We start from the raw sequence: 95063 nt of genomic DNA, 5'->3' as shown, positions 1-95063 counted from the left end.
TGGTGGCGGCGGCGGACACGGCGGCACAGATCAGCACGCTGATCCAACGGTGTCGCACGGGAGAACTCCTCTGGTCTCGGCGGGCGGACTCTCTGGGAGCGCTCCCAGATGCCAGGAGTTTCACTCGCTCCTCCAGGTGTGTCAAGGCTCACCAGTGGGTATGGAGAGGGGGTTGGGGGTGTGGCGTACCGGGTGACCTCGCTGTTTGCGGGGCGGTTACGGTTTCGCAACCTGGGAACGCTCCCGATGTGCCAGTGCGACGTTCCTACCAGCGAGAACGGGTCAAATGGCCTAGTGGCGCGTCCCGGAACGTCGGCGAGGTAATTCACGCTCAGCAGGGCGCCTCGCGGCACCGCCCCCGCGCCCCCGTACAACCAGTACGAGGACGCGGGGGCGGCACCACGATGCACCCGTCTGACCGCAAATTCCCCCGGCAACGTTCGGGCCACACCACTAGGTGACAAGACGAGGGCGTCCCCGGCACAACGTTGTGCCGGGGACGCGGCAGCGGTCCGGTCGCGGACCGGGGCTGGGATCGACGCGGAACGCCTGGGCGCGCAGAACGTTCCGCGTCGAGGCTTCGTCAGGGCTCCGCGCCCCATGCGAGCGCACCGGCCGAGTAGGCGGTGACGCGGTCGAAGTCGGTCAGCGCGGCGCTGACCCGGTAGCTGTGGTCGTCGGCCTGGTCGAAGGAGGACCAGTCGGACTTCGCCACCCGCAGCTGGATCTCGCCCGTGCTGCCGTTGGCGGCCAGGCTGCCCGAGGTGAAGGACACCTCCAGATACGCGTCGGCTCCCAGCCGCGGGGTGGTGAGCTTGACGACCTGTGCTCGCACGTTCGCGCAGCCGAGCTGCGCCCAGTCGCACCAGACCTGGTAGCCGGCCGACGGCGCGTCGCCGGTGAACCAGTACCGGACGGTCGTGGTCGTGAGGCTGACCGGCGTGCTGCCGCGGTTCGTCACCTGGAGCGTCGCGCCGACCTGGTTCGTCGTGGCCGCGCTCGTTCCCTTGTGCTGCACCGTGAGCGTGCTCCGGACGCCCGGCAGGGTGCGGGTGGTGACCGGGGTGCTCGCGGCGGAGACGTTGCCCGCCGCGTCTCTGGCACGCACCGAGAACGTGTACGGCGTGTCCGGCGCGAGTCCGGTGACCAGCAGGCTCGTCGTGGTCGCGGCACCGGCAACGGTGGTGCCGTTGAGGATTTCGTACCCGGTGACGCCGACGTTGTCGGTCGAGGCGGCCCAGCTCAGCGTGACGCTGGAGCTGCCGGCGTTGGACGCGGTCAGTCCGGTGGGGACGGTCGGTGGCTGGGAGTCCTCGACGCCGCCGCCGGGTTCCTGGCCCCACACCGTCTTCCCGTCCTGCCGCAGCACGATCCGGTCGGTCTGGACGACCGCGTTGCCGCTGCCGAGGCCCGTGTACGACCAGTCGTTGGCCGGGTCCCACGTGCCGGTGCTGGTGATGCGGAACTGCACTTCCTTGCGGTACGCGGACTGCCCGGCCGGTGCGATGCCGGTGCACGGGATCTCCACGTAGTACACCGCGCCGCGGTACTGCGTCGGCGCGCTCGCCGTGCCGCACTGGTTGTAGTTGGTGGTCACGGAGATCTGGCCGGGCGTGGTGGCGCCGTCGAGCGTGAAGAAGTACCGCAGGGTGCCGTTGAACGTGCGGGCCGGCCACGCGCTCTTGTTGAGCACGAACGCTTTGATCTCGGTGAACTGGGCGGCGCTCTGGTTCACCGAGGCCTGCACGGTGAGCTCGGGGCCGTCCGGGGTCTCCGCGGTGGGGAAGCTCGCCAGCGGAGTGCCGCCGAACTCCCGGTACACGCGGGCGAGCGCGCCGGTGAAGCCGGCGTTGTAGTCGAGCGCGACCTCGTTCATCACGTAGTCGCTGCGGCTGTCGGTGTAGGCGTCGTTGTTCGTGCTCGGCCCGCCGACCAACGCTCCGTAGAGCACGTGCCGGCTGGTGACGGGCTCCTGGATGCTGTCGGCCCACGAGCCGTGCGCGCCGCGGTGGTGCGGATTGCGCGGCGGGTTGGCACCGAAACCGACGACGTAGCTGGAGCTGCGCGGGTTGTCGCCGAGGGCGTAGTTGACCTGCCGGACACCGAAGTCGTGGTAGGTCCTGGCGCGCGTGCTGTCGCGAGTGGACAGCCAGTCCGAGTACACCAATGCGGCGAACGCGGTGTTGGCGGCGTAGCGCAGGGAACCCCAGCTGTCCAGCACGGCCTGGCCGCCGGGGGAGTAGCGCACCCGGTTGCCGTTGTGGCCGGTGGTCCAGAAGTCGAGCCAGCGGTTGGCGTCGGTGATGTAGGTCTGTTCGCCGGTCAGCTTGGCCATCAGCACGTAGGCCCCGTAGGACTTGTCGTCCCACGCGATCGTCCACCGGTAGGAACGCTCGGAGCTCTGCGGCTCGGTGCCGAGCTTCTGGTACTCCGTTTTCGCCTTGGTCAGGTAGCTCGCGTCACCGGTCGCGCGGTGCAGCCAGATCGCGCCCCAGACCAGCTCGTCCTGGTAGCCGCTCCAGGAGTTGTAGAAGTTCGCGGCGTCGGTGATGCACGAGCTGTACTTGCCGCGGTAGGTGTCCGCGAACGTGTAGAGCTGCTTGGCGTGCGTCAGCAGGGTGGCCGCGTAGGCGGGGTCGGTGGCCTGGAAGACCATCGAGGCCGACGCCATCGCGGCGGCGTACTCGCCGGCGAGGTCGGAGCCGGGACACGAGGGGTCCACTTTGTACGAAGGACGGGCCATCGGCATGACCTCGGCCGAGCCCCACCAGGCGTGGTCGGGGTTGCCCGCACCGACCTGGCCGTAGACGACGTTGGGGGACGGTGCGCCTTGATGATCCAGTCCGTGCCCCACTTGAGGTTCGCCATGAGGTGCTGGAGCTGACCGGAGTCGGCGTAGGCGGCCCGGTTCTCCACGGCGCCCCAGGCGAGCATCGACATGCTGAACGCGAACGGCAGCCCGAACTTCACGTGGTCGCCGGCGTCGTAGAAGCCGCCGGACAGGTCGAGGCCGACGTCGGAACCGTCGCGCAGTGCGGAGTCCGCGCGCCAGCTCACGCGGTTGCCCGCCGGCAGCTTCCCGGACCGCTGGGCGTCGTAGAACCAGATCGACTTCTGCAGCGCCTCCGCGTAGTTGAACGCGGGCGCGGCCTCGGCGCGCGGTGTCGTCGCACCGGCCAGTCCGGCGAGCAACACGACGAGTGCGGTGATGAGGGCTCGTGACCTGCGACTGAGCACGTTGAGCCTCCGATGACAGGTTTCGGATGCTTGTGGGAGCGCTCCCAGTTTTAGCGACTGTAACGGTCACGAAACCATTTCGGAAGGGGTGTCTGGTGAACGCGTTCGTTTTTCAGGTGACGGAAAGCAGCGGGCTACCCCGACTGGCACAGTGCGGATCTGGCCGTTTGACGTAACTTCTGGGCGATCGCCCCGGACGTGCGTTCTGTTGCTCATCACTGGAATGGTCCATCGCGGTGGACGATCGCGCACCGTGTGCATCTCCGCAGGTCCGTTCCGGTGGTCGTAGTTGCCGGAATGTCGCGCGATCGGCGTCGTCGACGGTCACGGCGCGTGCAACCTGACGTTCTCTCGAATATCGACCACAGTTCGACAGCGCTTTTCGATGCGCTATTCCGGGGTTACAGTCCGATTTCGCCTGGGAGCGCTCCCAGGTTCTGGATTCGGGGCTGGTGGGCGCGCCGGTCGGCACGGTGCGGCGTCGTGGCGGCCGGCGTGTCCCCAGCCCTGAAGTCCAGCCCTGGAAACCCCTGCCCTGCCAGGAGAGGTGTGTCGATGACCGGACTTCGCGACATGATCCGGCGGCGCGGGGTCGCACTGGCAGCGGCCATCGCGACCGTGGCCGCGACCGCCGGCCTGGCGGCGGTGAGCCCTGCTGCGGCGGCACCGGGCTGCCAGGTCGACTACACGGTGCCGAGCCAGTGGGCCGGCGGGTTCACCGGGAACGTGGCGATCACCAACACCGGTGACCGGATCAGCGGCTGGCGGCTGACCTGGGCGTGGCCGTCGGGCCAGCAGGTGACGCAGGCGTGGAACGCGACGGTCACGTCGTCCGGCAGCGAGGTCACGGCCGTGGACGCGGGCTACAACGCGGTGATCGAACCGAACGCCAAGGTGTCGTTCGGTTTCAACGGCAGCTGGTCCGGTACCAACACCGCGCCGCAGTCGTTCGCGCTCAACGGCGTGACGTGCACGAGCGGCCCCGGTACACCCACGACGACCACCACGACCACGACCACCACGTCGGGCGGACCGGCACCCGGTGACGCGATGGCGCAGGTCGCGGAGATGCAGCCGGGCTGGAACCTCGGCAACACGCTCGACTCCACTGGCAGCGACGAGACCTCGTGGGGCAACCCGCGCATCACGGAAGCGTTGCTGGACAACGTGAAGGCGCAGGGTTTCAAGAGCATCCGCATCCCCGTGACGTGGGGTCAGCACCAGGGCTCCGCGCCCGGCTACGCGATCGAGACGGCGTACCTGAACCGCGTCAAGGAGGTCGTCGGCTGGGCGCTGGCGGACGGCTTCCACGTGATGATCAACATTCACCACGACTCGTGGCAGTGGATCAACACGATGCCGTCCGACCGGGCCGGTGTGCTGGCCCGCTACAACGCGATCTGGACGCAGCTGGCGACGACGTTCCGGGACTCGCCGGCGAAGCTCGTGTTCGAGAGCGTGAACGAGCCGCAGTTCACCGGCAGCTCCGGTGACGCGCAGAACGCCCAGCTGCTGCACGAGCTGAACGCGTCGTTCCGCGACATCGTGCGGCGGTCGGGTGGCAACAACGCCAGCCGCCTGCTCGTGCTGCCCACCCTGCACACCTCGTCGGACCAGGCGCGGCTCGACGAGCTGGCGTCGTCGCTGAACACGTTCAACGACCGCAACATCGCGGCAACCGTGCACTACTACGGCTACTGGCCGTTCAGCGTGAACGTGGCGGGCGGTACGCGGTTCGACGCCACCGCGCAGAAGGACCTGACCGACTCGTTCGACCGCGTGCACAACACGTTCATCGCGCGCGGCATCCCGGTGATCCTGGGGGAGTACGGCCTGCTCGGCTTCGACCGCCACACCGGCACCATCCAGCAGGGCGAGAAGCTGAAGTTCTTCGAGTACTTCGGTTACTACGCACGCACCAAGAAGATCACCACGATGCTGTGGGACAACGGCCAGCACTTCGGGCGGACGTCGTTCCAGTGGAGCGACCCGGAGCTGATCGCGCAGATCAAGTCCAGCTGGACCACGCGCTCCGGCACCGCCTCCACGGACCAGGTGTTCAACGCCAAGGCGAGTGCGATCAGCGCCAAGACGATCACGTTGAACCTCAACGGGACCAGCTTCGGCTCGCTGCGCCAGGGTGCTGCGGAACTGGTGCGCGGCACCGACTACACGGTCTCCGGCGACCAGCTCACCCTGACCGCGTCGGCGCTGACGCGGTTGAGCGGCTCGCGCAACTACGGTACGAACGCCGTGCTCACCGCGCACTTCTCGCAGGGCGTGCCGTGGCGGATCAACATCGTGACCTACGACCCGCCGGTGCTGCAGAGCGCGACCGGCACGACCTCGTCGTTCGCGATCCCGACGGCGTTCCGCGGTGACCTGCTCGCCACGATGGAGGCGAAGTACGCGGACGGTTCGAACGCAGGCCCGCACAACTGGACTTCCTTCAAGGAGTTCGACCGGACCTTCGCGCCGAACTACACCACCGGCGTGACGACGCTGACGGCCGACTTCTTCGCCGAGGTCGGCGACAACAGGGAGGTGACCCTGACGTTCCACTACTGGAGCGGCACCAGGGTCACCTACCTCGTCACCAAGTCGGGCAGCTCGGTCACCGGGCGAACTGGAACCAGTTGACGTTCGCCAAGTCACCACCGGTGCCACCGGTCGCCACCAGGTAGAGCCGGTGGACGCCGGTGGCACCGCTCGCCGTCGCGGTTCGGCTCGTCCACGTCTGCCAGCCGCCGGTGCTCGCCGCCGACACGGTTGCGATCACCGGACCGGCCGGGCTGTCCAGCCGGTACTGCAGCGAGCCGTTCGCCGTCGAGCCGGACGCGATCCGCGTGGTCACCGAGGTCGGTGGCGTGGCTCCGAAGTCGACGTCCGCGTAGGCCACGTAGTCGCCCGGCGTCAGGTAGCCGACGTTCTGGCCGCAGCCCGAGTCGGTGCACCGCTCGACCTGCGTGCCGCGCTGCTCGTCGTAATACGAGGCGCCGATCATCGCGTAGGCGTTCTGCGTGGCCGGGAACTCCGCGCCGAAACCATGGGGGAACAACGGAGTCTTGCCGTCGCCGACGTTGATCGGCTGCTGGCTCGCGCTCTGCATCCACGTGAACGGCAGCGTGGCGGTCGGGCGGTGGTCGCCGAACAGGACGTCCGCCACACCGTTGCCCTCGGTGCCCGGCAGCCAGGCCGCGACCAGCGCGTGCCACTGCGGCAGCTGGGCGGCGATGTCCAGCGGACGGCCGGAGACGAGCACCACGACAACCGGGACACCGCTGGCGCGCAACGTGTTCAGCGTCGCCAGGTCCTCGCTGTCGAGCCCCATCGAGCCGGGCCGGTCACCCGCGCCCTCCGCGTAGGGCGTCTCGCCGATCACCGCGATCGCGGCCTGGTAGCTGCCGTCGATGCCGGTGCCGTTGCGGTGGTACGTCACCGTGGTGGACGACGACACGGCCGAGCGGATGCCTTGCAGCACCGTGGTTCCCGGCGTGACCGGACCGCTGCCGCCCTGCCAGGAGACGGTCCAGCCGCCGCTCTGGTAACCGATGTTGTCCGCGCTCTTGCCGGCCACGAACAGCTTGCCGGCCGTCTTCGGCAAGGGCAGCACGCCGTTCTGGTTCTTCAGCAGCACCTGCGACTTGCGCACGGCCTCGCGGGCGAGTGCCCGGTGCGCCGCGTTGCCGATGGTCGGGGTGTAGGAGCGGTCGGTCAGCGGCTTCTCGAACAGGCCCAGCTCGAACTTCTTGGTGAGGATGCGGCGGTTGGCGTCGTCGATGCGCGCCATCGGGACGCGGCCGGCCTGCACCTCGGCCGTGAGCAGCGTGATGAACTGCCGCCACTCGGTCGGCACCATGATCATGTCGAGGCCGGCGTTGACCGACGTGCGGACCTCGGCCGCGGTGAAGCCGGGCTGGCCGTCGATCTGGTCGATGGCGTTCCAGTCCGACACGACGAGCCCGCTGAAGCCCAGCTCGTTCTTCAGCACGTCGGTGATCAGGTACCGGTGGCCGTGCAGCTTCGTGCCGTTCCAGCTGCTGTAGGTGATCATCACCGAGCCGACGCCCTTCGCGATCGCCTCGCGGAACGGCGGCAGGTGGATCGCCCGCAGCTCGGCCTCGGTGAGCTGCGTGTCGCCCTGGTCGTCGCCGCCGGTCGTGCCGCCGTCGCCGAGGTAGTGCTTGGCGGTGGCCAGCACCGAGCCGGGGTCGGAGAGCTTCGCGCCCTGCAGGCCGGTGATCATCGTGGTCATCGACGTCGCGTTCTCCTGCGTCTCGCCGAACGACTCGTAGGTGCGGCCCCAGCGGTCGTTGCGCGCGACGCACAGGCACGGCGCGAAGTCCCAGTCGATGCCGGTGCCCGACACCTCCTCCGCGGTGGCCCTGCCGATCCGCTGCACCAGGCCGGGGTCGCGGGTCGCGCCGAGGCCGATGTTGTGCGGGAAGATCGTGGCCCCGACGACGTTGTTGTGCCCGTGCACGGCATCCACGCCGTAGATCATGGGAATGCCCAGCGGCGTGGCCCGCGCCGCGTTCTGGAAGTTGTCGTACATGTTCGCCCACGACGTGGCGTTGTTGGGCGACGGCGCGGAACCGCCACCGGACAGCAGCGATCCGATCCGGAAGTTGGTCAGGTCGGCGTTGCTCACCGCGCTTCGCTCGGCCTGCGTCATCTGCCCGACCTTCTCGTCCAGCGACATCCGGCTGAGCAGGTCGGCGACCCGCGCGGGGATCGGCTGTGCGGGGTCTTCGTAGATCGGATCGGCTCCGGCGGCGCTGGCGTTGGGAACTGCTGCGGCCGTCAGCAGGAGCACGGCCGCGAGGAGCTTTCTCATGGGCAGACCTCCGTTGCGGCACAAGAGGTTCCGCCGAGCCTAACGGCGCTCCCGGACCATCGGGGAACCGGAACTGCAACCGGTTCCCCGATGGCGGCCTTTCAGCGGCACCAGGATTCGACGGTCTGGTTGAACTCCGGGAACTCGGCCCGAGCCTTCGCCAGCACCTCGGCGGGCGTGCGGGGTGGCAGGCCGGAGTACTTCTCCGCCACGGCACGCAGTTCGTCGTGCGGCACCCCGCTGTCGGACCCGAACTCCACGGCCTCCTGCGGACCGACGCCACCGGCCAGCAGCCACAGGAACTCACCGAGACTCGTCGCCACGATCCCGGCCTCGCCCTCGGAGCCGAAGAACGCCACGGGCTGCTCTGCCAGCGCCTGTCCCGGCCGCACGAGCCAGCTCGCGACCAGCCCACCCGTGCCGTCCTTCCCGAAGACCCGGAACGCGGCGCCGTCGAGCTCCTCGTTGCCGGTCCAGGCTCTGATCCAGTCGGTGGTCTCTTTCGCCGAGTCGAACTCCTGGTACGGCTCGTAGTCGATGTTGCCCGGCGCCGGTTCCTCGGTCTTCTCGTCGTAGTCCCAGGGGAACTCGATGCTGCTCAACGCGGTGAGTGCGGCGGGGAACTCGTAGGTGATCTCCACGTGCGCACGGTACGGGTTGTGCTGCAACAACGGGAGCGTGGGATGCGTTGAGTCCATGAGCTCTAACGAGGAGATTTGCCATGCCCATGCTCAGATGGTGGGGTCACATCAACAAACGCGTGTTCAACCCGCGTGCGATCGGGAGCGGGAAGTGGCCCGTGCTGACCCACGTCGGCCGGTCGTCCGGCATGACCTGTCGGACACCGATGGACGCACATCCGGTCGACGGCGGCTACCTCTTCATCCTGGTCTACGGATCGGCTTCGGACTGGGTGCGCAACGTGCTGGCAGCAGGCAGCGCGCAGCTCCAGGTGGACGGCCGGACCGTGGACCTGACCGCACCCCGCGTCGTCGGCGAGGACGAGGCGTTCCAGGCACTCGCCGACCACGTGCAGCGGCCACCGAAAGCGCTCCGCATCAAGGAGTTCTTGCGAATGGACTTGGCTGTCGCGCCGCAGCCCGGAGCGGAATCGAGCACGCCAGCTCCAGAACCGCGATGAGAGAGCAGAGGAACAACGCGACCCAGGCACCACGCGCGGTCGTGACGGCGAAGTCGGGCCCGAACACCCCGTTGGTCAAGGGCCACAACGGAACCGGTGCCAGCGCCACGATGCTCGCGAGCACCCGTGTCCACATCGGACCCCGCCCGGCCAGCGCGTACCCACCCGCGATGCCGAACAACGGCAAGGCGATCGCCCCACCACCGACACCGCCCGCGAAGAACTGCCCGTCGAACGCGGCCGGCGACGCGAACACCCCGACCGCGAACAGCAACGGCGCCAAGACGAGCTTTTGGTTCTTCGCATGGCCGAGCAACGCACCCGTGAGCACGCCGGGCAACAGGATCTGCACGAACGTCCCGTACCAGCTGACCTGCGACTGCGGCCCGGCGAGCTCCGCCATCAGCCCGCGCAGGCCTGCGGCCCAAGCCAGGCCGCAGACCGCGCCGATCAGTGCGGACCTCACGCCGCGATCCTCGCCGTGGTGGCCACGACCGGACTGCGCAGCGCAACCCCCAGCAACACCACGCACAGCCCGTAAACGCCGACCCCGAGCGCGAGCCCGGCCGTGGCGGCGATCCCGACCAGCAACATCGACCAGATCCCGAGCGCCAGCGGCACGTACCGGCGCCAGTCCTGCCACACGCCGGCCTTGAGGGTGGTCACACCGCTCATCAGGAACCCGACGCCGGTCAGCAGCGTGCCGAGCCCGAACAGCGCACCGACGGCGGACGGACCCGCGGCGGACAGGGGTTCCGCGCGGAACGGGATCGACGCCAGCTCGGCGACGAAGAGCGCCGCCGTGCCGGTGATCGCCAGGCCGTTGCCGGCACGGGCGGTCTTGGACGGACCCGCCGCGCCACTGCGGGCGAACCCGAGCACGCCGACGAGCACCAGCGCGTGGAAGATCGCGTACGCGACGCACACGAGGATGAAGGTGTCACTGGGCCACGGGTAGTTCCACATCGTGTCCGGGACCGTGGTGGACGGCTGGACGACGAACACGGCGAGCAGCGCGGAGATGACGGTGGCGGTGCCTCCGGCGATTGCGCTCATTGCGTACATGGCGACCTCCCTTTGGGAATCAGGTGCCATGAAGGGTGCGGCTTGATACGGCGTGGGGGCATCGGCGCTCGCACCGAACCCGGTGCAGTGCCAGCACTGTGGCCGCACCCCTCCACTGCTGCGACGATGTGGCGGTGCCGACGCTGGTGTTCGCGCTGACCGTGATCGCGGAACTGGGTGCGATCGCCCTCGGATGGGGCCTCGAACCCGGCTACGACACGGTCATGTACGCGGCTTACGCGATCGTCATGGCCGGCGCCGGCGCGCTGATCGCCCGGCGCAGCGTCATCGGCTGGATCTTCCTCTGGTTCGCGTTGCTCAACGCGGTGGCCGCCGACCTCGGCCAGGCCTGGGGCCTGCGCGGCCTGCCCGCAGGGCCGATCGCGCTGTGGATCAGCCAGCTGAGCTGGTTGCCGAGCGGCTACGGCTGGATCCTCACCTTCGTGCTCTTCCCGGACGGCAAGGCCGGGAAGTGGTGTCCGGTGCTGTGGGCGGGTGCCGCGGGCATGGTGGCGGCGATGGTCGCCTGGGCATTCGGCCCGCACATGGGCCAGAGCTTCCCCGACGGCCGCAACCCGGTCCAGATCGAGGGCTTCCAGACCGGCGCTCTGCTGGCAACAGGCATGACGGTCTACCTCGGCGCGCTCGCGGCGTCGGTGATCGCGCTCGTGGTGCGGTTCAGACGATCCGAGGGCCTGCGGCGGCAGCAGCTGAAGTGGTTCGTGTTCGCGGCCGCGCTTGCGGGCGTAGGGCTCCCGTTGTCGTTCGCGCTCTGGTACGTCACGCCGGCCGCCGGAGTGATCGCCGCGGTGGTGCTGACGGGGCTGGTGGTCGCGGCGTGCCTGGCGATCCTGCGGTACCGGCTGTTCGACGTCGACGTCGTGATCAGCAGGACGATCAGCTACGGCCTGCTGACCGTGCTGCTCGTAGCCGCCTACGCGGTCACGGTCGTCGTGGTCGGCACCGCGTTCGGGCGTGGTTCGTCGTGGGCCACGGCGGCGGCGACGCTCGTGGCGGCGCTGGCGTTCCGGCCGTTGCGCGAGCGGGTGCAGGACGTCGTCGACCGGCGGTTCAACCGGGCCCGCTACGACGCGAAAAGGCGCATGAGCGACTTCCTGGAGGCATTGCGCGCCGGCAGGGCCGAGCCGGAGGACGTGGTGCCGACGCTGCGCGAGCTGTTGCAGGACCCGGAGCTCGAGCTGCTCGTGTACCTGTCCGAGAGCGAGGAACAGGTCGACCTCGATGGAAAACCGGCAGAGGCCAACGGGTCCCGTGTTGTGGTCGAGCGCGACGGACGGCCCGTCGGCGTGGTCGTCCACTCGACACCGCACGCGGCGTTGGTGCGCGAGGTCGTCGAGGCGGGCGGGCTCGCCGTCGAGATCGCCAGGCTGCGGGTGGAACTGCGCAGGCAGCTCGCCGAGGTGCGGGCGTCGAGGGCGCGCATCGTCGCCGCCGGTGACGCCGAACGTCGCCGCGTCCAGCGCGACCTGCACGACGGTGCCCAGCAACGGCTGGTCGCGATCGGGCTCGCGCTCAGGCACGCCCAGCACCAGCTCACGACCAGCACGCCGGAGCAGGCGGGGCACACGATCGACGACGCCGTGAGGGAGGTCGCGGTCGCCATCCAGGAACTGCGCGACCTCGCCCACGGCCTGCAGCTGGACGGCGGACTGCGGCCCGCGTTCGACGACCTGGCCCGCCGCACCCCGCTGCACGTCGAGGTGACCGCGCCGAAAGAGCGGTTCGCCGAGAACGTTGAAGCCGCCGCTTACTTCGTGGGCTGCGAGGCGCTGACCAACGCGGTCAAGCACGCTCAGGCCACCACGGTCGCGCTGACGGTCGCGCACGAAGCCGGAAACCTCGTGGTGACCGTGACCGACGACGGGATCGGGGGCGCGGCGGCCAAGGACGGCAGCGGCCTCACCGGACTGGCCGACCGGGTGGCCGCGCTGGGCGGCACGTTCACAGTCGACAGCGAACCGGGCACAGGAACCACAGTCATCGCGGAGGTGCCGTGCGAGTCGTGATCGCCGAAGACCAGGCGCTGTTGCGCGACGGCCTGGCCCGGCTGTTCGCGGACAGCGGCCACGAGGTCGTCGCCACCCTCGGCGACGCGACCGGGCTCGCCTCCGCGGTGTCCGCGTTCGCCCCCGATCTCGTCGTGGTCGACATCAGGATGCCGCCCACGTTCACCGACGAAGGTGCCCGCGCGGCCAGGGAGCTCAAGCAGAAGCACCCGAACCTGGGCGTCCTGGTCCTCTCGCAGCACGTCGAGGCGACCCACATGACGGAGCTGATCACCGCGGGCGGCTTCGGCTACCTGCTCAAGGACCGCGTGCTGGACGTGGCCGACTTCCTCGCCGCAGCCGACCGGGTCGCCCGCGGCGGCTCGGCACTGGATCCGCACGTCGTCGCCGGCCTGCTGGGACGCGGCTCGCTCGCCACCCTCTCCGAACGCGAACGAACCGTGCTCGAACTGATGGCGCAGGGACTCACGAACACCGGCATCGCGAAACGGCTGCAGCTGAGCGAACGCACGGTCGAGGCGCACGTGCGGCACCTGCTGATCAAGCTGGACCTGCCGTCCGACGAGGACGGTCACCGCCGGGTGCTGGCGGTGCTGGCCCACCTCAACGCGAGGTCCTGATGGACGTCCGCCAGCTGCGCTACTTCCTCGCCGTCGTCGACCACGGCAGCGTGAACAAGGCGGCGGCCGCCCTGCACGTTGCCCAGCCGTCGTTGTCGCAGGCCATTCGCGCGCTCGAACGCGATCTGGGCCTCGACCTGTTCCGCCGGGTGGGCCGGAAGCTGGTGCTCACGGACGCGGGCGAAGCGCTGATCGCCCCGGCCCGCCAGGTCGTGCGAGGCCTCGCCACCGCGCGGGCGAGCGTCAACGAGGTGGCCGGCCTGCGGGTCGGTCGCGTCGAGATCGCGGCCATGCCGTCGCAGTCGGTCGAGCCGCTCGCCCGCATGATCAAGACCGTCACTGAGCAGCATCCTGGCCTGTCGATCTCGGTGCGGGCGGCGTTCACGGCCGACGACGTGGTGCTGCTCGCGATTCATGTCGTGCACCTCCAGGCCGAGCTGGGCGGTCAGGCCTCGGCGGCAGCCGGGCTCGTCCGCCGGCGCCGGGTGGCCGTGCCACCGACGAGGCCCGCCGCAGCGATCCATCCCGCGAGCAACGCCGCCCAGGTCGGCTCCCACTCCGGCTGGCCGAGCCGCAGCACCCAGCTCACGCCGAACAGCACGAGGACCAGCGCGACCCCGAGATCACCCCCGGACGTGCGGACGGCGGGTTCGGCGAAGATCCGGTCGAGCCACTGGGCGGCCGTGACCGCGATGCCCAGCAGCAGGCCCGCGGTGATGAGGTGCCAGGCCGCCACCGCGGGCAGTCCGGTGAGCAGGTGCAGCACGTCGAGCCCGGCCGCGGCGGTGAGCAGGGCGAGGGGCAGGATGACCAGACGACGAAGCATGGGGGAGAGGTACCCCCGCGGGCCACCGGCTCACACGCCCGGCGCCACCAGTCCCGTCTCGTAGGCGAGCACGACGGCCTGAGCCCGGTCGCGCAGTTCCAGCTTCGCGAAGATCCGGGCCACGTGGGTCTTCACGGTCGCCTCGCTCAGGGTGAGGTCCTCGGCGATCTCGGAGTTGGACCGCCCGTGCCCCACCAACGTCAGCACCTCCCGTTCGCGCGGGGTCAGCAAGGCGAGATCCCCGTGCACGACCGGACCGCGCGCCACCGGTGCGGCGAACTGCTCGACCAGCCGGCGGGTGATCGACGGCGCGAGCAGGGCGTCGCCCGTCTCGACCAGGCGGACGGCCGCCACGAGATGCTCCGCGGTGACGTCCTTCAGCAGGAACCCGCTGGCACCGGCGGCCAGCGCGTCGTAGATGTACCGGTCGAGGTCGAACGTCGTCAGCATCAGCACCCGGCAGTCCGGCGACTCGCGCACGATGCGGCGGGTGGCTTCGAGGCCGTCCATGGTGGGCATGCGGATGTCCATCAGCACGACGTCCGGTTTCAGGTCCCGCACCGCCGTCACCGCCTCGGCACCGTCGGCCGCCTCGCCGACGACCTCGATACCGCCCGACGTCAGGATCATGCGGAACCCGATGCGCACGTACGCCTGGTCGTCGGCGATCACGACGCGCGGACTCATAGCGGAATCCTCGCGCGCACCCGGAACCCGCCGCCGAGCCGCCGCCGCGCGTCGAGGTCGCCGCCCAGCACGGCCACCCGCTCGCGCAACCCGAGCAGCCCGCGGCCCTCACCGTCCGATGTGGACACCGGCGCTCCCGACAGCACGCTGGGGCCGCTGTTCAGCACCTCGACCCGCAGGCAGTGGTCCGCGTACCGCACCGTCACGTCCGCTTTGCCGCCGTCGCCGTGCTTCAAAGCGTTCGTCAGCGCCTCCTGGACGATCCGGTACGCCGTGAGGTCCACTCCGGACGGCAACTCGCGCGGCTCGCCCGAGATGCGCACCTCCACCGGCAGTCCGGCGAAGCACATCCGGTCGACCAGCGAGCTGAGCCGGCTCAGACCTGGTTGCGGCGACAGCGGATCCTCCCCGTCGGCCGACGGGGCGAGCAGACCGAGCATGTGCCGCAGCTCGGTCATCGTGTCGCGCCCGGCGGACTCGACGGCCAGCAACGCGTCGGTCGCGTCCTCGGCCTCGGTGGCCAGCACCCGCCGCGCGGCCCCGGCCTGCACCACCATCACGCTCACGTTGTGGCTCACGATGTCGTGCAGCTCCCTGGCGATCCTGGCGCGTTCGGCGTCAACGGCCCCACGAGCGGCGCTTTCCCGCTCGCGCTCGAGCAACCAGCCGCGTTCTTCCACCGCACGGGTGTACGCGCGCTTCGCCATCGCCAGCCGTACCGCGAGAAACCCGGCGACCAGGCAGGCGGCGACCGCCACGATCAACTCCCACACACGATCACCCTCCCAGAGCACGAGGCGTGCGCGCATCACACCCCGGATGCAGCGGCTACATCCCCAGGATGACCCCGTCCGGCAGGTTACCTCCCCGGACTGATGCCCAGCCCGGCCGCGCCGAACAGGATGGCGGCCATGAACAACGACGCCGTCGTCGAAATAACCGACCTGCGCAAGGAGTACAGCGACTCGATCGCGTTGAACGGGGTGTCGCTGACCGTGCGCGCCGGGGAGGCCGTCGCGGTGATGGGCCCGTCCGGCAGCGGCAAGTCCACGCTGCTCAACATGATCGCGGGCCTGGACCGGCCGACGTCCGGCTCGGTGGTCGTGCACGGCACGGACCTGGGGGCGCTGGACGAGACCGGCCTCGCCCTGTTCCGCCGTCGCGGAATCGGCATGATCTTCCAGTTCTTCAACCTGCTCGACGACCTGTCGGCGCTGGACAACGTGGCGCTGGCCGCCCAGTTGACGGGCACGCCGGCCGGTCAGGCGCGCAAGCGGGCGCTGGAGCTGTTCGGTGAGCTCGGCATCGAGAACCGCAAGAACATCTACCCGGCGCGGCTGAGCGGCGGGGAACGGCAGCGCGTCGCGGTCGCGCGGGCGTTGATGAACCGGCCCGCGCTGCTGCTCGCCGACGAACCCACCGGGGCGCTGGACAGCCGGTCGGGGGAGCAGGTGATGGACCTGCTGCTCGACCTCAACCAGATCGGCCAGACGTTGCTGCTGGTCACGCACGACGAACGGCTCGCGACGCGGTGCGCCAGCCGGGTGATCGAGGTCGTCGACGGGCGGATCGCACGCGAGCAGAGCGTGGAGAGGGTGTCGTGAGCGCGGTCTGGACCGCCGCATGGGCAGCCGTCCGCCGCCGCGTGCTGCAAACGATCGTGATCGGCATCGTCGTGCTCGCCTCGACCGCGACCATCGTCATGGCCCTGGGCCTGCTCGAATCCGCCGCCGCACCGTTCGACCGCGCCTTCGCCACCCAGCAGGGCGCCCACCTCTCGGCCGCGTTCGACCCCACCAAGACCTCGGCAGACCAGCTGAAGCAAGCAGCAGGCCAGACCGTCTCCGCAGGTCCTTTCCCCCAAGCCACCGTGGACACGTCGGCCAGCCAGGTCTTCCTCGGCACGCTCACCGTGGCAGGCCGGGCAGATCCCGGCGGCCCGGTCGACCGCCTCACGATCTGGCGCGGCCGCTGGGCCACCGCACCCGGCGAGATCGTCCTCAACCGCACGCCGGGCGGCGAAGGCGGGAACAACCTGGGCTTCGAGATCAGCATTCCCGGACGCCCCAAGCTGACGGTCGTCGGGTTCGCCCACTCCGTCACGGGCTCCGCCGACGCCTGGGTGACTCCTGACCAGGTCAACGCCCTGCAGCCGACCGCGCTGCAAATGCTCTACCGGTTCCCGGACGCCGGCACGGCCGCGAAAGTCGCCGAAGGACAGAAGTCGGTGACGACCGGCATTCCGGAAGGCGCGCTGCTGGGCACGTTGTCGCACCTCACCGTCAAGGACAAGGCCACGTCCGAGCTGGGCGTGTTCATCCCGTTCCTGATGATCTTCGGCATCCTCGGGCTCGTCGTGGCCGTGCTGATCGTCGCCAACGTCGTGAGCGGCGCGGTGGTCGCGGGCTTCCGGCACATCGGGATGCTCAAGGCACTCGGGTTCACCCCAGGCCAGGTCATGGCCGTGTATCTGGTGATGATCTCGATCCCGGCGGTGCTCGGGTGCGTGCTGGGCACGGTCGCGGGCAACTTCTTCGCCAAACCGATCGTGCAGGACGCCGTCGAGGGCTTCGGCGTGACCGAGCTGAGCTTCGCGCCGTGGGTGAACGCCGTGGCGTTGCTGGGAATGCCCGCGCTCGTGGTCTCCGCCGCGCTCGTCCCGGCGCTGAGGGCCCGCGGACTGCCTGCCGCACAAGCGATCAGCGCGGGCACCACCACGCACACCGGGCGTGCGTTGAGGATCCAGCGCTGGCTCACCACAACTCCGTTGCCGCGCTCGGTCAGCCTCGGCCTCGGGGTGCCGTTCGCTCGCGCGGGCCGAAGCGCGCTGACGCTGGCGTCGGTCGTGTTGGGCGTCATGACCGTGACGCTCGCGGCGGGCCTGACGATGTCGGTCACGGCCTACGACAGCGCGGTCCGCCCGAGCTACGACGACCGCGTCGAGGTCCTGGCCGGACGACCTCCTGGCCTGCCGGTGATGCGCACACCGGAGATGGGCGAGCCGCCCAACGCGACGTTGAGCGACGCCGACGACGAGAAGATGCTGCGCTCGTTGCCCGGCACGGACGCGGTGCTGGCCGTGTCCCAGCTGGAGACCGAGGTCGCGGGCGGCACGCAGAACGCCACGATCTTCTTCTACCGCGGCGACACCGGCAAGCTCGGCCCGCGCGTGCTCACCGGGCACTGGCCGGACGGACCAGGCCAGGTCGTCGCCCCGTCGCGCTTCCTCAACCAGCGGGGACTGCAGGTCGGCGACACGATCACCGTGCAGGCCAACGAGAACCGGACCGAGCTGAAGATCGTCGGAGTCGTGCTGACCAACAACGAGGACGAGATCTTCGCCGACTGGAGCGCGCTCAACGTGCTCGCCCCCGGCACCCGCGCGCACTCGTACCAGGTCAGGTTCACGTCCGGCACGGTGCGGGAGACGTTCACGGCCGCGATCGCGAAGGGCGATCCGGGCCTGCGGGTCATGCCGCCGCGCGACGGCTCGTCGTCGACGGGCGTGATCATCGTCAGCGCCTCGGTCACGTTGACGCTGGTGCTGGGGTTGGTCGCGGCACTCGGCGTGTTCAACACGGTCGTCCTCAACGCCCGCGAACGCCGCCGCGACCTCGGGATGCTGAAGTCCATCGGCATGACCCCGCGCCAGGTCACGGTGATGCTGGTGACCTCCATGGGCGTGCTGGGCGTGCTCGGCGGACTCGCGGGGGTGCCGCTCGGCGTCGCGGCGCACCAGCTCGTCGTCCCCGCCATGGCGCACGCGGCCCAGTCGGATGCGGTCGACGTCCTCATGCAGGTCTACCACGCGCCGGCACTCGCACTGCTGGCTCTGGCGGGAGTCGTCATCGCCGTGCTCGGCGCACTCGTGCCGGCCAGGGGAGCGGCACGCCTCTCGATCGCCACCGTCCTGCACAACGAATAGGGGAAGCGTGAAACGGCTGATCGTTTTATCGCTCACGTTGTCGCTCACGAGCCCTGCTGTGAGCCACGCCGGGGGAGACGGCGCCACGATCCGGCGCACCTCGTACGGAATCCCGCACGTGCGCGCGGCCGACTACCGGAGTTCGGGGCTGGGACTCGGATACGCGTTCGCCGAGGACAACGCCTGCATGATGGCCGACATCGTCCTGACGCTGTCGGCGGAGCGCTCGCGGTGGTTCGGTCCGGAGGCGAAGACGGAGCTCGGCGACGACAACCTCGTCAGCGACCTCTACCACCAGCGGGTCAACCGGTCCGGCGTGATCGAACGGGCGCTGTCGGAACCGTCCCGGCAGGCTCGCGACCTCGTGCGTGGCTATGTCGCGGGCTTCAACCGGTATCTCGCCAAGACCGGTGTCGCGAACCTGCCCGACCCCAGCTGCCGGGGCGCGGCCTGGGTGCGGCCGATCACCGAGATCGACGTGTGGCGGCGCGTCCACCAGGTCGCGACCATCACGGGCGGTGAAGGACTGCAGGAACCCGTGGTGGCTGCCCAGCCTCCCGGGTCGCCGGCGCCGACCGCGTTGGTGCAGCGCGCCGAGCAACGGCCCGGCAGCAACGGCATCGCGCTCGGCCGCAACGCCACCAGCGGCACCGGCATGGTCCTCGGCAACCCGCACTTCTACTGGGCCGACGACTGGCGCTTCTACCAGCACCAGCTCACGATCCCCGGCGAGCTGAACGTCAGCGGAGCGGGTCTCTACGGAGTTCCGCTGGTCAACATCGGCCACAACGACCGCCTGGGCTGGACGCACACCGCGTCCGAAGCGCAGACCACGACCCTCGCCAAACTCACTCTCGTGCCGGGCGACCCGACCAGTTATGTCGTCGACGGCCGGCCGCGCCGGATGATCGCCGAACAGGTCGCGGTGTCCGCGCGACAACCAGACGGCAGCATCAAGCCGGTGACCAGGACGTTGTACCGAACCCCGGACGGCCCGGTCATCGCGGATCCCGGACCGTTGCGGTGGACGGACACCACCGCCCACGTGCTGCGCGACGCCAACCACGGCAACCTCGCGGTGGTCGACCAATGGCTCGCCATCGCCCGCGCCCGCAGCGTCCCCGACCTGCACCAGGCGCTCGTCCGCCACCAGGCGCTGCCGTGGGTGAACACGCTGGCAGCGGACTCCACCGGCGCCGCCTACTACGCCGACATCCAGGTCGTCCCGCACGTGACCGACGAGCAGCGAGCCCGTTGCGGTACCGGCCCGGACATCGGGTTCGTGATCCTCGACGGCAGCCGTGCGGAGTGCGGCTGGGGCACCGACCCCGACGCGGTGCGGCCGGGTGTGTTCGGCGCGCACCGGTTGCCGCACCTGATCCGCGACGACCACGCGAGCAACATGAACGACAGCCCGTGGCTGGCGAACCCGGCTGCACCGCTCACCGGTTATCCCTCGATCGTCGGGGACGACGGCGGAGAACGCTCTGCGCGCACCCGCCTGGGTCTGGACATGATCACCGATCGCCCTGCCTTCACGCTGTCCACATTGGAAGCCACGATGTTCGGCAACCGGAACCTCAGTGCGGAGGAGGGCCTCAAACCGGTTGTCGCGCTGTGCCAAGCGAATCCGACGCTGAACGGAGTCGACGTCCGCGCGGCGTGCGGCACGTTGGCGAACTGGAGCGGCACCGGCGACACCGGGGAGCAGAGCAGGGGAGCGTTCTTCTGGCGCACCTTCATCAGCCTGACGCGGCGGCCCGGCGTCAACCCGTGGCTGGTGCCGTACGACCCGGCTGATCCCGCCCACACCCCGCGCGGTCTCAACACCGCCGACCCCGGCATCGGGCGAGCTTTCGCCGACACCGTCAAGGCTTTCGCCACCGCAGGCGTGCCGGTCGACGTGAAGCTCGACGACGTCCAGCGCTACGAGGGCATCCCGATCCACGGCTGCCGCGGGCCGGAAGGCTGCTTCAACGTGATCTCGGTGCCCGGCGCACCACGGCCGTTGGATCAGATTCCCGATGTCCAGCACGGAACGAGCTTCGTGATGGCTGTGGAGCTGACCGGTGCCGGACCGCGCATGAGCTCGCTCCTGGTCTACGGCCAGTCGGCCAACCACGCGTCACCGCACCACCACGACCAGGCGCACCTCTACGGGCAGAAGAAGTGGGTCAGCGGACGGTTCTCCGAGCAGGAGATCGCCCGCGATCCCAACCTCACCGTGCGGTACCTGCGTTAGTCGCCGTGCGGGTCCGAGGCGTTGAGCGCGGCGACTACCTGGTCGTAGTCGCCGCGCGCTTCGCCGTAGCGCAGGAACTTCACCCGCTCGACCTGGATCTCCCGCACGTCGGGCTGCGTCTCGATGATGCTCATGACCTCGGCGACGTACTCGTCGAGCGGCATGGCGTGGTCGTTCTCGGCCTGGCCGGGCAGCAGGTCCGTCCGCACCGACGGCGGCTCCAGCTCGACGACCCGCACCGACGTGTCCGCGAGCTGCAGGCGCAGCGACTCGCTGAGCATGTGGATGGCGGCCTTGGACGCGTTGTAGCTCGGCGTCACCTTCAGCGGTGCGAAGGCGAGGCCGGACGAGACGGTCATGATCGTGGCGTCCGGCCTGGTCTGGAAGTGCTCGACGAACGCGGCGATCAGCCGGATCGGGCCGAGCACGTTGGTCGTGACGATGCCTTCTGCCGACTCCAGGAACGAATCGGCGCGGTGCCAGTCCTCGACCCGCATCACGCCGGCCATGGTGATCAGCACGTTCAGCGACGGGAAACGGGCGAGCACGTCCTTGGCCGCGGTCTGGATGCTGTCGGCGTCGGTGGTGTCGATCCGGACGGTTTCCAGCCCGTCGGCCGCGAGCTGCTCGAGCAGCTCGCTGCGGCGGCCACCGACGATCACGGTGTTGCCGCGCTCTCGCAGGGCACGGGCGAGCGCCAGGCCGATGCCGCTGGTGGCGCCGGGGATGAAGATGGTGTTTCCGCTGATGTCCATGCACCGAGCTTCGGACAGCGCGCCGAGCGGCGGCAGAGACCGCTCATCGGGGGATCGGCGATCCCTGGTTACCTCCCGTCAGGCCTCCATACTGGACTCGTGGATCGTGCGGAACTCGCGGCCTTCCTGCGCCGCCGCCGGGAAGAGCTCAGGCCCGAAGACGTCGGCCTGCCCGCGGGCGCGCGCCGGCGGGCACCGGGGCTGCGCCGCGAGGAGGTCGCGTCGCTCGCCGCCATGTCCACCGACTACTACACGCGTCTGGAACAGCAACGCGGTCCGCAGCCGAGCGAACAGATGCTGGCCGCGCTCGCCCGCGCGCTCCGTCTGAGCGACGACGAGCGCGACTACCTGTTCCTGGTCGCCGGTCGCAACGCCCCGTCGCCCCAGGTCACCGGCACGCACGTGGCGCCGGCGCTGCAGCGGGTGCTGGACCGCCTCAACGACACGCCCGCGCTGATCCTGTCCAACCTCGGCGAGATCCTCGTCCAGAACCGGTTCGCCGAAGCGCTGTACGGCGACACGTCCCGCTTCACCGGCATGGCCCGCAGCGGCATCTACCGGTGGTTCTCCGACCCTGCCGAGCGCCTGATCTATCCCGAGCACGACCGCGACCGGCAGAGCCGCGCGCAGGTCGCGAACCTGCGTGCCGCCTACGCCGCGATGGGCCCGAAGTCGCGGGCGGGCGAGCTGGTTCGCGTGCTGCAGAAGGAAAGCGCCGAGTTCGCCGCGATCTGGGACCGGCACGAGGTCGCCAAGCGGTTCGAGGACCACAAGGTGCTCGTGCATCCCCAGCTCGGCGAGATCGAGGTGGACTGCCAGGCGTTGTTCACCGAGGACCAGTCGCAGCTGCTGCTGGTGCTCACCGCCCCGCCGCGCACCGAAGCGTTCGACAAGATCCAGCTGCTCGGCGTGCTGGGCACGGAGAAGTTCGTCAGCCCAGGCGCATGATCGTCTCTTCGATCTCCTCCTTCCGCGCCGGCGCGTAGCCGACGTCAGTCCCGACCTTCTCGAAGCCGGCCTTGGTCAGCACCCGGATCGAGCCCGCGTTGTCGCTCGCCGCCCGCCCGTACAGCGGTCGGACCGTGACCTCCTCCAGCAGCAACGCGAGCGCGCGCCCGGCCACGCCCTGACCCCAGACAGCGCGGTCGATCCAGTACGTGATCTCGGTGTCGCCTTCCATCACGAAGCACGCGATGGTGCCCACGACCCGTCCGTCGCCGACGATCACGCGGTTGGTGACGTCGGTACGTGCCCGCACCTTGCGCCAGTGAGCGTCGAACGCCTCGCGGTCGTCGGGGTCCTCCGCGGTGAACGCGGCCATCCACACGGATTCCGGATCACGCATGAACTCGAACACCGCGTCGAGGTCGTCGTCCTCGATCGGTCGCAGCGTCACATCGCGCATCAACGAGCCAGCCTTTCCGCCAACCACCCCAGTGAGAGCGGGTAACGGTAGTCGATGCCGCCGTGACCCGCGTCGAAAAGCTCGAAGTGCACGCGCTCGTAAGGGATTCCGGCCTCAGCGATCTCCTTCCGGAACGCTTCGGCACCGAGATCGAGGAAGTACTCGTCGCTGCGTCCCGCGTCGATCCACACCGCACGCAGCGAGCGGATCGCCTCGGCGTGACCGGGCACCATCCGCACCGGGTCCCAGTCGAGCCAGCGCTGCCACACCTCCGGCCGCAGCACGCCGGTCACCGGGTCGAACGGCAGCTCCGGCGTGCCGTCGCCGGCCGCGGAGAAGCACGCCGCGACACCGAGCGTGGCGAGCAGGTTCATGTCCTCCGGTTTGGTGAAGGAGGGACGGCTCTGGAAGTCCGCCCACCACTTCTGGATGTCGTGGTCGTAGCTGCGTAAAGCACGCACGGCCTTGCCGAAGTCCGGCACGTAGCAGAGCTCGTAGAGCGCGTCGCCCGCGTGTGTGGCCAACGCGCCGAACAGGTCTGGCCGCAGCATCGGCGTGATCATGGCGCCGAACCCGCCGGACGACTTGCCCATGATCGCCCGCGACTCCCGGTCCGGGATCGTGCGGTAGTGCTCGTCCACCCACGGCACGATCTCGTCGCACAGATACGAGTGGTAGCGGCCGGTGCCGGGGGAGTCGACGAACTGCGAGCCGCCGTACGCGGTCCACGCGTCCACGTAAACGACGACACAGCCCGGTTTCCCCCCGGCGAACACCGCGTCGGCCGTCTCCACGAACGGCTGGCGGAACGGCATCCGGTTGGCCCACATGCCGAGATGGCCGGTGTAGCCCTGGATGACGTACACCGTCGGGAACAACTCGTCGGTGTCGTCGTAGCCCGGCGGCACGTACACCCACAACGGCCGCTCGTGCGGATCGCCGAGCGGGTTGCCGCGCAGCAGTTCGGACACGACGGTGTGCCGGTCGAGCCGGCCTGCGAGTTCGCCTTCCCAGGGGAGCATGCAGCCAGTCAACCACAGTGGACCGACCGGTCCAGAAAATCTAAAATGGGCGACATGGCACTGACGGCAAAGGGCCGCGCGACGAGGCAGCGCATCATCGAGGGCGCGGCGGCGTACCTGCGCGGCGACGACCCGGCGGGCGTGACGCTGGACGACATCCGCGCGATCACCGGCACCAGCAAGGGCCAGATCTTCCACTACTTCCCGGACGGCAAGGAAGAGCTCTTCCTGGCGGTCGCCCGGCACGAGGCCCGCCGCGTGCTCGAGGACCAGCGGCCGCACCTGGGCGCGCTGACCTCGTGGCCGGCCTGGCAACGCTGGCGCGACTCGGTGGTGGCCCGATACCGCGCGCAGGGCCGTTCGTGCCCGATGGGCGCGCTGCTGAGCCAGGTCGGCAGCACACCGGGCGCGGCCGAAGTGGTCAGCACGCTGGTCGCGCAGTGGCAGTTCGAGATCGCCGAAGGCATCCACGACATGCAGGCGGCCGGGCTGGTGCGGCCGGCCGTCGACGCCGAACGGGTGGCGGCGGCGTTCATCGCGGGCATCCAGGGCGGGGTCCAGGTGCTCAGGACGACCGGCAGCATCGAGCACCTGGAGGCCGCCCTGGACACCCTCATCGACCATCTCCGCGGCTGAACTTCTGGACTTGCCGGTCCAAAAAAGTCTGCCTAATTTCGAGGGCATGGCACAACGACTGCAGGGCAGGACCGCCCTCATCACCGGCTCCACCAGCAACATCGGCCGCGCGATCGCCGTCGCTCTCGCAGCAGAAGGCGCACACGTCGTGGTCTCCGGCCGCGACGACGTCCGCGGCGCCGCCGTCGTCGACCAGATTCGTCTCGACGGCGGACGGGCCGACTTCGTCCGCGCCGACCTCGACGGCACGGCTGCCGCGAGCCATGCCCTGGCTGCCGCGACGACGGCTTTGCTCGGCCGCGTCGACATCCTCGTGAACAACGCGGGCATCTACCCGCCGGCGAACACCCCGGGCACCGACGAGGAGACGTTCGACCGCGTCTACGGCGTGAACGTGAAGGCACCTTTCTTCCTCACCCAGGCTCTCGTCCCAGCGATGATCAGCGCCGGAAGCGGCGTGGTCATCAACCTCGGCTCCTGGATCGCGCGCCTCGCCGTGCCGACCGCTGCCCTCTACAGCTCGACGAAGGGCGCGATGGAGACCCTCACCCGTGCGTGGGCGGCGGAGTTCGGACCTCAGGGCGTGCGGGTCAACGCGATCTCGCCCGGTGTCATCGTCTCGCCCGACTGGGACGCCACGACCGACCATCCTGGCGAGGTGATGATGCAGGGCACTCCGGCCGGGCGGTCCGGGCACCCTGACGCGATCGCGGCCGCCGCGGTCTACCTGGCCTCGGACGATGCGGCGTTCGTGCACGGCACGGTGCTGGACGTGGACGGCGGTCGGACCGGGGTAGCGGTCGTCGCCGTGTGACCTGGCTCACTTGTCGGCCTGGTTTCTGTGACCTGAGGTGAGACTGCCCGGTCTCCCATGACGTACGGAAATCGTCGACAGTGAGGGTGTTGGTCGTGACGGAGTGGCTGGGCCAGCTGGACGCGGAGCAGGTGATCGCCGCGCGCGCCGGTGATCGTGCGGCGCTCGACGCCGTCGTCGAGGCCTCCCTGCCTCTGGTCTACAACATCGCCGGCAGAGCCCTGTCCGCGGACACCGATGTCGACGACGTCGTGCAGGAAACCATGTTTCGCGTCATCCGGGGCATCGACGCGCTGCGCGAGCCGGAGAGGTTTCGGTCGTGGCTGGTGGCGGTGACGATCAACCAGGTCCGCGAGCACTACCGTCGCCGCGACCTGGCGCCCGCGCCGTTGGAGGAGTACGACCGGGCGGATCCGGGCGCGGAGTTCGTCGAGGTGGCGTTGTCCCGGCTGCACTTCGCCCAGCAGCGGCGGGAGGTCGACGAGGCCGCGCGCTGGCTCGACCCGGTCGATCGCGAACTGCTGGCGTTGTGGACGTTGGAGCGGGTCGGGCAGTTGACTCGCGCCGAGGTGACCGATGCGCTCGACCTCGGCGCGCACGCGGTCACCGTGCGGCTCAGCCGGTTGAAGGGCCGCCTGGAGACCGTCAGGCAGCTCGTGCGGGCGTTGGCCGCCGAGCCGCGGTGTTCTGGGTTGGTGCAGGCGGCGCAGGGGTGGTCGGGGCAGCCGAGCCCGTTGTGGCGCAAGCGGCTGTTGCGGCACGTCGACGAGTGCGGGCGGTGCCGGCGCGGGGTGGCGGACGCGATGCCGGTCGAGCGGATCCTGACCGGGGCGGCGCTGCTCACCGTGCCGGCGAGCTACCTGCCGCAGTTGTTGGAGAACTTGCGGAATCCGGCACTTGAACCCGCCGCACATCTCGACGGGCCTGTCTCTCACCTCGCGGAGTCCGGATTACTCGGCAAATTAACCGGGTTCGCCTCCACCAAACCGGTTCTCGCGGTGGCGGGCGCGGCGACCGTCTGCGCCCTGGTCGGAGTAGTGGGGACCGTCGTGCTCTTCCCGTCCGACCCACCGGCCGCGGTGGCGATCCCGAACACCCCGCCACCCACGGCCATCACCACGTCCATCGCAGAAACCAGCACAAGCGCACCCACAACGACGACCACCACGACCACCCAGACCCCGGAGCCCGTTCGCGTTGCCACGCCTGAAGAACGCGTACTGAATCTGATCAACCAGACCAGGGCTGCGGAAGGCCTGCCCGCGCTGAAGGTGGACCCGGCACTGGTCACAGCGGCCGAACGCCATACAAAAGCGATGATGAGCAACGGTTGTGGACTGTCGCATCGGTGCGCCGGCGAGAGCGGGCTGGGGGAGCGCAGCACCGCGACCGGCGTCAGGTGGAGCACCGTCGGCGAGAACGTCGGCATGGGCGGTCCGGTCAAGGACGCCGTCGACCCCATCGCCAGAATGGCCCTCGGCCTCACCCAGAGCATGATCGACGAGAAGCCGCCGAACGACGGTCACCGCAAGAACATTCTCAGCAAATCCTTCATCCGCATCGGGATCGTCGTGGTCCGCGACGCCAAGGGAACTGTGTGGATGACCCACGACTTCGCGGGTTGACCGACTCAGGGCTAGAAAAGATCATCCTTTAGGAGTACGCGGGGACGCGACCGCAGTCGGACGCGTGACGATCTGTCCGGAAAGCACTGTCTCTTCCGTGCAGATGCCGTCGACCCTCACCCGCAAGCCGGTCACCGAGACCCCGGACGTCCTGCGCTGGACCGGTTTCGGTGGCGCGGCGCTGCTCACCGCGGGGGCGTGGGCCACGAGAGCGGTGCCGGTCGCGCTCTCCGCGGCCATCGCGGGCGCCGGGCTGGTCGTCCTGGCGTGGGCGCTGCTTGGACGCACACCGCAGGACCCGCAGTGGTTGCGCCGGACCTTGGCCTGGTGGTGCGCGCCGCTGCTGGTGGCGCCGCCGTTGTTCAGCGCCGACGTGTTCAGCTACCTCGCCCAGGGCGAGGTAGCGGCACGCGGCCTCGACCCCAACGTCGTCAGCCCGGCAAGCGGCGCGAGTGCGGAGGCGATCGAGCGCGTCGGCGTCTACTGGCGCGACACGCCGTCGCCGTACGGGCCGCTGTTCAGCACGGCCGAGCGGGCGATCGCCGAGGTCACCGGCGGTGATCCGGTCGCGGGCATCCTGCTGTACCGGCTGGTCGCGGTGCTGGGCCTGCTGCTGGTCGTGTGGGCGGTGCCGCGGCTGACCAAGGACCCGAGCAGGGCGTTTTGGCTCGGCGTGCTGAACCCGTTGGTGCTGTGGCACCTCGTCGGCGGCGTGCACAACGACGCGTTGATGCTCGGCCTCATGCTGTCCGGCACGGTCGTCGCGTTGCACGCACTGCCCGAATCCAGGTGGTGGCAGTTCACGGCCGGTGTCGTGCTCATCGGACTCGGCGCGCAGGTCAAGTTGCCTGCGCTCATCGCGCTGGCGGTGGTCGGGACGGCCCTGGCGAAAAAACTCGGCGGAGGCTGGGTCCGGTTCGTGCTCGCGGGCCTGAGCATGGTCGCGGCCGCCGTTGGAGTGTCGGTCCTGACGTCCGCCGGCGGGTCCGGGTTCGGCTGGGTGCAGGCGCTCGGGACGCCGTCGAAGGTCAACTCCTGGATGGCGCCGACCAACTGGCCCGGCTATCTGGTGGGTGCGGTGTTCGGTCCGGAAACGGGCCAAGCGATGATCTCCTCGGCACGGATCGCGGGGTTCGTGCTGATCCTGTGCGGGATCGCGGTGGTGCTGCGGCACCAGCTGCGGGGCGGGGTCTCCGAGGTGACGGCGCTGGGAATGATGATGAGCCTGATCGTGGTGCTGGGCCCGGTGATCCAGCCGTGGTACCTGCTGTGGGCCGTGCTGCCGTTGGCCGCCTGCCTGCCGGTGGGTCCGTGGCGGACCAGGATTGCCGTGCTCGTCGGCGTGTTCGCCCTGCTGGTGCCGCCGCTCGCGGGCAACTTCACCGGCCGCGTGCCCGAACTGATCACTGCCTACGCGCTCGGCATCGCGGCCGTGGGTGGCGCCTTCTTCGTCCTGCGCCGGGTGCCCGTTGCTGTCCAAAGCTGACTTCGCCCGCTACGGCGCGGCCGCACTGGCCGGTGGCGGGCTGGCCCTGAGCTTCCCGCCGCGCACGCTCTGGTGGCTCGCGGTCCCGGCGTTCGCCGCGTTGTGGCTGACCCTCAAGCACGTCAGTGCTCGCCGCGCGGCCGGGCTGGGCCTGGTGTTCGGGCTGGCGTTCTTCCTGCCGCACCTGCTGTGGATCGAGCACTTCCTCGGCGACGACTTCGGTCCGTGGCCGTGGCTGGTGCTGTCGTTGCTCATGGCGCTGTTCGTCTCGGCTGCCTGTGCGTTGATGCCGTTGGTCTCCCGGATGCCCGCGCCGCCGGTGTGGGCGGCGCTGCTGTTCGTGCTGCAGGAGACCGCGCGCGGCCTGATCCCGTTCAACGGCTTCCCGTGGGGCCGCGTGGCGTTCGGCCAGGTGGACGGCCCGTTCGGGCAGCTGGCCGTGCTCGGCGGCGCCCCGCTGGTGACGTTCGCGGTGGTCGTGATGGGCTTCGGCCTGGCCCACTGGCTGCCGAAGATCAGGGCCGCCTGGGCGGTGCTGCCGTTCGCCGCGGCGCTCGCCGTCGGCCCGCTCGTGGCGGTCGACGCGCAGAACGGCCAGCGCACCATCGCGGTCGTCCAGGGCAACGCACCCGACATCGGCCTCGGCCTGCTCACCGCCCAGGACACGTTGCGCGCCAACCACCTGCGCAAAACCGCGGAGCTGACGTCGAAGATCGACAGTGGTGAGCTACCCAAGCCGGACCTGGTGGTGTGGCCGGAAAGCGCGACCAGGACCCGGAACAGCGACCCGGTGATCGACCGCACTGTCGACGAGCTGGGCGCGCCGATGCTGGTCAGCGCCCTGCGGAACAACGAGAACTCGGTCATCGCCTGGAATCCTGGCACCGGACCGGGGGACTCGTACGCGAAGCAGGAACTCGTCCCGTTCGCGGAGCACATCCCGCTGCGCCCGCTCGCCCGCCTCTTCACACCGTTCGCCGACCAGGGCGACCTGCGGGCCGGCAGCGAACCCGGCGTCCTGAACGTCGCCGGCACCCGCGTCGGCGTCGGCATCTGTTACGAGGTCGCCTACGACTACGTGCTGCGGGAGAGCGCGGCCGCCGGCGCCCAGGTCCTCGTCGTGCCGACCAACAACGCCTGGTACGGCCGCGGCGAGATGACCTACCAGCAGCTCGCCATGGCCCGCCTGCGCGCCATCGAACACGGCCGTGCCGTCGTGGTCGCGGCGATCAGCGGCGTCAGCGCGGTGGTGCGCCCGGACGGCAGCGTCGTGCAGTCCACCGGCATGTACACCGACGCGCTGATGGTGGACTCCGTGCCGTTGCGCTCAGACCTCACGTTCGCCACGAGATTCGGCGAGGCGATCCACCTGCTGTTCACCGTCGCCGCGTTCGGTGCCTGCGTGGCCGCGCTCTGGTTGCGTCGCCGCGTCGTTGCCGACCAGGGCTAGCGCGAAATCGGTAGTCCGTCTCGACTGGACCGGTGCCGAGGGAGCGCTTCCACGCTTCTGCGATCATGTTGCGCCATGGATCGCTACGAACAGTTCCGCAGTGCGGCAATCGATCGAGGCATGCCCGAAGACGAGGTCGGCAGGTTCGCCGAGCACCTCCGGTTCGCGGTCTGGGCGTGGCCCGGCAAGGACGGGGAGGAAGCCGTCGGCCACATGGGCGGTCTTCCCCGCTTACCGGTGGGCGTGCAGTGGCCGGGTGGCGAGTCCCCGTTGCCGTTCATCGGTTCCGTCGACTGCGCGGCCTTGCCGCGGGCCGAGGGGCTCGGTCTGCCGGCGGACGGATCGCTGTTGTTCTTCCTGCACCACGAGGAGGACATGGACGAACATCCCTCTCCCGCCTACTCGCGGGTCCTGTACGTTCCCGCAGGCACGGAGACGGAGGTCGCGGCACCGCCGCCCGACCACGACTCCAGGACGTTCTTCTGCGAGGACATTGCGTTCCTCATCCCCGAACAACGGATCACCGCACGGGTGCGGCCGGAACTGCCGGACTGGATCGAGGACCGCGACGCCCGGTTCGAGGCGGGCAACGTGAAGCAGTTGTGCGAGATCGTCGGCGAGCTCTGGCCGGAGACCGACGACCGCTACCGCAGCACGCTCCAGATCGGCGGGTACTGCCGCAACGTCGGCAGTTCGGACGACCCGCACTCGCAGATGTCCTTCGACAGCGTCCAGAAGCGGGCAGCGGGCTCGGACCTGTCGATCGACGAGCGACGACGCCTGCAGGACGAGGAGAAGCACCAGCTGGTCCGGGAATGGCTGCCGCTCGCCCAGTTCCCCACGCAGAGCGAGGTCTACTACGGGTGCTTCCTGCTCCGCGCCGAAGACCTGGCCGCTGAGCGCTTCGACCAGATGCGCTCCTACACGATGTTCACCGAGTAGGTCCGGCCGGCTGGATCTGGCTAGGCGCGTCGCGTGTACCGGTGTTTCACGCCGACCGGGAAGTACTCGGGATCGCCGGCGGGCCGCAGCACGACCTCGGGCAGCTGCCGTTCCGCCGGGACGTAGTGCGCGAACTCGCTGTTGAGCCGCACCAGCTGGGACCGCACGGACTCCGCGATGGCCTGGGCGTCCGCGGTCCGGCCGGGCGCGGTCTCGACGGTGATCCGCAACGTCCGGTCGCGGTCGGCGTCCTCGACCGACTCGATCACGAACTTCCCGGTCACCGTGTCGCTGATACCGGGCTCCTCCAGCCCGACCGTCACGTTCTCCGGGTACACGTTCGCACCGAAGAACGACACCGTGAACAACGACCGCCCGAACAAGTACACGAACGGCAGCGATGGGCCCGGCGGGGGAGTGAAGCCGTGCTGAGCGCAGTACGCCAGCAGCTCGTCGTACCCGAAGATCCCGCCCTCATCGGCGATCCGGTAGCGGATCAGCGGAATCCCGCCGTCCGCGGTGAACACCAGCGTCCTGTCGCGCACCTCGAAGAACCGGCTGGCCGGGTCGTACTGCACGAGCGTGGGCAGCCGCGAGTCGCCGAACACCTCGCGCGCCAGGTCGGGCCGCAGCGCGAAGAACCGCCGAATGCCCACCGACACGGCGGTCTCGTTGCCCAGCACGCCGGAGTCCGCGGTGCCGTACAGGGATGCGATGTCGCGCAACGGATCCGCGATGCCCGCCCGTTGCGCCACCAGATCGCGCCACTGCTCGCTGAACACTTCACCGGCCAGCACGAGCTTGATCTCGTACGCCGCCCAGTCCCCGTGCGTGTCGATGACGTCCTTCAGGAACGGGGGATACCCGAGCAGCACGACCTGCTTGAAGTGCGGTGCCAGCTCCGGCAGCACCCGCAGGATCTCGGCCTTGTTGTTGCCCGGCGCCACCACGGTGATCGGACACCCCTTGGCCGCCAGGTGCCGCACGCACGCCTGCGTGAACAGCCCGCCGACCCAGGTGCCCAGCGGAAAGCACACCACGGCGAGCGTGGCCCGTTCGTCCGCCCGGAACCCGTCCACCAGCACCTGCTCGAACCTGCGGGCGACGTGCAGCTCGTCTTCCAGGCTGCGCGGCCAGATCGTCGGCTTGCCGCTCGACCCGGACGACACCGCGATCATGTCGCAGCCGGTCAGCGAACCGTCCCGGCACAGCTCCGGCAACGGGTACCGCTCGTGGTAGCTCGGCTTGTCCAGCAGTGGCAGCCGCTGGAAGTCGTCGAACGTCCTGATGCTCGCCGGGTCGATCCCGTGCTCCCGCAACAGCTTCTGGTACGCGGGCACGGTCGCGGCGGTGTGCTGGAACAGGTCGAGCACCCAGCTCGCGGACCGCTGCGGGGTGGGGGCGAAGAAGTCGTCGAACGCCTGGCGCACGCGGATCTGCCGACTGCCGTCCATCAGCCGAGCCTAGCGAGTCCGCCGAACGATTATCTCTATAACTTCAGTGTTGACTAAACTCACTCGTTCCGCGTCGAAACCACGATGCGGCAAGGAACAGCTCGTTAGGCTCGCGGAAGTGCGCATCCTCTTCTCGTGCCGCCCCGCCTACGGCCACCTGTTCCCGTTGGTCCCGCTCGCCAGGGCAGCGCAGGACGCCGGCCACGAAGTCGTGTTCGCGACCGGTCCGAGCTTCCTGGACAAGGTGCGCGAGCTGGGATTCGCAGCGCACGCGGCGGGCATCTCGGTCGGCGAAGCCGAGACCGAGGCGCGCAAACGGCACCCGGACGCCGAGATCGTCACCCTCCTGATCACCATGTTCGGCGACCTGCTGCCGAGGGCGACGCTCGCGGACCTCCAACCGCTGCTGCCGCGGCTCCGGCCGGACCTGGTCGTCTACGAGCAGAGCGACGTCGGCGCAGCCAAGGCCGCGCGGGAGGCCGGGATCCCGTTCGTGTCGCACGTGATCGGCCGGTCGATGCCGGCCGCGATCCTGGAGGTGGCCGCTCCGGCGATGGCGTGGCTGTGGGACGGTGCGCCGCCCGCCGACCTGATGCTGGGCGACACCGTCATCGACATCTGGCCGGACGCCGTGCGCGACCCGGAGGTCGCGAAGCTGCCAGGGGTGCTCCGGCAGCGGCCGGTGCCGTTCGACCTGGACGTGCCCATGCCCTCGTTCAGCGACGGGAAGCCGCTGGTCCACCTGACGCTCGGCACGGTGTCGTTCGGTGCGACGGAGGTGCTGCGGGCGGCGGTCGACGGGCTCGCGCGGCTGCCGGTCGACGTGCTGGTGGCGGTCGGGCCCGGCGACCCCGCGCTGCTCGGCGAGGTGCCGGGCAACGTGCACGTGGCGGGGTTCGTGCCGCAGGCGAAGGTCCTGGAACGCGCAGCCCTCGTGGTGCACCACGGCGGATCGGGCACGGTGCTCGGGGCGCTGGCGGCTGGGCTGCCGCAGCTGGTGCTGCCACAGGGCGCCGACCAGTTCGTCAACGCCGACGTGCTGGCCGAGAAGGGCGCGGGCGAGAAGCTGGTCGGGCCGGAGATCACCGCGGACGCCGTCGCCGAGGCGGCGGGCCGGCTGCTGGACGATCCGGCCGCGCGGGAGGTGGCGGGCAGGATCGCCGAGGAGATCGCCGGGATGCCCGCCCCGGTTCAGGTCGTCGAGCGGCTGGAAGGGCTCATCTGACGCGGTTTCACGTCCGCCTGCACTTCGAGGTGGTCAGGTAGTGACGCCCGGTAGATCGGCATGGCCGCGGCGGTCGTGACGATCGCGACGGCGACGAGGATCGCGAACATCTCCGGGGTGACCAGCTCGTACGCGAGGCCGATGTTGATGAAGATCAGGATCATCAGGCCGCGCGCGTTCATCAGGCCGCCGACGGCCGAGGCGTAGCGCCAGGAGTAGCCTTGGGCGCGCACGACCAGGCCGCAGCCGAGGTACTTGCCCGCGAACGCGGCCAGCATGATCACGGCGAGCGGGAGCCACAGCCCTCCGCCCGCGCCGAAGCCGGAGACCTGGGTGTTGAGGCCGCTGAAGGCGAAGAACACCGGTAGCAGCAGGATCGAATTGAGGTCGGTGAGCTTGGTGTCGAGCTCGTGCCGCACGACCGGCGACTTGGGCATCGCGAGGCCGGTGATGAAGCCGCCGAAGACCGAGAACACGCCGATGTAGTCGGTGTACCAGCCGGCGAGCAGCACGACGAGCAAGATGCTCGCCATCATGTCCCGGCTGAGCTTGCCGTCGCGTTCGGCGCGTTCGCCGAGCTTGGCGAGCCACTTGCGGCCGACGGTGAGCATCAGGCCCGCGAAGATCGCCGCGCCGATGATCGTGCGCAGTGCGCCTGCCGGGCTGCCGGACGTGCCGACCGCGATGATCAGGGCGAGGAAGCCCCACGCCACCGCGTCGTCGATCGCCGCGGCCACCAGGGTCAGGCCGCCGATCGGGGTGTTGGCGATGCCGCGTTCCTGCAGGATCCGGGCGAGCATGGGGAACGCGGTGATCGACAGGGCGCCGCCGACGAACAGCATGAACACCCACAGGCTGGAGCCCGCCGGGCTGAGTGTGTCGAAGAAGATCACGGCGGTGCCGGCACCGAGCAGGAACGTCGGCACGATGCCGGACACGGCGAGCACGGAAGCCTTGCGCGCGTTGGCGCCGGAGGTCAGGCCGTGGTCCAAAGAGGACCCGACGAGGAACATGTAGAACGTCAGGCCGATCGTGCTCAGCACGTACAGGGTGCTCTTGACGTCGGCGGGGAAGAGCTGGGCCTGGACGCCGGGTGCGACGGCGCCGAGCAGCGCCGGTCCGAGCAGGACGCCGGCGACCATCTCGCCGACCACTCTGGGCTGGCGGATCAGCATGGCGAGCCGCCCGCAGACGGTGGTCGCGACGAGCACCACCGCGAGTGCGGCGAAGACCTGCAGCGCGAAGTGGATCTGGTTCACGGGATCTCCTGAGGTTGGTGCGTCTCGAAGTAGCGGCCCGCGAGCCGCAGCCGGTGGGCGTGCAGCACCATCGCGGTGCCGAGCACGAGCTGGACGACGCTGCGCCACACGTCCTCCCAGCGATCCAGTACGCGCATCAGCCACAACCGCAGACGTGGTGTGGAACCGTCGCGGACGAGCAGGCACGGGCCGCGGCTGGGCAGCGACCGGGTGTGGGCGACGGTGGAGTGCAGCGTGACGCGGCGCAGCACTTCTCTCGTTGCCGCCCGCAGTGCGATGGGGGAGAGGCGCCACGCCGGGCAGGGGCGGTTGGCGGCGACGCCGAACGGGATGTGGTGCTCGTTGCGTGCGTTGGTGTGCTCCCAGCGGCCGGGGTCGAACTCGTGCGGGTTCGCGTACCCGGTCGCGTGGTAGGCCGGGTAGTCGAAGCACAGCACCGAACCGGCCGGGAAGCGTGTGTGCTCGTCCAGTTCGATGTCCGCGGTGGTGATGCGGTGGGCGATGCCGAACAACGGGTAGAGCCGGAACGTCTCGTCCAGCACGTGCGCGAAGTACCTGTCGTCGTCGATCCGTTGCGCCACTTGGGGATGCTGGGCCAACGCGAGCAGCAGGTGCGCCATCGCCTCGGACATCTGCACCACGGCGGTGTTGAAGTAGGTGCCCTGCAGGTAGTGCACCTGTTCGGTCCTGGTCAACGTCTCCGGCAACGGATGCCGGACGTCGGCGAGCCGGGTCTCCAGGTAGCGGGTGAGGCGGGCGCGCCGGGCGGGATGGCGAAACCCCGTGCACTTCAACGAGGTCACGACGTCGTCGGCGTGCCCGACGATCAGGTCACGGGCCGCACGTGGGCACGGTTCGCCGAACACCAGCTCGTAGCAGTACTCGGCCCACACGGGCATCATCAGGTCGCGCAGCCGGACGTGCGTGACCGGCTTGGTGATCACCTCGTCCAGCACTTTCGCGGTGCAGCGGGCCGCGGCGGCGGACAGCGCGTCAGCAGGCCCGGCGAGGAAGGTGCGCGTCACCTGAGCCACGTCGTCGTAGCGCGGCCCGGCCTCCAGGTGTTCCTGGTGCACCTCGGGGCCGGGGGAGAGCCAGTACCAGAACAGGTCCGACAGCCCGGCGCCCTTGCTGCGGCCGTTCGCGGCGGGGTGGCCGTAGAGCTCCTGGAACCGGTCGGGGCCGACCACGGCGTTGGGGAACGTGATCGCGTTGTCGCCGTTGACCTTCTCGAACACCTTGACGCGCAAGGCGATCACCAGCCGGCTCAGCACCTGGCCACCACCATGTCGCGGCTGAGCTCCCCACCGCACATCGCCAGCACGTGCTCGAACTCGTCCCGCAGCACGTCCAGCACCCGGCGCACCCCGGCCTCACCGTCCGCGGCGAGCCCCCACAGCACCGGCCTGCCGATGCCGACGGCCGATGCTCCCTGCGCGACCGCCAGTGCGATGTCGCCGCCACTTCGGACACCGCCGTCCAGCACCACCGGGAGCCGCCCGGCGACCGCGTCGACCACGGCGGGCAACGCGTCCACGGCGGCGGGCACGAGGTCGAGCTGACGGCCGCCGTGGTTGGACACGAAGATCCCCGCCACGCCGTGCCCGACCGCGAGCCGCGCGTCGGCCGGGTGCAGAATCCCCTTGAGCCACACCGGAAGCGATGTCAGCTCACGCAGGTGTTCGATGTTCTCCCAGGTGAACGCCGACATCTCGATCTTCCTGAGTCCGGGAAAGCCGGGCAGGTTCCGCATGTTCTCCGCGGCCAGTCCGGCGGGCAGGTCGTGGAAACCGTGCTCGACGTCGCGCCGGTGCCGGCCGAAGACAGGGGAGTCGACCGTGATCACCAGTGCGGCGCAACCGGCCTGCTCGGCCCGGCGCACCAACGCTTCCGTGACCTCGAAGTCCGGCTGCATGTACAGCTGGAACCACACCGGGCCGGTGGCGGCTTCGACGATGTCGGCGATCGGCACCGTCGACGCCATGCTGGACACCAGCACGGTGCCCGCCAGCGCCCGCGCCGTCGCCAGCTCACCGTCGGGGTGAGCGAGCTTGTGGAACGCGGTCGGCGAGATCAGCACGGGAAAGTCCGCGCGGACCTGCTTGCCCCGCAACACTCTCGGCAGCAACGCGAGCCGCCGGAACGCGGCCTCGTTCGCCGCGAGCACGACCTCGTCCCCGACCCCGCCCGCGTAGAAGTCGTAGTGGACGGGGTCGAGCGCCGCGCGTGCCTTCTCGTGCAGCTCCGCGAGCACGGGGTTCACCGGAGGTACTCCCGCAAGGGCGCCTTGTGCACCCTCTCGCTGTCCCACTCGTTCTCGAGGTTCTCGGTGAGGTGGTGCTCGTCGACCAGCTCACCGCCGCGAAACCGGCGGACCACCGGGTGCAGGTAGCGGCCGTCGAGCCCACTGGTGTCCTCCTGCGACGTGCGACCGGCGGTGATGTCGAACGGGTTGACCTTGTCGTGGTCCGCGCCGTACTCCAGCGTCACCGTCAGGTACTCCTCGACGTCCCCGAAGTCGCCGCGTGCCACCGCTTCGTGCAGGTACGCGACCGGCACCTCCTCGACGTAGCGCACGCCGTCCGGGCCGAACAGCACCGCGTCGGCCATGAAGGCGAAGAGCTGCCACAGCGCGGAAGTCCGGTTGACCCGCTCGATGATCGCGTCGGTGACCGCTTCGGGTGCCACGGCGCGGCTCGGCCAGTCCACGCCGTGGTAGCGGTGCTCGTGGATGCGGTGCAGCGCGCGAACCCCGTAGCGGAAGCCGTGGATGAACCCGCTGGTCGACTTCTTGAAGTCCCGCGCCTGCGTGATCGTGCCCGCGAAGAACAGGTCCGGCACGTTCACCGACTCCCACGCCGACGTCTGGTCGGGGAACCGCGCGTTGATCGTGAGCTGCGGCCGGCACTCCGGCGCGAAGATCGAGGCGTCGAACCGGAACCCGGTCGCGAGGATCACCCGGTCGTAGCGGATCTCCTTGACGACCTCGTTGACCCGCTGGAACTTCACCTTGACCAGGTAGTCGTCGCCGTCACGGCGGATGCCCGCGATGTGCCCGTCCAGCACCGCGTTCTGCGACTTGAGCTGGTAGGTGTCGAGGAAGTTGTTGTTCACCGCCCGCAGATGCCCGACGAAGTGCGTCTGCCACGCGAGCTTCAGCGAACCGGGCCCGGCGACGTGGATGACCGACGCGGTCTCGACGAGTGCGTCGGCGGTCTCGAACGCCGAGTTGCCGCGCCCGATGATCAGCACCTTCTGGTTCACGAAGTTCTGCGGATCAACCGAAACGTCGTAGTACAGCTCGGCGTGCTCGACGCCTTGGATCTCCGGCACGTTCGGCTTCGAGACGCCGGTCGCCGCGATGATCCGCTTCGCCCGGTACGTGACGCCGTGCTGGTCGCGCACCACGAAGTCGTCCGGCCTGCTGACCGACACGACCCGCGTGCCGTACCGGACCGGCAGGTCGTTCTTGACCGCGAAGTCGCCCAGATACCGGACCATGTCGTCGGCCTGCGGGAAGTAGCGCGGCGTGTAGCCGGTGAACAGCAGCTCGGGATCGTCCGACAGCAACGAGTTCCAGTCGACGCGCAGGTTCAGCTCCGGGTCGTCCCAGCCCGTGTACACCTTGTTGATGGAGATCAGCTGGCGGTGCCGGGGAAAGCGGGTGAAGAACGTGCCCGCCGCCGCACCGGACTCCAGCACCAGGTGGTCGCGCCCGGCCCGCTTGAGCAGGTAGGACGCCTGCAGCCCCGCCGGACCGGCGCCGATCACGAGACACTCGGTCGAAACCTCGCTGGACACGACTCTCTCCTCTACGCGGTCAACAGACGCTTGTCGGGCTTGCCACTGGGGGCGACAGGGGGTTCGTCGATGGCGGTGACCTGCTTCGGGGCGCAGGCCGCGCCCAGTCGTTCGGTCACGAGCTTCTGCAGTTCTTCGAGTTGCGGCACTCGATCTGCTTTGGGGACCACGAACGCGTGCACGGCCTCGCCGGTCTCGTCGTCCGGCACCGCGACCACGTAGGCCTCTGCGACGTCCGGGTGCTCGGCGATGACGTGCTCGATCGGGCCGACGTAATGCAGGTTCGCGTTGACGATCACGACGTCCCTGGCCCGTCCGGTCAGGTGCAGGAACCCGTCGGCGTCGAGGTGGCCGAGGTCGCGGGTGCGCACCCAGCCGTCCACGAACACCTCGGCCGACTCCTGCGGGTTCGCCCAGTACTCGCTCGCCTGTCCTGGCGTGCGGACGAACAGCTCGCCGTCGCGGATCTCCACCTGTGTCGGCGGTTTCCCGACCGTGCCGGGCGGGTCTTGGGGCGTGGCCATCGAGATCATGCCGGTCTCGGTCTGGCCGTAGCCGTGGAACAGCACCGGTCCCAGTACTTCGAGTGCCTCGCGGTGGCGTTCGGTGGTCAGCGGTGAGCCGGAGACCAGCAGCGCTCGCAACGTCGAGAGGTCGGCGGGGGAGTGGCGCTGGGTCGCGACGAGCTTGGCCAGGCCGGGCACGGTGATCACGCGGGCCGTCGCGCGGTGGCGGGTGATCGCGTCGGCCGGGTTGTCGGCTACGACGATCGTGCCGCCTGCGGTGAGGGTGAGGGTGGCGTACTCGAACATCACCTGGCTGGAGAGCGACCCGAACACGAGGTAGCGCTGCAACCTCGATGCCAGCTCCCGGATCGCGGGTGGCCAGGCTTCGGGACGCGCGGCCCAGGCGTTGGTCATCGAGGCGTAGGTCTGGGCGCACGCTTTGGGAGCGCCGGTGCTGCCGCTGGTGTGGATGAGGCGGGCGAAGTCTTCTGGCCTGCCATCACAATGCAGTTCTGACGCACGGCCTCGGGGAATGTCGTCGTCACGAACCACGAGCTTGATGGCGAGGCCCAGCAGGTGTTCGACTTGCGGCTGCGTGAGTCCTGGCCGCACGCCCACCACTCGGGCACCCACCGCGTGGGCCGCGAGGATCGTCGCGAACGCCGCGACGTTCACACCCTGCAGCAACGCCACCCCGTCACCCGGACCGAGACCCTTGGCGCGCAAGCCGTTCGCGATCCGCGCCACCAGGTCGAGCAGTTCGCCGCCGGTCACCACGCGGGTGCCGTGCTCGAACACCGGCCGGTCCGCGGCGGCACCGAGCACGTTGAGCACCGCGCGCGGGAACGGCTCACGCGCCGGCAAGGCATTCCTTCACGAACACGACCAGCGGCTGCTGGTGCACGTCCGGGAAGTCCCAGTGGTTCTCCAGGTTCTCGGCCAGGTGGTGGGTCGCGGTGAGCACGCCGTGCCGGTAGTAGCGCACCACCGGATGCAGGTAGCTCGCCTGCGCCGCGTTGGTCGCGTCGTTCTCGGCGACTCGGGGAATGGTGATGTCGAAGGGATCCACGGTGTCGTGGTCCGGGCCGTACTCCAGCGTCGCGACGAACCGGTGCTCGCCGGGACCGAGGCCGCCGTCCGCGACGTACGCGACCGGCACCTCCTCCTCGTAGCGCGCCTCGCCGCCGTCGACCGTCACGACGTCACCGATGACCGCGAACTGCTGCCACAGACAGGAAGACGTGTTCACGCGTGCGATCAACGCGTCGCTGATGGCCTCGGGGGAGAGCTCCAGCGGTGTGTGCGGCCACGGGACGTCGTGGTTGCGGGCGGTCAGGACGCGGTGCAGCGCGCGGGCGCCGTAGCGGAAGCCGTGGATGAACCCGCTGGTCGACTTCTTGAAGTCGCGGGACTGCGTGATCGTGCCCGCGAAGTACAGGCCGGGCACGTTCACCGACTCGAACGCCGAGGTCAGCTCGGGGAAGCGGTCCTTGATCACCAGAGCGGGGCGGCAGCCGTCGGCGAAGATCGAGGCGTCGAACCGGAACCCGGTGCACGCGATGATCCGGTCGTACTCCAGTTCGCGCAGCTTCTCGACCGTGCGCGCGTAGCGGAACTGGATCCGGAACCCGTTCTCCAGTTGTTCGATGCGTTCGATCGTGCCGTCGATGACCGCGTTCTCGGACTTGAGCTGGTAGGTGTCGAGGAAGTTGTTGTTGACCGCGCGCAGATGCCCGACGAAGTGCGTCTGCCACGCCAGCTTCACCGAGTGCGGTCCGGCGACGTGGATGACGGCCGCGTGCTCCACCAGTGCGTCGGCGGTCTCGAAGCCCGAGTTGCCCTTGCCGATCACGAGCACCCGCTGGTCGGTGAACTCCTGGGGATCGGTGGTGAAGGTGTCGTAGCGCTCGACGTGCTCGATGCCGGGGATGTCCGGCACGTGGAGCTGCGAGACACCGGTGGCCAGCACCAGGTTTCGCGCGTGCCACGTCTGTCCACTGTGGTCGGTGACGACGAACCCGTTGTCGTCGCGTTCGATCCTGGTGACATCGATGTCGTAGTGCACCTTGAGGCCGGCCGCGAAGTCGTGGAGGTACCGGACGATGTCGTCGGCGTCCGGGAAGTACTTCGGGCTGTAGCGGGTGAACAGCAGGTCCGGGTCGTCGGTCAGCAGCGAGTTCCAGTCCATCCGCATGCGCTGCTCCGGGTCGGTGTACCCGGTGTGGACCTTGTTGATGGAGATGAGCTTGCGGTGCCGAGGGAAGCGGGTGAAGAACGTGCCGGCCCCGCTGCCGCGTTCGAGGACGGCGTAGTCACGACCGTCCCGGTCCAGCAGTGCGGCGAGCTGCAAACCGGCCGGTCCCGCGCCGATGATCAGGTAGTCGTGCGCCATGCACGGGGAAGCTACCCACGCGATCTCAGAGTTCTCTGAGATCAGCTGCCTACCGTCCGTGCGATGGATCTCGGTTCACCCTTGACCACCGCGCACCTGCTGCAGGCCGCTTCGCCGTTGCCCGTGCTGGTCCCACCCGCTGTGCTGGACCGGGTGCAGCGAGGCCGCGAGTACCTGCGCAAGGTGCTCGCCGACGACGAACGCCCGGTGTACGGCGCCAAGACCGGATTCGGTGCACTGGTGGGCTTCGCGGGCCGGTCCACCGAGGCTGACCAGTGCGACAACACCCTCGCACACCTCGGCGCGGGCCAAGGCCCCGACCTGCCCCTGGACATCACCCGAGCCGCCCTGCTCGTGCGAACGTGGTCGCTCGCGCAGGGCCTCTCCGGCGTCTCCGCGCACGTCGTGGAGGGACTCGCGGCGATGTTCGCGACCACCTTCGTCCCGGCCGTCCCGCGCTACGGATCCGTTGGGGCGAGCGGAGACCTGATCCCACTCGCCGCCGCGGCACAAGCCCTGCGCGGCCGCGGAAACGCCTACCTCGACGGCGTCCGGATGCCCGCTACCGACGCTTTGCTTCAGGCCGGGTTGACGCCGCTCGACCTGGATGGCCGCGACGCGCTCGCCCTCGTCAACGGCACATCGCTCACCACCGCCGCCGCAGCCCTCGCCCTCTCGTCAGTACGCGCCTCGCACCGCGCCATCGCCGACCTGACCTGTCTGCTCGTGGACATCCTCGGCGCCGACCCCGGCTTCCTCGACCCCCGGCTGATCACGGCGTTCGGCCACGCCGGCACCACCTCCGTTGCCGCGCGGATGCGTGAGTTGCTGGCAGGCACCGGGCCCAGCGGCGAACGCGCTTTGCAGGAGCCGTACAGCATCCGCTGCTCACCCCAGTTGCTGGGCGCGGCCGAGGACGCGTTGCGCTACGTGGACGGCGTGATCGCCGCGGACCTGGCCGGCGTCAGCGACAACCCGCTGTTCTTCCCCGACGACGACCTGGTGGCGCACGGCGGCAACTTCTTCGGCCAGCCCGCCGCGTTCGCCGCCGACATGCTCGCCACGGTCACCGCGTCGCTCGGCAACCTCGCCGAACGGCAGCTGGACCTGCTGGTGGACCCGTCCCGCAACACCGGCCTGCCACCGATGCTCGCCGCCGGACCCGGTCAGCAGCACGGCCTGCAGGGCGTGCAGCTGGCGACCACCGCGTTCGTCGCCGAAATCCGCCGCAACGTGCTGCCCGCCAGCACGCAGAGCCTGTCCACCAACCTGCGCAACCAAGACGTCGTGCCGTTCGGGACGCAAGCCGCCCTGCGCGCCTACGGCCTCGCCGAGTTGTTGCGACTGCTGGTCGGTTCGCTCGCGTTGGGGCTGCGGCAGGCAGTGCACGTGGGCGGGAGGAGGCCGACGGCGCCTCGGTGCGCGGCATTGGTGGACGCGCTCGCGGAGGTCATCGAGCCGGTGGACCCGGACCGGCCGCTCGAAACCGAGGTCCGGCTGGCGGCGGACGTCGTCACGAACAAGCCGACGTGATCCTCTCCCGCAACGGCTGCGCAGCCTGCCCCGCGACCGGCAGCCGCAACGTGAACCGCGCACCCCGCCCCGGATGCCCGACGGCCTCCACCGTCCCACCGTGCCCGGTCACGATCTCCCGCACCAACGCGAGCCCCAGCCCGAACCGCTTCTCCCCGTCCCCGTGCCGGAACCGGTCGAACAACCGCGACGCCTCCACCGCCTCGAACCCGTCCCCGGTGTCCGCCACCACCACCTCGACGTGCCCGGCCACCGACCCGACCCGAACCGAGATCCGCCCACCCTCCGGCGTGTGCCGCACCGCGTTGGCCAGCAGCTCGTCCACCGCCCGCCGCAACGCCGTCTCCACCCCGGCGACCACCAGCGGCCCGCCGGCGGACTCGAGATCCAGCGCGATCCGCCGTTCCGCGGCCCGCTCGCTCTCACCAGCCACCGCCGACGTCGTCACCGCCAGAACATCCACCGGCTGCCCACCCGGCTCCCGGCTCAGCTGCGCCGACAGCAGCAAGTCGTCCACCACGTCCGCCAGCCCGCGAATGGACCGGGTCAGCGCGTCGAGGTCGTCGCGGCGGCTGTCGGGCAGATCCGCGGCGGCCGACAGCAACTGCGCCCGCAGATGGGCCCGCGCGATCGGCGTGCGCAGCTCGTGGCTCGCATCGGTGACGAACCGGCGTTGCCGCGCCAGCGCCTCCGCCAGCGGCCCGACCGTCCGACGGCCGACCATCAGCCCGATCAGCGCCGCCACGAGCAACCCGGCCACCAACGCGACTCCCAGGGCCTGCAACAGATGCCGCCGGTCGGCCAGCAGGTATCGCATGTCGAACACCGACTGCACGACCGTGTCGTTGGCACCGCGCGCGGTGAGCACCATGTACTCGGTGCCGTTGGCGGTGACATCGCGGGAGATCGGAGCACCGGACGAGGAGACCGCGTCCAGGTCAGGCCGCAGTGGGAAACCACCGGGTACCTCCAGCGGGCCGAGATCGACCACGCCGTCCTCCAGCACGAACACCCACGCGCACTTGGGCGCGATGCCCGGCACGCCGAACCGGGCGTTGTACTGCAGCTCGCGCGTCACCTGCGTTTCCTGCGCGTGCACCATGACGACGTACGCGATCGCGCCGACGAACGTCACCATCACGGTGATCGCCAGGCCCACCAGCACGCTCACCCGCAGCCGCGCCCGCCGGACCACCGCGCGTTCCACGTCACCCCACGAAGCTCTCACAAGGCCCCCAACCGGTAGCCGACCCCCTGCACCGTGTGCACCACGGAACGCCCGACCTTCGACCGCAGGTAATGCACGTACGTGTCCACAATGGACGGCGACGGCGCGTCGTGGAACACCGTCCGCCGCAGCGAGGACCGCGTGTGCACCGTCTCCGGATGGGTCGCGAGCACCCGCAGCAGCGCGAACTCGCGAGCCGTCAGCGGCACCCGTTCACCGTCGGGCAGCACGACCCGGTGTTGCTCCAGCTCCAGGCGACCGGCCCCGATCCGCAGCGCCGCGGTCAACTCGGCCGCGCGCCGGCCCAGCGCTCGCAGCCGGGCGCGCAGCTCGCCCAGGTCGAACGGTTTCGCCAGGTAGTCGTCCGCACCGGCGTCGAGGCCGTCGATCCGGTCGCGCACGGACCCCATCGCCGTCAGCACCAACGCCTGCGTGCGCACCGCACGGGAGCGCAGCCGCGCCAGCAGGTCGAGTCCGTCGAGCACCGGCAGTCCGCGGTCTATTACCACTACGTCGTATGGCCGAGTGAGCGCGAGATGCAATCCGCGGTGCCCGTCGAAAGCGACATCCACGACATGTCCCTCACCCCGCAGCACGGTGGAGAGCAACTCCACCAGCTCTCTGTCGTCCTCCACGAGCAGTAGCCGCACGCACCGAAGAATGGCACGCTGCCACGGCATCCGACCAGGTCATCGAGGTGGTGAAACAGTCAATGGACAGGGAACGGCAGAATTCACATACGTGATACGCACTGCTCAGTGCGCACCTGCGGCCAATTGCGAACCTGTGCACGAGCGGAGTCCCGGGAATTCAACCGATAAACATGTTAAACACGCGCACCGCATGACCTGGGACAGCGCGAGAGGTGTGAAAACCCTCAGGCCCGCACGACCGCGGGCGTGGTGAACCGGCCGCCGACCCAGCCCGCCGTCGCGACGGCACGCAGGCCGGGGTCGCCCTCGGTCAGCTGGCCGTGCGGGCCCAGCACGTCCGCCGCCGAACTGCCGTCGTGCCACCGCACCGGCAGCCGGCCGTGCCGCTCCAGCACCCCGGCGAGCTTGGCGGTCAGCTTGGCGCTGCCGATGTGCACCCACCGGCTCGGGAACAGCTCCAGCAGGTCGAGCGTCGCCGGGCTGATCTCCGGCACGACCGTGATGCCGTTGTCGCGACCGTACTCGACGAGGTCACGCAGCGCGTCCGGGTCGCCCTCGGGGAAGACGTGCATGACGTTGAGCTTGTAGGCGGCCATCTTGTCGATGGCCTTGCGCATCTCGGCGGGCGGCAGCAGCGCGCTCGTCACGCCACGCCAGGAGAACGCGGGGGAGTCCCGCAGGTCGGCCGCGCGCACCGCGTTGTCCGCGGTCATCAGCTGCCGGAACGACTGCACGCCGTGCCGCAGACCGGCCTGGGTGCTGGCGCGCAGCATCACCGCCGTGTTGCTGACCAGCAGCGCATAGCCTTCCGGGCCGAGCCCGCGCATGGCCGGGTCGTGCGACACCATCAGCATGCCGTCCGCCGACTCGGCGAGCAGGTAGCCGGTCTGCCGGAAGATGTGCTCGCGCAGCAACGCCGCCGCCGTGCGCGCCTGTCCGGTCACCCGGACCGCGACGTCCTCGGTCAACGCGAACGCACCCGTGCGACGGGGCGCGCTCGACGGCATCGGAATAATCACCGGTTCCTCCCAGCGGACTAACGCAGGAGGTATCACGGGAGTTCCGGCAACCGCACGGTGAACGTGGTTCCCCGGCCTGTCGCGCTGATCACACCGACGGTCCCGCCGTGGGCCTCGGCGAGCTTCGGACGATCGCCAGACCTCGACCTCTTCCGCGCCCAGCTGGTGAACCGGGGCAAGGAGGGGATCGAGGAGAAGTTCTCCGGGCCTGCCCTCGGCTGGGAACGGACAGGCCCGGACCAGCCAAGGCGTCCTACAGCCGGTACCTGCCGATCAGTCGAGCGGAGATGGAGCGGTTGATCAGCTGAGCAGCTCGCGGACCCGAGGCACCACCTCGGTTCCGTAGAGCTCGATCGTCCGCATCAACGAGCCGTGCGACAACCCGCCGATCCCGTACTTGAGGTCGAACCGGCTGGCGCCCAACGTCTTCATCGTCCGCGCCATCTTCGAAGCCACGGTGTCCGGCGACCCCACGAACAACGCGCCGTGCGGCCCCACCTCGTGCGCGTAGGACTCCGGGGTGGGCGTCGAGAACCCGCGCGTCCGCCCCAACCGCGAGATCACGTCCAGGTAGTGCGGCCAGAACTCCTCCCGCGCCTGCGCGTCCGTGGGCGCCACGTGACCGGGGGAGTGGATCCCGATCGGCAGCGGCGCACGGCCGAACTTCTCCAGCGCGTGCCGGTAGAGCTCGGAGAACGGCGCGAAGCGGCCGGGGTGGCCGCCGATGATCGCCAGCATCAGCGAGAACCCGTACGAGGCCGCGCGCACCACGGACTGCGGGCTGCCGCCCACGCCGATCCACGTCGGGAACGGCTCGGTGAACGGCACGACGTCCTGCTCGTGCAGCGCCGCGCGGGTCTTGCCCTGCCAGGTGACCGGGCCGCCCTTCAGCAGCTCCGCGAAGAGATGCGTCTTCTCCTCGAACAGGTCCTCGTAGTCGGCGAGGTCGTAACCGAACAGCGGGAACGAGTCCACACTGGACCCGCGGCCCAGGATGACCTCCGCCCGGCCGCCCGACACCGCGTTCAACGTGGAGAAGCGCTGGAACACGCGCACCGGGTCGTCCGAGCTGAGCACGGTCACGGCCGAACCCAGGTGGATGAACGACGTGCGGGCGGCGATCGCGGCCAGCACCACGTCGGCGGCGGACAGCGGCATGTCGGGCGTGTGGTGCTCGCCGATGCCGAAGAAGTCCAGGCCCACCTGGTCGGCGAGCACGCCCTGCTCGACGACGTTGCGGATGGTCTGGGCGTGGGAGAGCGGTGTGCCGTCGGCGTCGTGGGTGACGTCGCCGAACGTGTCGAGTCCGAACGTGGTCATGACAGCTCCTTCGTGAACGTCCCGAACACCGGGCTGCCGGGTTCCAGCAGCCGTCCGTCGGCCAGCGAACCCACGCGCACCGGCTCGAAACCGATGCGGGACAAGAACTCCGCCACGACGTCCAACGCCGCGGGGGAGTCACCGGCCAGCCCGACGGCGCGGCCCGACGGCGGTTCCATGTCCTGGTAGGCGATGTGGTTGAGGGTTTTGACGACCTGCGCGCCGACCAGCCGCCGCGCGACTTCCTCGCTCGTGCCCAGCGGCTCGGCGGCGGGCGGCCAGTGGTTCATGGCGTCGACGACGACCTTGCCCGCGAACAGCGCCGGGTCGACCGTCGCGAACCGGTGCCACGGGATCGCCAGCACGACCAGATCGGCGTCCGCCACGGCGTCGGCGGCAGACCGCGGCACCGCACCCGGCGCGAGGAACGACGTGATCATCTCGATCCGCGCCGGGTCGCCGGAACCCGCGATGGCCACCGGGTAGCCCGCCGCCAGGGCGAGCCGCGCGATGACCGGGCCGACGTGGCCGGCACCCAGAACAGCTACCTTCATGCCCGGTATAACCGGACCATCCCCCGCTTATTCCTCGGCGTGACGTACCCCAATGCCGTCACGCGACGCTCGCGAACTGTGACAGAGCGTTCCTACGGTCGAGGACGTGTCGTATCAGCCGTCCCGCCGCAGTTTTCTGTCCGCCTCAGCCGCGCTCACGTTCGGGCTGCTCGAACCGGGTGCAGCGCAAGCCGGCGGCATGATCAGACCGTTCCGCGTCCGCGTCCCCGAACGGGACCTGGTCGAGCTGCGCCGCCGCGTCCAGCAGACCCGCTGGCCCGACGCCGAGACCGTCACGGACCTGTCCCAGGGCGCGCCGCAACGGACGCTGCGGCAGCTCGCCCGCTACTGGACGCACGAGTACGACTGGCGCACGACCGAGGCCAAGCTCAACGCGCTGCCGCAGTTCCTGACCGAGATCGACGGCCTGGACATCCACTTCCTGCACGTCCGCTCGAAGCACGAGAACGCCCTGCCGCTGCTCGTCTCGCACGGCTGGCCCGGCTCGGTCATCGAGCAGCTGAAGATCATCGGACCGCTCACCGACCCGACCGCGTACGGCGGCAAGGCCGAAGACGCCTTCCATCTCGTGATCCCGTCGATGCCCGGTTACGGCTTCTCCGGCAAGCCCACGACGACCGGCTGGGGCCCCGACCGCATCGCCGGCACGTGGATCGAGCTGATGAAACGCCTGGGCCACGACCGGTACGTGGCCCAGGGCGGCGACTGGGGCGCGCTGATCGTCGACCTCATGGCACTGCGGAAGCCGCCAGGACTGCTCGGCGTCCACACGAACCTGCCCGGCGCGGTCCCCGTCGACATCGACAACGCCGCCCGCGCCGGTGGCCCGCAACCGCCAGGACTGGAGGGCGACGAGCTCAAGGCGTGGCAGGACGTGCTCTTCCGGTACAGCAAGGGACAGGCCTACGCGCGGATCATGGGCACCCGCCCGCAGACTTTGCGGGCGTTCGCCGACTCACCCATCGGCCTGGCGTCGTTCATGATCGACCACAACCTCGCGAGCCTCGCGCTGATCGCGCGGGCCTTCGACGGTCATCGGGAAAGCTTGAGCCGTCAGGACATCGTCGAGAACGTGTCGCTCTACTGGCTCACCGACACCGCGATCTCGTCCGCCCGCCTGTACTGGGAGAGCAAGTACTCGGTGATCGCCGCCAAGGGCGTCACGCTGCCGGTCGCGGTGAGCGTGTTCCCCGAGGAGGTCTACCAGGCACCGCGCAGCTGGGCCGAACGCGCCTACCCGAACCTGATCCACTACCACCGCGTGTCGCGCGGCGGGCACTTCGCCGCCTGGGAACAGCCGCACATCCTCGCCGAGGAAGTGCGGGCGGGGTTCCGGCAGCTGCGCTAGCTTGCAGGCCATGTGGGACGGTGGCGCCGCTTACGAACGGTACGTGGGCCGGTGGAGCAGGCCGGTCGCGGTCGAGTTCCTGCGCTGGCTGGCCGTGCCACCGGGCCGCACGTGGCTCGACGTCGGCTGCGGCACCGGCGCGCTGACCGAGACGGTGCTCGCCCACGCGCAGCCCTCGTCGATCACCGGCGTCGACCCGTCCGCCGCGTTCCTGGACCTGGCCCGGCAACGCGTGCCCGGCGCGACGTTCGAGGTCGGCACGGCGGTCGAGCTGGGGGAGCGGCAAGCCGACGTGGTGGTGAGCGGGCTCGTGCTCACCTTCGTGCCCGACATCGCCCGAGCCGTCGCCGAGTTCGCCCGCGTCGGCTCGTACGTGGGTTCCTACCTGTGGGACTACACCAGCGGCATGCAGATGATGCGCCTCTTCTGGGACGCCGCCCGCGACGTCGACCCCGCAGCAGCCGCCGCGGACGAAGGCCTGCGCTTCGGCGACATCAGCGACCCCGACCCGTTGCGCAGCTTCTGGACCGGGGCCGGCCTGCGCGACGTCGAGGTGACCGGCATCGTCGTGCCCACCGTGTTCCGCGACTTCGCCGACTTCTGGGACCCGTTCGAGGGCGGCACCGGCGCCGCACCCGCCTACGCCGCGACGCTGCCGCCGGAACACCGCGCCGCGATCCGCGACCTGCTCCGCTCCCGTCTCCCCGCCGAGGGCCCGATCGAGCTGACCGCGCGCGCTTGGGCCGTCAAAGGTTCGCGCTGAGGAACCGCTCCAGGTGCGGGTTCACCTCGGCGGCGTGCGTGAGACTGAGGAAGTGCGCGCCACCCTCGACGGTGACCAGTTCGGCCTTGGGGAGCGCGGCCACGAGCGCCTCCGCCTTCGCGACGGGATAGGCGAGATCCGCGGTGCCGTGCAGCACGAGCGCCGGCACGGTGATCTCCCCGACGCGGTCGAGCACGCCGTCCCGGCTGATCAGGGCGTTGCTGATGAACCGCAACCGGTCCGGCTCGACCTGGCTCCACTTGGGCGTCCACTCCGACGCGTCGTAGTCGCCGAGGCAGATCTCGGCCCTCGCCTCCACCACCGTGTCCGGCCCCTGCGCGATCCACACCTCGGTGAGCTGCTGGTACGCGGCGGCGATCTGCTCGTCCTCCGCCTCACCGGACGTGCCCAGCACCGCGAGCGCCGTGACCCGTTCCGGTGCCAGCAAAGCCATCCGCAGCGTCACGAACCCGCCCTGGCTCGTCCCGACGACGGCGGCCGCGTCGATGTTCAACGCGTCGAGAACGGCGAGCGCGTCCCTGGCCACGTCCCAGTAGTCGAACGGCGCACTGACAGGCGTGCCACCGTGACCGCGCTCGTCGATCGCGATCAACCGGTAGTCCGGTCCGAACGCCTCGACCTGCGGCTGCCACATCGTCGTGTCCATCAGGAAGCTGTGCAGCAGCACGACCGGCGGGCCGTCACCGCCGTGGTCCACATAGGACACCAGCTGCCCGTCGCCCGTCGTCATCGTCGCCACACCGCACTCCAGTCCTGTTTTCCGCGCAGTGGATCATCAGGGCAACCGGCGCCGTTCGCAATACCCTGCCGGAATGTCACTCACCGAGCTCCCGTGGGACCCGTTGCGTCCGGCCGAGGTGGCCGGGCTGTTCACCGGCGTCCAGTGGTGGGTGGCGGGCGGCTACGCGATCGAGCTCGCGGTCGGCCGCCCGCTGCGTCCGCACTCCGACATCGACGTGTTGTTGCTGCGCCGCGACCAGCTCGCGGTGCAGCGCGTTGGCGGGCTGGGAGTGGTGGGCGGCCGATCCGCCGGGAACCCTGCGCCCGTGGCGGCCTGGCGAGCTCTTGCCACCCGGTGTTCACGACATCTGGTGCCGCCCAGCCGGTTCCGAGCACTGGCAGGTCCAGGTGATGCTCGACGAATCCGATGGGGACGACTGGGTGTCCCGACGTGATCCACGCGTGCGTCGAAGCATCTCCACGCTCGGCAACGTCACGGAATCCGGCATCCCGTACCTGGTTCCCGAGATCGAACTCTTCTACAAGTCCACATCACCTCGGCCAAAAGACCAGATCGACTTCGACGCGGCGTTACCGCTGCTCAGCGCGCGCAACGACAGTGGCTGGCCGAAGCGATCGCCATTGTTGAAGGATAGGATCGCCTAATTCCCGCTCGAATTGCGGGCTTTCTGCCGTGGTGGCATCGTCCGAATCACCGAACCTTTCCCACCACGGCAGGAGCGGACATGACCACCCTCGAGAACCCGGCGATGCCCGCCGTCCACGATTGCACCGTGCACGACTGCTCCTACAACCACGACGGCTGCCACGCCTTCGCGATCACCGTGCGCGGCGACAACGGGGCGGCCGACTGCGGCACCTTCATCCCGCTGGGCACCAAGGGCGGCCTGGACAAGGTCATCGCGCAGGTCGGCGCCTGTTCCCGCGCGGACTGCGTGCACAACTCGTCGTTGGAGTGCACGGCGCAGAGCGTGCGGATCGGCGAGGGCGAAGGCGCCCACCACGCGAACTGCCTGACCTACCAGCCCCGTTAGTCCTCTTTGCGGTCCACGGCCCGGCCCAGCTCCCGCAGGCCGACGTTGACTGCGATGATCGCCACCGTGCCGGCCGCCGCCACGACGTGCAGGCCGGCACCTGCCAGCGAACCCACCGCGGCCGCGCACCACAGCGTGGCCGCGGTGTTCAGTCCGCGCACCGAGAGGCCGTCGCGCAGGATCACGCCCGCGCCCAGGAAACCGATGCCGGACACCACCTGGGCGGCGACCCGCGTGGGGTCGCCCTGGCCGTCGAAGCCCTGTGCGGACAGCAGCACGAACAGCGCGGCGCCCACCGCCACGAGGGCGTTGGTGCGCAGGCCTGCCATGCGCGAGCGGTACTGCCGCTCGAAACCGATCAACGCGCCGAGGCCCATGCTCTCGGCAATGCGCAGCGTCATGTCGAAGACGTGCATCGTGTGACTCCCCTTGTGTTGCAGGGGGTGCGCGTCACACGCCAGAACTGAAGCGTGCCCAAAAAGGACGAGCGAGGTGAAATGACCTGCGCTGGCTACTGTCGCCTGGCATGTGTCGCTCACCTCGCTTCCTGATGTCTGGCTGACAAGACCGGTCCACACTACCGAACCGGGTGTGAGCCGCAGGTGAGAGTGCATCACTCCCAGAAGAAGTAGTTGTGCTCGAACACCAGACGATGGTCCGGATGATCGCCGCTCAACGCCCGCACCGTCTCGGCGAGCATCGCGGTCACATGAGGCCACACAGGCGCACGGTCGGCACCGCTGTACTTGTCCCACTCCATCACGCAGCCCTGCAGCGCACCGGCCCGCAGGTCCACGAACAGCTCGTACCCGGCACCGTCGCCGGCCACCGGCAGCCACGCGGGCAGCCACAGCTCCACGCACGGCGTACCGGCGGGTTCGCGCAACGCCGCCGCCTCGAAGTCCTGCTCCTCGCCGCGCGTGGCGAAGTGGATGCCGCTGATCGCCCGGATCATCAGCTTCCGCAGGGAAAGCGCGGCGCCGAGGCCGTGCGGTTGCCAGTGCGGCGGGATGAGCGGCCAGTGGGTGTAGGTCTCCGCGATGCCGCCGAACTGGCGCCACCACGCCGCGAGATCGGCCGGCAACGGGCGGCCGAGGGTCTCTTCCGCCGCGGCGAGGTCCGCGTCGGTGGCGGGCGGCAGGAGGGCGGCGTGCAGCGCCGGCGACTTCGCGCGGACCCAGCTCTCGATCCCTGTCCAGCTCATGCCACGGAACTAAAGCATCTCCAGCGGCTGCGGCCCGTCCGGGGGAGGGAACGCGCGGTCCAGTTCCGCGAAGTCCTCTGCGGACAGCCGCAACGACACCGCCGCCGCGTTCTCCCGGACGTGCGCGACAGTGCCCGCCTTGGGGATCGCGTTCACGTACGGCAACCGCAGCACCCATGCCAGCGCCACCTGGGCGGGCGTCGCGTCGTGCCGGGCGGCCACCGAGGCGAGCACCGGCGAGCCCAGCAACCGGCCCTGCTCGACGGGGGAGTAGGCCATGATCGGCATGCCGACGGACGCGTGCCACGGCAGCAGGTCGTGCTCGGGGCCGCGCCGCGAGAGGTTGTAGAGGATCTGGTTGGTCTGGCAGGCGCCCGGCAACTCGTCCAGGTCGGAAAGATCCAGGTTGCTGACGCCCCAGTGCCGGATCTTGCCCGCCGCCACCAACGCCTCGAAGCCCTCCACGGTCTGCGCGAGCGGCACGCTGCCGCGCCAGTGCAGCAGGTACAGGTCCAGGCGGTCGGTGCCCAACCGGCGCAGGCTGGCCTCGCACGCCCGCACCACACCGCCCGCAGACGCGTTGGACGGCAGCACTTTCGACACGAGGAACACCTCGTCCCGGCGGCCGGCGACAGCTTCGCCGACGAGCGTCTCCGCGGCGCCCGACCCGTACATCTCGGCGGTGTCGATCAACGTCAGGCCGAGGTCGAGGCCCTCCCGCAGTGCCGCGATCTCGGACGCTCGCGCGGCAGGGCGCTCGGCCATCATCCACGTGCCCATGCCGAGCGCGGGGATGGACTCTCCGGACGGCAGCGTCACAGTCATGCCGCCCAGAATGCCCGCGAAGACGTCTCAGCGGCGGTACAGGTCCTCGGTTTCGCCGCACTGTTCACGATCAGAGCCGACCGGCGCGCACACCTGCGCCGTGACGTGGTCGACGGCGACGCCGGGTTCACCGAGCTCGACCTCGAAGCCCTTGGCCTCGAACAGCACTCCCTGCGTCCAGGCGCCGACCTGGGTGTCGCCGGCGTAGGCGTTGATGTGGGCGGTGGTCCACCGGTCGCGCCGGAAGCCGGCCACGACGGCGGTCACGGTGGCGGTGTGCTCGTTCCACTCGACGTGCCCGGCCAGGTCACCGCGAGCGCCGCGGCCGGCGTTCACCGCGAACCAGTCCCCGGAGGCCGCCTGTGCCGGCGCAGCCAGGAGCACGAGGGCCGTGGCGGCGATCGCGGCGGTGAGGCTCTGCTGGAATCTCATGATCTCGATCAAACCGGGAACAGCCGACGCGCGGCACGGTTCGTTCCATCGCGCCAGGTACGTTGGACTGATGCGACGTGCGGGCCTGATCCTCCTGGTGCTGCTCGTCGTCGCATTGGCCGCAGCAGCTCAGTTCGTCGACATCCCGGACGGCGCACGCCTGCGCGAGCTCGTCGACCAGGCCGGCGCAGCGGCACCAGTGGTGTTCGTGGCCGCGGCAGCGCTCGGCACGGCGGTGTTCTTCCCGAAGCCGGTGCTCGCCACGGCGGCAGGACTGCTGTTCGGCGTCACGTGGGGGAGCGTGCTCGCCATCGCCGGGTTCACCGCGGGCGCGATGATCGCGTTCGGGATCGCCCGCAGGCTCGGCCGCGAGGCCGTTGCGCCGTGGCTGGGGGAGCGGCTCCAGGTCCTCGAGGACGTCTTCGCCACCAGGGGCGTGGAGGCCACGCTGGTGATCAGGATGCTGCCGATCCTGCCGTTCACGCTGGCGAACTACGGCGCGGGCGTCACGGCGGTCAAAGCACGGCACTTCGCGCTCGGCACCGCGCTGGGCCTCGTCCCGTCGACCGTGCTGGCGGCGGTGCTGGGGGACGCGCTGAGCGATCTCGGATCGCCGCGGTCGGTCGTCGCGTTGACGATCTGGGGCGTGCTGGCGGTCGCCGGGGTGTGGTGGGGCCGGAACCTCGTCAAATCGACCCAGAAGGCCACCCGGCAGGCCTGACGGGCACGCAAAAAGCCGCCCCGGCGGGAGGCCGGGACGGCTTGAAGCGTCTGCGAAGATCAGGCCGTGCGGGTGCGGCGTCCGCGCAGCTCTTCGAGGCGCTCGTCGAGCAGCTCCTCGAGCTCGGGGATCGACCGGCGCTCCAGGAGCATGTCCCAGTGCGTGCGCGGCGGCTTGACCTTCTTCACCTCCGGCTCGACGCCGTCGATGATCTTCGACTCGGTGCCGTGCAAGCGGCATTCCCAGGTCGGCGGCAACTCGGCGTCGTCGGAGAACGGGACCTCGAAGTCGTGTCCCTTGGGGCAGGCGTACCGCGCTGCCCGGCGCGGAGCGAGATCATGGTTGCGGTCGGTCTCGTAGCTGACTGCTCCGAGCCGGCTTCCACGCAAAACGCGGTCGGCCATGGCGGTGTCCTTTCGCTCGGCTCAGGGCCGGGGCCCAGGCTTCTTGCTCACCGTGTGCAACGCCCGGATTGCTCCGTTTGTTTCCGGCTCGCTCTCATGGTCGCCCACAGTGACGTCGTTCACTCGTCAACGAAGGCTTCCTACTAATGGATGCGATCGCCACAGGATCGTGACGCGTTATCAAGCTACTGTGCTCATGCGTCACTCTAATGGCCTAGCCAACCCTGTGGGTAACCGCCTAGGCCAGGCGCAGCTGACCACTTTGTGCGACGTCAGGGCCCAGATCACCCAGCCGGAAGTGACGCCGACAGAGCACTTGGTAGCGCACAGTAGTTTCCGTGGTATCGGTTACACCGTTGCTCTCTGTACCCGATCGGTGCTGTTCCGTATCCGAAACCGTGTCCGCGACCAGCACCGTGTCTCCGGCGCGAATCACCCGTCCGGCCCGCACCCGCGCGTTGAACCGTCCCGGCACCCCGCACCAGCACAGCACCTCGACCTGGATGGCCTTCAGCTCGTCGGCCAGTTCGAACAGCCGCTGCGAGCCGGGGAACAGCTCGCCGCGGAAGTCCGTGGCGAGCCCGAAGCAGTAGACGTCGACCTGGACGTCGTCCGCGAGCTCTGCCAGCTGCTCGACCTGCTCGGGGGAGAGGAACTGCGCCTCGTCCACGATCAGGTAGTCCACGCGCCGGCCCAGCGCCCACTCCGCCCGCACCAGCCGGCGGAGATCGTCGTCGCGGATCTCCGCGGCTTCGCGGGTGATGCCGATGCGGCTCGAGATCTGCGGCCGCCCCGACCGGTCGTGCCGCACCAGCAGCAGCCCGCGGCGACCCTGCCGCGAGTTGTTGTGGTCGATCTGCAGCGCCAGCGTCGACTTGCCGCAGTCCATGGGACCGAAGAAGAACTTGAGGTGGCCCACCACCGGCGTCGACCGTCGGGAACCCGCGACAGGCACAGCGGAGAGGGCATCCGTCGGATCGGCAAGGGCGTCCACGGCGGGTCACCCTAGTGCCTGGGTCCTGATCTTGAGGAATCCCCACGGCGTATCCCTGCCCATCCTGCGTCCTTTCGCGCCAGCCGCGGAACCGTTGAGCAGACATAGCCGCTGCGCAGCCCGTCGAAACATCATCTCGGCTCGGGTCACTCGATAGTGTCAGTGTGGACTGAAGTCCAAGCCTTTTGATCATTCCGCTTCCCGATATAGCTCGCGTCGCGATATATTCAGCGACATGAGTGGTCGGGTCATGTCCGAGCAGGCGTTCCTCGTGCTCACCGCGCTCGCGGAGGAGCCGTTGCACGGTTACGCGATCGTGCAGGCGGTGGAGCAGCTGTCCGAGGGACGGATGGTGCTGCGCGTCGGGACGCTGTACGGGGTGCTGGACCGGTTGGTGGCGGACGGGCTCGCCGAGCGCGACCGTGAGGAGGTGCACCAGGGGCGGCTGCGGCGGTACTACAAGCTCACCGACTCCGGGGTGCGGGCGTTGCAGGCGGAGGTCGCGAGGCTGAGCGCGAACGTGCGCGCGGCGTCGGCGGTCCTGAGGGGGAGGGGAGTCCAGCCGTGGACGAGCAGGGCGTGAGCAAGCTGGAGCGCAGGTACCGGCGGCTGCTGAAGGTGCTGCCGAAGTGGTACCGGCAGGACCGCGAGGAGGAGATGGTCGGGCTGTTCCTCGCCGACCGGTCGGACGACCTCGACCTGGAGCACGGCTGGCCGGGGTGGGGTGAGGCGGCGGCGATGCTGGGCCTGGCCGTGCGCACGCACCTGGCGGCCGGTGCGGCGTTGACGAACGTGCCGGCCAAGGCGATGTGGCGCGGTGAGATCGTGCGGGCGCTGGGCATGATCGGGCTGCTGCTCGGCGTGTTCTACGCGGGCGCGGCGATCACGAGCCTGTCCGTCGCGTACGGCAACCCGGAGTGGGCGCCGGAGATCACCTGGTGGCGGGTGCTGGAGCTGGGGCCGATCGTGGCGTTCGCGGCGCTGCTGACCGGCAGGCGGACGCTCGCGAAGGTGGCGGCGTTCGCTCCAGTGGTGCTGGCGGTGGCCACGGTCGGGCAGTCCGGCCACGTGTTCCTGTGGGGCGTGTTCCAGCTGCCGGCCATCGTGACGTTCCTGTGCCTGTGCCTGGGTTTCCACCGGGAGGCGCCGACGCCGCCCGCGCGCAGGCTGCTGTGGTGGGGCGGGGGAGCGTTGCTGCTCGGTCTGCTCGGCGGCTTCGCGACGGGCACCGGGCTGCTGGCGATCGCGTTGATCACGCTGGTCGTGCGGGTGGTGGCGTTCGTGCGCGGAGACTTCGTGCTGGGACGGGCGGTGTCGCTGTTCGCGCTGCTGCAGCTGGCGCCGCTCGCGTTCCTGTTGGTCGGGGGAGAGGTGCTTGTGCTCGCGCTGCCGCTGGCGGTGCTGCTCGTGCTGTGCGCGGTCGCGCCGGTGCGGAAACCGTCGGCGCGACCGCGGGTGTCGTGACGCTCAGACGAGCGTCGGTTCTGGGTTCCCGACTGCCTTGATGGCCCGGCGTACGGGCACGAAGTAGAGCAGCACGAACCCGATCGCGAAGAAGGCGATCAGCGAGAGGATCGCCGGCCTCATGCTGCCGGTGAGCTGACTGACGATGCCGAAGAGGGCGGGCCCGAGCCAGCTCGTGGCCCGCTCGCCGACCTCGTAGACGGAGAAGTACTGCGCTTCCCTGCCGGGCGGCACCATTTGGCTGAACAGGCTGCGGGACAAGGCGTTCGTGCCGCCGAGCACGATGCCGATACCGGCCGCGACGATGAAGAACTGTACGCGGTCACCCGCTTCGACGAAGAACGCGAACGTGATGACCACGATCCACAGGGCCAGTGAGGCCATGATGGTTTTCTTGGCGCCGATTCGCCTGGCGGCGAGGCCGTGTAGCACGCCTCCGAAGAACGCGACGAACTGCACGATGAGGATCGTGCTGATGAGTGTCTGCTCGTCGAGCTTGAGCTCCTGTTCGCCGTAGACACCCGCGATGTTGGCGACCGTGGCGATGCCGTCGGTGTAGAAGAGGTAGGTGCCCAGGAACGCGAGCGTGAGCGGGAAGGCCTTGGCGGCCTTGATGGTCGCGCCGAGTTCCTTGAACCCGGCGGTGATCACGGAGGCGCCGTGCTCGGCACCGTGCGGCGCTTGGTGGGAGCGCAGGCGGGTGAGCGGGATGAGCGTGAACAGCGCCCACCAGATACCGGAGATGACGAACGCGATGCGCGCCGCGTCGCCGGAGGTGATGCCCAGGTCCTCGGAGAAGATCGTGATGGCGAGCTGGATGAGCAGGCAGACGCCGCCACCGAGGTAGCCATAGGCCCAGCCGCGACTGGACAGGCCGTCTCGTTCGTCGGCCGCGGCGATCTCGGGGAGGAACGCGTAGTAGACGACCACGCTGGCCCCGTAGCCGATGTTGGCGATGATGAAGAGCCCGAGGCCGAGCGAGAAGTTGGTGCCCTCGACGAAGGCCAGCGCGATGGTCGCCGCGGATCCCGTGTACGCGAAAAGGGCGAGCATGCGCTTCTTGTTCTGTGTGCGGTCGGCGATGGCGCCCATGACGGGCAGCACGATCACCTGGATGACCGTCGCGAACGACAGGAGGTACGCCCAGAGCGAGCCCGCCGGGAACGCCAGCCCGAACAGCGAGATGTCGCAGTTGGACAAGGAGTTGCCGTCGGGACACGGGTTCGCGCCGTTGCGCGCGGTGTCGGCCTTGGCCGCGCTGACGGCGATGCTCGTCAGGTAGCGCGAGAAGAAGACGGTGACCACGGACGTGGGGAACACGGAGTTCGCCACGTCGTACCAGACCCAGCCGCGCTGTTCGCGTCGGCGGGAGGTTTTGGCGTCGGCGGCGTCGTCGCCCTTGACCTTCATGTCGGCGGACTGTACTTGTCCGCCGACACGTCCCATGATCGACTGTCCAACCTGTTACCAGGTGCCGCGCGACCGGAGTACTTCCCGCAGGACGTCGGGCCGGTCGGTGACGAGACCGTCGACGCCGATGTCGAGCAACGCCTCCATGTCGGCCGCGTTGTCGATCGTCCACACGTGCACTTCGAGGTCGCGGCGGTGTGCCGCCTGGACGAACCTCCGGTCGACGACGGTGAGCCGTCCCTGGCTCACCGGCACCTGCGCGACCTGCCCCCGCACCGCCAGTCCGGCGAACGGAATCCGGCCGGCCGCCCACAGCGCGCCGGCGCTGCGGGGTCCCATCGACGTCAGCAGCTCCGGCCCGCCGCGGCGGCGCAGCCGGGCCAGCCGGTTGTCGGAGAAGCTCGCGAGGCACACCCGGTGCAACGCCTTGGCCTTGCGCAGCAGGTTGAGGATCGGCTCGACCGCGCTGTCGGCCTTGACGTCGATGTTGAAGAACGTGTCCGGCAGCTCCTCCAGCACGTCCGCGAGCCGGGCGATCGGCTCCCGGCCGCCCACGCGCGCCATCCGCACCTCGGTCCACGGCAGGTCGGCGACCCGCCCCTGGCCGTCCGTGGTCCGGTCCAGCGTGTGGTCGTGGTGCACCACGACCTGTCCGTCGCTCGTGGCGTGCACGTCGGTCTCGATGTAGCGGTAGCCCTCCTGGACGGCGCGGCGGAACGAGCTCAGCGAGTTCTCCATGCCGCTGAGGTCGTCGACGTGCCAGCCGCGGTGGGCGAAGGCTCGGGGGTGCGGGCCTGCGAGGTACGGGTGGGTCACCCCTTGAGTTTGCCTCCCAGCAGTGGCTTTGGGGTGGACAGTGGGTGGCGGGACACTTTCTTCTTTACCTCTATTGCTTCAGTGTTGACTTAAATCAGGCCTACCAGCCGTCCAGTCCCAGCCAAGACCACCGTCCACCCACAACTCAACGAACAAGTAGAAAGATCAACCACTCTCGCGGCGGAACCCACCGGGCTGCTCTGCCATCGAAGGGGCCTAGTCGTGTCCGGGGTGGGGAGAGAGTTCGGTGAAGCGCGATCAGTCAAGGCAGAACGACCAAACCCCACCCGAAATCAACACCAATCGCCGTACCGGTACGGTCCGGTTCCCTACGAAGGTCGGGGTTTCTGGCGCGTCGCTGGAGCCCACCCACCGCGATTCGCTACCGTCGCGCGCCATGGAGCGCTCCATGGAGGCGGATGAGCCCAGGCACTGTGCGTGGTGCGGGCGGAGGTTGCCGGGGAGTGGGCGGATCGGCCGGCCGCGCAGGTACTGTGCCCAGCCGTGCCGGCAGCGGGCGTACGAGCGGCGGGCGGCGTTGCAGCGGGGCGGGTTGCCCGAGGACGCCGTAGTACTCTCCACCGCTGAGCTGGCTGATCTGCAGGACAGGTTGTTCCAGCTGCGGTGTGCCGCCGAGGACGTGGTGACGGCGGCGCAGGACGGGGCGGAGAACGACGAGCTGCGGAAGCTGGCCGCGGAGCTGGTGGAGTCGGCGAAGGGGTTGGAGCGGCTCCGGTAGCCGTTCGCACAATTACGAATTGACCGGCGTAGCGGGTTGCTTACGTCCGGTGATCGGACGATCATGACGCGCGTGACCTCCTACTGCCGCACGGTGCTGGACCGGGCGGATGTCGGCTATGCCGTGACGGACGCGCGCGGGAACCTGTTGTGGTGCAACCGCGCGTTGGGCGGTGTGCTCGGAGTGCCTGTGGAGCAGGCGTACGGGCGGTCGTTGCCCGCGTTGCTTCCCGGGGTGCCGGAGGTGCCGGCGCCGGTGCGGGAGGTGCTCGCGCCGGGTCCGAAGTGGCTCGAGGTGCGGTGCTCGAAGCTGGGTGACGACCTGATGTACGAGGTCGTGGACGTGTCGGCGTGGCGGGATCGCGAGTTGACGGTCACGCAGGAGGCGGACGCGTTGCGGCGTGCGCAGGCGTTGGGGCGGATGGGCACGTGGGAGTGGTCCATCTCGGACGACCGGGTGACCTGGTCGGACACTCTGCTGGAGATGTTCGGGTTCGAGCCGGGGACGGCGTTCGACTTCGAGCTGTACTCGCAGCTGGTGCATCCGGACGACCTGCCGATGATCGAGGAGACGCTGGACGCGGCGTTGAAGACGGGGTCGGTGTTCACGTACACGCATCGGATGTTGCGTCCGGACGGTGCGGAGCGGGTGTTCGAGTGCTTCGGTGAGGTCGTCGTGGGTGACGACGGTGTGCCGCTGAGGGCGCTCGGTACCGCGCATGACGTCACGCAGTCGTCGCGGGTGCACGACGAGCTTGTGCGGATGGCTGAGCAGGATCCGTTGACGGGGTTGCCGAACCGCCGCGCTCTCACGAGGGCGTTGGAGAAGGAGCTGGCGAACAACGGGTCGGGCGCGTTGCTGGTGCTGGATCTGGACAATTTCAAGGACGTCAACGATCTGCGCGGGCACGCGGTGGGTGACCGGGTGATGCGGATGCTGGCGTCGGCGTTGCAGTCGCGGCTGGCGGACCGGTTGATCGCTCGGCTGGGTGGGGACGAGTTCGCGGTGGTGCTGCCGGGTGCGTCGTTGCAGGACGCGTCCGAGGTGGCGGACAACCTGAAGGAGGCCGTGGCGGGGTTCCCGCTGGCCGGTATCGGGACGCCGGCGCGGATCACGGTGAGCACGGGCTTGGCGGAGTTCGGTCCGGGTGACTCGTGGGAGCTGGTGCTGGCGAACGCGGATCTGGCGTTGTACGCGAGCAAGGCGGCGGGCCGGGACCGGGTGACGGTGTACGAGCCGAACCACTACGCGGACACGGTGAAGCGGGTGAGTGTGCTCGATCGGCTGCGGGCGGCGCTGGCGGGTGGTGGTCTGGCGTTGTACGGGATGCCGATGGTGGATCTGCACACCGGCACGACGCTCGGGCACGAACTGCTGCTGCGGCTGGAGGATCGGCAGGAGCCGTATCTCGGGCCGGCGGACTTCCTGCCGGTGGCCGAGCGGTCGAACCTGATTCTCGAGGTGGATCGCTGGGTGTTGTCGACGGCGATCGACGCGCTGGTGGCGGAGCCGGACTCGCGGTTGCGGTTCAACGTGAACGTCTCGGGTCGCACGCTCGAGGATCCGGATTTCGGTGACTTCGTGCTGGAGAAGCTCGGCAAGGCGGGGGTGGCGCCGGGCCGGCTGGGGCTGGAGATCACGGAGACGGCGGCGGTGACCAATTTGGACGCCGCGGTGACGCTGGCGACGCAGCTGCGCAGCTTCGGGTGCCGGATCACGTTGGACGACTTCGGTTCTGGTTTCGGGTCGTTCGTGCACCTGAAGCACCTGCCGATCACGGGTATCAAGATCGACGGCGAGTTCGTGAAGGGCATCGAGACCAACGACGCGGACGCGGTGCTGGTGTCGGGGATCGTGCAGATCGCGAACGGGCTGGGGCTGTCGGCGGTGGCGGAGTGGGTGGAGCGTCCGTCCCAGGTGGAGGCTTTGCGCAGGCTGGGTGTGCGGGTGGGGCAGGGTTTCCACCTCGGGAAGCCGGTGCCGTTGCGTGACGTGGTGAACGCGGAGCGCATGCCGCCGAATGGCGCATTGTCCTCTCGGGTGGTCGGAGCAGAGGATGGTGCGCGCTCCTGATCACCGCCTTGATGGGATGCCCGTGTCGTCTTGTGGTTTGCGTCGTCTTGAGTTGAGCGTTGCCGAGCCTGAGTCGTCGGTGGACTTCTTCGCCGCCGTGCTCGGTTGGACGGTGATAGCGGAGCCGGGCGGTTCGTTCACGGGCTGGGTGGGTGACAGACTCGCGGCGCAAGTTGTTGCGGGAGAACGTGGTTGGCGGGTTTTCTTCGGCGGTGACGAGCCGCGCGAGCTCGCGGGCAATTCCTCTGTGGACAGTGGCAGGGTGTTGCACGGTCCGTGGGCGCCGCCGCCGCGGCACGGTGAGCCGTGCTGGGTGCGGCTGTCGGCCGGTGAGCCGGACGTCGAGTACTGGCAGCGGGAGCTCGGCTGGGAGAGCGCGGCCGGCGTGTTCACCTCCGCGCGGCACGGTGAGCCGCGTCCGGTCGCGGGCATCGCGCAGTCCGACGTGGAGTCCGGCTGGGACGTCTTCTTCGCCGTCGACGACATCGCGGCCGCGTGTGCGCGGGTGTCCGAGTTGGACGGTCGGGTGCCGTGGGGTCCTCAACCGCTGCCGATCGGGGTGGTGGCGTCGATCGAGGGCCCGCACGGCGGCCGGTGCTCGTTGCTGGAGAAGCCCGCCGGCTGGGGCGGTGACCAGGGCTAGGCGTCGAGCTCGGGTGGGAAGCCGCCGGTGGCGATGGGTCCCCAGCTGTCGATGGTGATCCGGATCAGGGCCTTTCCCTGGCGGATCATGGCGGCGCGGTACTCGTCCCAGTCGGGGTGCTCGCCCGCGATGCAGCGGTAGTACTCGACGAAGTCCTCCAGGGCCTCTGGCAGGTCGAGGACTTCGGCGGTGCCGTCGATCTGCACGTACGGGCCGTCCCAGTCGTTGGAGAGCACGCACATCGTGACCGACGGGTTGCGGCGGGCGTTGCGGACCTTCGCGCGCTGCGGGTACGTCGAGACGACGATCCGGCCCTGCGTGTCGACCCCGCAGGAGACGGGGGAGACCTGCACGCCGTCGACGGTGGAGCGGCGGGTGATCAGGACGCCGTGGTGGCGGGAGCGGAGGAACTCGAGCAGCTGCGGCCGGTCGACGACGTCGGCCGTGGCGATCTTCGGCATGATGTGCAGCATGGCACGGTTCTCCTCGTTCGACGGCACCGAGCTCGCCTATCGGGAAGCAGGCGAGGGCGTCCCGCTCGTGGTGCTCGCCGGTGGTCCTGGCAGGGCTTCGGAGTACTTGGAGACGCTGGGTGGGCTGGACGCGCACCGCAGGCTGGTCATCCTGGACAACCGGGGCACGGGTGAGTCGGCCGAGCCGGCGGATCCGTTCACCTACCGGCGGGACATGCTGGTCAGGGACGTGGAGATGTTGCGCCGCCACCTGGGGCTCGGCGTGGTGGACGTGCTGGGGCACTCGGCGGGGGCGGGGATCGCGATGGGTTATGCCGCGGACTTCCCCGAGCACGTCGGCAAGCTGGTGCTGCTCACCCCGGCGCTGCGGTCAGTCGGGTTGTCGCCGGAGCAGAGCGACTGGGACGCGTTCCTGGCCTCGCGGGCGGACCAGCCGTGGTTCGAGTCGGCGACGACCGCGCTCAGGCGCAACGCCGCCGGTGACGACTCGGTGGAGAACCGGGTTGCCGCGTCGCCGGTGCTGTACGCCCGCTGGGACGAGCGGTCGCAGGCGCACGCGAACGCTGAGCTGGGGCAGTGGAAGTACCACGTGGCGCTGGGCTACAACGCCGAGGGCGCGTTCGTGCCGGGGGTGCTGCGGCGGGCGTTGACGGACTTCGACCACCCGGTGCTGGTGTACGCGTGCACGGAGGATCCGATTTCGCCGGTGCGGCGCTGCCGCGAGCTGGCGGAGCTGTTCCCGGACGCGACGTTGTTCGTGCACGAGGGTGTGGGGCACTACCCGTGGGTGGAGGAGCCTGCCCCGGTGGTGAAGCGGATCGCCGAGTTCCTCGACGCCTAGAAGACGGTGGCCGTGGCGACGCGGTCGCGGCCGTTGTTCTTGGCGCTGTAGAGCGCTTCGTCCGCAGCGAGCAGCAGCGGGCTGAGCTCGGTCGCGATGTCCGGGAACACCGCGGCGCCGACGGAGGCGGTCAGGCCGGACACGACCTGGTCCTGGCCGAGGCGGTCGACGACGACGATGTGCAGGCTCGCGATCTCGAACCGGATGCGTTCGGCGGTGGCGCGGACCTCGTCGGTGCTGACACCGGGCAGCAGCACGGCGAACTCCTCACCACCGAATCTGCCCACGAGGTCATAAGAACGCACGGAGTGTTTCAGTGCGTCGGCGACGGCGCGCAGCACGCGGTCGCCGGCGAGGTGGCCGTAGGTGTCGTTGATCTGCTTGAAGTGGTCGAGGTCGAGGATCAGCACGCCGACGGTGGAGACGAGGCGGCGGGCGCGGGCCAGTTCGCGTTCGGCCACGTCGTGCCAGAACGTCGCGTCGACCAGGCCGGTCTTGGAGTCGGTGCGGGCGGCGACCCGGAACTGGGGCAGCAGCAGGCCCATGTGCAGGGCGAGGACGGTCAGCAGCAGCATCGGCGTCAGCCACGGCCGCATGGTCATGATGATGGCGACGCCGGAGCCGAGACCGACCGAGGCCTGCACGATCAGCACGTCGGAGGCGTTGCCCAGCGCGGTCTTGACGGGGTTCTGCCGGTTCGTCACGAAGATCGCGGTCACGACCAGCGCATAGTTGATGAACCAATACAGGAACCCGGCCGTAACCAATGCCAACAGGCCGAGCGGGCCGTCAACGTCAACAGCACGGTCCCCGAAGAACCCCAGAACGAGTTGCGCCACGGCACTGCCGAGTACGACAGTGGCCGCGGAGAACACCTTGCGGAACAGGACCGCCCGCCGCTTGTAGACCCGGAACCACGAGTGCGTGTAGCTGATGACGATCAGCGCCACGAGCTGTGGCATCGGTAGTACGAGCACGCCTGCGAACAGCCACACCGATTGCATGTGGGCGTGCGGCGAGCCTTCGGCGCCGATTTCGCGGATCCGTTCGATTCCCCTGGCCGCCTCCAGGTGCACTACCGCGCCACCGGAGAGCAGCAGGAAGAAGGGCCAGTTCAAGGCCTCGGCAGGGGTACGCCATGCGGTGGCGAGCGTGACGAGGGTCGCTGACACAACCACCGTCACGACATAGGCCAGCACCACAGGAGGAAGCGACCATAACTTCCACCGGCGCAGGTCAAGCCAAGGCACGCGTTCACCCCCACACCACTGTCCAGGAACCAACCACTGTAGCTACCGGGTAACTCAAAGTCGTGGCTCCATGTGGGGGACCTCACCGTGAGTAGTCCTCACAGAATGCACCCCTCAAAATCGCGCGATTCCCGCGCAACGAACACCCGTAGGAGCAGTCATGATCAACCGTACCTCCGCTGCCGGCCGTCCCGTTCGTCCGACCGACTGGCTGCGTCCGACGGACTGGGCGCGTCCGACCGACTGGCGGCGCTGAACCACCACAGGATCGCCGCACCGCCTGCCGCGAGCACGCCGAGTGCTCCGGCGGCGGCGACGACCTGGTGCACCGCGAGGGTTTCCGCGGCCACTCCGGCCAGGGCCACCCCGATGCCCTGGGAGACCCGCAACGCGGTGACGGCCAGACCGAACGCCTGGCCGCGCGAGGAGTCCGGTACCGCGCGCACGAACGTCGTGTTCGCGACCAGGTGATAGGCACTGGCCGCACCGGACAGCGCGAACAACCCCACACTGACGACGAGACCCGGCCGCAGCGCGGCCGGGACAAGAACCGCGCACGCGGCGATGGCCAGCCACGGCATCACCCGCAACTGTGTCCGTTCACGCAGGTGCGCGACCAGCAGCATGCCCGCGGCCGCACCGGCGGCGTAGGCGGCGAAGATCGACCCCACCCCGGCCGGTCCCGCGCCGAGCTGCGCGGCATAGGGCACGGCCAGCGCCTCACCGACGATGTAGAAACCGGAGACGCAGGCGAGCGCGACCAGCGCCCGCAACCTGCGGTCACCCCACACCAGCCGTGCCCCGCCCACCAGGTCGGCAGGCCACGCCCGCACGTGTGGACGGTCCGGCGCCGGCCGGTCCAGCAGAAAAACGCCCACGAGGAACGCGGACACCATGAACGTGACGGCGTCCGCCACCAGCACCAGCCCAGGACCCAGCCACGCGACCAGCGCCCCGCCGGTGAGGAAACCGGCGACCTGCGCCGCCTGCGTGACCGTGCTCAGCACCGCCTGACCCAGCGGATACCGCTCGTCGGGCAAGATCTGCGGAAGCAACGCCGCCCGCGCCGCCCCGTGCGGTGCCCCCGCGAACTGCACCAACACCAACAGTGCCGCCAACGCCCACAGGGGCAGCAGCGGCACCGCCATCGCCAGCAGCAGGGCCGCCCGCGCGAGGTCGGCGGCCACCATCACTTCTTTCCGTGCGAACCGGTCGGCGAGCCCCGAGAGCAAGGGCCCACCGACCAGGTCCGGCAGGAACGTCAACGCGTAGGTCAGCGCGGTCAGGCCCGCGCTGGCGGTGTGGTCGTAGACGTGCACCGTCAGCGCGACCCGCGCGAACTGGTCCCCGGCCACCGACACCACGTGCGCCACGAACAGGGCGCGGAACTCCCCGTCACGGGCGAGCTCGCGGTAGCCGGGCATGCGCTACAGGATGGACGACCAGAACCCGCACCGGTGATCACGGGCGAAATCAGTGCCCTTGATTGCTCCAGGCGCCAGTGACTGCACCGCCGAACGCCAGCCGGGGTCGCCGGTGCGCGCGAACCGGCCCCACGCCGCGATCATGTAGTCCGACAGTTTGCGCTGTTCAGCGTTGAGCGGGGCGCCCATGTCGAACAGGCTCATCAGCTCGGAGGCGTGGTAGGCCCGATAGTCGGGGAACGGCGGCAACGGGAAGATCATCGGCGCGTCCTGGTCGGCGAACTCGTACCCGGACACCCGCGCGTACCGGCCGAGTTCCTTGCGCGCCACGTGCGACGGGCACGACCACGACTTGTCCGTCAGCACCGTCGCCATCTCGTCGCGCGCGTCGTTGTTGCCGTTCACCGGATACAACGCCAGCACCTTGTCCGCGTGCTTCTCCCCGAACAACCCGACCAGCTGGGCCCGGTAGGCGGACTCCGGGATGGGCTGCGGGAAGAGCAACGCCGCGAACAACGTCATCTCGTCGTGCGTCGACCCGACCATCGTCGGCACGTGATGCATCCGCCCGGTCCGCTGCGCCACGACCGGGTCGATCGGCAGCACCGCCGTGTCGTAGGCGGGCCAGTTGAACTGGTCGTGCACTGTCAGCAGCTTCTCGACCGGCTGCTGACGCAGGCACGCCAGGTCGGCGCAGCCCAGCGTGCCGGCACCCTGCTTCTCCACGTCGGCACGCGCCCGCCACACCCCGGCGAACTCGCCGGGTGTGGCCGCGGGGAAGGTCAGCCCGCACGGACCCGACTGGATGATCGCCTTGGCGAACAACCCGGCCGCCCGCGGCGACGCCAGCTGCGCGCACACGCTCAACCCGCCGGCCGACTCACCGAAGATCGTCACGTTCCGGGCGTTCCCGCCGAACGCGCGGGCGTTGCGCTGCACCCACTTGAGTGCCGCCTGCTGGTCCGCGAGCCCGAACGCACCCGACCCCGGCAGACCCGGATGGCCGAAGAACCCGAACACACCCAGCCGGTAGTTCACCGTCACCACGACAGCGTCGTTCTTCGTCGCCAGCCACCGCGCGTCATACGACGACGCCGAACCCGCGGTGAACCCGCCACCGTGGATCCACACCATCACCGGCCGCGGCTTCTTCGACGGCTTCGCCGGAGTGGTGACGTTCAGATAGAGACAGTCCTCGGTCTGCGACGCCGGCTGACCCAGCTGCGGGTTCTGCGCACAGACCGGTGCGGGCAACGTCGCGTCCCGCACCCCCTGCCAGGCCTGCGCGGGCTGCGGGTCGCGCCACCGGTTCTCACCCACCGGGGGAGCGGCGAACGGGATGTTGCCGAACGTCCGATAGGTGTCGGTGACCGTTCCGGAGACCAAGCCTTTGTCGGTGCGCACCACCGCGCCGTTGTCACCAGCGGACGCCGCACCGGTGGTGGCGAACGCCATCGCCGCGGCGAGTACCGCGGTCAGCATCTTCCTCACAGTTGCCCCCAAAAGTCGCACTTGTGGTCCTTCACGAAGTCCGCCGGCCCGACCGCACCGGGCGCGAGCGACTGCACGTCCGCGCGCCAGCCCGGATCACCGGTGCGCGCGAACCGGCCCCACGCCGCGATCATGTAGTCCGACAGCTTCTGCTGCCCCGGCGTGAGCGGGATGCCGAAGTCGAACAGGAACGGCAGCTCCGACGCGTGGTACGCCTTGTAGCCGCCGGGGAACTCCGGCATGTCGGGGAAGATCATCGGCACGGTGACGTCCGCGAACTCGTAGCCCGACACCTTCGTCCTGCGGCTCAGCTGCTGCCGCGTCTCGTCAGTCCCGCACGCCCACGACCCGTCCGACATGACGGTCGCGAGCTCGTCGCGCGCGTCGCCGTTGCCGTTCACGGGATAGCGGGCCACGATCTTGTCCGCGTCGTTCTCCCCGTACAGCCCGGCGATCTGGGCCCGGTACGCGGTCTCCGGCACCGGCGCGGGCATGATCAGCCCGATGAACAACGTGCCCTCGTCGTGCGTCGACCCGACCAGCGTCGGCACCCGGTGCATCCGGCCGGTCCGCTGCGCCAGGGCAGGATCGACCGGCAACGCCCGCGTGCCGAACGCCGGTGTCGCGAAGACGTTGTGCACCTCGAGCAGCTTCGACACCGGCAGGTTCCGCAGACACGCGATGTCCTGGCAGCCCAACGGCTGCGCCGCGCCGAGCTGCTCGATCTCCTCGCGGGCCCTCCACCCAGGACCCACGCCGGGGAACGTCATCGCGCACGGACCCGACTGGATGATCGCCTTGTGGAACAGGCCCGCCGCCTGCGGCGACGCCAGCTGCGCGCACACGCTCAACCCACCGGCCGACTCACCGAAGATCGTGACGTTGCGCGCGTCGCCGCCGAACGCGCGGGCGTTGCGCTGCACCCACTGCAACGCCGCCTGCTGGTCCGCGATCCCGAACGCACCGGACTCGGGCAGGCCCGGATAGCCGAAGAACCCGAACACACCCAGCCGGTAGTTGATGGTGACGACCACGGCGTCGTTCTTCGTCGCCAGCCACCGCGCGTCGTAGATGTTCGCGGCACCGCTGACGAACCCGCCGCCGTGGATCCACACCAGCACCAGCCGCGGCTTCGCCGTCTTCTTCGCCGGAGTGGTGACGTTCAGATAGAGACAGTCCTCGGTCTGCGACGCCGGCTGCCCCAGCAACTCGGTCTGCGCGCAGTCCGGGCTCGGCAACGTCCCGTCCCGCACGCCCTGCCACGCCTGGACCGGCTGTGGGTCGCGCCACCGGTTCTCCCCGACCGGGGCAGCGGCGAACGGGATGTTGCCGAACGTCCGGTAGGTCTCGGTCACGGTGCCCGACACCGCGCCCTTGTCGGTCTTGACGACTCGGCCGTCACCCTGTGCCTGAGCCGGAACCTGCGTGATGGCGAGCGCCATCGCGGCGGCCACGACCGCCGTCAGCTGCTTCCTCACTGTGCTCCCCAAAACTCGCATTGGTGGTCCTGCACGAACTCCGCCGGCCCGATCGCCCCCGCGGCCAGCGACTGCACCTGTGCCCGCCAAGCGGGCTCACCGGTCCGCGCGAACTTCCCCCACGCGGTGACCATGTACTCCGACAGCGCCCGCTGACCCGCCGTCAGCCGGACATCCGCGAACTCGAACAACAACGGCAGCTCCGACGCGTGATAAGCGCCGTAGCCGCCAGGGAACGGCGGCATGTCCGGGAAGATCATCGGCACGTCGCGCTCGGCGAACTCGTAGCCCGCGACCTTCGTCCAGCGGCCGAGCTGCTGCCGCGTCTCGTGCGTCGGGCACGCGAACGACCGGTCGGTCAGCGCCGCCGCCAGCTCGTCGCGCACGTCGCCGTTGCCGTCGAGCGGATACCGGGCCACGACCTGCGCGCCCAGTTCCGCCCCGAACATCCGCGCGGCCCGCTCCTCGTAGTTCGCGTCCGGCACCGGATCGCGCAGGATGAGGCCCGCGTAGAAGTTCATCTCGTCGTGCGTGGACCCGACCAGCGTCGGAACTCGATGGATTCGGCCCGTGTTCTGCGCTTCCAGCGGGCTGATCGGCAGCACCCGCGTGCCGAACGCCGGTGTCGCGAACGCGCTGTGCACCTCCAGCAGCTTCCGCACCGGCAGGCCGCGCAGGCACGCGATGTCCTGACAGCCCAGCGTGCCCACGCCCTGCTGCTCGACCTCGGCACGCGGCTTCCAGAACGGCACCAGCTCACCCGGTGCCTCGCCCGGCGCGGTCAGCCCGCACGGACCGGACTGGATGATCGCCTGGTGGAACAGCCCCGCCGCGCCAGGTGACGCGAGCAACGCGCAGACACTCAACCCGCCCGCCGACTCACCGAACACCGTGACGTTGCGGGCGTTCCCACCGAACGCACGGGCGTTGCGCTGCACCCACTTCAGCGCCGCCTGCTGATCTGCCAGCCCGAACGCACCCGAACCCGGCAGCCCCGGATAGCCGAAGAACCCGAACACACCCAGCCGGTAGTTGACGGTCACGACCACGGCGTCGTTCTTCGTCGCCAGCCACCGCGCGTCGTACTGCGACGCGTTGTTGCTGACAAACCCGCCGCCGTGGATCCACACCATGACCGGCCGCGGCTTCTTCGACGGCTTCGCCGGGGTGACGACGTTCAGATAGAGGCAGTCCTCGACGTCCGAGGCCGGCTCGCCCAGCTGCGGCACCTGCGCGCACACCGGTGCGGGCAACGTCCCGTCCCGCACACCCCGCCACGGCGCGACCGGCTGCGGATCGCGCCACCGGTTCTCCCCAACCGGCGCGGCGGCGAACGGGATGCCGCCGAACGTTCGATAAGTGCTGGTCACCGTGCCCGACACAGCACCCTTGTCAGTGTTGACGACCCGGCCGTCGCCCTCCGCGTGCGCCACCGGGACCCCGATGGCGGCGAGCGCCATCGCGGCGGCCCAAGCCGCCGTCGCAATCCTTGCCATCAGTTGTGTCGACCCCCTTCGGACTCGAACGTATCGAGGTCCGGAGGAGCCGGAAACCGTATAAAGCGAACATGTCCCATCCTCCGAAAGTCGTTGTTCCGATCACCGGTTGCCGACATACCGACCGGTCGGTACCCTCCGACTCGTGGGTGACACGACACTTCCGCAGCAGCCGCTCGTCGACGCTTTGGTCTTCGACTGGGGCGGCGTCCTGACGGTCTCCGTGCCCGAGTTCGTCGGCGCGTGGCTGCACGCCGAGGCCATCGACCGCGAGGTCTACGGCCGCATCATGCGCGAGTGGCTCGGCCGCGACGCGCTTCCGGACAACCCGGTCTACCGCCTCGAGACCGGCGAGCTCACGGTGCCCGAGTTCGAACGGCTGCTGGCCGCCGAGCTGATCACGACCACCGGTGCGCAGGTCGACGAGACCGGGCTGCTGCGGCGCATGTTCGGCGGCGCCACCCCGGACCCGGCGATGGTCGAGCTCGTCCGCAAGGCCCGCGCCGCCGGCCTGCACACCGCGCTGCTGTCCAACAGCTGGGGCGAGGGCTACCCGAAGGACCTGCTGATCGAGCTGTTCGACACCGTCGTGATCAGCGGCCGCATCGGCCTGCGCAAGCCCGACGAGCGCATCTACCACCACACCCTCGACCAGATCGGCGTCACCGCCGGCCGTGCCGTGTTCTTCGACGACGCGCCCGTCAACGTCGAAGCCGCCCAGGCCGTCGGCATGCACGCGTTCCGCCACACCGCCGCCGACGCCACCCGCGCCAACCTCGCCACCCTCGGAGTGAACCTGTGACCGACGTTCCCAATCGAGACCTGCCCGGCCTCGACCTGGAGGCACTGGCCCGGCACCTGGGCACAGGCCCGCTCACCGGTGAGCTGTTCCCCGGTGGCCGCTCCAACCTCACCTACCGCGTCACCGACGGCACCCAGCGCTGGATCCTGCGCCGCCCGCCGCTCGGTCACGTGCTGGCCACCGCGCACGACATGGCCCGCGAGTTCCGCGTGATCTCCGCGCTGGAACCCACCTCCGTGCCCGTGCCGCACGCACACCAGCTCGTCGAGGACACCTCCGTCATCGGCGCGCCCTTCTACCTCATGTCGGAGATGCCCGGCGTCGCCCTGCGCGAGCGCAAGCAGTGCCCGTGGCTCAACTCCGAGAAAGCCACCGTGCTGTCGCGCAAGCTCGTCGACGTCCTCGCCGACCTGCACTCCGTCGACCCCGAGTCGGTCGGCCTCGGCGACTTCGGCCGCCCGGAAGGGTTCCTCGCCCGTCAGGTGAAGCGGTGGGGCAAGCAGCTCGACGCCTCCCGCAGCCGCGACCTGCCCGGCATCGACGAACTGCGCGCCAAACTCGCCGACACCGTCCCCGACTCCCAGCGCGTCGCGATCATCCACGGCGACTACCGCCTCGACAACGCGCTGGTCACCGAGTCGCCGCTGCGGATCAGCGCGGTGCTGGACTGGGAGATGGCCACCCTGGGCGACCCGCTCGCCGACCTCGGCCTGCTCTACGTCTACTGGCAGGGCCTCGCCGTCGAGAACGACCCCATCACCGGCAGCGTCCCCTCGATGCCCGGCTTCCTCACCGCCGACCAGCTCGTCGCCCGCTACACCGCCCGCACCGGCACCGACACCTCCGGCCTCGGCTGGTACATCGCCTTCGGCTACTTCAAGCTCGCCGTCATCGTCGAAGGCATCCACTACCGCTTCGCCAGCGGCAAAACCGTCGGCGCCGGCTTCGAGAAGCTCGGCGCGTTCACCGTCCCCCTCGTGCGGCAGGGTCTCGCCGCCGCCCACAAGGAGCTCTGACATGGACTTCGCCTACGACGCCAAGACCGAGGAACTGCGGTCGAAGCTGCTCGCCTTCATGGACTCCCACGTCTACCCGGCCGAAGCCGTGCTGGAGCAGCAGTTGCACGACGCCGCCGACCCGTGGGAACGCCAGCCGATCCTGGAAGAGCTCAAGACCGAAGCCCGCCGGCTTGGCCTGTGGAACCTCTTCCACCCCGAGCACAGCGGCCTGACCAACCTGCAGTACGCACCGCTCGCCGAGATCACCGGCCGCAGCCCCCACCTCGCCCCGGAAGCGCTGAACTGCGCCGCGCCGGACACCGGCAACATGGAGGTGCTGACGATGTTCGGCACCGACGACCAGAAAAAGCAGTGGCTCCAGCCGTTGCTCGACGGCGAGATCCGCTCGGCGTTCTGCATGACCGAACCCGACGTCGCCTCCTCCGACGCCACCAACATCGCGACCCGCATCGAACGCGACGGCGACGACTACGTCATCAACGGCCGCAAGTGGTGGTCCTCGGGCGCGATGAACCCCAACTGCGCCATCTTCATCGTGATGGGCAAGACCGACCCCGACGCCGACCGGCACCGCCAGCAGTCGCAGATCCTCGTCCCGCGCGACACCCCCGGCATCACGGTCAAGCGCGCGATGCACGTCTTCGGCTACGGCGACCACGCCCACGGCGGCCACGCCGAGATCGTCTTCGAGAACGTGCGCGTCCCGGCGTCGAACCTGATCGCCGGCGAGGGGGAGGGCTTCGCGATCGCCCAGGCCCGCCTCGGCCCCGGCCGCATCCACCACTGCATGCGCCTGATCGGCATGGCCGAACGCGCCCTGGAACTGATGTGCCGCCGCGTGAGCTCCCGCGTCGCGTTCGGCAAGCCCATCGCCACCCAGGGCGTCGTGCACGAGTGGATCGCCGAAGCCCGCGTCCGCATCGAACAGGCCCGCCTGCTCGTGCTCAAGACCGCGTGGCTGATGGACACCGTCGGCAACAAGGGCGCCCACACCGAGATCCAGGCCATCAAGATCGCCACCCCGCTGATGACCGAATGGGTCCTCGACAAGGCCATCCAGGCCCACGGCGGTGCCGGCGTCAGCCAGGACTTCCCGCTCGCCGAGCTGTGGGCCGCCACCCGCACGCTGCGCATCGCCGACGGGCCCGACGAGGTCCATCGCATGTCGCTGGCCAAGCGGGAGCTCAAGAAGTACCTGTAGCCGCCGCACTTGGACGCACGCGGGGACCTTTCGTTTTGCAGGAGCGGACGAAAGGTCCCCGCGTGCGTTCATTGACCGGAGCGCCGGTTCTGCGCGTCCGTGCGCAACTGATCCGCCTGCGCCCCGATCTCGGCGATCTGCTCCGCGAGTCCCGGATGCCCCGCCCGCAACCCGGGCCCGGCCTCCGCCAGCGGCCCGAGCAACCCCACCGCGTCCTCCCCGCCGAGCGCGTCCTGCACCGCCGCCGAATGCGGCCCGACCTGCGCCGCCAGCATCCGCAGCACCCCGGCGTTGTCCCGCGCCCACGCCGCCACGGCCTTGTCGCCCGCACGCCGGTCGCGTTCGGCCTGCACCCGCTCGTCACCGGTGCCCGCCTCGCCGGTGCGCCGCACCCGCAGGTACCGCTTCTCCGCGGCCTGACGACTCGCCACCCCCAACGCCGGCGCGAGATCGGCCCAGCTCGTCCCCAGCGCCCGAGCCGCCTCGATCAGCTGCGGCTCCCACCCGGACAGCTCGTCCCGCAGCTCCCGCAACAACATCAGCGCGGCCAGCACCTGGTTCGCGTCGCCGGGCGATGCCGCCGCCGCGCGCACTGTCTCGTAGTCACTCGTCATGTCGTCCTTCCGATGACGTCGAGGGCTTGTCATCGTTCCGACGACATGCTACAACAGAGGCACAACGCATTGACACACCGAAAAGAGGAGGAGACAGATGTTGATGCGTACCGACCCGTTCCGCGAGCTGGACCGGCTGACCCAGCAGGTGTTCGGCACTCCGGGCACGTGGTCACGTCCGACGGCGATGCCGATGGACGCCTACCGCGACGGAGACCAGTTCGTCGTGTGCTTCGACCTGCCCGGCGTGACCCCGGACGCGATCGAGCTCGACGTCGAGCGCAACGTGCTCACCGTCAAGGCCGAGCGCAGGCCGATCGGCAAGGACGTCGAGATGCAGGTGTCGGAACGGCCGCTGGGCGCTTTCTCGCGCCAGCTGTTCCTGGGCGACACCCTCGACACCGACCACATCGACGCCAAGTACGACGCGGGCGTGCTGACGCTGCGCATCCCGATCGCGGAACGCGCGAAGCCCCGCAAGATCGCCATCACCTCCGCCGACAGCGACGACGCACCCAAGCAGATCGACGCGTGACTCACCCCGGCGGGCGGCGGCCGACCGGGTGATGCCAGGTAGGCTTCCGCCCGCCATGAGACCCCAGCCTCAGTGGGCGGCGTTAGACGTCTACGCGTCCAACTCCGACCTCTACGCCGATCCACGACTGGTGGAACGGGTGGACTACCGGCGCCGCTTCAAGCGCCACCGCCCCCGCACCCCCTCGGTCGTTCTCGCCCCGCACGGCGGCGGCATCGAAGTCGGCACGAGCGAACTCTGCCTCGCCATCGCGGGCTACCACCCCGGCACCCGCGTGCCGATCGGCCAGACCCACGACTACTGGATGTTCGAGGGCCTGCGGTCGGTCGCCAACGACGAGCTGCACGTCACCTCGTCCAACTGCGACGACCGCGTGGCCCGCGACCTCGTCACCGGCGCCACCCACGCCCTGGGCCTGCACGGCTGCACCGCCGCCGCGGCGGGCCTGCACGACCACGACCGGGCCGTGCTCGTCGGCGGCCGCGACGCCCTGCTGCGCCTGGAACTGCTCACCAGGCTGCGCCGCGCCGGGTTCCACACGATCGACGCCGTCGACCACCCGATACTGGGCGGCTACGACAAGGCCAACATCGCCAACCGCACCCGCTCCAAGCGGGGAGGCCAGCTCGAGCTGACCACACCGCTGCGCAACGCGATGTTCGCCGAGAACTCCCGCTCGGACCGCCGGCACACCACCACCGAGGTCTTCTGGGACTTCGTGCACGCGTGCCGGGCCGCGCTGGCCGCCAGGGAAGCCCTCAACAACCAGACGAGGGTCAACTAGGATCCGGTCCTGCGCTCACGGGACCGGCGGTGGCGAGCGAAGTCCCACTGCCCAGCGACGAACGTGGCGACCGCGGCCAGCACGGCCCACGCCACCGCCGTGCCCACATCCACGACCACGTGAGCCCGGCGTTCACCACGCCGACGCCCAGCACGGCCTGCGCCACGCCGACGACACACGCCCCCTGCACCACCACGCCGGCGTCGACGACGAGGAGCAGGTCCACCAGCCCGGCGAACACCGCTCCGACGATCCAGCACGCGAACACACCGGCCACCAGCGCGCACACTGCGGAGCCGGCCCACAGCGGTCCGGCGGCACCGGCCAGCTCGCTGCGCCACGCCGACACCAGTGCCGACTCCACCGCCGCGCACACGCCGGCCGTCACAGCCAGCCCGACGGTCGCCAGCACGATCTCGCCGTGACACCGGAGCGTGTCACTCACATCACCGGTCGTCGCAGAAAGCCGCTCTGCGCAGCGAGAGAACGCACACGTCGCTCACACCAGCGTCAACGTCCCCGCCGAGGCGTCCAGCACCGCCGCAACCCCCAGCGGCAGCGACCACTGCCCGGCGCAGTGCCCGAACCCGAAGTCACCCAGGATCGGCACCCCGAGCCCGGACAGCCGGTCGTGCAGCACCGACGACACGTCACCGCAGTCGGTCCACGACCCCAGCACGATCCCCGCCACCGGCTCGAACCACCCCGCCCGCAACAGCTGCGTCAGGATCCGGTCCAGCCGGTAGGGCTCCTCACCGATGTCCTCCAGCAACGCGACCGCGCCGTCGGGCGGCGGCGCCCACCGCGGCCCGCCCACCGCCGCCGCGAGCAACGCCGCGTTCCCGCCTGTGAGCACCCCGCGCGCGATCCCCGGCACCACAGGTGTTCCGGCCGTCCACGACGACACGCCCTCGAACAACAACGCCCGCAACCGCTGCTGCGCCACCGCGTCGTCCACGAAGTCCGACGTGCCCGGCATCGGCCCGAACACCGTCGGCAGCCCCACCGCGTTCAACTCGGCGTGCAGCACCGTCACGTCCGACGAGCCGACGAACACCCGTGGCGGCAGGTCCTTCCACGGCACGAGATCGGTCATCCGCAGACACCCATACCCGCCGCGCACGCACACCACCGCGGCCACGTCCGACGTCCACGCCGACACGAACTCCGCTGCCCGCGCCTCGTCCGAGCCCGCGAGATACCCCAGCGACCACGGCTCCACCACAGGTGTGGTGACCTCCAGGCCCCACGACCGCAGCACCGCCACACCCGCGTCGACCTTCGACGCCAGAGCCGGGCCGGCCGGTGACACCAGCGCGACCCGGTCCCCGGCAACCAGCAAGCTCACTCGGACAGTTCCAGCACGGGCACGCCCGGCGGGACGAACCCGAACACCTGCCCGTAGAACGACAGCTCCGCCTCCAGCGCCGTCTTGATGCTCTCGGCCTTGCGGAACCCGTGCTGCTCACCCTCGAACGTCAGATAGGCGTGCCGGATCCCCGACCCCGCCAGGTCCGCCGCGAACCGGTCGGCCTGCTCGGGCGGGCAGATCTCGTCCTCGAGGCCCTGCAGCAACAGCACCGGACCCGACACCGACCGCGCCTTCGCCGACGGCGACCGCTCGGCGTAGCGGTCCTCGGCCTCGGGCAGCTTGCCGACCAGTCCCTCCACGTAGCGGGACTCGAAGTCGTGCGTCTCGCCGCCCTCCGACGTCCAGCCCTTCAGGTCCAGGATCGGGAACGCCACCATCCCGCACTGGTACACGTCCGTCGACGTCAGCGACGCCGCCGACGTCCAGCCGCCCGCCGAACCGCCCCGGATGCCGAGGCGCTGCGGATCCGCGGTGCCCTCCTTCGCCAGCTGCTGGGCGACGAACGCGCAGTCCTCCACGTCCACCACACCCCACTGCTCGCGCAGCCGCTCCCGGAACGCCCTGCCGTAGCCGGTCGAGCCGCCGTAGTTCACCGCCACCACCCCGATGCCGCGGCTGGTGAAGTACGCGATGTCGCTGTCCAGCTTCGGCAGCGCCCGCCCCGTCGGCCCGCCGTGCACGTGCACCACGTACGGCGGCAGCTCACCCTCGGGCGCGGCGAAGTCCGGGTTGGACGGCGGGTACACGTACGCCGGGATCTCCCCGAACACCCGCTCCACCGGCACCGGCAGATACGCGTCCTCCGGCGAGGACTCCCCGCCGGTCAGGTACGTCAGCTCACCGTTGGAGAGATCCAGGCGCACCACGGCGTACTCCGACGTCGGCCCCGCCGCGCCGCAGATCACCACACCGTCGCGCACCGACAGCTCCGCCGCCCACGTCGGCAAGTCCGTCTGCACGTCGGTCACCGTTGCGCTGCGCTCGTCCAGCACCGCGAGATGGCCGCTGCGCACGACCAGGTAGCGACCCGGCGAGAGCGTGGCGAACCAGCGGTTGCCCAGCCGCCACATCGGCCCGCCCAGCTCCTCCGCGCACGGCGCGAGGTTCTTGCGCGAGCCGTCCAGGCCGATCCGGAAGAGGTTCCACCAGCCGTCCGGGTCCGTCAGCGCCAGCAGCGAGTCGCCCTCCCACTCGAACTGGCACACCGCCTCAGTCTCCGAACCCGACACCACCCGGTGCTCGGAGGAACCCACGTCCGCGACACACAGCTCGGTGCCGTCCCACGGCATCTGCGGGTGGTTCCAGCCGATCCACGCGAACTTCGTGCCGTCGGGGCTGATCTTCGGGCCGGTCATGAAGTGGTGCGAGGACCCCAGCACCCGCACCTCGCCCGCGGCCGTGATCGCCACCAGGTCGCGCCGCACGTCGGTGCGCGCGTCCCCGGTGATCGTCTCCCGCACGCACCACACCTCGCCGTCCGGCCCCGCGGACAGGTCGGCGTAGCGCAGCCCGTGCTGGCGCTCCGGCTCCGGCGTCAACGGCGTCGGCTCTGGCGCGTCCGGGTTGAACACGTAAACGCGCTGGTCGTCCCAGTTCGTGAACGCCACCCGGTCGTCGGCCAGCACCACGAACGGCCGGCCGCCGTACTCGTGCACCCGGTTGCGGGCGTTCCACGGCGCCGGCAGCACGTCCACGCCGTCGCGCACCAGCGCCACCCGGCCGCCCTCAGCCGGCCGGCTCTCCGCCCACCACACGCGCTCGCCGTGCAGGTCGGCCCACTGGAACCCACCCCCCGGCTTCGACGTGTCGCCGGCTGTGATCGGCGAGGTCCAGGTCCCGTACGAAGCGATCTTCACCACAACCCGACCCTATACGCGGAGTGTTTGGTGGGGGAGGACCTGCCGACGATCTCCGCGTGGCCTAGGGTCGTAAGGGCCATGGCTCGTGTCATCCACGTATTCCGCGCACCCGACCGGTTCGTCGCAGGAACCGTCGGGCAGCCCGGCGACCGCATCTTCTACCTGCAGGCCTCCGAGCAGAGCAGGCTGATCAGCGTCGCCCTGGAAAAGCAGCAGGTACAGGTCCTCGCCGAACGCATCGGCTCGCTGCTCGAGGAGGTGCACCGCCGCTTCGGCACCGACGTTCCCGACGACGCGCCACCGGAGAACCTCGACACCGAACCGCTCGACGTGCCCGTCGAGGAGGAGTTCCGCGTCGGCACCATGGGACTCGGCTGGGACGCCGAGTCCAAGGCCGTCGTCATAGAGCTCCTCGCGATCTCCGAGGAGGAGGTCGACGAAGCCGTCGTGCTCGACGACACCGAGGAAGGCCCCGACGCCGTGCGCGTCTTCCTGTCCCCAGGAGCCGCGCGCGCGTTCGCCGAACGCGCCGACCGCGTCGTCAACGCCGGCCGCAAACCCTGCCCCCTGTGCGCGGAACCCCTCGACCCGGACGGCCACATCTGCCCGCGGCAGAACGGCTACCGCCGCACCGAAGAAGACTGACCATGGACACCGCCGCGGCCCTCGAGTTGCTCAACCACGGCCGCATCGAGGTCGAGGGCCGCCTCGTCGACGCCTCCAACGCCACCCTGTTCTGCAAGATCTCGCTGGACGGCGTCGACGCCCAGTGCGTCTACAAACCCGTGCGCGGCGAACGCCCGTTGTGGGACTTCCCGGACGGCACGCTCGCGGGCCGCGAAGTGGCCACCTACCTGATCTCGGCCTCCTCCGGCCTCGACCTGGTGCCGCCCACCGTGCTGCGCCCCGGCCCGTTCGGCAGCGGCATGGTCCAGCTCTGGGTCGACACCCGCGAAGAAGACGAACTGGTCGACATCGTCGGCGTCGAGGACGTCAAGCCCGGCTGGATCCCGGTCTTCCACGCCCACGACCGCTTCGGCGACCCCGCCGTCCTCGTGCACGCCGACCACCCGCGCATCGCGCTGATGTCCGCCTTCGACGTCGTCGTGAACAACGCCGACCGCAAAGGCGGCCACGTCCTGCACGCCGTAGACGGCTCCGTCTACGCCGTCGACCACGGCATCTGCCTGCACACCGAACCCAAGCTCCGCACCGTCCTGTGGGGCTGGGCCCGCGAACCCCTGCCTGCCGAGGTCGCGGAGTCGTTGCGCCGACTGAGATCCGCGCTCGACGGCACACTGGGGAAGCAGTTGCACGACCACCTCACGCGCGCCGAAGTCCGCGCCGTGGGCGAACGCACCGACAAGCTGCTGGCCGACGGCGTCTTCCCCGAACCCTCCGGCGACTGGCCCGCCATTCCCTGGCCCGCCTTCTGATCAGGTCAGCTGCTCGGCCAGCGCCGCGATCTCGCCCCCGTCGTACTGGCGCAGGATCCGGCGCACACCGGTGCGGAACGACTGGTGCTGATCCCCGGACAACCCGTACCGCTGCACCTCGATCTCCCACACAGCGTTGTCGTCCACGGCATCGGTGAGAGCCCGCAACCCGTGCCTGCCATCGACCCGCCGGTGCAGACGGCGCTGCGACGCGGGCCAGCGCGCCACGATCTCCGCCAGCAACACCAGATGACACGCCCTGCTCACCCCGTCCACCCCCGTCTCGGGGCTGAGCCGGTCGAGGACGCGGACGTAGAACATCCACACCGTCAGGATCCGCTTCGCCTCCCGCACCGACAGGTCCGGCTGCGCCTGCAGCCGCTCGGCGAACCGCTGCCGCACCCGCTCGTCGTGCTCCAGCGTCACCACCGCGACCGCCGTCTCGATCTCCCCGACCTCCGCGCCATCGGACGCCGACACCTCGGTCACCGGCTGAGGTGCCGGCGTGGTCATCGGTGCTGCGCCAGCGGTGGTCTCCGTGACCGTGGTCGGTGTCCCGAGCAGACCGGTCAGCAACGGCTCGACGTGCGTGCGCACCACCCTGGGCAACGGCAGGGGCAGCTGGATGAGCTTGCGCAGGAACGTCCAGCCCGGACTCGGATCCGCCGTGTCCCGCCCGGCGTCCGCCACCACCAGCGCCGAGTACGCCGCGTCCAGATGCGCCGCGGTGGCCGCCGCGTCGATGCCCAGCACGAACCTGATCGTCGGGAACGACGCACTCAAGAACTCGTTGATCGCCTCGAACACGTCCGCGGTCGTGCGCGGCGAACACCGGTCCAGGTCGTCGATGAACACGACCAGCTGAGAACCCGAGTCACCCAACTCGCGGACGAGGTCCTACACGTCCTGCTGAGCGCTGTGCAACGGACCTGTCCTGGCGCGGCGGTGGGGATCCCGCAGCGGATCGTCCGTCCCCGCACCGGAGGCGTACCCGGTGAGCGGGCCGAACAACTCGGCGGGCAGCAGCGTGTCGGCGGCCCTTGCCAGGTAGCGCACAGCGGTGTGCAGCAGACCGGCGCCCAGCAGGACACCGGTGATCCACAACGCCAGGTCGACGGGCTGAACGACATACCCGAACACGGTGTACGGGTCCGGCGAACGCAGCAACTGGGCCAGCAACGGCACCGGCAACGCGAACATCCCCAGCCGCAACAACGGCGAGATGAGCCGCTTGCGCAGCGTCCGCTGGACGTGCCGCCGGTCGAGCCGCTCGATGTTGTGGGTGAACCAGAACCGCTGCAACGACGACCCGGCGTGCCCGGCGATCACCGGCGCGCCCGCGCTGACGATGCAGTCGTTCAGCCCGGCCCACACGTGCTCGCCCGTCTGGTACGACCACGGGTTGAACATCGCCGTCAACACCCGAGGAGCGGCGACGTCCTTGCCGCCCTCGGAGCGGGCCGGCCACCCGCTCAAGGTGAGGTCGGCGTCCCACGCCCGCAGCTTGCGCTCCCGCCACCGTTTCAGCACCGGTCCCCACGGCTTCGCCTCGGGCGGTACGACTCGGGGCCCGATCGCGTCGAGCCGATTGCGGGTCATGTCCATGAGCGTGCTCTTGCCCGCGCCCCACGCACCTTCGATGGCGATCACCGTCGGGCCCGCCTGGTCCTCGTCGCTGCCCGGTGGAGCCGTGTACGCGAGCAGTTCGGCCAGTGACTCGACGAACGCCTCTCTGGCGAGCAGGTCCGTGCGCGCGAGCCGGTCGCCGTGGCCTCTGGTGTGCAGCCGTCGCACCACGTCGTTGGCCTCCGCGTCGAGCTGGACGGCCAGGGCCAGGGTGAACGCGACCACGTTGCCGAGCGCGGAAGACGGCCCGCTGACGCTCGAAACGTCCAACGTGCGGTTGGCACGTGCCCCGGCGCCGTAGAGGAAGAGCATCGGCAGGTCGCGGCCCTCGTAGAACGCCGGCAGGAGCCGCTCGCTGCCAATCAGGGCGGCATCGCGGAAGTCCCGGGTGACCGGCCGCGTCAGGGAGGCCGCGTCGCGAACGGTGGCGACCGGCGCGAAATGCCCTTTGCCGGGTGGGCTGGGGTCGGCGCCCCACCAGCCGGACCGGGCCAGCTCCAACGCGCGGGCCCGCAACCTCGGGTCGGGCTCCCAGGCGACGACCTCGCTGCCGAACGCCGGCGTGTTCTGGCCTGGATAGTGGTCGAGCCGGGTAGCCACCACGACGTCGCCGGAAGCGACCTCGTCGCGCACGGTGTCGGCGACGTTCACGACCAGGATTGCCTTCGGGCGCAGCGCCGCGAGGTTCTCAAGCCCCGCTTCGACCGCGGATGTGCTCGGACTGAGAGAGCCGAGCAGGACGCGAACGTCAGTGCCGCGAATCGTTCCCGCCGTGAACGGTCCCTGCGGATCCACGTCGTCGAGTAGCTGCTGCACCGCCGCGAACCCGAAGTCCGACGCGGCCAGCACCGCCACGTTGACTGCACGGTGCGGCTCGGTCACCGGTCGCCCCCGGAGCACGTTGTTCGACGCCTGGTATCCCTAGGTCGCGACCCGCCGACCCGGCGTTACTACGCTCGGCAACCATGTCGTTGATCAACCCGCCCAAACCCCAGCCCGGCGACCGCGTCGCGATCGTCTCCCCGGCCGCGGGCCTGCCGGGCCTGTTCCCGCTGCCCCACGAGCTGGGCCTGCAGCGCCTCAAGACCGACTTCGGCCTGCACCCCGTCGAATACCCGGCCACCCGCAAGATGGGCGCCACCCCGCAGGAACGCGCCGCCGACCTGCACGCCGCGTTCGCCGACCCCACGATCAAAGCCGTGATCGCCACCATCGGCGGCGACGACCAGATCACCGTGTTACCGCACCTCGACGCCGATCTCATCACGGCCAACCCCAAGCCGTTCTTCGGGCACAGCGACAACACGAACATGCTGCTGTGGCTGCGCAACCGGGGCATCGTCGGGTTCTCCGGCGGCAGCGTCATGGTGCAGTTCGGCCGGCCCGGCGCCATGCACCCCACCAGCGCCGACTCGTTGCGGGCCGCGCTGTTCACGCCTGGGGAGTACCGACTCAGCGAGAGCACGGCCTACGGCGACAAGGACAGCCCCTGGGAGGACGAGGCCACCTTCGGCACCGAACCGCAGCTCGAACCCAGCACCGGCTGGATCTGGCACCAGCCCGACTACGCGGCGGCCGGCCCGTCGTGGGGCGGCAACCTCGAGATCCTGTCCTGGCTGATGATGGCCGGCAAGGAGATCCACCCTCCCGAGCACTACGACGGCACCGTCCTGTTCTTCGAGACCTCCGAAGAGATGCCCACGGACGTCGAGGTGTACCGGATCCTGCGCAACATGGGCGAACGCGGGCTGCTGCAGCGGTTCGCGGCCGTGCTGGTGGGACGCGCCAAGTCGTGGTTCTTCACCAACCAGGACACCGACCGCGCCACCTACACCGCAGCTCAGCGCCAGGCCGTGCTCAGGGCGTTCCGCGAGTACGCGCCCGAGACGATGATCGTGTTCGACGTCGACCTCGGCCACACCGACCCGCAGGTCGTCATCCCCGTCGGCGGCACCATCCGCGTCGACGGGCCGGCCCGCACGATCACCGTCACCTACTGAACCCGGACTATTCCGCACCCATTGTGACAGACCAATTGAGATGGGCGGCGATTGACGCGCGGATCATCGTGGCCCTATCTTCGTGAAGGCATTCTGACCTGCGTGAACATTTGAACTGTGAATGCGGGAATTGGGTTGACATGACCTATTTCGAACGGATCGTCGTGGTCGGCGCGGCCGATCTCGGCGCGAGGGCAGCTGTCTGTTTGGCGCGAAGATTCGGGCCGGTTCACCTGATCGGGCCGGGTGTCGCCGCGCTCGGCGAGATCGGTGTGCGCCGCTACCCGCTGGCCATCGTCCGCGACTTCGACCTCGACACCCCGGCGGTGATCGTCGACAACGACGGCGGCCGCCTGCAACGCCTCGTGTGCGACCGGCTCGTCGTGGTCGGCTGGCCCGTCCCCCTGCTGCCGGTCAACAAATGGGTCGTCGACGGCAAAGTAGCCGTCGCCGGGGACGGCGCGGACCTCCAGCTGCTCGCCACCTGCTTCGACGCCAACGGGCGGTGGCACCCGGCCCTGGCCGATTACCAGTTCCGCCGCCAAGCCGGAGCCGACTCGCTAGCGTGAGCTGAGTGATCGACCCAGTGATCGACCAAGACGCCAGAGCGCGGCTCCTCAGACGGTTCGGCGACGACGTGACCGCGTGGATCGACGCGCTGCCCGACCTGATCGCCACCCTGACCGCCCGCTGGGGCCTCACCGTCGAACGGCACATGCCCGGCGGCACCGGCGCCACGTTCCTGTGCGCCACCGCCGTGCTGAAGGTGACGCCCGACCACGACGTCGCCGCCCACGAAGCCCGCGCCCTCACCGCCTGGGCCGACACCCGTGCCGTGGTCGACCTCCTCGACGCCGACCTCGCCCGCGGCGCGATCCTGCTTGAACGCCTCACCCCCGGCACCCCGGCCACCGAACCGGCCCGCGTCGTGCCCGCGTTGCACACCGCGAACCCGGCCGGCTTCCCGCCACTGCGCGCCCGCGTCGACTTCCTCTTCGAGACGCTGCTGACCCGCCGCACCGGCACCTACTACGCCACCGAGCGCCACCGCGCCCGCAAACTGGCCGAGGACAACGTCAAACCCGTCCTGCTGCACGGCGACATGCACCCCGGCAACGTCCTGCAAGGCCCGCACGGCCCCGTCGCCATCGACCCCCGCGCGTGCGTCGGCGATCCGGCGTTCGACTGGATGGACTTCGTGCACGACGGCCACGACCTGTACGGCGCCGACATCGACGTCGCCCGCGTCCACGAGTGGCTCGGCGCCTTCAAACCCTTCTACGGCTAGCGCGGTGATCACTAACCGGCGCCGCGTCTCGCACGTCTCAGACGGGTGCATCGCGGTGCCGGCCCCGCGTCCTCATATCGGGCATGTGGGGGCGTGGGGCCGGTGCCGCGAGGTGCCCTGCTGAGGCGCGCGAGACGTGGCGACGATTGTGATCACCGCGCTAGGGTCTGCGAACGTGCGATCTCACGACTACGGCCGCGACATCCTCTCGACCCCCAAGCGCAAGAAGGTCCCCGAGATTCCGGCCGAACCCGGCCTCGTCGTCGAGGACCCCGCCAGCGGCTTCTGCGGCGCCGTCGTGAAGTTCGAGTACGGCCAGGTCGTCCTGGAGGACCGCCACGGCCGTCACCGCCTGTTCCCGCTCAACCCGGCGGGCTTCCTCGTCGACGGCCAGCCCGTCACCCTCGTCAAACCCGCGCCACAGCCGCAGAAGCCCCGCATCAGTGCCTCCGGTTCGGTGCGGGTCGAGGGCCTGCGCGCCAAAACCGCCAAGGCCAGCCGGATCTGGGTCGAGGGCAAGCACGACGCCGAGCTCGTCGAACGCGTCTGGGGTCACGACCTGCGCGTCGAGGGCATCGTCGTGGAACCGCTCGACGGCGTCGACGAACTCGAAACCCGCATCGCCGAGTTCGGCACCGCCCCGCACCGCCGGCTCGGCGTGCTGGTCGACCACCTCGTCGCGGGCTCCAAGGAACAGCGCATCGTCGAGCAGATCCACGACGACAACGTCCTCGTGACCGGGCACCCGTACGTCGACATCTGGCAGGCCGTGAAACCCCAAGCGGTCAAGATCGAGGCCTGGCCGGTCATCCCGCGCGGAGTCCCGTGGAAGGAAGGCGTCTGCGCCCAGCTCGGCTGGGGCGAGACCTGGGAAGGCTGGCAGCGGGTCCTGGGCGCAGTCGGCAGCTACCGCGACATCGAGTCGGATCTGCTGGGCGCGGTCGAGCGGCTCATCGACTTCGTCACCGTGCCGCAGGACTGATCCGGCCGAGAACGGCCCAGCAAGCCCGCCGGTTGATCGATTTCGTTACGGTCGAGGGCCCAGCACGGTGAATCTCGGAGCCGCACGCTGCCCGTTGGTGTATGTATGGGCGCATGGCCGCGCTGATCTGGCTGATCGTCGGGATACTCCTCGTCATCGCCGAGGTTCTCTCCGGTGACTTCGTGCTGGTCATGCTCGGCGCCGCCGCGCTGGCCGCGGCGGGCGTGACCGCGCTGGGCGCCGGTGACCTGGTGAGCGTGCTCGTGTTCGCGGCGACGTCGTTCGGGTTGATCGTCGGGGCGCGGCCGCTGCTCAAGAAGCGGCTGCAGCTCGGCTCCGGCATCAAGATGCACCACGAGGCGCTGCTCGGGAGCAGGGCCGTCGCGGTGTCGCGGGTCGACGAGCACGGCGGGCAGGTGAAGATCGGCGGCGACACCTGGAGCGCGCGCACCCTCGACGGGTCCGTGGTCGAGCCAGGCGAAGCCGTCACCGTTGTCGAGATCTCGGGCGCGACCGCCGTGGTCATCGCCGCGGTGTGACCGCGCCCGAAGAGTGTGACCTCAGAAGGATGTGAGCCGCGTTGGACCCGATCACCCTTGTGGTCGTGGCCGTCATTGCGATCTTCGTGCTGACCATCGCCGTCAAGTCGGTGCTGGTCATCCCGCAGGCGCAGGCCGCCGTCATCGAACGTCTCGGCCGCTTCCGCACCATCGCGGCGCCCGGCCTGAACATCATCGTGCCGTTCATCGACAAGGTGCGGGCCCGCATCGACCTGCGTGAGCAGGTCGTGTCGTTCCCGCCGCAGCCGGTGATCACCCAGGACAACCTCACGGTGTCCATCGACACGGTCGTGTACTTCCAGGTCACCGACCCGCGCAGTGCGGTGTACGAGATCTCCAACTACATCATCGGTGTCGAGCAGATGACGATCACGACGCTGCGCAACCTCGTCGGTGGCATGAGCCTGGAGGAGACCCTCACCTCCCGCGACTACATCAACGGCCAGCTGCGCGGCGTGCTGGACGAGGCGACCGGCCGGTGGGGCCTGCGGGTGGCCCGCGTCGAGCTGAAGTCCATCGACCCTCCACCGTCCATTCAGGACTCGATGGAGAAGCAGATGCGCGCCGACCGGGAGAAGCGCGCCATGATCCTCACGGCTGAGGGCCAGCGGGAGTCGTCCATCAAGACGGCGGAAGGCCAGAAGCAGTCGCAGATCCTCGCCGCCGAGGGCGCCAAGCAGGCCGCGATCCTCGCCGCCGAGGCCGAGCGCCAGTCGCAGATCCTGCGCGCCCAGGGTGAACGCGCCGCCCGCTACCTGCAGGCCCAGGGGCAGGCCAAGGCCATCGAGAAGGTGTTCGGCGCGATCAAGGACGGCAAGCCCACCCCGGAGGTGCTGGCCTACCAGTACCTGCAGACGCTGCCGCAGATGGCGCAAGGCGACGCGAACAAGGTGTGGATGATCCCGTCCGACTACGGCAAGGCCCTCGAAGGGTTCGCCCGCATGCTCGGCGCGCCCGGCGACGACGGCGTCTTCCGCTACGAACCGCCGGCCGACGACACCGAACGGCCCAAGCCCGAGGACGACGACGAGTCGGTCGCCGACTGGTTCGACACCGCCCCGGACCCCAAGGTCGCCGAGGCCGTCGCCGCCGCGGAAGCCGTGGCGCGCAAGGAGGTGCCCGGCCCGCTGAGCACCCCGCAGCGCTCGGTCAGCGCCACCTCGACGCTGCCGGAGCTGGAGACCGAGCAGCCGCGCTCACTGCACCAGCCCGACGAACAGGTCTGAGCACCACGACGCGGAGCGGCCCGTCCCGATCATCGGGGCGGGCCGCTGTGCTGTGTGACCAGCGGAAACAGAAAGTTCGAAAAATTCCGGGTCGCGTGTCGATCGAACGACCCGCCTGTTCGACCTGAGCGTGAAAGGGTCCACAACGGACCCGCAAGACCACTGGGAGAGACCACCATGAAGTTCATGCTGATCTGGCGCGTGACCTCCGACGAGGCCTGGGGCAACCTCGGCGAGATCGACTTCGACCAGATGCTCGAGACCGTCGGCAAGTTCAACGAGGAGCTCATCGAGGCCGGCGTCCTGATCGCCGCCGAGGGCCTGGCCCCCGCCGAGGAAGGCGTGGTCGTCGACTTCTCCAGCGAGCCGCCGGTCGTCACGGACGGCCCGTACGGGGAGACCAAGGAGCTGTTCAACGGCTTCTACCTGATCAACGTCCCCACCATCGAGGACGCGGTCGAGTGGGCCAAGCGCACCCCGATGACCGCGGCCGGGTTCAAGACCGAGATCCGCCGCGTCCCCACGATCGACGAGTTCCCGCAGGACAACGAGTGGATCAAGAAGGAGCGGGCCTGGCGCGAGTCCACCGGCCAGCTCTGATCTGATAGGTGCCATGAGCGACCCCACTGGCCGCAAAGCCGTAGCCGCGGTGTGGCGCATCGACTCCGCGCGGATCGTCGGTGCGCTCACCCGCTACACCGGTGACTTCGCGCTGGCCGAGGACCTCGCCCAGGAAGCCCTGGCCGAGGCGCTCGTGACGTGGCCGCGCGAAGGCGTGCCGGACAACCCGGCCGGGTGGTTGCTCACGGTCGGGCGGCGCCGCGCGATCGACGCGTTCCGCCGCCGCAGCAACCGCGACGAGAAGTACGCCGCCCTCGCCCACAACCTGCCGGAGGGCGGCGCTCTCACGGGCGCCACCGAACCCGGTCCCGCACCTGACGACGTGCTGTGGGACCCGGACCAGATCGACGACGACACCCTCGCGCTGATCTTCACCTCGTGCCACCCGGTGCTGTCGCGCGAGGCGGGGGTGGCGCTGACGTTGCGCGTGATCGGCGGTCTGACCAGCGACGAGATCGCACGCGCGTTCCTGGTGCCGACCGCGACCGTGCAGGCCCGCATCACCCGCGCGAAGAAGACCCTCGGCGCGGCCGGCGTGCCGTTCGAGGTGCCGCCGGTCAAGGAACGCCCCGCACGCCTGGCGCAGGTGCTCAGCGTCGTCTACCTGATCTTCACCGAGGGCTCGTCCGCGAGCTCCGGCGACGAGGTGATGCGGCTGGACCTCGCCGGTGAGGCGCAGCGGCTGGCCCGCATCCTGTCGCGGCTCATGCCCGACGAGCACGAGGCCCACAGCCTGCTCGCGCTGCTGGAACTGACCGCCGCCCGCTTCCCGGCCCGGCGCGGACCCGACGGCGAGACCGTGCTGCTGGAGGACCAGGACCGCCGCCGCTGGGACCGGTCCGCGATCGCCCGCGGCCGTGCGGCGCTGGCGAAAGCCGCCGACATCGGCCGCGGCTACGGCTACTACGGGCTGCAGGCCGCGATCGCCGAGTGCCACGCGCTGGCCCCGTCGGTCGAGGAGACCGACTGGAACCGCATCGTCGTGCTCTACGAAGCCCTCGGCCGGCTCGCCCCGTCGCCGGTCGTGGAGCTCAACCGCGCGGTCGCCGTGTCCATGGCCCAAGGGCCCGCCGCGGCGCTGCCGATCGTCGACGCGCTGGCGTCGAACGAGGCGTTCAAGGGCTCGCACCAACTACCCGGAGTGCGCGGCGAGCTGCTGCGCCGGCTGGGCCGCGTCGACGAGGCCCGGACGGAGTTCGAGACCGCCGTCCGGCTGTGCGGCAACGAGCGTGAACGTGCCGTGCTGACCCGCAAGCTCGACGCTCTGGTGACTCCGGGAAACTGAACGTGTGCGTTTCGAGGTGTGCCGGCCGAGTCTCGGCGGCCGAAGACGGGAACTGCTGACCGACGTCGCGGCCATCGTGGTGTGCGGTGGCATCGATCTCATCTCGGCGGACGGGCTCGGCGATGCGGGATGGACGATCGGTGCCGCCGGTCTGCTCTCGATGCGCAGGAAGTTCCCCGCGGCCGCGGCGGTGCTGGTCGCCTCGATCGACCTCCTCGCCCCCGGCCAGGTCTTCGCGGCGCTGTTCTGCGCCCTGTACACGGTCGGCACCCACGCTCGCGTCGTGTCCGGCTCGCTCGCGGTCGTCGCGGCCGCAGCGGGCTTCGCGATCCCGATGTGGGCCGACGAGGAGGAGCTCAACACCATCTTCGTCGCGTCGGAAATGGTGCTGCAGCTCCTGCTCCCGCTCGCGATCGGCCTCTACGTCCGTCGTTCCCGGCAGATGGTGGAGATGCAGCGGGACCAGGCCGTCGCGCGGGAGCGGTCCAGGATCGCCCGTGAGATGCACGACGTGCTCGGCCACAAACTGAGTCTCATCGCGTTGCACGCGGGGAAGCTGGAACTCACCGGCACCTCCGACACCGAGACGGCACAGCTGCTCGGCGGGACCAGCCGCGCCGCCATGCGGGACCTGCGTCAGATCATCGGCGTGCTGGACGCGGAACCGGTGACGGTGGCCGACCTCGTCGAGAGCTCGCGCCGCGCGGGCGTGCGGGTCGAGTCCGCGTTGTCCGATGTCCCGCCGGAGCTGTCCGACGTGGTCCGGCGCGTGGTGCAGGAAGCGTTGACCAACGTGCACAAGCACGCCGGACCGGTCGACGTCGCCATCGAGTTCGAGATCGTGCAGGGCAGGCCGCGGCTGACGGTGCGCAACAGTCCACCGGCACGACCGCCCCAGACCTGCGGCACCGGCACCGGCAGGGGCCTGACCACGCTCGCCGCGGAGGTCGAGAGGGTCGGCGGCGAGTTGAACTGGGGACCAGAGGCGGCCGGAGGTTTTGTGGTGACCGCGGTCTTCCGGGCAGGCGGGGGCGTCCGATGATCTCCGTTGTCGTCGCCGACGACGAGCATCTGGTCAGGGCGGGCATCCGGGGCGTGCTGGAGACGGCGCGGGACATCGCGGTCGTGGCGGAGGCCGCCAGCGGGTCCGAGGCGCTGCGACTGGTGCACCAGCACCGGCCCGACGTGCTGCTGATGGACATCCACATGCCCGACGGTGACGGGCTGGCCGCCGCCGAGATGGTGTGCAAGCACGTGCCCGGCACCGCGGTCGCGATGCTGACCACGTTCACCTACGACCGGTACGTGCAGGGCGCACTGCATTCGGGGGCTGTCGGGTTCCTGCTCAAGGACATGGAACCGCGTGCGCTCATCGACGCGGTGCGGGCGATCGCGGCCGGCGACGCGGTGCTCGCGCCCCAGGTGACCCGGTCCCTGCTCACCACGTTCCGCGACCGGGACCCGCGGCGGGCGAACCGCGCCCGAGCCCGGCTGGCGGAGTTGACCGACCTCGAACGCACGGTCCTGCGGTTGCTGGCACGGGGCCTGTCGAACGCCGAGATCGCGCGCTCCTGCGAGATGAGTGAAGGCTCGGTGAAGGCACACGTCAGCCGGATGCTCGTGAAGCTCGACTGCGGCAACCGCGTGCAACTGGCGATGGTCGCCCACGACGCGGAGGACAACTACTGACAGGCCGGCCACCGTCGTCCGGATGACCAGTGGCGTGCCATCCGGGTGGCCGGTACCGGCTGGACGATAGTTACATCCCACGGCACCGGTCCCCGAGGCCGTGTCACGTTCGGTTTGTGAAGAAACTTCGCTCGACCGCACGGGCGAGCGTGGCGATCGCGGGCGCGATCGTCGTCGTAGGGCTCGTGCTGTACCTCCTCCCGACCGGCACCGGCAACCGGAAGGACGACAAACCAGAAGCCGCCAAGACCGACCTGCTGTCCGAGGTGCAGCAGTTCTCCCAGGGCATGTCCGCCGAGACGGGCTACACGCGGCCGACCCAGGCCGAGCGCACCGCCATCAGCACCGGCGTGCAGCGCGTCCTGGACAACGCGCCGAACGAGGCCAAGGACGTGCTCGCCGCGGTGGGCTACACCATCAGCGAACGCGTCGACACCGCCACGCAACGCACGTACCGCGAGATCGCGGACAACGCCGGCAGCCCTCGCGGCTGGGGCCGCATCATGATCGACACCTCCGAGAGCGCCCGTCTGGGCATCGAGGTGCCGCACCCCAAGGCCGACCAGGACAGCGAGTCCCTCGGCGTCGAGCTGTTCCGCAAGGCCCCCGGCTCGGTGCTGGTGGTCGCCGGGGCACACCGCCGCGCCGCGGAGAACCGGGTCGCCGACATGGCGCACACGACCACCAGCGTCTTCGAGGACCTGCACGAGCTGCTGGTGCGACACCGGGTGCCGGTCGTGCAGCTGCACGGGTTCCAGAACGAAACCGCCCCCGACAGCGACGTCGTCGTGTCCGCCGGACCGCCGCTGAGCAGCCCGTTGGCGGTGCAGACGGCCCAGCGGCTGGAGTCGGCGGGCCTGTCGGTGTGCAAGCCCTGGGTGACCGGGTGTCCCGGTCTGGAGGCGACCACCAACGTGCAGGCGCGCTACTCCGACGAGCAGAAGGCCGACTTCGTCCACGTCGAGGTGTCCCGGGACATTCGCGACAGCCCTTCGGCACGTGACCAGGTCGCGTCCGTGCTCGCCGGGAAGAAGGGCGACCGGTGAGCCGCACCCGCGTTCCCGGCGTGCTGGCACCCTGGCTCACCGGGCTGCTCCTGTTCACGCTGCTGGCCGGCGGCGCGACCGCCTACCTGGCGCGGCCGCGCGCGGTCTCCCCGGTGCCCCAGTCCGTGCTCGACGCCCGGCGGGAGAGCACGATGTCGGCCGCGCAGGCCATCACGCGGTCGCTCAACGGCGGGCTGAGCAGCATGGCCGAGGTCGCCACCGTCGTGGACGAGTCCCTGCGGCAACGCAACCGCGCGCTGCTGCTCCCGTTCCGGGCCCGGATCTGGAAGTCCCTCTACGTCCTGGACCAGACCACCAGGACGGTGGTCGCCCAGGTCGGTGAGCCCGCCCAGCCCGCGGTGCTCGGTGAGCCCCTGCCCAAGGAGGCGGGCATGAAGATCGCCCAGGTCGGCACCACACATCAGATCGTGCAGTACACGCCCGTCGGCAAACCGGCGGACGCGAAGTACCTCCTGGTCGGGCACTACGACCCGAACCGGCTGAGCGACCTGCTCACGGTGGCGGGCGCGGAGGGCACCTGGCTGGTCGACCGGTCCGGCTCGGTGATCGTCGGCGTGGGCACCGGCACGCAGTTGCCGCAGGGCTTCGTCCCACCGGCCACCGATCCCGGCGAGAACGCCGCGGGCAGCGAGGCTCGGCGCACGGGCGACCGGACGGACGTGCTCGCCTGGGCCTCCCTGACCGGACGGGCGCCGTCGAACGGCTTGGGCTGGAGCGTGGTGTCGAACAAGCCGGTCACCGATGTCGCCGTGGCCACCGACGACTCCCGGCGTCGCGCCGTCACCGTCGGCCGGGTGCTGGCGGTCCTGGTCGTGGTCGTGTTCGCGGCCCTGTTCCTGTTCGTGCAGTGGCCGATCCGGCGGCTGCGGAAGGTCAGCGGCGAGCCGGAACCCGCAGTGCCAGGACCGAAGTACGGCGAGGCGGGCCGCGTCGCCCAGACGTTCGCACAGGCGCGCACGACCATGGCCGATCGACAGGCCGACGAGGAAATGGCGGAGCAGCGATGACCGCGCCAGAGCGCCGCCCCCGGCGTTACTTCCCGATCGCCCTCGTCGTCTGGACACTCGGCGCCACCGCCTTCCTGGGCCTCGGCGCGGCCGTGGCGACCGCTCCGTCGTCCTGGCTGGTGGAGGACATTCCGCAGAGCGTCGTGACAGAACAGCAGACGCGCACCGCACTGGCCGCCCGTCAGCTGCAACGTGCGCTGGACAGCGGCGCGTCCGACCTCAACGCCGTCGCCGCGGGCATCAAGACGCTCAAGGACGTCGACACACCGGGCCGTCTGCTCACCCAGCTGGTGGCCAC

92 protein-coding genes and 3 pseudogenes (1 of these 95 cut by a window edge) are annotated in these 95063 nt (G+C 69.8%); 49 read left to right on the top strand and 46 right to left on the bottom strand.

Translation table 11 applies throughout. From position 1 onward, the window contains the following. Positions 1 to 583: 583 nt before the first annotated feature. Positions 584 to 1876, bottom strand: coding sequence for a cellulose binding domain-containing protein (locus DI276_RS27690; protein ID WP_232836967.1), 1293 nt, complete (start codon positions 1874 to 1876; stop codon positions 584 to 586). Positions 1877 to 1888: 12 nt separating this feature from the next. Further along, positions 1889 to 3195 (bottom strand): annotated as a pseudogene (locus tag DI276_RS52445) (glycoside hydrolase family 9 protein); the annotation flags it as partial. 597 nt (positions 3196 to 3792) lie between these two features. Here DI276_RS52445 and DI276_RS27685 point away from each other — a divergent pair. Beyond that, the gene (locus DI276_RS27685; RefSeq protein WP_232836963.1) at positions 3793 to 5877 is read left to right on the top strand and encodes a cellulase family glycosylhydrolase; all 2085 of its coding nucleotides are present in this window, start codon (positions 3793 to 3795) and stop codon (positions 5875 to 5877) included. Here DI276_RS27685 and DI276_RS52440 read toward each other — a convergent pair. The 3 genes and pseudogenes from DI276_RS52440 to DI276_RS27675 all read right to left on the bottom strand — a co-directional run bounded on the left by DI276_RS52440 (position 5852) and on the right by DI276_RS27675 (position 8715). Further along, positions 5852 to 6241: a carbohydrate-binding protein gene (locus tag DI276_RS52440; RefSeq protein ID WP_232836966.1), complete on the bottom strand. Its 390-nt coding sequence runs from the start codon at positions 6239 to 6241 to the stop codon at positions 5852 to 5854. The genes DI276_RS27685 and DI276_RS52440 overlap by 26 nt on opposite strands. A gap of 24 nt (positions 6242 to 6265) precedes the next feature. Further along, positions 6266 to 8074: pseudogene (locus tag DI276_RS27680) on the bottom strand (glycoside hydrolase family 3 protein); the annotation flags it as partial. 101 nt (positions 8075 to 8175) lie between these two features. Beyond that, positions 8176 to 8715 carry an SMI1/KNR4 family protein gene (locus DI276_RS27675; protein ID WP_112268599.1) on the bottom strand — a complete coding sequence of 180 codons (540 nt, stop codon included), beginning with the start codon at positions 8713 to 8715 and terminating at the stop codon, positions 8176 to 8178. 80 nt (positions 8716 to 8795) lie between these two features. On the opposite strand from DI276_RS27675, the gene DI276_RS27670 reads away from it, so the two are divergent. After that, positions 8796 to 9215, top strand: coding sequence for a nitroreductase family deazaflavin-dependent oxidoreductase (locus DI276_RS27670; protein ID WP_112268540.1), 420 nt, complete (start codon positions 8796 to 8798; stop codon positions 9213 to 9215). Here DI276_RS27670 and DI276_RS27665 read toward each other — a convergent pair. Beyond that, positions 9133 to 9681 (bottom strand): hypothetical protein, encoded by a 549-nt coding sequence (locus tag DI276_RS27665; protein WP_112268538.1) that lies wholly within the window; start codon positions 9679 to 9681, stop codon positions 9133 to 9135. The genes DI276_RS27670 and DI276_RS27665 overlap by 83 nt on opposite strands. Next, entirely contained in the window at positions 9678 to 10280 is a 603-nt protein-coding gene (locus tag DI276_RS27660; protein ID WP_157984980.1) for a hypothetical protein, read from the bottom strand. Before DI276_RS27660 ends, DI276_RS27665 begins: the two co-directional genes overlap by 4 nt. Positions 10281 to 10414: 134 nt before the next feature. Between DI276_RS27660 and DI276_RS27655 the strand changes: the two genes are divergently transcribed. The 3 genes and pseudogenes from DI276_RS27655 to DI276_RS52435 form a co-directional block, all read left to right on the top strand. Continuing rightward, complete coding sequence (locus tag DI276_RS27655) at positions 10415 to 12307, top strand: sensor histidine kinase (protein ID WP_157984979.1); 1893 nt, start codon at positions 10415 to 10417, stop codon at positions 12305 to 12307. Continuing rightward, positions 12295 to 12927 carry a response regulator transcription factor gene (locus DI276_RS27650; protein ID WP_112268532.1) on the top strand — a complete coding sequence of 211 codons (633 nt, stop codon included), beginning with the start codon at positions 12295 to 12297 and terminating at the stop codon, positions 12925 to 12927. The genes DI276_RS27655 and DI276_RS27650 overlap by 13 nt, the downstream gene beginning before the upstream one ends. Next, positions 12927 to 13052 (top strand): annotated as a pseudogene (locus DI276_RS52435) (LysR family transcriptional regulator); the annotation flags it as partial. The gene DI276_RS27650 and the pseudogene DI276_RS52435, both read left to right, overlap by 1 nt. Before the next feature lie 320 nt (positions 13053 to 13372). On the opposite strand, the gene DI276_RS52430 reads toward DI276_RS52435, so the two are convergent. From DI276_RS52430 to DI276_RS27635, 3 genes are read right to left on the bottom strand one after another with little or no spacing between them, the layout of a single operon-like run. Then, positions 13373 to 13753: a hypothetical protein gene (locus tag DI276_RS52430; RefSeq protein WP_232836968.1), complete on the bottom strand. Its 381-nt coding sequence runs from the start codon at positions 13751 to 13753 to the stop codon at positions 13373 to 13375. Between the two features lie 30 nt (positions 13754 to 13783). Beyond that, positions 13784 to 14440: a response regulator transcription factor gene (locus tag DI276_RS27640; RefSeq protein WP_112268528.1), complete on the bottom strand. Its 657-nt coding sequence runs from the start codon at positions 14438 to 14440 to the stop codon at positions 13784 to 13786. Then, a complete protein-coding gene (locus DI276_RS27635; RefSeq protein ID WP_232836962.1) occupies positions 14437 to 15249 on the bottom strand; it encodes a sensor histidine kinase in 813 nt (270 codons plus the stop codon). Before DI276_RS27635 ends, DI276_RS27640 begins: the two co-directional genes overlap by 4 nt. Before the next feature lie 102 nt (positions 15250 to 15351). Between DI276_RS27635 and DI276_RS27630 the strand changes: the two genes are divergently transcribed. Genes DI276_RS27630 through DI276_RS27620 form a run of 3 tightly spaced genes read left to right on the top strand, consistent with a single transcriptional unit; the run spans position 15352 to position 20607 of the window. After that, the gene (locus tag DI276_RS27630; protein WP_232836961.1) at positions 15352 to 16044 is read left to right on the top strand and encodes an ABC transporter ATP-binding protein; all 693 of its coding nucleotides are present in this window, start codon (positions 15352 to 15354) and stop codon (positions 16042 to 16044) included. Then, a complete protein-coding gene (locus DI276_RS52425) occupies positions 16041 to 18365 on the top strand; it encodes an ABC transporter permease (protein ID WP_112268526.1) in 2325 nt (774 codons plus the stop codon). Before DI276_RS27630 ends, DI276_RS52425 begins: the two co-directional genes overlap by 4 nt. Before the next feature lie 7 nt (positions 18366 to 18372). Beyond that, positions 18373 to 20607 (top strand): penicillin acylase family protein, encoded by a 2235-nt coding sequence (locus DI276_RS27620; RefSeq protein ID WP_198680945.1) that lies wholly within the window; start codon positions 18373 to 18375, stop codon positions 20605 to 20607. Here the strand turns inward: DI276_RS27620 and DI276_RS27615 are convergent. Next, entirely contained in the window at positions 20604 to 21362 is a 759-nt protein-coding gene (locus DI276_RS27615) for an SDR family oxidoreductase (RefSeq protein WP_112268524.1), read from the bottom strand. The two genes, DI276_RS27620 and DI276_RS27615, sit on opposite strands and share 4 nt — an antisense overlap. 99 nt (positions 21363 to 21461) lie before the next feature. On the opposite strand from DI276_RS27615, the gene DI276_RS27610 reads away from it, so the two are divergent. Continuing rightward, on the top strand, positions 21462 to 22310 hold the full coding sequence (locus tag DI276_RS27610) for a helix-turn-helix transcriptional regulator (RefSeq protein WP_112268522.1): 849 nt from the start codon (positions 21462 to 21464) through the stop codon (positions 22308 to 22310). Here the strand turns inward: DI276_RS27610 and DI276_RS27605 are convergent. Together DI276_RS27605 and DI276_RS27600 are read right to left on the bottom strand one after the other, a co-directional pair. Then, entirely contained in the window at positions 22294 to 22767 is a 474-nt protein-coding gene (locus DI276_RS27605; RefSeq protein ID WP_112268520.1) for a GNAT family N-acetyltransferase, read from the bottom strand. The genes DI276_RS27610 and DI276_RS27605 overlap by 17 nt on opposite strands. Further along, a complete protein-coding gene (locus DI276_RS27600) occupies positions 22767 to 23789 on the bottom strand; it encodes an alpha/beta hydrolase (RefSeq protein ID WP_112268518.1) in 1023 nt (340 codons plus the stop codon). The genes DI276_RS27605 and DI276_RS27600 overlap by 1 nt, the downstream gene beginning before the upstream one ends. A 54-nt stretch (positions 23790 to 23843) precedes the next feature. Here DI276_RS27600 and DI276_RS27595 point away from each other — a divergent pair, with 54 nt between their 5' ends. The 6 genes from DI276_RS27595 to DI276_RS27570 all read left to right on the top strand — a co-directional run bounded on the left by DI276_RS27595 (position 23844) and on the right by DI276_RS27570 (position 30742). Beyond that, positions 23844 to 24425 carry a TetR/AcrR family transcriptional regulator gene (locus DI276_RS27595; RefSeq protein WP_112268591.1) on the top strand — a complete coding sequence of 194 codons (582 nt, stop codon included), beginning with the start codon at positions 23844 to 23846 and terminating at the stop codon, positions 24423 to 24425. Positions 24426 to 24471: 46 nt separating this feature from the next. After that, positions 24472 to 25239 (top strand): SDR family NAD(P)-dependent oxidoreductase, encoded by a 768-nt coding sequence (locus DI276_RS27590; protein ID WP_112268516.1) that lies wholly within the window; start codon positions 24472 to 24474, stop codon positions 25237 to 25239. 95 nt (positions 25240 to 25334) lie between these two features. Beyond that, positions 25335 to 26864: a sigma-70 family RNA polymerase sigma factor gene (locus DI276_RS27585; RefSeq protein ID WP_198680944.1), complete on the top strand. Its 1530-nt coding sequence runs from the start codon at positions 25335 to 25337 to the stop codon at positions 26862 to 26864. Positions 26865 to 26967: 103 nt separating this feature from the next. Then, a complete protein-coding gene (gene mptB / locus DI276_RS27580) occupies positions 26968 to 28350 on the top strand; it encodes a polyprenol phosphomannose-dependent alpha 1,6 mannosyltransferase MptB (protein WP_112268589.1) in 1383 nt (460 codons plus the stop codon). Beyond that, positions 28334 to 29800 (top strand): apolipoprotein N-acyltransferase, encoded by a 1467-nt coding sequence (lnt, locus tag DI276_RS27575; protein ID WP_232836960.1) that lies wholly within the window; start codon positions 28334 to 28336, stop codon positions 29798 to 29800. The genes mptB and lnt overlap by 17 nt, the downstream gene beginning before the upstream one ends. A 75-nt stretch (positions 29801 to 29875) precedes the next feature. Beyond that, positions 29876 to 30742 carry a DUF1963 domain-containing protein gene (locus DI276_RS27570; RefSeq protein WP_112268510.1) on the top strand — a complete coding sequence of 289 codons (867 nt, stop codon included), beginning with the start codon at positions 29876 to 29878 and terminating at the stop codon, positions 30740 to 30742. A 20-nt stretch (positions 30743 to 30762) separates the two neighbouring features. On the opposite strand, the gene DI276_RS27565 is transcribed toward DI276_RS27570, so the two are convergent. Continuing rightward, positions 30763 to 32196, bottom strand: a complete 1434-nt coding sequence (locus tag DI276_RS27565) for a phenylacetate--CoA ligase family protein (protein ID WP_112268509.1) — start codon at positions 32194 to 32196, stop codon at positions 30763 to 30765. A gap of 118 nt (positions 32197 to 32314) precedes the next feature. Between DI276_RS27565 and DI276_RS27560 the strand changes: the two genes are divergently transcribed. Next, positions 32315 to 33421: a glycosyltransferase gene (locus DI276_RS27560; protein ID WP_112268508.1), complete on the top strand. Its 1107-nt coding sequence runs from the start codon at positions 32315 to 32317 to the stop codon at positions 33419 to 33421. Here DI276_RS27560 and DI276_RS27555 read toward each other — a convergent pair. From DI276_RS27555 to DI276_RS27530, 6 genes are read right to left on the bottom strand one after another with little or no spacing between them, the layout of a single operon-like run. After that, positions 33388 to 34680, bottom strand: coding sequence for a cation:proton antiporter domain-containing protein (locus tag DI276_RS27555; RefSeq protein WP_112268507.1), 1293 nt, complete (start codon positions 34678 to 34680; stop codon positions 33388 to 33390). The genes DI276_RS27560 and DI276_RS27555 overlap by 34 nt on opposite strands. Beyond that, a complete protein-coding gene (locus DI276_RS27550) occupies positions 34677 to 35954 on the bottom strand; it encodes a cytochrome P450 (RefSeq protein WP_232836959.1) in 1278 nt (425 codons plus the stop codon). Before DI276_RS27550 ends, DI276_RS27555 begins: the two co-directional genes overlap by 4 nt. Next, positions 35948 to 36943 (bottom strand): alpha-hydroxy acid oxidase, encoded by a 996-nt coding sequence (locus DI276_RS27545; RefSeq protein WP_112268505.1) that lies wholly within the window; start codon positions 36941 to 36943, stop codon positions 35948 to 35950. Before DI276_RS27545 ends, DI276_RS27550 begins: the two co-directional genes overlap by 7 nt. After that, positions 36940 to 38481, bottom strand: coding sequence for an NAD(P)-binding domain-containing protein (locus tag DI276_RS27540; RefSeq protein WP_112268504.1), 1542 nt, complete (start codon positions 38479 to 38481; stop codon positions 36940 to 36942). Before DI276_RS27540 ends, DI276_RS27545 begins: the two co-directional genes overlap by 4 nt. Positions 38482 to 38492: 11 nt before the next feature. Beyond that, positions 38493 to 39851, bottom strand: a complete 1359-nt coding sequence (locus tag DI276_RS27535) for a class I adenylate-forming enzyme family protein (RefSeq protein ID WP_198680942.1) — start codon at positions 39849 to 39851, stop codon at positions 38493 to 38495. Beyond that, positions 39838 to 41379, bottom strand: coding sequence for an NAD(P)-binding domain-containing protein (locus tag DI276_RS27530; RefSeq protein WP_112268503.1), 1542 nt, complete (start codon positions 41377 to 41379; stop codon positions 39838 to 39840). The genes DI276_RS27535 and DI276_RS27530 overlap by 14 nt, the downstream gene beginning before the upstream one ends. Before the next feature lie 63 nt (positions 41380 to 41442). Between DI276_RS27530 and DI276_RS27525 the strand changes: the two genes are divergently transcribed. Then, positions 41443 to 42912: an aromatic amino acid ammonia-lyase gene (locus DI276_RS27525; protein WP_112268502.1), complete on the top strand. Its 1470-nt coding sequence runs from the start codon at positions 41443 to 41445 to the stop codon at positions 42910 to 42912. Here the strand turns inward: DI276_RS27525 and DI276_RS27520 are convergent. From DI276_RS27520 to DI276_RS27500, 5 genes are all read right to left on the bottom strand, one after another. Beyond that, positions 42893 to 44119, bottom strand: coding sequence for a sensor histidine kinase (locus DI276_RS27520; protein ID WP_198680941.1), 1227 nt, complete (start codon positions 44117 to 44119; stop codon positions 42893 to 42895). The genes DI276_RS27525 and DI276_RS27520 overlap by 20 nt on opposite strands. A gap of 17 nt (positions 44120 to 44136) precedes the next feature. Continuing rightward, entirely contained in the window at positions 44137 to 44790 is a 654-nt protein-coding gene (locus DI276_RS27515; RefSeq protein ID WP_408610584.1) for a response regulator transcription factor, read from the bottom strand. Between the two features lie 227 nt (positions 44791 to 45017). Beyond that, positions 45018 to 45812 carry a glycoside hydrolase family 20 zincin-like fold domain-containing protein gene (locus DI276_RS27510; protein WP_157984978.1) on the bottom strand — a complete coding sequence of 265 codons (795 nt, stop codon included), beginning with the start codon at positions 45810 to 45812 and terminating at the stop codon, positions 45018 to 45020. Positions 45813 to 46112: 300 nt separating this feature from the next. Then, the gene (locus tag DI276_RS27505; protein ID WP_112268499.1) at positions 46113 to 47132 is read right to left on the bottom strand and encodes an LLM class flavin-dependent oxidoreductase; all 1020 of its coding nucleotides are present in this window, start codon (positions 47130 to 47132) and stop codon (positions 46113 to 46115) included. Then, positions 47129 to 47686, bottom strand: a complete 558-nt coding sequence (locus tag DI276_RS27500; protein ID WP_112268498.1) for an NADPH-dependent F420 reductase — start codon at positions 47684 to 47686, stop codon at positions 47129 to 47131. Before DI276_RS27500 ends, DI276_RS27505 begins: the two co-directional genes overlap by 4 nt. Positions 47687 to 47792: 106 nt before the next feature. Between DI276_RS27500 and DI276_RS27495 the strand changes: the two genes are divergently transcribed. Further along, positions 47793 to 49055 (top strand): epoxide hydrolase family protein, encoded by a 1263-nt coding sequence (locus DI276_RS27495; RefSeq protein WP_232836958.1) that lies wholly within the window; start codon positions 47793 to 47795, stop codon positions 49053 to 49055. A gap of 10 nt (positions 49056 to 49065) precedes the next feature. After that, positions 49066 to 49818, top strand: a complete 753-nt coding sequence (locus DI276_RS27490) for a class I SAM-dependent methyltransferase (RefSeq protein WP_112268581.1) — start codon at positions 49066 to 49068, stop codon at positions 49816 to 49818. On the opposite strand, the gene DI276_RS27485 is transcribed toward DI276_RS27490, so the two are convergent. Next, complete coding sequence (locus DI276_RS27485) at positions 49802 to 50569, bottom strand: alpha/beta fold hydrolase (protein WP_198680940.1); 768 nt, start codon at positions 50567 to 50569, stop codon at positions 49802 to 49804. The two genes, DI276_RS27490 and DI276_RS27485, sit on opposite strands and share 17 nt — an antisense overlap. 82 nt (positions 50570 to 50651) lie before the next feature. Here DI276_RS27485 and DI276_RS52420 point away from each other — a divergent pair, with 82 nt between their 5' ends. The 3 genes from DI276_RS52420 (at position 50652) to DI276_RS27475 (ending at position 51614) form a co-directional block, all read left to right on the top strand. Continuing rightward, a complete protein-coding gene (locus DI276_RS52420; RefSeq protein ID WP_232836957.1) occupies positions 50652 to 51014 on the top strand; it encodes a nucleotidyltransferase domain-containing protein in 363 nt (120 codons plus the stop codon). A gap of 7 nt (positions 51015 to 51021) precedes the next feature. Then, positions 51022 to 51225, top strand: coding sequence for a hypothetical protein (locus tag DI276_RS52415; protein ID WP_232836956.1), 204 nt, complete (start codon positions 51022 to 51024; stop codon positions 51223 to 51225). Positions 51226 to 51305: 80 nt separating this feature from the next. Then, entirely contained in the window at positions 51306 to 51614 is a 309-nt protein-coding gene (locus DI276_RS27475) for a DUF1540 domain-containing protein (protein ID WP_112268495.1), read from the top strand. On the opposite strand, the gene DI276_RS27470 is transcribed toward DI276_RS27475, so the two are convergent. The 4 genes from DI276_RS27470 to DI276_RS50255 form a co-directional block, all read right to left on the bottom strand. Then, positions 51611 to 52030, bottom strand: a complete 420-nt coding sequence (locus tag DI276_RS27470) for an MgtC/SapB family protein (RefSeq protein WP_112268493.1) — start codon at positions 52028 to 52030, stop codon at positions 51611 to 51613. The genes DI276_RS27475 and DI276_RS27470 overlap by 4 nt on opposite strands. A 197-nt stretch (positions 52031 to 52227) precedes the next feature. Next, entirely contained in the window at positions 52228 to 52818 is a 591-nt protein-coding gene (locus DI276_RS27465) for an SMI1/KNR4 family protein (protein WP_112268491.1), read from the bottom strand. A 9-nt stretch (positions 52819 to 52827) separates the two neighbouring features. Further along, positions 52828 to 53643, bottom strand: coding sequence for an aldo/keto reductase (locus DI276_RS27460; RefSeq protein WP_112268489.1), 816 nt, complete (start codon positions 53641 to 53643; stop codon positions 52828 to 52830). A 27-nt stretch (positions 53644 to 53670) separates the two neighbouring features. Further along, on the bottom strand, positions 53671 to 54075 hold the full coding sequence (locus tag DI276_RS50255; RefSeq protein ID WP_157984977.1) for a hypothetical protein: 405 nt from the start codon (positions 54073 to 54075) through the stop codon (positions 53671 to 53673). A gap of 70 nt (positions 54076 to 54145) precedes the next feature. Between DI276_RS50255 and DI276_RS27455 the strand changes: the two genes are divergently transcribed. Continuing rightward, the gene (locus DI276_RS27455) at positions 54146 to 54796 is read left to right on the top strand and encodes a TVP38/TMEM64 family protein (RefSeq protein WP_157984976.1); all 651 of its coding nucleotides are present in this window, start codon (positions 54146 to 54148) and stop codon (positions 54794 to 54796) included. Positions 54797 to 54855: 59 nt separating this feature from the next. Here DI276_RS27455 and DI276_RS27450 read toward each other — a convergent pair whose 3' ends face one another. Together DI276_RS27450 and DI276_RS27445 are read right to left on the bottom strand one after the other, a co-directional pair. Continuing rightward, positions 54856 to 55200 (bottom strand): RNA polymerase-binding protein RbpA, encoded by a 345-nt coding sequence (locus DI276_RS27450; protein WP_030466135.1) that lies wholly within the window; start codon positions 55198 to 55200, stop codon positions 54856 to 54858. A gap of 238 nt (positions 55201 to 55438) precedes the next feature. Then, positions 55439 to 56194 (bottom strand): thymidine kinase, encoded by a 756-nt coding sequence (locus DI276_RS27445; protein WP_112268486.1) that lies wholly within the window; start codon positions 56192 to 56194, stop codon positions 55439 to 55441. A 235-nt stretch (positions 56195 to 56429) separates the two neighbouring features. On the opposite strand from DI276_RS27445, the gene DI276_RS27440 reads away from it, so the two are divergent. Both DI276_RS27440 and DI276_RS27435 read left to right on the top strand, forming a co-directional pair. Further along, the gene (locus tag DI276_RS27440; protein ID WP_229812121.1) at positions 56430 to 56777 is read left to right on the top strand and encodes a PadR family transcriptional regulator; all 348 of its coding nucleotides are present in this window, start codon (positions 56430 to 56432) and stop codon (positions 56775 to 56777) included. Then, on the top strand, positions 56759 to 57658 hold the full coding sequence (locus DI276_RS27435) for a hypothetical protein (protein ID WP_112268482.1): 900 nt from the start codon (positions 56759 to 56761) through the stop codon (positions 57656 to 57658). The genes DI276_RS27440 and DI276_RS27435 overlap by 19 nt, the downstream gene beginning before the upstream one ends. 3 nt (positions 57659 to 57661) lie before the next feature. Here DI276_RS27435 and DI276_RS27430 read toward each other — a convergent pair whose 3' ends face one another. Both DI276_RS27430 and DI276_RS27425 read right to left on the bottom strand, forming a co-directional pair. Beyond that, entirely contained in the window at positions 57662 to 59068 is a 1407-nt protein-coding gene (locus DI276_RS27430) for an MFS transporter (RefSeq protein ID WP_112268480.1), read from the bottom strand. A 54-nt stretch (positions 59069 to 59122) separates the two neighbouring features. Beyond that, positions 59123 to 59884: a glycerophosphodiester phosphodiesterase gene (locus tag DI276_RS27425; protein ID WP_112268478.1), complete on the bottom strand. Its 762-nt coding sequence runs from the start codon at positions 59882 to 59884 to the stop codon at positions 59123 to 59125. A gap of 397 nt (positions 59885 to 60281) precedes the next feature. Here DI276_RS27425 and DI276_RS27420 point away from each other — a divergent pair, with 397 nt between their 5' ends. From DI276_RS27420 to DI276_RS27410, 3 genes are all read left to right on the top strand, one after another. After that, on the top strand, positions 60282 to 60623 hold the full coding sequence (locus DI276_RS27420; protein WP_030466128.1) for a hypothetical protein: 342 nt from the start codon (positions 60282 to 60284) through the stop codon (positions 60621 to 60623). 72 nt (positions 60624 to 60695) lie between these two features. Then, positions 60696 to 62696, top strand: a complete 2001-nt coding sequence (locus DI276_RS27415) for a putative bifunctional diguanylate cyclase/phosphodiesterase (RefSeq protein ID WP_232836955.1) — start codon at positions 60696 to 60698, stop codon at positions 62694 to 62696. Between the two features lie 52 nt (positions 62697 to 62748). Further along, positions 62749 to 63339, top strand: a complete 591-nt coding sequence (locus DI276_RS27410; protein ID WP_157984975.1) for a VOC family protein — start codon at positions 62749 to 62751, stop codon at positions 63337 to 63339. On the opposite strand, the gene DI276_RS27405 is transcribed toward DI276_RS27410, so the two are convergent. Then, a complete protein-coding gene (locus DI276_RS27405) occupies positions 63336 to 63800 on the bottom strand; it encodes a PPOX class F420-dependent oxidoreductase (protein WP_198680950.1) in 465 nt (154 codons plus the stop codon). The two genes, DI276_RS27410 and DI276_RS27405, sit on opposite strands and share 4 nt — an antisense overlap. 10 nt (positions 63801 to 63810) lie before the next feature. Between DI276_RS27405 and DI276_RS27400 the strand changes: the two genes are divergently transcribed. Continuing rightward, positions 63811 to 64653 carry an alpha/beta fold hydrolase gene (locus tag DI276_RS27400; RefSeq protein WP_157984974.1) on the top strand — a complete coding sequence of 281 codons (843 nt, stop codon included), beginning with the start codon at positions 63811 to 63813 and terminating at the stop codon, positions 64651 to 64653. Here the strand turns inward: DI276_RS27400 and DI276_RS27395 are convergent. The 5 genes from DI276_RS27395 to DI276_RS27375 form a co-directional block, all read right to left on the bottom strand. Further along, on the bottom strand, positions 64650 to 65903 hold the full coding sequence (locus DI276_RS27395) for a GGDEF domain-containing protein (RefSeq protein ID WP_232836954.1): 1254 nt from the start codon (positions 65901 to 65903) through the stop codon (positions 64650 to 64652). The two genes, DI276_RS27400 and DI276_RS27395, sit on opposite strands and share 4 nt — an antisense overlap. Before the next feature lie 164 nt (positions 65904 to 66067). Continuing rightward, positions 66068 to 67327 (bottom strand): MFS transporter, encoded by a 1260-nt coding sequence (locus tag DI276_RS27390; protein ID WP_112268469.1) that lies wholly within the window; start codon positions 67325 to 67327, stop codon positions 66068 to 66070. 3 nt (positions 67328 to 67330) lie between these two features. Next, complete coding sequence (locus tag DI276_RS27385) at positions 67331 to 68809, bottom strand: carboxylesterase/lipase family protein (RefSeq protein WP_232836953.1); 1479 nt, start codon at positions 68807 to 68809, stop codon at positions 67331 to 67333. Positions 68810 to 68814: 5 nt separating this feature from the next. Beyond that, positions 68815 to 70296, bottom strand: coding sequence for a carboxylesterase/lipase family protein (locus DI276_RS27380; RefSeq protein WP_232836952.1), 1482 nt, complete (start codon positions 70294 to 70296; stop codon positions 68815 to 68817). Next, a complete protein-coding gene (locus DI276_RS27375) occupies positions 70293 to 71792 on the bottom strand; it encodes a carboxylesterase/lipase family protein (RefSeq protein ID WP_232836951.1) in 1500 nt (499 codons plus the stop codon). The genes DI276_RS27380 and DI276_RS27375 overlap by 4 nt, the downstream gene beginning before the upstream one ends. Positions 71793 to 71937: 145 nt before the next feature. Here DI276_RS27375 and DI276_RS27370 point away from each other — a divergent pair, with 145 nt between their 5' ends. From DI276_RS27370 to DI276_RS27360, 3 genes are read left to right on the top strand one after another with little or no spacing between them, the layout of a single operon-like run. Next, a complete protein-coding gene (locus DI276_RS27370) occupies positions 71938 to 72594 on the top strand; it encodes an HAD family hydrolase (protein ID WP_112268465.1) in 657 nt (218 codons plus the stop codon). Further along, the gene (locus DI276_RS27365) at positions 72591 to 73610 is read left to right on the top strand and encodes a phosphotransferase family protein (RefSeq protein ID WP_112268463.1); all 1020 of its coding nucleotides are present in this window, start codon (positions 72591 to 72593) and stop codon (positions 73608 to 73610) included. The genes DI276_RS27370 and DI276_RS27365 overlap by 4 nt, the downstream gene beginning before the upstream one ends. 1 nt (position 73611) lies before the next feature. Continuing rightward, a complete protein-coding gene (locus tag DI276_RS27360; protein ID WP_112268461.1) occupies positions 73612 to 74814 on the top strand; it encodes an acyl-CoA dehydrogenase family protein in 1203 nt (400 codons plus the stop codon). A 68-nt stretch (positions 74815 to 74882) separates the two neighbouring features. Here DI276_RS27360 and DI276_RS27355 read toward each other — a convergent pair whose 3' ends face one another. Further along, on the bottom strand, positions 74883 to 75428 hold the full coding sequence (locus DI276_RS27355) for an HSP18 transcriptional regulator (protein ID WP_112268450.1): 546 nt from the start codon (positions 75426 to 75428) through the stop codon (positions 74883 to 74885). Between the two features lie 97 nt (positions 75429 to 75525). Between DI276_RS27355 and DI276_RS27350 the strand changes: the two genes are divergently transcribed. Next, positions 75526 to 75963, top strand: a complete 438-nt coding sequence (locus tag DI276_RS27350) for an Hsp20/alpha crystallin family protein (protein ID WP_112268448.1) — start codon at positions 75526 to 75528, stop codon at positions 75961 to 75963. A gap of 55 nt (positions 75964 to 76018) precedes the next feature. After that, entirely contained in the window at positions 76019 to 76747 is a 729-nt protein-coding gene (locus DI276_RS27345) for a poly-gamma-glutamate hydrolase family protein (protein ID WP_232836950.1), read from the top strand. On the opposite strand, the gene DI276_RS27340 is transcribed toward DI276_RS27345, so the two are convergent. Genes DI276_RS27340 through DI276_RS27330 form a run of 3 tightly spaced genes read right to left on the bottom strand, consistent with a single transcriptional unit; the run spans position 76740 to position 79978 of the window. Further along, a complete protein-coding gene (locus tag DI276_RS27340; protein WP_112268446.1) occupies positions 76740 to 77192 on the bottom strand; it encodes a hypothetical protein in 453 nt (150 codons plus the stop codon). The genes DI276_RS27345 and DI276_RS27340 overlap by 8 nt on opposite strands. A 54-nt stretch (positions 77193 to 77246) precedes the next feature. After that, on the bottom strand, positions 77247 to 78095 hold the full coding sequence (locus DI276_RS27335) for a S66 peptidase family protein (protein WP_232836949.1): 849 nt from the start codon (positions 78093 to 78095) through the stop codon (positions 77247 to 77249). After that, a complete protein-coding gene (locus DI276_RS27330; RefSeq protein WP_112268444.1) occupies positions 78092 to 79978 on the bottom strand; it encodes a prolyl oligopeptidase family serine peptidase in 1887 nt (628 codons plus the stop codon). The genes DI276_RS27335 and DI276_RS27330 overlap by 4 nt, the downstream gene beginning before the upstream one ends. Before the next feature lie 78 nt (positions 79979 to 80056). On the opposite strand from DI276_RS27330, the gene DI276_RS27325 reads away from it, so the two are divergent. Continuing rightward, a complete protein-coding gene (locus DI276_RS27325) occupies positions 80057 to 80623 on the top strand; it encodes a DUF3090 domain-containing protein (RefSeq protein ID WP_112268442.1) in 567 nt (188 codons plus the stop codon). A 2-nt stretch (positions 80624 to 80625) separates the two neighbouring features. Further along, complete coding sequence (locus tag DI276_RS27320) at positions 80626 to 81414, top strand: SCO1664 family protein (RefSeq protein ID WP_112268440.1); 789 nt, start codon at positions 80626 to 80628, stop codon at positions 81412 to 81414. On the opposite strand, the gene DI276_RS27315 is transcribed toward DI276_RS27320, so the two are convergent. Together DI276_RS27315 and DI276_RS27310 are read right to left on the bottom strand one after the other, a co-directional pair. Further along, positions 81415 to 82296 carry a P-loop NTPase fold protein gene (locus DI276_RS27315; RefSeq protein ID WP_112268438.1) on the bottom strand — a complete coding sequence of 294 codons (882 nt, stop codon included), beginning with the start codon at positions 82294 to 82296 and terminating at the stop codon, positions 81415 to 81417. Positions 82297 to 82311: 15 nt separating this feature from the next. Further along, on the bottom strand, positions 82312 to 83922 hold the full coding sequence (locus DI276_RS27310) for a P-loop NTPase fold protein (protein WP_198680938.1): 1611 nt from the start codon (positions 83920 to 83922) through the stop codon (positions 82312 to 82314). 83 nt (positions 83923 to 84005) lie between these two features. Between DI276_RS27310 and DI276_RS27305 the strand changes: the two genes are divergently transcribed. The 13 genes from DI276_RS27305 to DI276_RS27245 all read left to right on the top strand — a co-directional run. Beyond that, on the top strand, positions 84006 to 85040 hold the full coding sequence (locus DI276_RS27305) for a S66 peptidase family protein (protein WP_112268433.1): 1035 nt from the start codon (positions 84006 to 84008) through the stop codon (positions 85038 to 85040). 140 nt (positions 85041 to 85180) lie between these two features. After that, a complete protein-coding gene (locus DI276_RS27300) occupies positions 85181 to 85609 on the top strand; it encodes a hypothetical protein (RefSeq protein WP_112268432.1) in 429 nt (142 codons plus the stop codon). Positions 85610 to 85614: 5 nt separating this feature from the next. Next, positions 85615 to 86328, top strand: a complete 714-nt coding sequence (locus DI276_RS27295) for an aminoglycoside phosphotransferase family protein (protein WP_112268430.1) — start codon at positions 85615 to 85617, stop codon at positions 86326 to 86328. A 175-nt stretch (positions 86329 to 86503) separates the two neighbouring features. After that, positions 86504 to 87310 (top strand): DUF3097 domain-containing protein, encoded by an 807-nt coding sequence (locus DI276_RS27290; RefSeq protein WP_112268429.1) that lies wholly within the window; start codon positions 86504 to 86506, stop codon positions 87308 to 87310. A gap of 113 nt (positions 87311 to 87423) precedes the next feature. Continuing rightward, a complete protein-coding gene (locus tag DI276_RS27285; protein WP_112268427.1) occupies positions 87424 to 87849 on the top strand; it encodes an NfeD family protein in 426 nt (141 codons plus the stop codon). 41 nt (positions 87850 to 87890) lie between these two features. Continuing rightward, the gene (locus tag DI276_RS27280) at positions 87891 to 89096 is read left to right on the top strand and encodes an SPFH domain-containing protein (RefSeq protein ID WP_112268425.1); all 1206 of its coding nucleotides are present in this window, start codon (positions 87891 to 87893) and stop codon (positions 89094 to 89096) included. A 177-nt stretch (positions 89097 to 89273) separates the two neighbouring features. Next, on the top strand, positions 89274 to 89696 hold the full coding sequence (locus DI276_RS27275; protein WP_112268423.1) for a YciI family protein: 423 nt from the start codon (positions 89274 to 89276) through the stop codon (positions 89694 to 89696). Between the two features lie 13 nt (positions 89697 to 89709). After that, positions 89710 to 91002 carry an RNA polymerase sigma factor gene (locus DI276_RS27270; RefSeq protein WP_112268421.1) on the top strand — a complete coding sequence of 431 codons (1293 nt, stop codon included), beginning with the start codon at positions 89710 to 89712 and terminating at the stop codon, positions 91000 to 91002. 4 nt (positions 91003 to 91006) lie between these two features. Beyond that, positions 91007 to 92044, top strand: a complete 1038-nt coding sequence (locus DI276_RS27265) for a sensor histidine kinase (protein ID WP_112268419.1) — start codon at positions 91007 to 91009, stop codon at positions 92042 to 92044. Continuing rightward, on the top strand, positions 92041 to 92691 hold the full coding sequence (locus DI276_RS27260; protein ID WP_112268417.1) for a response regulator: 651 nt from the start codon (positions 92041 to 92043) through the stop codon (positions 92689 to 92691). The genes DI276_RS27265 and DI276_RS27260 overlap by 4 nt, the downstream gene beginning before the upstream one ends. A gap of 116 nt (positions 92692 to 92807) precedes the next feature. After that, positions 92808 to 93737: a hypothetical protein gene (locus DI276_RS27255; RefSeq protein ID WP_112268415.1), complete on the top strand. Its 930-nt coding sequence runs from the start codon at positions 92808 to 92810 to the stop codon at positions 93735 to 93737. After that, positions 93734 to 94765, top strand: a complete 1032-nt coding sequence (locus DI276_RS27250) for a hypothetical protein (RefSeq protein ID WP_112268413.1) — start codon at positions 93734 to 93736, stop codon at positions 94763 to 94765. Before DI276_RS27255 ends, DI276_RS27250 begins: the two co-directional genes overlap by 4 nt. Then, on the top strand, positions 94762 to 95063 hold the 5' end (the start) of the coding sequence (locus tag DI276_RS27245) for a cache domain-containing protein (protein ID WP_112268411.1). It continues 742 nt past the right edge of the window; the window shows 302 of its 1044 coding nt (coding positions 1-302); its start codon is at positions 94762 to 94764; its stop codon lies beyond the right edge, outside the window. The genes DI276_RS27250 and DI276_RS27245 overlap by 4 nt, the downstream gene beginning before the upstream one ends.

Origin of the sequence: Lentzea terrae (genome assembly GCF_003265345.1) — a bacterium.
GTDB classification, from domain to species: domain Bacteria; phylum Actinomycetota; class Actinomycetes; order Mycobacteriales; family Pseudonocardiaceae; genus Lentzea; species Lentzea terrae.
This window is presented reverse-complemented; position numbering and strand designations above follow the sequence as displayed.

Coding starts and splice junctions, on each gene's coding strand:
- DI276_RS27615 (WP_112268524.1), bottom strand. CDS start 21,362: ATGGACATCAGCGGAAACACCATCTTCATCCCCGGCGCCACCAGCGGC.
- DI276_RS27530 (WP_112268503.1), bottom strand. CDS start 41,379: ATGGCGCACGACTACCTGATCATCGGCGCGGGACCGGCCGGTTTGCAG.
- DI276_RS27350 (WP_112268448.1), top strand. CDS start 75,526: ATGTTGATGCGTACCGACCCGTTCCGCGAGCTGGACCGGCTGACCCAG.
- DI276_RS27390 (WP_112268469.1), bottom strand. CDS start 67,327: ATGCCCGGCTACCGCGAGCTCGCCCGTGACGGGGAGTTCCGCGCCCTG.
- DI276_RS27670 (WP_112268540.1), top strand. CDS start 8,796: ATGCCCATGCTCAGATGGTGGGGTCACATCAACAAACGCGTGTTCAAC.
- DI276_RS52440 (WP_232836966.1), bottom strand. CDS start 6,241: ATGATCGGCGCCTCGTATTACGACGAGCAGCGCGGCACGCAGGTCGAG.
- DI276_RS27685 (WP_232836963.1), top strand. CDS start 3,793: ATGACCGGACTTCGCGACATGATCCGGCGGCGCGGGGTCGCACTGGCA.
- DI276_RS27470 (WP_112268493.1), bottom strand. CDS start 52,030: ATGCACGTCTTCGACATGACGCTGCGCATTGCCGAGAGCATGGGCCTC.
- DI276_RS27455 (WP_157984976.1), top strand. CDS start 54,146: ATGCGACGTGCGGGCCTGATCCTCCTGGTGCTGCTCGTCGTCGCATTG.
- DI276_RS27690 (WP_232836967.1), bottom strand. CDS start 1,876: ATGAACGAGGTCGCGCTCGACTACAACGCCGGCTTCACCGGCGCGCTC.
- DI276_RS27630 (WP_232836961.1), top strand. CDS start 15,352: ATGAACAACGACGCCGTCGTCGAAATAACCGACCTGCGCAAGGAGTAC.
- DI276_RS27320 (WP_112268440.1), top strand. CDS start 80,626: ATGGACACCGCCGCGGCCCTCGAGTTGCTCAACCACGGCCGCATCGAG.
- DI276_RS27355 (WP_112268450.1), bottom strand. CDS start 75,428: ATGACGAGTGACTACGAGACAGTGCGCGCGGCGGCGGCATCGCCCGGC.
- DI276_RS27590 (WP_112268516.1), top strand. CDS start 24,472: ATGGCACAACGACTGCAGGGCAGGACCGCCCTCATCACCGGCTCCACC.
- DI276_RS27500 (WP_112268498.1), bottom strand. CDS start 47,686: ATGAAGGTAGCTGTTCTGGGTGCCGGCCACGTCGGCCCGGTCATCGCG.
- DI276_RS50255 (WP_157984977.1), bottom strand. CDS start 54,075: ATGAGATTCCAGCAGAGCCTCACCGCCGCGATCGCCGCCACGGCCCTC.
- DI276_RS27465 (WP_112268491.1), bottom strand. CDS start 52,818: ATGAGCTGGACAGGGATCGAGAGCTGGGTCCGCGCGAAGTCGCCGGCG.
- DI276_RS27605 (WP_112268520.1), bottom strand. CDS start 22,767: ATGCGCGATGTGACGCTGCGACCGATCGAGGACGACGACCTCGACGCG.
- DI276_RS27275 (WP_112268423.1), top strand. CDS start 89,274: ATGAAGTTCATGCTGATCTGGCGCGTGACCTCCGACGAGGCCTGGGGC.
- DI276_RS27570 (WP_112268510.1), top strand. CDS start 29,876: ATGGATCGCTACGAACAGTTCCGCAGTGCGGCAATCGATCGAGGCATG.
- DI276_RS27385 (WP_232836953.1), bottom strand. CDS start 68,809: ATGCTGACCGCGGTACTCGCCGCGGCGATGGCGTTCGCCACCACCGGT.
- DI276_RS52430 (WP_232836968.1), bottom strand. CDS start 13,753: ATGCTTCGTCGTCTGGTCATCCTGCCCCTCGCCCTGCTCACCGCCGCG.
- DI276_RS27420 (WP_030466128.1), top strand. CDS start 60,282: ATGGAGCGCTCCATGGAGGCGGATGAGCCCAGGCACTGTGCGTGGTGC.
- DI276_RS27450 (WP_030466135.1), bottom strand. CDS start 55,200: ATGGCCGACCGCGTTTTGCGTGGAAGCCGGCTCGGAGCAGTCAGCTAC.
- DI276_RS27460 (WP_112268489.1), bottom strand. CDS start 53,643: ATGACTGTGACGCTGCCGTCCGGAGAGTCCATCCCCGCGCTCGGCATG.
- DI276_RS27260 (WP_112268417.1), top strand. CDS start 92,041: ATGATCTCCGTTGTCGTCGCCGACGACGAGCATCTGGTCAGGGCGGGC.
- DI276_RS27440 (WP_229812121.1), top strand. CDS start 56,430: ATGAGTGGTCGGGTCATGTCCGAGCAGGCGTTCCTCGTGCTCACCGCG.
- DI276_RS27635 (WP_232836962.1), bottom strand. CDS start 15,249: ATGCGCGCACGCCTCGTGCTCTGGGAGGGTGATCGTGTGTGGGAGTTG.
- DI276_RS27430 (WP_112268480.1), bottom strand. CDS start 59,068: ATGAAGGTCAAGGGCGACGACGCCGCCGACGCCAAAACCTCCCGCCGA.
- DI276_RS27600 (WP_112268518.1), bottom strand. CDS start 23,789: ATGCTCCCCTGGGAAGGCGAACTCGCAGGCCGGCTCGACCGGCACACC.
- DI276_RS27485 (WP_198680940.1), bottom strand. CDS start 50,569: ATGACGACGGGCGACGGGCAGCTGGTGTCCTATGTGGACCACGGCGGT.
- DI276_RS27490 (WP_112268581.1), top strand. CDS start 49,066: ATGTGGGACGGTGGCGCCGCTTACGAACGGTACGTGGGCCGGTGGAGC.
- DI276_RS27325 (WP_112268442.1), top strand. CDS start 80,057: ATGGCTCGTGTCATCCACGTATTCCGCGCACCCGACCGGTTCGTCGCA.
- DI276_RS27405 (WP_198680950.1), bottom strand. CDS start 63,800: ATGCCGAAGATCGCCACGGCCGACGTCGTCGACCGGCCGCAGCTGCTC.
- DI276_RS27300 (WP_112268432.1), top strand. CDS start 85,181: ATGACCTATTTCGAACGGATCGTCGTGGTCGGCGCGGCCGATCTCGGC.
- DI276_RS52420 (WP_232836957.1), top strand. CDS start 50,652: ATGTCACTCACCGAGCTCCCGTGGGACCCGTTGCGTCCGGCCGAGGTG.
- mptB (WP_112268589.1), top strand. CDS start 26,968: ATGCCGTCGACCCTCACCCGCAAGCCGGTCACCGAGACCCCGGACGTC.
- DI276_RS27565 (WP_112268509.1), bottom strand. CDS start 32,196: ATGGACGGCAGTCGGCAGATCCGCGTGCGCCAGGCGTTCGACGACTTC.
- DI276_RS27345 (WP_232836950.1), top strand. CDS start 76,019: ATGAGACCCCAGCCTCAGTGGGCGGCGTTAGACGTCTACGCGTCCAAC.
- DI276_RS27640 (WP_112268528.1), bottom strand. CDS start 14,440: ATGAGTCCGCGCGTCGTGATCGCCGACGACCAGGCGTACGTGCGCATC.
- DI276_RS27595 (WP_112268591.1), top strand. CDS start 23,844: ATGGCACTGACGGCAAAGGGCCGCGCGACGAGGCAGCGCATCATCGAG.
- DI276_RS27400 (WP_157984974.1), top strand. CDS start 63,811: ATGGCACGGTTCTCCTCGTTCGACGGCACCGAGCTCGCCTATCGGGAA.
- DI276_RS27285 (WP_112268427.1), top strand. CDS start 87,424: ATGGCCGCGCTGATCTGGCTGATCGTCGGGATACTCCTCGTCATCGCC.
- DI276_RS27475 (WP_112268495.1), top strand. CDS start 51,306: ATGACCACCCTCGAGAACCCGGCGATGCCCGCCGTCCACGATTGCACC.
- DI276_RS27270 (WP_112268421.1), top strand. CDS start 89,710: ATGAGCGACCCCACTGGCCGCAAAGCCGTAGCCGCGGTGTGGCGCATC.
- DI276_RS27525 (WP_112268502.1), top strand. CDS start 41,443: ATGGATCTCGGTTCACCCTTGACCACCGCGCACCTGCTGCAGGCCGCT.
- DI276_RS27660 (WP_157984980.1), bottom strand. CDS start 10,280: ATGTACGCAATGAGCGCAATCGCCGGAGGCACCGCCACCGTCATCTCC.
- DI276_RS27505 (WP_112268499.1), bottom strand. CDS start 47,132: ATGACCACGTTCGGACTCGACACGTTCGGCGACGTCACCCACGACGCC.
- DI276_RS27305 (WP_112268433.1), top strand. CDS start 84,006: ATGTCGTTGATCAACCCGCCCAAACCCCAGCCCGGCGACCGCGTCGCG.
- DI276_RS27360 (WP_112268461.1), top strand. CDS start 73,612: ATGGACTTCGCCTACGACGCCAAGACCGAGGAACTGCGGTCGAAGCTG.
- DI276_RS27375 (WP_232836951.1), bottom strand. CDS start 71,792: ATGGCAAGGATTGCGACGGCGGCTTGGGCCGCCGCGATGGCGCTCGCC.